The sequence below is a fragment of the Sporosarcina sp. Y352 genome, assembly GCF_056786535.1.
Window position 1 is genome coordinate 1 of sequence record NZ_JBXCJE010000013.1, and the last position, 115,343, is coordinate 115,343.

Consider the following 115,343-nt stretch of genomic DNA (forward strand, 5'->3'; position numbering starts at 1 on the left):
AGAGGTCACACCCGTTCCCATACCGAACACGGAAGTTAAGCTCTTCAGCGCCGATGGTAGTTGGGGGTTTCCCCCTGTGAGAGTAGGACGTCGCCAGTCTCACACATTTAGTTTCGACCTGAATGTATTTAGAATAATTACAACGTCGAAAGTATTACATCTTTAGGTCCCGTGGTGTAGCGGTTAACATGCCTGCCTGTCACGCAGGAGATCGCCGGTTCGATCCCGGTCGGGACCGCCATTTAAATTTAAATTCAGAACCGATTACGGGATTTCATTCCGGAGTCGGTTTTTTTGTTGTTTAAGATGTTAAAATGATAATGAATCTCCCACGACTGAAGTCACGGGTTTCAGTCGTGGGAGGTTCATGAAACGTTACGAAAATCGAGGAAAGAGTAATTAATAAAATCTTCGAAATGAAAAAATAGCATATCGACAATCGACAACGCCAAGTTCTAAGAGAACTTGGCGTTGTCGATGTTTTTTTTGAACAATCATCCGCCTTTGCGTCGTGTTCTAAAGGCGATATACGAGTAAGTGGATTTTCATGTTTTTACCGTAGTTTCAAGATCTTCTTTGCCTGATATGCCAGAATTAGCGAATGTAGCCATCTCATTTATCATATTGACAGCGGACTGTAAAATCGGAAAAGCAACGGCCGCACCGGTCCCCTCGCCGAGACGCATATTCAGCTGGATAAGCGGTTCTTTTCGTAAATGTTTGGAAGCTATTGTATATCCGATTTCTGCTGATTGATGTGATAAAATCATATAATCCACTACTGTCGGAGCAATCAGTTCAGCAAGGCAAGCGGACACTGTGCAGATAAAACCATCAAGAAGAATAGGAATCCGCTTTTCTGCAGCTGCAATCATCGCTCCTGCCATTGCAGCTATTTCAAGTCCACCCACTTTCGACAGTATATCAATGGCATCTGTTGGGTTGGGCTGATGCAAGCTGATTGCATCACGAACAACCGCTATTTTCCGTTCATGTTGTTCAGTGGAAATACCCGTTCCATACCCGACAAGTGTAGCGGGGTCCACGCCTGTAATCGATGCGAGAATAGCACTGCAGGTTGTCGTGTTGCCGATACCGACTTCACCGATAATCAGGCATTTGACCCCGTTTTCAATAAATCGAATCCCCTCTTCATAACCGATGAGAAGCGCTTTTTCTGCTTCTTCTCGTGTCATTGCTAATTCAGTGAGGAAGCTGCCGGTACCCTGACGAACTTTTTTATGAACAACTTGCTCTTCTGTTATATCTCCCGCTACTCCTACGTCGACGACTTTGAGCTTTGCGCCTATTTGTCTACCAAATACATTGATGGCTGCTCCGCCATTCATAATGTTTGTAACCATTTGGTTCGTCACTTCTTGAGGAAAAGCGGAAACACCTTCTTTTACAACACCATGATCGGCAGCAAATACGATAATGCCTGGTGGTGAAATTTCAAGAGTTAAATTCTCAGTCATTTCTGCAAGACTAATTGCGATTTCTTCTAGTCTACCCAAGCTTCCCAGGGGTTTTGTTAACGTTGCTATGTAAGCGGCAGCTTTTTCTCCCGCTTCTTTGTTCAAAAAAGGTATGTCTGAATTCATCATCGTTTGTCCCAACTTTCTTTTCGATTTACGTGGAAAGGGATTATGGAGCAGTAAAAAAATGATTCATAACCTATTATACTGAATTATGTATTCGAAATGTTAAATGATTGCTAGCCATCTTTGATTCCACGACTGGAAAGCTTTATCGGATTGGTTCGGGAAAGGTATTTTTCTTATTTTCATTAATATTAGATAACTGTGCGCGGAACTATTCAGTAAATACAATTCTATAATAATAGAAAGTAAATCATTGCCTATGCGATTTTTCTTTACTTTTTGTCTAATTACATGAATATTTTAATTGTTCGTTTTTTGTCTGGAGCAGGTATCTCTTTTATCATTAAAAGGTCATTGCCTTATAGGTAATGGCCTTTTTTGTGTTTATTTTAATGTCAAGCTCTACAAGTTTGATATATCTGCAAGCAGTTTTTAGTCGTTAATATGAAGAAATGGGCTGGTACGAAGTCCTCGTCCGCATATACGTTAGTATTTCTGGCGAGGATGTATTACAACGGCGCAACTTGTCGGACGTTAATCGGTGGTAGCTATCGCAATTACGCAAGCGGATGAAACGGACAGAACGGGAGATGGAGACGGCAAATGCGAACTCGAATTGCCGAAGAGGAAGGACGTAAAAAAACTAATTGAATTCTAAAGGATGCATCGTTATTAATCGGCGTCGGTTTCGCATATAAGCAAGGGAGAGAACTAGTCGGGGTGTTTAAGGGCCGAGATGGCTGCGAAGGGATTACTTCGGAGTTACTATATGCGCCGCAGTTCGGCGTTGTTTAGGAAATCGAGTTGGGAAATGGCTGCTGCTGACTTCCACGGATTTTAAATTATAGTAACGTGTGTAAAAATACAAACTATGAGGTGTTGAGGATGTTAAATTATACAGATGTAGGGGAAGGTGAAGAACTCTTATTAATTCATGGATTGGGAAGTAGAAGAGAAGCATGGAATCCGCAATTATCTTTAAGCGCTAATCACAGATTGATTATTATCGAATTAAGAGGTCATGGAGATTCAGTTGAAACGCAAAATTTAACAGTAGAGCGGTTTGCAGCAGATATTATTAGGGTGTTAAACCACTTAAAAATAGAAAAAGTGCATATATGCGGACTTTCATTAGGCGGACTCGTAGCCCAAGAAATCCACAAACGGTATAAAAGCAGAGTTAAATCACTAATATTAAGTAATACACTATTCTATATTCCAAGCTTAGTGGGCAATCTCGCACTGAGTAGAACAAAGAAGTTATTAAGCTTAGATGGTCAAACTGAACAAATTAATGAATTGCTAAAAACTTGCTTATACGATGATAAAGATGAAATGAAGATAAGCTTAGTCAAGGATTCTTTCCTAATTAGAAAAGATACTTATTTATCATCAGCCCAATCTTCTTTTGACAGGAATTACTATTTCGACTTATTCAACATAAAAGTTCCTACGACAATTATCGGCTCATGTGAGGACAAAATGACGCCAATCTATAACTCGTATTTAATGTATTATGCTATTCGGAATGCAAGATTAGTCGTATTCCAGCGCACAGGACACTTATCTAACGTAGATAAGCCAACAGAGTTTAACCAAGCGGTTAGTCAGCATATCGGTAGCTATGAAAGCGAAGGAGGGCGCAATCAACTTTTTAGTATCTGCGCGAAAAACTGTTCAGTAAATACAATTTAATTCTAAAAGGGCGCAATTGTTAAAGTTCATAAGCCTAATTCCTCGAGGGGTTAGGCTTTTTTTCTTTCAAAATCCTAAACGGTAGAAATTTGCACATTCTTGACGTTATTCCATTGGTAAACTCATTGGCGACCAAACTACTCAACATCTATGAAGTGCCTCCTGTCTACCTGACAGGAGGCACTTCATAGAGAGTCGGTGATTTCCTTTACATCAGTTCTGTTTATTTTATTCCTTTGACAAATAAGCTTCTAATTGATTGAAGGTGCCTGAGAATCCGCCTTGAACCATATCTTGTGATTCTACAAAGGTTTTAAGTTCCTCTTCGGTTGCTGATACAGGAGTCTCAATCATCGTAAGGGTTGTTTTGCCATCGTGTTCTAGGAACGTAAATGTGTTCTGTATTTTCAGAGGCCAGGTATTGTTAAAAGGTGCACGCACGACATTGCCTTCTTCATCGGAAAAGAATTGGGTATAAACAAACTTTTCCGGAATGCTAATTTGATCATAAATGAATTTGACCCACATGATATCGCCGTCAGGGGATTTCTGACTGTAGTGAAAGACACCATCCTGGATGAGCTCGAACGTAGAAATATTAAAATTCCATCCTTTTGGTCCCCACCAATTTTGCAGATGTTCGGCTTGAGTAAAGGCCTTAAAAACAATCTCCCTGGCAGCATTGAAAGTGTGGGTGATTTCAATTTTAGCAGACATCATTTTCCCTCCCATAATATAATTTTATCCAACGCGAATATACCGTTAGGGGAATATCCGTGTCAAGGAATTGAGATTTTTTTAAAAAAGTAATACTGTTCATTTTTAACAACCTAAACATCGCTTTTTACACAGAATGGCTCAAATGTGTAAAAAGATTAGTTAGTAAAGTTAAGGATTCTTCATCAATTTGGCTCGTTTGCGGAAGATTGATCTTATTGAAAAACAGTTAAATTTCTATAATAAGTATAACCATATTGTTTCCAAAAATATGGTTTCTCATTTTTTAGTATCTGCGCGAAAAACTATTCAGTAAATACAATTTAATTCTATAATAATACAAAATAAATCAACACCTATGCGACTTTTATTTTCTATTTGTATAAAATTTAAAAACGTGAATTGTTCGTCATAGTGTCCGACACATCTTTTTTTAAGTAATCAAAAAAGTGGCTAGTCGTAACGTCTGTTACGACTAGCCACTCAACGGTAAAAGTATTGAGAGGGGATGCTAAACTTGTTGACTATCTGTTTAGTATCATCTCTTTTTATTTAGTCATTGCAGCCTCGATATTGCCCCAAGGAATACCCATTGCTTCTGCTAGTCCTTGTCCGTAAGCTGGATCTGCTTTATAGCAATGCGTGATGTGACGAACTTTAATGAATTCTTCAACGCCATCCATATTACGTGCAGTGTTTTCAAACAATACTTGTTGTTTTTCAGGAGTCATCAGATTGAATAATTTTCCTGGTTGTTCATAATAGTTATCATCATCTTCGCGGAAATCCCAAACACCAGCATCTCCTTGAAGTGCTAAATGCGGATCTTTGTATTGAGGTTGTTCTTTCCATTGTCCATAACTATTTGGCTCATAAGGTAATGTTCCACCATGGTTACCATCTACACGCATAGCACCATCTCTATGGAAAGAGTGTACCGGGCATTTTGGTGTATTGACCGGAATTTGCTGATGGTTTACACCTAAACGGTAACGTTGTGCATCTGCATATGAGAATAAACGACCTTGTAACATTTTGTCTGGAGAGAAGCTAATTCCAGGTACAACATTAGACGGTGCAAAAGCGGCTTGTTCCACTTCAGCGAAATAGTTTTCAGGGTTACGGTTAAGTTCCCATTCTCCGACTTCAATAAGCGGGAAGTCTTTTTTATACCAAACTTTTGTTAAGTCAAATGGGTTGTAAGGCATATTATTTGCTTGTTCTTCCGTCATAACCTGGATATACATTTTCCATTTAGGGAAGTCGCCTTTTTCGATATTATCGTAAAGGTCACGTTGAGAACTCTCACGGTCTGCTCCTACCACTTCAGCCGCTTCTTGGTCAGTGAAGTTTTCAATGCCTTGTTGAGAGCGCATATGGAATTTAACCCAAACACGTTCGTTATTTGCATTGATCATACTGAATGTATGACTACCGAAACCGTGCATTTTACGATAAGAGTTTGGTAAACCACGATCACTCATTACAATAGTTACTTGGTGAAGTGCTTCCGGTAATGATGTCCAGAAATCCCAGTTGCTATTAGCGCTACGCATACCAGTACGTGGATCACGTTTAATGGCATGATTTAAATCAGGGAATTGAAGTGGATCACGGAAGAAGAATACTGGCGTATTGTTACCAACTAAATCCCAGTTTCCTTGTTCTGTGTAGAAGCGCATAGAGAATCCACGGATATCTCGTTCTGCATCTGCAGCCCCACGCTCACCAGCTACCGTTGAGAAACGAACGAACATTTCTGTTTCTTTTCCGATTTCAGAGAAAAGTGCTGCGGAAGTATATTGAGTAATATCATGTGTTACAGTAAATTTCCCATAAGCACCTGATCCTTTTGCATGCATACGACGCTCAGGAATTACTTCTCTATTAAAGTTTGCTAGTTTTTCTAGTAACCAGACATCTTGTAATAATAGTGGTCCACGTGGTCCAGCCGATTGCGAGTTTTGATTATCTCCTACAGGCGCGCCCGCTGCAGTTGTCAATTTGTTGTTAGTTTGATTTTCTGACATTCAATTACCCCCTAGATTGTAATGTTTCTTATACAATAATAATTGTAGCATAAGAATAATTATATTGATAGATTTTAGCTGAGAAGATTTAACGAAATTCAGTTAAATATAATGAAAAAATATAACGAAAATTGCTGAAGAAGTTGATGTTAAAGGGTTTGTATAGAAAAATTCGAGTCGAGTATTGACCTGAATTATTTCCTTAAAGGGAAATATATTCTCATTCATAAGAGATTGAGAATTAGAACAATCATTTTAAATTCTCAATTAGATTCCCACAAGTGAGGGACCACTTTCTCTGCTGTCCAACTATCACTATCTTCTCACAATACAAACAAGTTTACATATAATTCCCTCGCTTTCTTTTGTAATATACATAGGCTTCTTGTAATTTGTAATGGACTTAAATTATAGGTTCCTATGATTGGGGCTATTCAGTAAATATAACCCAATTCAATAATAATTCATAGTAAATCAATGCAATATGATTTTTCATTACTATTTGATAAATACTTGAATGTGTGAATATTACGTCTTTTTGTCTGAAGCAGTACCTATTTTGAATAGTTACTAACAATTATATGGTGATTGAAATAGACTAACGTACTTGGGTATTCATCAAAAATTAAAGAAGAGGTGTTTTTATATTTAGTTTTTTTAGTTCTAAGTGTGCGATTTGCAAACGTAAAGTTGATCCGTACCGACTCTATAAAGATATTTGAAACCGGGAGCTCGATTTGTTACTCGTGAGAGCGTAGGGGGCATTGAATGTTGCAAATGAATTGAGCCAGCGATTGCGAACCAGAGGGCCATAATAACTAAAATAATTATTTTAGTTATAAGTGCGTGGAACTATTCAGTAAATACAAAGTGAATTAATACCTATGCAATATTCCTTTATTTTTTGTATGATTAATTAAATGTATGAATTGTTCGTCTTTATTTCTGACAAAGTACCTCTTTTAAGTTTCTCGGGAGGGGACCGAAAGTGGAAGATGACCAGATGATCCTCCGGGAATAGGTCTGGGGCAAGCTGGTTTTTTAAACAAGGAGGAGAGTCAATATGGAAGTCGTATATTTTGCAGGTGGATGTTTATGGGGAGTACAAGCTTTTATAAAAACTTTACCTGGCGTTATGTTTACAGAAGCGGGAAGAGCTAATGGAACAAGTTATACACTTGAGGGTGATTATGATGGGTACGCTGAATGTGTAAAAACAGGATTTGATCCGACAGTTGTAACGATCAGGGAATTAATGGGGTATTTATTTGAAATCATTGATCCATACAGTTTGAATAAACAAGGACAGGATGTTGGCGAGAAATACAGAACAGGCGTATATAGTGAAGAGCCTGAACACTTAATAGTGGCGAAGTCGTTTCTTAGAGAGAGAAATGATTATGACAAAATCGTTGTTGAAGTATTACCGCTTACAAACTATGTGAGAAGTGCAGAAGAACATCAAGATAGGTTAGGTAGATGCCCAAATGATTATTGTCATATTCCAGAAGAAATATTAAGTAGGTATAAGTAAGGGAGCAGTTGACTAAGATTTGGCATCCCTATTATATAAGGGTCACTTAATTGAGAATAGTTATCAATTATTGTATACTAGATTAGTAAATAATAATTGAGTAAGGAGAATATATAATGCAAATATACTGGACTAAAATAAATAAAATTATTGAAGAAACGCCTGAGGTTAAAACGTACCTGCTCGACTGTCCGAAAGACTTTACATGGGAAGAAGGTTCCCATACCCACTTCGCACTGGAAGGTTTTAATGCCGGAGATAAACCAAACCGCGGCCTGATTCGTCACATGTCAATCTCCACTTTGCCGCACGAAAATTCAATCGGTATCACAACACGTATCAGAGAGCAGTGCTCTGAGTTTAAAATGGTTTTAAGAAATCTTGAGGTCGGCAATGAAGTTGCGATATTTAAAACGCATTCGAATGTACCGCTTAAAAGAGAAGACAAAAATGTTTACCTACTGTCCTCAGGTGTCGGCCTGGCAACTTTCAGACCGCTTGTACTTGATTATTTCGAACGTGCTGACAACGTCAATCAAATTCATTCCCTGAACATCGACTCATCTAATGATTTCTTATTCACTACTATTTTTGAATCCGCACCTGAAAAGAAATTCACATCACAGTTCGTCGATAACCGGAAAGACTACTATGAAGAAGTGAAGAATCTTACTGCAGACAAGAATGGACTCTTCTATGTTGTCGGCAGCGATGAATTCCTCGTGCATAACATTAAAGTACTGCGTGAGCAGGGCATCCAGCCGGAACAGATTATGCTCGACAAACGTGAACAGGCACTGCCTGAGTTTTTATCAGTTGATTTGTCAATATAAGCGAGACAATATATTTTCTTGATCAATTACGCCTCGGCGTAATTGCGTCCAGATTTTGAATCGAGCTTGAGGCCTACAGGGGGGAAGGATTGAACTGCATCCTTCCTTGTTGCCACAGGACGAGGATAACAAAAAAACATTCATCTCCACCTATGGAGGTGAGTGTCTTCTGTAGCTGACGCTTCGCTTTCAGTACAAAAATATTTGCTGAATAAAGGTAAATACTAAATAGAAGTTCCATTACCAGTGCGATTATTTAAGTTTAAGACCATAAGTCTAATTCCTCGTTGCCAATGAGTTTACTAGTAGGCTAACAAGATAAGTTATGGGAGATTAAAAAGCGTGGACAAAATGCGATTATCTTCAAATGGACGTGGTTTAGGTAACAATAAATTTGGAATTGAGCAGTGAACCGTTAAAAAAGATACCTTATTCTAAATCAACTCTGAATTGATTTAGAATAAGGTATCTTTTCAATAGGGCTCTGTAATGCCACTATCTATAAAAGTTGCAATTGAATCGTTCTTGTAATTTCATATAATTATAGAGCAGACGGGCATGTCTCCCTTGTTTTGTATATGGATCTATTTTGGAATGCAGGTGCTTAAGAAATTCTTGGTCACATTCACATGGATTTCTGCCTCTTCGATAACATTGGTCATGTGCTTTACACGCTGCATCTATATCATTAATTGGATCGCCGGGCCCATTACAACCAGGTCCACACCAGTTATAACCTGGGAAAACACAAAAACGAAATCTTTCATTTCCTCGATGTCGCATATCAAAAACCTCCTTTTGGTGGCATAACAGCTACTTAATATAGATTATTCAAGGGTTTAGAATAATACATAAGCAGTTACCTAGGAGTTTTATAATTAATTAGTAAAATGATGTACAGAAATAATTTTTGGTACTTCTTTTAGTAGAGGTTTTTTCAATAATAAACCTTCATATTGATTTACAACCACTGTATCGCGAATTTCTCTATAATTATCAAATCCACAGTAAAATATATAAAAAAACAGGTTATGAAATGAAATCATTTCATAACCTGTTTTTTTGTAGTTATTTCCATTCTAGAATAAAAACCCATTCTATCAATGAGCTTTCTAAATAATTATTAAGAGACGGTAATATCTGATAGGTTGTCTGAGTACAATAGCAATACAATCATGGTCAGACCATACGACCACGATTGCAATTCAGAGGTGGGGATTAGCTAGGTTTGATAGGTTCCACCTTTAACAAGTTATTTAAGAAAATATAAAACTAAAAAACTGGAGGATGATTTTCATTGAAATTACTATCTTTTATTTCTTCTGGTGAGGTTAAATTAGGTGTTAAAACAGAGAGTGGAATAGTCGATGTTGCGGCGACAGCAGCAAAAGAAGGGCTATCTTCACCTAAAGACCTTCAAGAGTTAATCAGTCAAGGAGAGGAAGGGTTTCATAAGGTGAATTCGATTTTATCCTACTCGCCAGTCTTGATACCTGATGGAGAATTGCAATATGCACCACCGTTAAATAAGCCTGAAAAACTAATTTTTGTTGGATTGAACTATGAAAAACATGCAAAAGAAGGGGGTATGCCAATTCCTGAACAACCAATTTACTTTGCAAAATTCGCAAATAGTCTTGCGGGTCACAAAGAAGACACCGTAATATCGGACTTTGTGAAAGAGGTTGATTATGAAGTAGAGTTGGTTGTAGTTATCTCAAAAAAGGCTAGTAATGTGTCTAAAGAAGAGGCATTGAATTATGTATTTGGATATTCGACTGGGAACGATTTTTCCGTGAGGGAACTTCAAACACGGAGTAGTCAATGGCTTTATGGAAAAGCGCACGACGGATTTGCGCCTTTTGGTCCATACGTTGTTACAGCAGATGAAGTGCAGAATCCACAAAACTTGAATTTAAAGCTGTGGGTAAATGGAGAGGAAAGACAAAATTCCAATACTTCGGATATGATTTTTTCCGTAGCAGATATCATTAGTGATCTCTCCAAAATCATGACGCTTGAACCAGGAGATCTAATTTTTACTGGTACTCCTGAAGGGGTTATTTTAGGGATGGAAGAAAAGGATTGGTTGAAGCCTGGAGACAAAGTGGTCTGTGAAGTGGAAGGTCTTGGTGCGTTGGAGAATATGTTAGTGGGTGAAAAGTAAAGGCTTATGTGTCTAAAATCAACATTTAAAATGAAAGCGTTTTCCTAGTAGGGTAGGGTTGAATTATATAGGAAATGATTTGCAATCAAGTACAAAAGGAGAGTTGCAATGGAAGGTACAATATTATCTCTTTTGCCACCAGTAATTACGATTGCATTAACAATCATTACGAAAAGGATTTTATTATCCTTAGGGGTAGGGGTAGTATTAGGGGCTTTAATGGCGAATCAATGGAATATTATAGGTACCGTTTCCTCCATATTTGACATTATACTGTCAGTATTAGGTGAAGGGAATATCTTTCTCTTCGTTTTAGTTGTCGGTGCATTGAATACATTAATTTATATATCTGGCGGTGTACACTCATTTGCTGAATGGGCTATAACGAAAGTGAAAACACCCTTTCAGGCAAAGATGGCCGCAATATTTTTAGGTTTTTTATGTTTCTTTGACGATGCTTTCAGCTGTTTATTCCGTGGGAGCTTAGTTCGTCCAATCACAGATAGGCATCGAATTTCCAGGTCTAAACTCGCATATATGCTTCACTCGACCTCAGCTCCAGTCATTATTATGCTACCGTTTTCTGCATGGGCAGGATTCATCGCTGCATTGATTGGAACAATCTTAGTTGATAATAGCATCACGCAATATGAAGGATTTCAAGTATATTTATTAACAATTCCAACGAACTACTATGCATTGACAACTATTTTACTCGTTATAGCAGTTGCCTATTTCAAATTAAACATTGGTCAAATGAAGCGGGATGAAAAACGTGCAACAGAGGAAGGAATTCTATTCGATACGTCTAGAGGAGCTGTTGCAGGAGAGGAAGAAAGCTCACTGCCAGTTAAAGAAGGCGGAAAGATGATCGATCTACTTCTACCCGTGCTGACGCTGGTCATATTGACCATCATTATCTCTGTGTATATCGGAATTTCTAACATTGAAGGTGAAATTACACCTCTACAGATTTTGATGAACACGGATGTAATTAAGGCTCTTGTATATAGTTCATTTGTAGCAATAGCGGTAAGCATTATTCGCTTGTTACAACGCAAAGTTGCTATTGGAGTCATAACAAAAGCGGTAGGTTCTGGTATGAAGGCAGTACTACCAAGTGTAACTATTCTTTTTATGGCTTTAATGACAGCTCAGGTTATTTCTCAGCTAGGCATAGGGCAGTACTTGGCATCTCTTATAAATGGCAACATGTCACTTGCATGGTTTCCGATGATATTCTTCGCCATTTCTGCTTTTATGTCTTTTTCGATGGGAAGTACTTTTGGAACATTTGGTTTGATGTTGCCAATTGGTGCGGAAATTGTTTCGATTATCGATATAACTTACCTGGTTCCAGTTTTCGGAGCTGTTCTTGCAGGCTGTATCTTCGGCGAACATAGCTCCCCGCTATCTGATACAACCATACTTGCTTCTATTGGAGGAGGTGTCCATCCAATAGATCATCTCATGACACAAATGCCATATGCAATGATCTCTAGTGTCGTATCGATTATTGGATATATAACACTTGGATTCACGAAAAGCATCTATATCGGACTGTTTGCGACACTTATTTCCCTTTCGGTGATGATATTCATCCTCTACAAAGTGAAGGACAAATCGTTTAGCAGGAGCAGTACGGTAAATGGGTAGAAACACAGTAAACTAAAAAAGGGGAAGTTCCATGATAGAACCAGTGAAGCGTCTCAATGTAGGTGATGATATTGTAAACCAAATTAAAGACTTGTTTTTATCAGGGAAATTAAAAACAGGTGATCGGCTGCCACCTGAAAGAGAGTTGATGGACTTGTTTCAGGTTGGCAGAACCTCATTGAGAGAGTCTTTGAAAGTTTTAGAGTCATTGGGACTAATCGTTAGGTCACAGAAAGGTACATTCATTTCCTCCAATTTCAATGAGTCCTTTACAGAATCTCTCGTTTACCAATTCTATTTTTCAGAAGCAGAATGGGAAGATATTTTCGAGGCGCGTTGGATTCTTGAAAAAGAGCTGGCTTTTTTAGCTGCTAATCGAGCAACAGAAGAGGATTTAATGGTTATTCAACAGACCATTGACGTAATGGAAGCTGCGTGTGTGGAAAATAATCAAGAAAATTACGTGGAATCTAATATGATGTTTCACGAAAGAATTGCAGCCGCATCAAATAATGTTGTCATGATTGATATGTATAATTCGATTAGCAATCTAGTATTAAAGATTCAAAGCACGTTAGGGACACATAAAGAAACTTCACTTGCTCAGAGTGTCAGGGAAGATTCATTGGAATACCATCGGAAAATAATGACGGCCCTTAATGAGCGGGATGCTAAAACTGCAAGCTCGCTGATGAAAAAACATATACAAATTGTACAAGGTTATTTCAAGAAAGCGTAAGAGGGTGATAGACTCTATATGACTCTCTGATCTTTAGAGAGTTTATTCTTGTAGGAAAATCTGCTGTCCGGTACGATTATATTAGGTACCAAGGCGCGGCACTATGTGTCTGACACAGGTACCTCTTTTATGTACTATTTTGCACATCTAACCTTAAAACCCAGCAAACTTCTCATGTGAAGTTTGCTGGGTACTGTATTTATTTACATCCAATTTTTAAAGAACTATTCAGATCTGCCTAGTAAAAAGACGGTTGCATAGTGTTCTGTAATCACGCCCGTTAGTTGACTTGTAATTTTAATATTGTTCCACTATTTATCTGCAGTTAGATTGATAAATATTTTACTTTTTAAATCGGTTTCCCGTATTAATATATAATCATAAATGCAACTTTGCCAAGAAATAAGACCAGACCAAAGTAGAATAACCAACTAATTTCAAGTGCTTCACTGAGTAACCAAAACAACATACTAAATGACAAAGAAAACATCGTTTTCCCCATAAACTTGCAGAGGGCAACTACATCATATTTTTCCTTTTCTTCTGGGGGCATTGTATTATACCCTGCGATTAAGAAGGAGCCTTTTCCGTTGTTAAATACAATTCCTAACGCTATAAACAGCGCAATGACTAACATCATTACAACCACTTTTACCCCCCACTAAGAAGTAAGTTTTTGGTACGCTGTGCGTGAAACTCCTCTGCTAATTCACTACAGTTACTTCTGCCTTCACAGTTCGGGACTTGCACCGTATAGACTACGCCCATGCTGGGCACACTACAAAAAGGAAAGAACGCTGAAATTAGCGTTCTTTCCTTTTTAAAGTTCTTAGTTGTTGTAATTTCTACCAATCACATTGACATGGTTATTTATTTTGATATAATCAAAATGTACGAATGACAGACTAGTGTACGCTATTCGTACGGTTTAATATACTTTTATATGTAAGCACTTTCATTTTTATTGATAATGAAAATTAGTTCTAAAGTAAATTTTGTAATAGGTAGGAGGCGTAGGTAATGGTACAAAATGAAAATTCGCAATGCTGTGCTGCAAGTCGTTTGAATTTCAAGGATGATGATTTGAAACTAGAAAAAGACTTTAAATTGGACCCGAAGTTAACCGGAAAGAAATATTCAAGGGAGAATATGGTTTATATACCTGGAGGAAGTTTTCTCATGGGAACAAACGATAAAGAGGGCTTTCCTTTAGACGGAGAGGGGCCAATTCGAAAAGTATCTGTTAGTTCCTTTTATATGGATGAATGTGCTGTAACAAATGCTGACTTCAAATCTTTTGTAGCTGCAACAGGGTATATTACGGAGGCCGAGAAATTTGGATGGTCATTTGTCTTTTATCAGTTGTTGAGTTCTGAAACTGCTGCAAAAGTGGCGCAGAAAGTACAACAAACACCATGGTGGATGGTTGTAGAGGGGGCCAATTGGAAAAATCCCGAGGGTCCTGATTCCACGGTAGATGACCGCCTAGATCACCCAGTAATACATATTTCATGGAATGATTCGCAAGCGTACTGTAAATGGTCTGGTAAACGTTTACCTACCGAAACAGAGTGGGAATTTGCCGCTCGCGGAGGATTAGAGCAAAAAAAGTATCCATGGGGTGATGAGTTAACTCCTGGTGGAATTCACCAATGTAATATTTGGCAGGGGAGTTTCCCTAAAATAAACAATAAGGAGGATGGGTATGCTGGTACAGCACCAGCTAAGTCATTTCCAACAAACGGATATGGGTTATATAATATTTCTGGAAATGTGTGGGAGTGGTGTTCAGACTGGTTTAGTACAAACATTCATAATCGTGGAGGTCGTAAAAACCCTAAAGGGCCGAAAACAGGCGACATGCGAATTATGCGTGGTGGTTCCTATTTATGTCATCAATCTTATTGTAATCGCTATCGTGTGGCTGCACGAACTTCGAATACGCCAGATAGTTCAACTGGGAATATTGGATTTCGCTGCGTTGTTGATGTCTAAGAAGACCATTAGTGGGATTACAGAGAAGTTTTACTGATTTGGGATACAATGTTCCGCTCTTGTTGCAATTTAGTGAAATTATCCCAAAAGCTGCTAGGTGATTACTAGAGGTTAGTCGTGAATGAAAAATGAATGAATCCGTAAAATTAATACAATTGTTGTGAGGATAAAAGGGGGAAGAAATATGGAGAATAAGAGGATTTTTTCTAACTATATTAATAAGTTAAGTGTGTTTGGGACAGCAGCTCTAATGGCTTCAGCATTTGTATTAGGTGCTTGTTCATCAGAGAAAAAGATTGAAACCCCAAAAAGGGAATCTGTAGTAACTGATTCAAACGTCATTTATATCGTGTTGGATGATACAGGTTTTTCAGATCTAGGAAGTTATGGATCTGAAATAAAAACCCCGGTTATGGATGGGCTCGCTGAAAATGGTTTAAGGTATAACAATGCCCATGTTACACCACTTTGTTCACCGACGAGAGCATCGCTACTGACAGGAAGAAATTCACACGAAGTTGGTGTTGGAACAGTTACCAATTTCGACATGGGACCGGAATTTCCGAATAAGCGGGGAGCGATTAAACCAGAAGCTGGAACAATTGCGGAAGTGTTAGGGGAGAATGATTATAATACTTTTGCAACCGGAAAATGGCATTTAGCTCCAACAGATCAAACAACTCCTGCGGGTCCTTATGATTATTGGCCACTTCAAAAAGGATTTGACCAATATTATGGCTTTATAGAGGATTCATCAGACCAATATAGACCAGATTTAACGATAGATAATACCCAGATACCTTCACCTAATGATGAGGAGTATCATTTTTCAGAAGCGATCGTTGAGAATTCGAATAGGTACATCACCAATCATACAAGTATTCATCCAGACAAAAACTTTTTCTTGTATCTGACGTTTGGTGCGCAACATTCTCCGCATCAAGTACCGGAAAAGTATATAGATATGTATGAAGGTGTATATGACAAGGGTTGGGATAAAATTAGGGAAGAACGTTTTAAAGAACAAAAAGAGTTGGGCATTATTCCGAAAGATACAAAATTATCGTCTAGCAATGAAGGGATAAAACCTTGGGATGAATTAACTGAATTAGAGAAAAAGAACTACATCAGGTTTCAACAAACGTACGCTGGTTTCTTAACACATACGGATGAACAAATCGGAAAATTAGTAGATAATCTGCGTAACCTTAATCAATTGGAAGATACAATGATTGTATTAATATCGGACAACGGAGCCAGTGGAGGCGGAGGAGATAACGGTTCGTCTAGTAGAACTCTAGCCTTTAACGGCCAGGGGGAAACAATTGAAGAAGTAGACAAGCATTACGAAAATTTTGGTAATGATCAAACAGGAATGGACTATCCTAAGGGATGGGCGCAAGTGAGTAACACACCTTTTAGAGCATATAAAAACACTGCTTTTGAGGGAGGAACCCATTCACCATTAATTATCCATTATCCGAAGTTAATAAAAGACTCAGGTTCTATCAGATCACAATACGTTAACGTAAATGATATTACACCAACTGTATTTGACATATTAGGAATCACGCCTCCGAAAGAAATAGATGGAGTAAAACAAATGGCATATTCTGGAGAAAGTTTTAAAGAGACATTTGCAAATCCCAAAGCTAAAGGGAGAGAGACGCAGTATTTTGAAGTGTCAGGTCAAAGGGCTATCTATCATGATGGATGGAAAGCAGTAGCAAGTCATACAAAAGGGAAAACGTTTGAAGAGGATCAATGGTCTTTGTATAATGTTGTCGAGGATTTTTCTGAAACAGTGGATATTGCAAAAGAAAATCCCGATAAATTGGAAGAATTACAAGAATTGTGGTTAGATGAAGCGGAAAAGTATGGAGCACTACCACTCACTGATATCTTTATAGAAGGGTTTTTATCTATTCCAGATGATACGTTGAGAGCAAAAAATCATTTTACGTATTATAGAGGAATGAGCAGGTTAACTGACTCAGCAGCCGCACCGATTATTAACCGTTCCTATGAAATAAATATTCCAATTGAACGTAATAACAGCGAAGAAGATGGTGTTCTTTTAGCACATGGCGGCATCGAAGCCGGTTATACAATTTATATTAAAAATAATAAATTGTTGTATGAATATATATTAGGCGGTAGAGAATATAAAATTACATCTAATATTGATGTACCAATCGGTGACTCCGTAGTGACTTACAAATTCGATAAGACAGGTCCACATAAGGGTAAAGGTACATTGTACATTGATGATAAAAAAGTCGGAGAAACCAATTTAGAAGAAACGCAGACCTATAAAATGACATTTGAAGGCCTAGACGTTGGAAAAGACTCAGCCTATCCAGTTAGTCAAGAATATGCGGATCAAGGTGAATTCGAATTTAAAGGGAAACTCCTAAATGTTGAATATAAACTTGGGAATGATGAAGAGTTTATCACACCTAAAAGTTAATCGGCGAGGTGGGACTCCCTAATCCTAGGAAGTATATGCCCGTACACTAAATAACAGGAAAAAGCATTTACAAAGCTTTTTCCTGTTTTTATGATTAAGCCAAGATTACTCGTGACTTCAGTCGTGGGAGGTTCATGATATCGAAAAGCATTTGTTATTTGTGTTGAATCAAAAAACATTGAATTAGGTTGATAAATGGTTATTGGATGGATAAGGATCATTATGATCATCGAGCACAATACAGCTAGACTGCACATCAATTACTTCTACTATGGCTCTGCGTATAATAATCTTTGGTATCCTTCCACGTCTTAATCCACGTTTGGCATATTCGTTTATATGCTACATTGATTTCTTCCTGGATAGATTGTAAATCCCAATCATTGAGTTCCAGGCATTCAATTGCGTAAGTGAAATGATTCTTAATATCTAAAGCATAACAATTGAAAAAAGATAGCGCTTACAATAAAGTAATAGATAGTTTCGAATAGAGAGATATAATGGGGGGGAATAAGTATGAAAGAAAAAGTAGTTTTGATAACTGGCGGTGCAGGTGGTATTGGGAAAGAAACGGCTCAGTTATTTTTGGACAATGGCGCTAAAGTCGTTTTAGTAGATATTAACGAAGAAGCCTTAACAAGTACAAAATCTTCATTGAAAGGCGATAGCAATGATATATTAGTAATACAAGCCAATGTAACAGATGAAGAAGATGTGAAAAACTATGTAAAACAAACGGTTGAGGCGTATGGGAAAATTGACGTATTCTTCAATAATGCAGGAATCAATGGACCCTTTACGCCAATCAAAGACTTAGAAAAAGACAAATTTGAGATGATTTTAAATATAAATGTAACGGGTGTATTTCTAGGGCTAAAGCATGTCATCCGTCAAATGGAAACGCAAGGTTATGGTAGCATCATCAACGCTGCATCTAACGCGGCTTACATAGGATCGGCTGGTATGGCCGGATATATAGCCTCGAAGCACGCAGTGGCCGGTTTAACGAAAACGGCGGCACTAGAAGCGGCTGCAAGCGGAATCCGTGTGAATGCCGTTGCGCCAGCAGCAATAGATACCCAAATGTTGGCCGACATTCAGAACAACATTACACCTGGTGATCCGGAAACTTCAGGTGAAGCCATCAGACAAGGAATTCCTGTCGGGCGATTTGGCGCTCCGAAAGAAGTCGCACAAGTTGTCTTGTTCCTAGCTTCCGATAACGCATCATTTGTGACAGGGTCACTGTATAATGTGGATGGTGGTATGCAGGCAAATTGATGATTCAAAGTACTTATGCCACATACAAACGGGACAATAGGCAACTATTGCATAAAGGAAAAGGAGAAAGTCGACTAGATAACAAATTGTCGGCTTCTTTTTAATTTTTTTGTCTAAAAGGCTTGGAACTTTATTTTTCAAGTCATCCATTTCTTCTTTCAAAATTTTAAGCAACAGTTCAGTAAATACAATACAATTCTATAATAATACGAAGTAAATCAATACCTATGCGATTTTTAGCACTTTTTTTATAAATTCTTGATTATGTGAAATTCCTCTTTCATGTTAAACTAAATTACCTTTAATTAAATAAGAAAACTAAACGGAGGATAACTTTGATTAAAAAAATTGATATTACTAATTATAAACTTGCTAAAGAAGTATTAAACATTCAAATACCTTCATACAAGGTAGAAGCTAAAATAATTGACTTTTATGAAATACCGCCATTAAAAGACACAGTGAACATGTTGCAGCAATGTGGAGAGACTTTCTATGGCAGTTATTTAAATGAAGAGTTATGCGGGGTTATTTCTATAAAAGTAAAAAAAGGTGTAATTGATATACATCGGTTAATGGTGCACCCAAACCATTTTAGAAAAGGAATTGCCAAGATGTTATTGGAATTCATTGAAAGCAATATGGAAGGTTTTGAAATGATTATAGTATCAACTGGATCCGAAAATGCACCAGCAGTAACCTTCTATTTGAAGAATGGATTTTCAAAGTCAGAAGAAACAAAAGTAACAGAACGCCTATCTCTAACCTCTTTTAAAAAGAAAACTTAATTTTTAGGTACCTGTGAAACTTATCTGGTAATTCACTAAAATTATATAAAAACAGAATGAAAATCAGACAAAATGGCGTATGTCTGATCTTTTTACGTATACATTCAGGTATGTGAATTATTTACCGTTGTGTCACACAGGTACCGCTATTTAGCGCTTATTTTTTAAACAACTAACACACGACAATAATTTTGTAGGGTGTGGTTTGGGCTGGTATACTTCTGGTGGACGCACCATAGACAACAATTAGATCTCGGTTTGCGACACTTCCGATAAAGGCTTGCCCATTTTCCAATAATATTAACGAATTTGGAGAAATATTTAATTTTAAACTGCCATCACTACTCACGAATTGGCTGTTAAAATAGTCTACTTTCACATTTTGATATGGATTATCCTTTGCTATAACAAGTGCTCGATATTGTGGAGGATAGATAAGGGGCACTGGTGCGTTTGCGTCATAATATCCAGTTATTCGGTCACCTACTCCAACCATGACATGATCTACAAAATATGTTGTGGGTGACACTACGAAATTCACTTCATTTCCGTATCCATTATCTACAGAAAATAATTTATAACAACCAGCACTTTCAGCATTTTGCCCAATCGGAAAATCACTAATCATTGTTACGATCCCATTAAAAGATTGAAAGTTGATCATTCTTTTACCCCCATTGCAATTTGAACTCGAATCTATATAGACTATGCATTCAAAGAAAAAAAGTGCAAGTGTAAAAAAACTATCAAAATGAACATTCAACTAATAATTGATTATTCGTATACGACGATTGGTGAAAGCTTCTGATACAATTTAGATTTACATAGAACCTGAATTTTTTTCCGATGGCTTTACATTTACTGCTGGATCATTTCAAATCGGTCTAGAAGCTCATTGAGTTTCTCTCTATGTTCCCAGAACATTAGGTGTCCATATGGTAGATCATCACTAAAATGAAAAAAATTAAACCAATGTTTTCGAGGAAGGGTGAGCTTATTGAGCAAAGGGAAAAAAGCGACAATTACTATTCTCGTATTTATGGTCTTGTTCTTTGTTAATATAAATACAGAATTATTTCGTAGCATTATCTCCGGAAATATACAGTCCATCACTTCTATATTAGGTGAAAATATAGCTTTTACTTTGTTCATCACCTTGATGATTATGTTGGTTCATAATGCGTTTCCTGTAATTCCACTTTTTCTCGTCATTTTGATAAATAATACTCTTTTTGGTTTTCAATTAGGTATTGTGTGGAGCCTATTAACTAGTATTTTCTGTGCGATCATTGTATTTCTAAGTATTCGATATGTCCTCCAAGATTTTGTGTTGAAAAAAGTTAATTCGGCCATTATTAGTAAGGTAGAACGGAGGGGACTATGGTATGTATTTGGGGCAAGGATATTTCCTTTTGCTCCTACAAGTATCATTAACGCCGTTTCAGGTGTTAGTAATATTCGACTTTCACGTTTTACGATCGCAACAGCATTAGGAAATATCATTATATTCTTTGTTTACACTCTTATTCAGGCGGGACTGTTGTCACAAGGTTTTAATGAATATGTTACTGGGATCATCATACTTTTAGGATTTATTATATATTACTTTTTTAAAAAAGTTTTCTTTACGAAAAAGAACTAAATTTTAGGCACCTGTGCGAGGCACTATTCAGTAAATACACCACAATTCTATAATAATAAAAAGTAAATCAATAGCTATGCGGTTTTTCTTTACTTTTTGTATAATTACTTGAATGTGTGAATTGTTCGTCTTTGTGTCTGACGCAGTGGTCGACTCCCTTATAATGGACATAAACGGGTATAGTATTATACCTGTTGTCACTTTAAGAGGTAATTTGCGCTTATTTCAAGTGTTATTTTGCACATATAACTTTTAAAAAACTGACTAACTTCACATGAGCATATTAGCTGGGTTTCTTCATTGCAGTTTCAATCAGGTTATTGGACGTAGAATAGTGAACAGGGTTTTGTAACGTTTGAAGAATCGCCTTTAGCTCTTATTCTAAATCGGGCCAAACTATTAAACGACAATTTAAAGCTTAGTGGATAAATATCATTTAAGTTTATTTTGTTGACAAAGATTTGATAGAACTATATCCTTATTTCCATAGACATCGAAATAAGATTGGAAAGGGTGGTCGAACGTGAGCGACGAAATGCTGGTAAAAATTTATAAAGCACTTGGTGAGCCTACTCGTTTACAAATTGTAAAAACATTGTCTTCTGAAAGACATATGGCTTGTATGGATATGTCTGATGAACTGGGAATTAATTCCAACTCTACCTTATCACATCATTTAAAAATATTGATTGATGCCGGGTTGGTCTCTGTTAGAAAAGAAGGCACTTATCGTTACTATAGTCTTCATCGTGATATACTAGAAAAATACGCACCAACCTTAATTTAAGGGGAATTTTTTTAGTCTATATTTTTTAGCAGTTTAAGTTTATCTGGTATTTCGACGTTTATAGAAATAGAAATGCTAAACCATATTCTTTATTTAAAGGCGAAGTTATCTTCTCTGTTTTCATATTTGTAGAACTATCGAAATAGATTTGCTACCTAGGTATTTTCCAATCTATATTTCGATGTTTATAAAAATAAGGATGAACTTACTTAGAACGCAAGATTTTTTGAACTATACGTAAATCAAGATTAAGAAACGAGGATTAAAATTATGGGTGACATTGTTATTATTTCAGGAAGTCCCTCTGAAAATTCAAAGACCAAGAACGTTCTTAACTATTTGGGGACATTGCTTGAGCAGGAAGGACTTCCAATAAGACACATTTCAGTTAAGAATGTATCAAGTGATGTTCTATTTGAAGGAAAATATGATAGTCCTGAGATTCAACATATCTCTGCACTACTTCAGGATGCGAAAGGTGTGATTATTGGATCACCGGTATATAAAGGTGCATATTCAGGTGTATTAAAAGCGTTGATTGACTTACTACCACAAGATGTATTAAAACATACACCAGTGCTTCCATTAATGACTGGTGGGAGTCCATCACATCAACTAGCACTAGATTATGCATTAAAGCCAGTCTTAGCATCATTAAAAGCTCACAATCTAAAAGGACTATATTTTCAAGATACACAAATTGATAAACAGAGCGAAATTCCAATTATCGATGAAGATATTTTACATCGTACAAAAAGGCAACTTCATTACTTTATTGAGCTAGTAAACAATTCGTCTTTTCAACAAACTTACTAGCTGAAATCATTTATTAGTAATACGTATCAATTCTAAGTTATTTATACAGCAAAAATTATGAAGGGGGCTGTTAAAATCGCGAGGGAAGTTATATCAAGATAATAAATCTCATAATGGATGTGAAAATAGATGAAAAATACTAAAGATATACGAGTTGTAGTAGGAATGAGTGGAGGTGTCGACTCGTCAGTTGCTGCATTGTTACTTAAAGAACAAGGTTACGATGTTGTTGGTGTCTTCATGAAAAACTGGGATGATACAGATGAGTTTGGTGTATGTACAGCGACGGAAGATTTTGAAGATGTTGTCCGTGTGTCGAACCAGCTTGATATTCCCTATTATTCGGTTAACTTTGAAAAACAGTATTGGGATAAAGTGTTTACGTACTTTTTAGATGAGTATAAAGCTGGCAGAACGCCAAATCCAGACGTTATGTGTAATAAAGAAATTAAATTTAAAGCATTTCTCGATTATGCACAATCCCTTGGCGCAGATTATTTAGCTACAGGGCATTATGCTCAAGTGAAAGAAGTCGATGGACGTGTTGAAATGCTCCGTGGTGCAGATGATGATAAAGATCAATCGTATTTTCTAAACCAGCTAACAGAGGATGTACTCTCGAAAGTTATGTTTCCTCTAGGCCATATGCAAAAGTCGGAAGTTAGAGAAATAGCAAAAGAACACGGTTTGGCAACTGCAACGAAAAAGGATTCAACAGGTATTTGCTTTATTGGTGAACGGAATTTCAAGGAATTCTTAAGTGAATATTTACCTGCACAGCCAGGGGAAATGAGAACACTAGACGGTGTAATAAAAGGGCGTCATGATGGTCTGATGTATCATACGATTGGTCAGCGTCAAGGGCTTGGTATTGGCGGATCGGGTGAACCATGGTTTGTTGTCGGTAAAAATATAGAAGAGAATGTGCTGTATGTCGAACAAGGGTTTCATAATGAAAATCTTTACTCAGATGGATTAATTGCCACAGACGTTAACTGGATTAATCAAGATCAAGTAAAAGAAACATTTGATTGTACAGCTAAATTCCGTTATCGCCAAGAAGATTGTAAAGTATCAGTGACCATTTTAAAAAACGGCAAGGTAGATGTCAGGTTTGATCAGCCAACTCGAGCTGTTACACCAGGACAGGCGGTTGTATTTTATGATGAAGATGTATGCCTGGGTGGGGGAACAATCGATCAAGTTATTAAAAATGGTACTCAATTACTATCTGTAGGATAAACCAGATTCTAAGATTATCTAATTTGTTAAAAGGGTTTGACCGAAAGAATAACAGTTTATAGTACATTGTTTTATAAAACAGTTAAATTAAGGAGATTTATTTTATGGCAAATGTATCAGTACAAGATAATTTAAAATTGTCTATTTTAGACTTCGCATATGTTTATCATGGTAGTACGCCTACTGAGGTCCTTGAAAATTCTACAGAAGTGGTTAAACTAGCTGATAAACTCGGCTATACAAGATATTGGTTTACAGAACATCATAATTCGGAACACATAGTTAGTACATCACCGGATTTATTAGCTTTACATGCTGCTGGAAATACTCGAAATATACGCGTTGGTTCAGGAGGAATTTTACTACCAAATTACAGTTCTCTTAAAGTTGCGGAAAACTTCACATTATTAGAGGCTTTACATCCAGGACGAGTGGATCTCGGACTAGGGAGATCGTCTGGTACAGATGGAATGACTACATTGGCATTACATCGCACTAGGGAAATTATGATGAAGGATAATTTTCCAGATCAATTAGATGAACTTCTTGCATTTTTTTCTCGAGATTTCCCTAAAGGACATCCTTACTCGTCGATTAAATTAGCAGGGGATTCGTCTTTAACGCCAGATATCTTTATGTTAGGCTCTAGTTTTGGAGCAGTAGAGTTTGCAATAAAAAAAGGACTTGGTTATGTTTTTGCGGCGCATTTATCGCCAGAATTAGCCATTCCAGTTCTTCGTTCATATCGTGAAAAATTCGAGCCGTCTAAATACTTGAAAGAACCAAAAAGCATTTTATCGATTCCCGTTATTACAGCAGAAACAGAAGAGGAAGCAAAATATTTAGCAGGCCCAATGGAGTTACTATGGGCAAGAATGGTTACAGGTTCTAGCAACCGTACTGTTGTATCGCCTGAAGAAGCAGCAAATCATAAATATACCAATACAGAAATAGCTGCATATAACAACAATAAAAAACGATTTATCATTGGTAGCATAAAGACAGTCGCACAAAAATTAAGAGAACTGGCAAAAGAGACATTAGTTGATGAAATTATGATTGTTGATTTTTATGGGGAACAAGAAGGTCGTTTAAAAGCCTATAATTTGCTTGCAGAGGAATTTTTAAATATAAAAACAAAATAGATAATCGTAATAATTTGAGAAAGTATAGAAAGAAGGTTAATCAATGAGAAAAAAATTAAAAATGGGTGCTATTATTGAAGGTGTTGGGTATAACTATATGGGGTGGCGACACCCAGACATGCCTGCTGATGCGAGTGAAAATATCGATTACTATGTAAAACAAGCAAAAATTGCAGAAAAGGCAAAATTCGATTATTTGTTTTTAATCGATGTCAGCCATGTTGGACCAGGGAATATACCGCATTACTTGAGCATGTTTGAAGGGGTCAGCATCATGTCAGCGCTCAGTATGGTTACTAAGAATATCGGCCTTTCAGCAACAATTGCTTCGTCGTATGGAGATCCATTTACTGCTGCAAGACAGATATTATCCCTCGACAAAATCAGCAAAGGTCGGGCATCCCTAAATGTGATTACGTCAAATCCGGGAGGAATGGTTAATTATAGTAGGGGGCATCTAACAAAAGCAGATCAGTACCCGATGCAAAAAGAATTTATGGAGATTGTCTTAGGTTTATGGGATTCATATGAAGATGATGCTTTTATACGTGATAAAGCAAATGGAATCTATTTTAATCCACAAAAAATGCATCCTTTAAACTATAGAGGGAAGTATTTCTCGGTAGATGGTCCATTGAATCTTAGTCGTTCGATCCAAGGCAGACCGGTACTCTTCACGGCAGGTTCGTCTTCTAATTTTATGGATAATGCTGCGAAGTATACGGATGGGGCCTTTATCCTTGGTCAATCACTTGATTATTCAAAAGGAATTGCGACAGAAGTTAAAAAACGAGTAGCATTAGAAGGACGATCTCCTGAGGACTTTATTGTTGCGGTTCCACAGCAAGTGCTTGTTGGTAGAACTGAAAAAGAAGCCGAAGAAAAATTCCGAGAAATGGAAAGTTTAATCCCTCAGTATAGAATTCAAAAACCTTTATTTTTCGGTTCGGCCGAGAAAGTAGCCGATCAAGTTCAGGAATGGTATGAAGCAGGTGCCATGGATATGTTGTTGGTTCAACAAGAGCATCCAACAGCTTTAGAAGATTTCGTTGATTTAGTAGTTCCAATTTTACAGGATAGAGGCATTTTCCGTACAGAATATGAATCAAATACGTTACGAGGAAATTTAGAATTGCCTCTCCCAGAACATCGATATGTAAAGATGAAGTAATGAAAATAGAAGTTCAAAAAGTCATTTTTGCAACTGTTTCACATTTAAAATATTCAGCCATCGGACGCTTTTTCATATTAACGATAAAAGCCCGATTTCTCAATTTAATGTTGAGAAATTGGGCTTTTTTATATTTACTTATAGTGCAAAATAGCACTTAAAATAAGTGCAAAATAACTCCTAAAGTGACACCTGTTAATTTTAATAATTCATGAATAGGGGATGATACCATGGGTTACAGACCACGTAGGAAACGGAATGTTTATACATCACCTGAATATAAAATAAAAGCAGTGGAGCGTGTCTTGAAAGAACGTATACCCACAAAACAAATGGCAGAAGAAATGGATGTCAGTCAAACAAGTATCCAACAGTGGGTTAAGCAATATAAAGATTTTGGACCCACTTTTTTTCTTGACAAAGATACAGAAAAAAAGATCCATGACTTTGGTGGATGCAGATGAATTGAAGCATTTATAAGCCATCGAAATTGCTTTCGAAGAACAACGGATTCAGGTGGAAATCCTAAAAAAGTTCCAAACCTTTCTCAAACAGAAGGAACATCTGTTTACTATGAAGCCATTACAAGTTTGAGAAAGGAATATACAGTACGACCGTTGGCAAGATAGAGAAATGATTCAATGTCTTTATGATGAAGTAGGTGGAACATATGGTGCGAAGCGAATCGCAGGCACGCTAAAGGAGAAAAATGGCTATGTGATTAACCATAAACGTGTCGTGCGCTTAATGCGTGAGATGAACCTATCAGCAAGAGTGAGGCGGAAAAAATCATCAATAGAGAAGTAACATATCGCCGCTGGCTATATTTATCCGAACTTGTTAAATCGTGATTTTAATGCATTTTTCCCGAATCACAAATGGGTAATGGATGTGATAGAAATCACATTTGAAGATAAAAAATTCTATGTGTCCGCTTTAATGGATCTTTTTAATTGGGAGCCAATTGGCTTTCAAGTTGGGTTCGATTCTAATACAGCAATGATGGAAGCTACGATTCGCCAGGCAATGGTGGCACGTCAACTAACAGACTTAAGTCAAGTGATCATCCATACGAATCAAGGCAATGTTTATCGTTCATACCGCTATCGTGAGCTATCCGGGCAATTGGGGTTCATTCCGAGTATGTCACGTAAAGCAAACTGTCATGATAACGCTATGATTGAATGCTTTTTCTCTTACTTAGAAGTCGAATATCCATTTCTCTTACATATGATTTATGTCGAGCAGCTGATGGCAGATTTACCAAAATACGCATCATTTTACGCGAAAAAACGTAGCCAGAAAAGACTTGGTTATTTATCACCGTCATCTTTTTTAGCTAAGTATCGTAAGAGTGCTTAGTGGCACGATTTAGCCATTTGTTTCATGTCCATTTTTACGGGGCTTGACCAAAGGTACCTCTTTTAATGAAAAAGACGATGTTATTGATGGTGTTGGACTTCCTATCCCCTCGATTATTATACCTAACGAAACTGCTTACGTTGTTGATTCTGTACCGACAGATGACATCGCAGATCCTGCCAAAGTAAAGGGCACAAAGGTGAAATTGAAGTGAGCGAAACAGACGAAGTATTATTGATGTTGGAAACCAATCATGTACAATTTGAATTGAAATATGAAAAAGATAATATCCCATATGAAGTAACAGGAATAATTACGAATCCTCACGCAAAAAAAAATCAAAAATGCTGAAGTCACTTCATTTTAGCTAGTCCTGCGCTTCAAAATCCATAATCATCTACGCAAAATCACGTTCATTAAAAGAAAAAAGTACATCACTTGGGATAGTGATGTACTTAGAGACATACTCGATAAACCAATTTATTTAGGAGGTTTTTATATACATGAATCATTTTAGTAGAATCTATTTTCTGAGTGGATAATAAATTGCTAATTTTCTTTCACAATAGATAGTCCACTCTGTGAGCGTTTACCCTAAACTGTGAATCTACGGAAGAGTGCCAAGATAAAGCTAATTTAAATTATTTTGAGCTCAGTGAAATTCAACTATAAACAAGCAGCTCAAGCTCATCGCCATCTACGGTAAGCAAAGAATGTTTTTAAACAATATAAGAAAGATATTTGTTACCTTTCAAATTTTTATAAACTTCTTTTGCTTCTTTTTCCGTATCAAATTCAAACATTTTAATTCTAACTTCTGTGTATAGAGTAATAATCCACATATATACTGCCTCCCAATTATTTAAGCAAGACGATAAGCAAGCTCAAAATTTTTCTTTTAATAATTTACAATAAGTTAAGTTCTTATCTCACGGACATACCCGACTCTTACAAAAGAGAGGATTTACAACATCAATAAAAAGGCTAAAATTGGAATTAATAGACCTTTTATTTTAATCAGATAGATTGGTTTTCCAGTTAGGAAAAGGGTAACTTTTTTCTACTCTTCATAAAGCAAGCAATTGAAAACAATTTTTTCTTGTACTTCATTCACCAATGCATTTTCATCCTGATGTGTCCATAAATGCCTCATAATCGCACAAGCTTCAAGGATTCCATCATGTTTGTAAACCTCTGTCATCGTTATAGTACTTAGTCAATCACCCCCTTCAAATACAAATGTTGCACTTATTGTGCAAACCTTGCTGGATTGTATAATGACAAAGACGAATTATTAGCTTTACTTAAAAAATTGATTGATACGAATTTGGAAACAAATGATTCCGAGGAATTCTACACATTTTATCCTGTGTTATCAAATGATATTTATGGAAAAGTGACAAAAGTTAAGGCCAAACCTTATGAGGATCCTCGTTAATAAGACAGAAAAATATACTGGGATTATCTGGAAAAGTAAGATTCCCCTGGGTACGTTGGAATCGTATTCTGGCATTCTTAGGAAAGAATGCCAACTAATCCCGCCGTTAAAGTTTTTTAATAGTAATCCGCCATATCGATTGGTCATTTAAAAAAATGAACCCCTAATTTGAAGAAATCTGGAATAAGAGGTTTGTGAAAATAGAAAAAATAGTGAAGGAATTATTGTTTTAAAAAAGGTTCATTATTCACACTATCAAGCAAGCATAGAGGTAAATTCATAACTTTTATTCGTATATACATAACCTTCTAAGATAACTCTTGCTGTTCGAACAACCTTGATGGCATTGATATGTCCTGCAATTAAATCCACTTTTGTTTCCATTATCCCGGCAGGGTGGGCCAATCGGAGTACTTCTTGCTGAACCGTTATAACATCTGATAGGATTGTATCCTTTAAAAATGCACCTGCAGTTGTACAAATGGCTCCTGTAATCGCAAGCGCTTGATGTGGTTTTTGCATGGACATCATCCGTATTGTACAGTCCATATCCACAGCTTTTCTTTCCACACCAGTTACATCTGTATAGTTCATTGGTGGAGCGATAATTGTCATTTTCGGCACGGCAGGAGATTGTAGAGTAGCCTCTTCTCTAGTGGCGAACTGACACATTTCAGCAGCAATAGATCTGATTTTTTCAAGTTCTGCTAATTTTTCCGGAGTAAATTCATGAGGTAATTCTGAACCAGTAAGACCGATGTCCTGTGCTTTTACAAAGACAAGTGGGTTCGCGACGTCGATAATAGAGACATCTAAAGGACCATTTGGTGTTTGAATCCTATCGGTCGGATTTCCAGTAGGAAATAGTTTTCCGGTTACTGCACCTTCGGATTTAGTAAAGGATAGGTAAATGGGAGAGCCAGTTCCCGGAACTCCTGGAATTGAACACATACCATCTGTTTTAACCCCCCCATTTTCAACCTCCACCTCGGCGATAATCACTTTTCGAGTATTGGTATTAAATATTCTTACTTTTGTTATAGGTTCTACCGCCGCCACTAATCCTTGCTCGATGGCGTAAGGCCCTACTGCAGATGAGATATTTCCACAATTTCCTTTAAAGTCTACTAACTGATTTTCAATGCTTATTTGTGCAAATGTGTATTCTACATCTATATCATCCAAATCTGATTTTTTTATAATCGCTGCTTTGCTCGTTAATGAATTTGCTCCACCGATACCATCAATTTGTCTTCGATCCGGACTGCCCATAATATCCAATAAAAAGTCATTCCATGACAAACGATCTGTCGGCATATCCTCAAAATTGAGAAACACGCCTTTACTTGTTCCGCCGCGCATAACTACAACAGGGACCTTCATTGTGATAACCACCTTTTCTAGATAATAGTGTATCGGTGCTTCTAAATTTATAGTAAGTTAATCATGTTGATAAGTAAAATAGATAATTCATGGCTTGAAACCAAAAAAAAACTTATAGTCAAGTTAAGGGGAGTAAATATAATGGATGAAAAAGATTGGAATGCTATGCGGATTGTTTATGAAGAAAAAAATATTAGTCGTGCTGCAGAGCGAAAAAATTATAAACTTTTTAAATGAAAACCCGAGCATTCGAATAGATATAACGAAAAGAACGAGGGAAATATGGTTTTATCTTGTTCTTTTTATTTTATCTACGATGCTTATAAGTATTTTTTATCTGCAAGCAAAAAAAATGTATATTTTACTTATTTCATAGTTTGTAATATTCTGAGGATAATAAATATTAAAACCGCTCAAGCAAATTTAAATGGATGAAAAACGGTTTGATTGTCTTTCTTTCACATCTATTTGAAAGCGGTTTCAAAACAGGAGGAATTATTATTCTTACATTTTTGGGAATATCAATGGTTGTAGTTTTCACTTATTTAATCATGTCTAAAAGGTTATCCCCAGTTGCAGCTCTAGTTATAGTACCGATTGTTTTTGCAGTAATCGGCGGATTTGGATTAGAACTTGGGGATATGATGATGGATGGATTAAAGGTTGTTGCACCATCAGCTGCTTTACTACTTTTCGCAATTCTGTTTTTCGGAATTCTAATCGATGCTGGACTTTTCGATCCACTGATCAACAAAATGATGCAAATCGTTAAAGGAGATCCGGTCAAAATTGCAATTGGGACTGCAGTGATTGCAATGACTGTAGCCTTAGATGGCGATGGAACGACAACACATATGATCACAATTTCCGCGATGTTGGCGCTTTATCTTAGAATAGGCATGAATCCACTGATACTTGCTACAATATCGTTGCTATCTGTCAGTATTATGAGTGGAATGACTCCTTGGGGAGGTCCTGCTACTAGAGCAATTGCCTCTCTAGGTCTTGATGCAAATGAATTCTTTCTTCCGCTTCTGCCAACAATGTTCGCAGGCATGGTAAGTATTCTTTTTATAGCCTTTGTTCTTGGACGAAAAGAGCGTGTAAGACTTGGTATTATTGATCTCAGGGAAATACCACAAGGTGAGTTAGCGTTAAGTGGTATAGCTGCTACGCTTGCATTGGAAAACGATTTAAAGCGTCCTAAATTAAGATGGGTAAACCTAATCTTAACAGTCACGGTAATGGTGGTTTTAGTTATGGGCATCATGCCTGTTCCAGTTTTATTTTTAATCGGTTTTGTGATTGCCTCGATGATAAACTATCCGAATTTGGAACTGCAAAAAGAGCGTATTGTATCACACGCTGGAAATGCCTTAATAGTTGTTACATTAGTGTTTGCTGCTGGAATCTTCGCAGGTATTTTTTCAGGAACACAAATGGTGGACGCAATTGCAGGTTCGTTGGTTTCCATCATTCCAGATTCCTTAGGCTCTTTCTACCCGCTAGTCGTTGCATTGACGAGCATGCCATTTACATTCGTTTTGTCTAATGATGCTTATTACTTTGGCGTATTGCCTATCCTGGCTGAAGCAGGAGCCGCATACGGAGTGGGTCCAATGGAAATCGCAAGGGCTTCAGTATTAGGACAGCCTGTGCATTTCTTGAGTCCGCTTGTTGCATCTACTCTATTACTTGTCGGTATGGTTAAAAAAGACATAGGTGAACTTCAGGGTTATGCAATAAAATGGGCTATATTTTGTTCGCTAGTCATTACTGCTGTTGCATTTATAACGAATGTGATTTAAATCGTGAATAGAGAAGGGGCTTATCAAATCTAATTAAGAATTTGATAAGCCCCAATCTTTTATTTCAGTTTATTAATCATCCACGGGTGAACACTCTACAACTTCTATTCTAGTGATAACCATTGCAATCAACTTGGCGAGTTTCATGACAGTTGATACCCGGGTATCATTTAAAAATTCGGATTTTGGAAATGGATCGATATAATTGACCATTCCCTTGAAATGGTAATCTCCTACTTCCGGCAACATCTTCTCAAGGGCTTTACCTGGAGTAAGAAGTCCCTCTTCAAAAACGATATAACCCACTTGATCTTTTGTACCAAGACAAGAATCAATAAAGAAAACAAGAGGTTTTCTAAATTATTTATGGATAGCCTTCAAAATCCCTTTCAAATTAAAGGCATGAAGCGGTTCATCTAATGTTCCGAAAATGCGGTAGGGAACTTGACTTTCCTCCAACATACTTCCTACTAAAGGGCCCAACGAATCTCCAACTTATCGATCAGACCCAATATATATAAAGATGATATCCTTATTCTCGCATTTTGAATTTAGAATAATTTCTTTTAGTCTAAGTGCTAATAGGTCAATTTCTTCTTCAGCGTTTATTTAATCAGAGTTCAAATAAAATGAACTGGGTTTACGAAATCTTTATTGTTTAACTTCATAGAAGTAGTTCATTCCGATTCCCCTCATTGTTAATTCCTGACAACATGCAGCACCAACCTAAAAAAAGGAGGTAGAATCATGCAAACGGCGATTATTCGTAATACTTGAACTGCTACGACAAATGTAGAGTCACCGCCAAGGACAATTGACGTTGTTGTCATTTCCGCGATACCGCCAAGAGCAAATGCTAGTGCGGTGGCGATCAAAGGTAATTCAGTTAGTGTTGAAACAAAGTACGTGCATAGGAACATAGAAAAGATGAGGAAAGCTGTGCTTATAAATGATATGAACAATGTTTTCTTAAGCCCTTGAAACATACTTTTATGAATTCGGGAGCCGATACTTGCACCGATGATGATATAACGATAAATTCGGAAGGCCACCAGAATACAAGATTGTATCCATAACGATAGAACTGAAAAATCGCATAATCGCAACACTTACCATACTTCCGATAACCAAGGAGCAGGAAATTTTAAAAATTTTCCTGAATAATAGTCTAACCATGCTGTAATCACTAACAGAGCTGTCCAAATAATTTGTTTCGCTTCAAATCATGCAGCAACTGTAGAAACGGTATGATCATTTACCGTATCAATAGGATTACTTATTCCAAAAGAAAGTATAACTGGAACCGTCAGGATGACTAAAAATATACGCACTGTCTGAACCATGCTGACAATACCAGTGTTGGCACCAACTTCTTCTGCAATACTAGGCATAGAGGACAATCCACCCGGTGCTGTTGCAAAAAAACTAGTTAGCATATCCAATTTGCTAAACATCCACAAAACGAGACCCGAAAATAAAGAAAAAAAGATTGACAGAAGAAGCATTGTGCTAATTGTTTACCAGTTGTCTTGAAAAATGGATAAAACGGAGCCGTTCATTTTCCGTGAAGGTGCTTATATCAGCACCTGATTTGTATTCTATATATTAACTAACTTTAAGGAATAAATAAAATATTGATTCTTCATGTTTATACATAAATTGAATTGATATCTGGAAGGGTAGGTTTATCGTTTGGACGAACGGGATTGGATGGTGTTACAAACCCTATATATAGAAAAAAACATTGCAAAATCAGCACAGCATCTATATATTTCTCAGCCAGCACTAACAAATCGTCTGCAACAGTTAGAAAAGGAGTTTGGCGTTAAAATTGTAAATAGAGGAAGGCGTGGAATTCAATTTACTCCACAAGGAGAGTACCTAGCAAAGTGTGCGCATGAAATGTTATTAGCTATTCAAAAAATCAAAGAAAATGTCTCGAATATGGAGCATGACGTATCGGGTGTACTACGATTAGGAGTTTCCAGCCATTTTACCGATTACAAGCTTCCTAATCTATTGAAGCAATTCAAAGAACAGTATCCCAATATTGAATTTAAGGTAACGACTGACTTTAGCGGTCATATTTCCCATTTGATTTATAATCAAGATGTTCATGTTGGCATTGTCACGGGAGATTACAGCTAGAAAGATCAAAAACGTTTATTATTCGAAGAGTCCTTATGTATTGCTTCAAAAGGAAAAATAGATATTCATAACCTCCCTTTCTTACCAAGAATTGATTATCATAAAGGTTCTTTACTGAAAACTTCAATTGATAATTGGTGGTATGGAAATTTTAATCAACCGCCATTGGTTAGTATCGAAGTGAATAGAGCAGAAATATGTAAAAAGATGGTTGTTAACGGATTAGGCTATGCTATTTTACCGAGCTTGATTTTGAATGATGTAGATGATATACAAAAAATGGTCATTCAAACTAAAGACGGTAAGCCGATTATACGAAAAACCTGGATGTTTTTTCACCAGGAATCATAGAAATTAAAAATCGTAAAAGCATTTGTTGGTTTTATTGAACAATTGAACTTGGAGAATGACATATAGAACTGCTCAGGTTCAATGCATGAAACAAATACCAGGATGCCGAAGAACTTTACTACAAAGGTGTTTAAATAGAAACACACGGCGACCTTAGGGCGTCGTGTGTCTTTGTTAGGTCAGTCATTCAATTGTTACAATTGTTCGCTCTTTCATTAACTCAATAAAAACGTTGACGAACGAAAGCTCTAAAGAATTATCATGATAAATAAGCCAAGTTTTTCTGGAATAATCCTTATTGTCCTTAGATGGTAGTTCGAATGTATGCAAATTAGCAAAACCTTTGATACATATTCCTGGCATCAGAGCGTAACCGAGACCGTGAAGAACCATTTCCCTGCAAGTCTCCATTCGATCGACTTCCATTGTTACATTAGGAGGAGCATCAAAATTTTCCTGCCACCAATTATCCAACACTATTTTAAGTGAAGGATCCGTTTCGTAATTGATTCGAGACAATTTAGGTAGCTCATTTAAATTGACTTTATCTTTTGATACTATATAAATCTTCTCATTATCTATCAAATATTTCTTATCTTTCCATTCATAATTTCCTCTTATAATCCCTACGTGTGCTTCTTCTTTTTGCATCATTTGGTTTATCTTGGAACTCCATCCGGTTCTAAGGACAATTTCAATATCCGGATACATTTCTCGGAAATCGCTTAATATTGCTGGAAGCTCATAACGTGCAAAAACACTGGATACACATAGTCTTAATGTACCGCTGATTTTCTTTTCCATATTTTCAATATGTTCTTTTGTTTTTCTTAAATCCTTCAGCATCCTGTTTGCATACTGAACAAGGTACTCTCCTTCGGCTGTGAACATGACGCCCTTTTTACCTCGCAATAGCAATTTTACTTTGAAATTCTTTTCCAATTCCCTTATTCGATAGGACAACGCAGGCTGGGAAGTATATAATCGCTCCGATGCTTTTGTAATATTGCGTTCTTCATAGATCGTTTGAAGGATAATCCAATCTTTTTCATCCATTTTTAAACCCACCTTTTTCATCAGATTCTTTTTTAATATAAGCAAATAATAAATGATGATGTAGTAAACCATAAATTTTTTCTATTGCAATTGATTAAAAAACAATATTTTATTTATTGATAATAAACGAATACACTAAGAATGTAAACATAATCAATCTAATCATGAAGGGATGGTCAATATGTCTGAAAATAAAGTGAGTTACGATGTAGTAGTGGTTGGATCGGGTAATGCTGCTTTAAGTGCTGCAATATCCTCTAGAGAGAATGGGGCCGAAGTGTTAGTGTTAGAAAAGGGACCAAAAAACAAAAGAGGTGGAAATTCCTTCTTTACAGATGGGGCAATTCGCTTTGCATTTGGGGATTTAGAGGGAATTCATAAAATTATTCCTGACTTAACTGATGAAGAAATAAAAAATATAGAAATGCCTGTTTATAAGAATGAGGATTTTTATAACGACCTTATGAAAGTGACTAAAAATAAAAGTAATCCAGTTCTAGCAAATCACCTTGTTTCTAAATCGTATGAAACAATTCAGTGGATGAAAGATCAAGGTGTTGAATTTGAATTGAACGAAAACCAATTCTTTAGTAAAGATGGTAGAAAAACGTTCTGGGGTGGACTTCCAGTTAAAACAAATCTAAAAGGTATTGGCTTGATGGAATCTCTCTTTAAAAAGGCGGAGGAAACTGGAATTGAAATAAGATATGAAACGCCCGCAGTTAAGATCGAGAAAGAGAATAATAGTATAAAAGGAATTTATGTTCGAAACAATGATAGCAGTGTTGAATTCATTGAAACAAAATCAATTATTTTAGCCTGTGGTGGTTTTGAGGCGAATAAGGAAAAAAGAATAAAACATTTAGGTCAAGAATGGGAAAATGCGATTGTACGTGGAACGGAATTTAATACGGGTGATGGGCTAACGATGGCAGTAGAAGTTGGGGCACAGCAAGTTGGTCAGTATGATGGTTGTCATGCCCATACAACGGATTATAATGCTCCGCGAGTAGGCGATTTTTCAAAACCGGGTGACATTTATAAAAAATCTTCTTACCCTCTTGGATTAATTGTAAATAAAGAAGGAAATCGATTTGTAGATGAAGGTGCAGATTTTAGAAATTATACGTATGCGAAATATGGTAAGGAAACGCTTAAACAAACTGATCAAAAGGCTTTCCAACTATTTGATAATCAAGTTCGATCTATGCTGCGTAAAGAATATGAATTAGAAGAAGCTACAGTCATTGTAGCAGATACAATTGAAGAATTAGCTGTAAAGATGGGTGTAGGTAAGGAAGCATTTCTACAAACGATTGCAGAATACAATCATGCAGTTCAGGATGGGGAATATAATCCTAGTATCAAGGATGGAAAATCGACTATAGGAATAGAGCCGCCGAAAACGAATTGGGCATTGAGATTTGATCAGGCACCATTCTATGCATATCCTATAACTTGTGGAATCACATTCACATTTGGAGGAATCCAAGTAACTGACAAATGTGAAGTATTGGACAGCGAAAAAGAACCGATTTTAGGGTTGTATGCAGCAGGTGAAATGGTAGGAGATCTATTCTATCATAACTATCCAGGTGGATCTGGCCTTATGTCAGGGTCTGTATTTGGGAAAACAGCAGGACATTCTGCTGCAAAATATTCATTGAAGAAACAACCATCCGCTATATCTTAAACTATGTAACAGAAGAGGAATGTACCTCTTCTGTTATTTTTATGGAAATAAAGTCATGTTTACATTCGACTGTCATTGAATAATATAATACACCATAAATAATGATGGGATAGACATTTAGGGGAATCGCTATTATACATTTTTATGCCGAGGCGAAGTTGATTCATCACTGAGAAATGATAGAAAAAAATCACGGGAATTATACTATAGGTAGGAACTGAAGAAAAATGGGAATCCCAGCGAAAAAAACAAATCACATTATTGACCTAACTTACCATATTGATTATGGTTGTTGTCTGAATCAGTACATTAATTGTAACAGTCCTTTTCTTGACGATATCGTTCTTTGAGAGATTCATGACCGTATCCACTCGCGTATTATTCAAAGAATTCGCGGGAAAGTGGGGACCTAAATAATTCACAACCCCTTTCAAATGGTAGGTACCCACTTCCAGCAATGGATTTTTCAGCGCATTTCCGGGAATAAGCGCGCCTACTTTTAATAGAATCGACCCGATTTGACGGTACTCCCTCAAACACGTCAATGCCGATTATAATCGGTTCAGTGAATTGGCTATGAATCTATTCTAGAACAATTTCCAGATTTAATACGTGGACTGGTTCTGCAATTGTTCCGAATACATGGTGGGGAAATTAATTTTAGATGCCTGTGAGCGGAACTATTTAGTAAATACAATACAATTCTATATATTATTTTTAATAATTCATGAATAGGGGATGATACCATGGCTTACAGACCACGTAGGAAACGGAATGCTTATACATCACCTGAATATAAAATAAAAGCAGTGGAGCGTGTCTTGAAAGAACGTATACCCACAAAACAAATGGAAATTGCGTATGTCTGATCTTTCTTTTACATATTCAGGTTTGTGAATTGTTTACCTTCGTGACACACAGAAGTCGGGTTGATGCTACAATATACTTAGTTTTATAGAAACATAATTACTTAGATTAGAGGTATTAGCATATGAAAAAGGTAATCTTGTGGATTATAGGTATTGTGATAGCGATACTTTTTCTTTTATTTGTTTTAATATTAGCAATTGGCTTTTGGGTTTCCAAGGAAGCCAAAGATTACTCTGGGTATTCGAATGATGATTTGATTAAATATGTGGAGAAAAAGTATGATGTACCAATCGAAGTTGTAAGCAATAAGGGGCGTATACCCTCAAGTTTTGGGGGGCTAGAGTTTTCCGAAGCCCATGTTCGTACAATAGAAAAAGAACCATTCGATTTTGTTATTCACATTAATGTAGCCGGTCATATTTCTAAAGATAATTATCAAAAACAAAAGAATAGATTTGACTTGAATGAAACTCGGGAAAATTCAACAACTTTGAATGAATTAAAAGCATATGGGTTTCGAAATAGTTCATTTGGGGATTCTGAAGAAGATCCTGCATTTTATATGGATTTACCTGAGAATTTATCATTTCGGGATCCAGATGCGTTTCAATTAATTTACAAGGCTTTACCCGTGTTAGAAGAGCTTCAAAAAGAGGTTATAAAAGTTTCTTATGATATGCGAACCATTTCAGTTGGGGGGGTACTCTTGAACTTAAATGAGACTTATAAAAATCCTGACAATGTTAGGAATAAACTAGTTAAAAACAATATTGATACTTTTGCTTCCTATATATTTGAAAAAGATTTTGCATTGATTGAACCACTTCTGACTCTAATTGAAGAACAAGGCTTTCAGACGGACAGGGATATGAATTATGCTCTAAAATGTTATGAAATGACAAGGTATGATAGATGCGATGCTTATTCCTATATTTTATATCCATTTGAACAATCTAATAATGGGAACGAAAATAAGTTTCGATATGATAGTTTAGAGGACAGAGAAAGATTACTGATAATTATCCAAGAAATTCAGAAGGTCCAATTACCAATAAAAAAAGTAATCGTAGATCGTCTATATGTTCCTGAATTATCTAAAAACCAGCATATGACTGAAGAAGAGCTAATGAAACAAGATCCAATGAGTCATTTTGTTAGCAGGAAAGTTGAAATTCAAACGACTAAAAAGTTTCAAACAGTAGATGACTTGAATTTTGTCTATTAAAAAATAAATCAAAGAGACTTAGATGAACAACTTAAAAGCGTCAGGTTTTTTAGATTACGAAAAGGTGATGTTATTTTGATTACAGTAATACTGCTTTTTTTGTTTGCGGGTCTCGCTGAAATTGGTGGAGGCTATCTCATTTGGCAGTGGTTAAGGGAGGGGAAGCCGGCATATTTGGGACTTGTCGGTGGACTTGTCTTGGCTATGTACGGTGTGATTGCTACTTTCCAACACTTCCCGACATTTGGCAGGGTGTATGCGGCTTATGGCGGTGTATTCATTGTGCTATCTATACTTTGGGGATGGGGTATCGATAAAAAGATGCCGGATACATATGATTGGATTGGGGCTGTGATTTGCATAATTGGTGTTTCTGTTATGTTATGGCCTCGCGGTTAGTGCCAACAGTTGTGTAGTTCATTTCCGACGGCAAAGATAAGGTTCGAGCTATTCGAAATCGATAATCATTGAATATGTCGAATATTCTTCTTTGGTGTATAGTGGAATAAGCTAGAATCTATTGCTAGGAGCATAGTTCAAGCATAATCCGAAATATAGAGTTGTTACTGTTCAACTATTGAAGGGAAGATACACAATTGGGTAAGCTCTTTACAAAATCGACAGGTGCACTTCTATTTTTAGTCTTCGTTTGGGGTGCTAGTTGGCCAATCTATAAATTAGCAATACCTTATACACCTCCATTATTGTTTGCGGGTATGCGTGCAGTGTTAGGAGGCTTTATATTAGCAGCCTTCATCTATAAAATGCGAAGCAAGATCAACTGGCGTGAAAATTGGTCGAAATATTGTATTTCGGCATTCTTCAATACGATTCTCTTTTATGGGTTTCAGACAGTCGGGCTCGTCTATATGCCGGGAGGCCTCTTATCAGTCCTTGTCTTTTTTCAGCCAGTTCTACTTGGATTATTTGCTTGGATTTGGCTGGGAGAACATATGTCACCGGTTAAAATAGTCGGTTTAGTCATTGGGTTTCTTGGGATTGTAGTCGTCAGTGTCAATGGATTAACCGTACAACTTTCAATTATAGGTGTTGCTTTAGGATTGCTTACGGCAATTAGCTGGGCACTGGGTGTGGTTTATGTGAAGAAAGTGAGCAACGAAGTAGACGCTTTCTGGATGGTGGCTTTGCAGTGTATTATTGGAGGGTTTATTCTAATAGGTACCGGATCAATCGTTGAAAGCTGGTCTGCTATTGAATGGAATGGTAAGTACCTTTTTGGCCTCGGATACGGTGCGACTTTCGGCATACCCCTGTCATATGTCATTTATTATAAGCTGATTAATGAGGGAGAGGCGAGCAAAGTTGGTACTTTCACATTTCTGGTACCCATTATTGCAGTCTTCATCGGAACGGTGTTTCTAGATGAGCCGGTAACGTACCCACTAATCGCAGGCCTGTTGCTAGTAGGGTTAAGTATTTACTTCGTGAACTATAGTGGGAAAAAAGCGGGTGCTCCATTATTCAATGAAGCGAAGGTAAAACTTAAAATGGAAGAGTAAAGGCATATTGTTAGCTACATCTTTTGAATTTGTCGGAAAAGAGAGATATTTTTGTTTTTTGGAAGGAAAAGAAGTAGTATAATAGTATATATAAACAAAGAATAGAGGGGAATTCTATGACATTGATATACAAGCAAATAATTGTCGCAGTAGATGGATCAAAAGAGTCGGAATTGGCTTTCAAAAAGGCGGTGGCAATTGCCGACCGAAACGATGCCACGTTGAATTTGGTCAACATCATCGATACACAATCGTATGCTTCTGTTGAGGCTTATGACCGTTCTATCGCTGAGAGTACACATAAATCTGCGGTGGAATTGCTAAACAAATACAAAGCGGAAGCTGTTCAAGCAGGCGTGCAAAACGTTAATGTGATAGTCGAAAATGGCTCACCCAAAAAAATGATTTCAAAAGATCTTCCGGAAAAACTGGGTGCAGATCTAATTATCTGTGGTGCGACGGGTCTAAATGCAGTTGAACGCTTCATGATTGGTAGTGTTTCTGAAAACATTGTACGTTCCGCAAAATGTGATGTACTCGTCATCCGTACCCCTGAACACTTGTAATGGGAAAGACATAAGGAGTCCGGCGTAAATGCATTTTTTAAAAAAGGGCTGTCACAGAAAGTTAGTATAAACTGACTTTCTGCGACAGTCCTTTTATTTTATTATTTGTGTAAAAATTAACTTAATTATATATTTATAAAGAGGAAGAGAGGGTTACTATGAAAATTAGACTTGCAGAAGCATCTGATGCAGCAATAATTCACGACTTGATGATTAAAGCGTTCATGGAATATAAAGACGAAATACCTCCATCAAGTGCTTTAGAGGAAACGGTCCAAACTATATCAACAGCGTTAGAAAATGGTGAACAGGCTTTCATTAGTTATATTGATGGTGAGCCGGCAGGGATGGTACGTTTTCGATTGGAAGATAAAGGTGTTTATTTTTATAGGTTGTCTGTTATTCCAGAAAAACAGGGGCAAGGTATTGCAAAAGGAATATTAAAGTCTTTAGATAATTATGCAAAACAAAGTGAAAAACTTACGATGCTATGTAAAGTTCGAATGACCGTGCCTAAAAATATTAAATTATATAGTTCGATTGGATACCGTATCTATGATGAGGAAGTTGTACATAAACCAAATGGTATAAATATAAAAGTTGTTTCTATGGAGAAGCAACTTATTTAAATTTTAATCTTCAGCTAACGAGTGCCTGACAAGTTCTGGTTTAAGCGCTTTTTAGCGTAAACAAAAGGAGATTTATAAAAATGATTTCAACTTTGCAACGAAGGATAGGAATACATTTTTACAATACTGTAGTTCATGTTCACTCCACTGAGGTTACTCTAGTTGCTTAAATTTTTTTCAATTGTGACCGCACAGGCTGGACAATCCATACCATAAACTCGTAATCACTAATGAGTTTTGTTATTATCAGCACAACTAATATGTGTGTCAATTTTATGTTTTTATATAAAGTAGCTGTGAACAATTCGTGTTTTTTTCTAAATAGAATGTCTTTTTGTGTCGCTATTCTGTACAATAAGTTTTGATTCAACGCTAGTATTGCCGTTATCGAGAGGAATCGAAGAAATGAAGAGGATAATTTGGGCAATTTTAATGTTCGCATTTTCAACCACAGTCTCTGCACATACTGGTTTAACGAGTTCTTCACCGGCTGAAGGGGAAGACATAACCGGAGATGTATATGAAATTGTATTGGATTTTAATTCGAAAATCGAATCGACTAGTACGTAGATAAATAATAGAGAAGAGGTATTTGATGAAACAGAATAAGAATTCAAATATGAAATTTGTAGTTGTATTAACGCTTGTGGTGGTAGTGATATTGGCCGCAGTCGCAGTACTAAGCAATAAACAAGAATCATTGCCAACAGAAATAAAGCAATTCGATGTCACTGGGCAGCCCACACTTGGGGAGAAAGATGCCCCTGTAACGGTTGTTGAATTCGGAGATTTTAAATGCCCTTCATGTAAAGCATGGGGTGAAATGATTTATCCGAAATTAGTAGATGATTATATCGAAACAGGTAAAGTTAAATTTTCATTCGTGAACGTTCTATTCCACGGTAAAGAATCGACTTTAGGGTCGATTGCCGCTGAATCTGTTTATGAGCGGAACCCCGATGCGTATTGGGCATTCCATCAAGCGCTGTTTGATGCACAACCTGTTGGAAATCATAATGCAGAATGGATAACACCTGAAAGAATTCTTGAAATTGCAAGTGGTTTCCCTGAGATTGATCAAACATTGTTGAAAACAGATATTGAACAGGAAGCGACTATGGAAAGCGTTAAAATCGATGAAGATTTAGTAAGTGAAGCCGGTGTCTCCATGACTCCGTCCATTGTGATAAATGGGAAAATGATAGAGGATCCCTTTGATTACGAAGCCATTAAGACGGCAATAGAAACAGAGATAAAGGATAAAGACTGATGGGGAATAAAAGTACGAAATCGACACCACAAGGATTTTTATTATATGGTGCTTGGGTTGTCTCACTTGTTGCAACGTTTGGAAGCTTGTACTTCAGTGAGATTAAAGGGTTTATTCCGTGTGAGCTATGTTGGTATCAGCGGATTTTCATGTACCCCCTTGCGCTAATACTAGGGATTGGAACTTTCCAGAATGACAGTTCCGTTAAAAAGTTCGTACTTCCATTAGCGCTTATTGGGGGAAGCATATCTCTCATGCATTATTTAGAGCAGAAGATACCAGGCTTTGGAGGCTTCAAGCCGTGTGTGAGTGGTGTGCCTTGTAGTGCCCAATATATTAATTGGTTTGGGTTTATTACAATACCATTTTTAGCATTAGTTGCTTTTGTGATTATTGCTTGCTGCATGTTTTTCATTAAATCAAAGAAACCAATTGAGTAAATAGCTGTATGAGTGAAGTCAAAGAAGCGACGTTGTCGTTCCTTTGACTTCTTTGCGTTAGAAAATACATGAAGAAGGGAGGAAGTTATGCGGTAGGAAACTATTTTTATAGGGTCGGGACAAGCTGGACTTTCGATGGCATATTATTCGAAACAGAACAAAAAACGTTTGTTAATACTGTATAAGGTAAAGGCTTTTTTGGCTGTATGGAAAAATAAAACTCAATCAATTATTTTTAAAAATACAAACAGGATTTCGTTCACACTTAGATTTTGAATTGGAGGCTATTTTAGGCTGTAATTTATATGTTAGATAAACAGAGATATTTCGATAGCCAAATCTTGTATAAATACCCAGTAATTAAACCCTATTTTATTTTAAACTAATCGAATAATAAATTTGTACAATAATAAAAGAGCTCTAATTCCGATGATACTAATTAGCTGTGAGTCACCTGTATATACTGCACTGAAATCAGAAAAACAGACATATACTATGTGGAAATATATAAATCTCCTATTTCTGCTAAGAAAACTTTAAATAGTCGATATAATTCAGATATAACATACAATTGTGTACTTATTTGTGCTATTCTAAAAAGTATTGAAAGTTGAGCTTGAAAAGTGGCGAATGGACTTTTATTGAATTTATCAATAATTTAAGGTTTTTTTGTTGTATTTCGAGTCAATTAGTAAGTGAAATGTACTATTATAATCTGGAGGTAGGAAGACATGAAGAAAAGAATCTTATTTACACTTATTACTGTCCTAATTTTAGCAATTGGACTAGCAGGATGTGGGGATGGCGAGTCGACAAAAACAACAGGTTCTGATGCTGAAAAAGGTAAGGATCAAGCACCTATTGAAATCGGAATGCTGAAATTGACAAGCTCAGCGCCTCTATTTATCGCACTTGAAAAAGGTTTCTTTGAGGATGAAGGAATCGATGTCAAAGCAAAATGGTTTGAGGCGGCACAACCGATTGCAGTTGCAACAGCCGGAGGAGATGTTGCTGTTGGGGCTACTGGAATTACAGCAAGCTTGTACAATATGGTTGCTAGCGGGGAAAAGTTAGTTATTGTTGCTGATAAAGGGCGAGAGCAGGAAGGTTATTCATCATCTGCAATATTAGTGCCAAGTGATTCGACTGTGAAAAGCGTCGAAGAGTTAAAAGGTAAAAAGATCGGGATTACACAAACCGGTTCTACATATCATTATATGGCTGGAAGACTATTGGAAGAATACGGGCTTACGACTAAAGATGTCGAACTAGTTCCGCTAAACAGTATTCCAGGTCTTATGGATACGCTAGAGAGTAAACAAGTGGATGCTGTTGTATTGAATGAACCAAATGTTTCTCTTGCCGTTGAAGAAGGCTATGGTAAGGTGATTGCCCAAGTAGGAGAAGAAATTGAGTATCAAACTTCTGGAATCTTCTTCTCACAATCTTTTGCTGATAATAAAGATGCCGCTACAAAGTTCCTTAAGGCATATGCAAAAGCGACACAATATTACTATGATGCTGTATTAACAAAAGAAAACGGTGAGATTGTACCGGGTGAAAATTTTGATGAAGTCATTTCTATCATCGCTGAATATACAGACCAAGAACCAGCTATCATTGAAAAAGGTCTCCCTTATATGGATCGGGATGGAAAACTACTTGAAACTGATATCCAAACACAAATTGATTGGTATGTGAAAGAGAAGTTAGTGGATACATCGATTGATGCATCCGACATTGTTAACATGGAATTGCTTGAAGAAGCTTTAGCTGAACAAGGGAAGTGAAATAGATGAAAATCGTCATTGAAGATGTCAGTAAGATGTTTGGTGATAAGAAAAAAGGTGAAGTATTGGCGTTAGACAATATAAACTTTTCTATTGAAGAGAAGGAGTTTGTTGTCTTAGTAGGCCCCAGTGGTTGTGGGAAGTCGACGCTTCTAAATATTGTCGGCGGCTTATTGTCACCTACGAGTGGTACGGTTTATTTTGAAGGTGTTATGGAAAAGAAGCCGAATTTAGCAATTGTTTTTCAGGAGATTGCTTTGCTGCCATGGCGTACCGTTTATGAAAATGTTATTTATGGGTTAGAAGAAAAAAAGGTAAGCAAACAAGAGCAAAAAGAAAAAGGCGATTTTTATATAGATATGGTCGGTTTAACAGGATTCAAAGATTCATATCCAAAACAATTGTCTGGTGGTATGAAACAGCGGGTCGGAATTGCTAGGGCACTTGCAGTTGAACCGGATTTACTGTTGATGGACGAGCCGTTTTCTGCTTTAGATGCCCAAACAAGAACGCTAATGCAAGAGGAGCTATTGACGATTTGGAATCGTACGAAATTGAGTACGCTTTATGTGACACACAACATTCAAGAGGCTGTTTATTTAGCGGATCGAGTTATTGTTTTATCTAGACATCCGGGACAGATTAAAGAAATTATTACGATTGATTTACCTAAAATGGGAAGAAATGAAGAACAACACAGAGCCAAATTTGAGCAATATGCAGATGATATTTGGCAGCTTATTCGTCAAGATGCTGAGGAAGCGCTAAAGGAGTGAAAATGAATGACTAAACATAGACAAATAATTACTAACCGCGTTGCTTTTCTTGATAAAAAAGTTCCACTTTATGCTTCTTTTTTAGGTTTAGTCGGTCTAATTGTGCTGTGGGAAATTATATGCAGCTTGAACATTGTCTCTCCTTTATTTCTACCCGCGCCTTCAGCGATTGTCGTTACAGGTTGGGAAATGCTTGTGAGTGGCGAAATTTATGAGAACCTGGTTCCAAGTCTATACCGAATTGTTGTTGGATATGTTATTGGATCCATTTTGGGTATTTTAATCGGCCTGATCCTTGGTTATTCCAAATGGGCAGATGCAATCGGAACACCGATTGTGTACTCAATTTATCCAATTCCGAAAATCGCTCTTTTGCCGCTATTCATCCTATGGTTGGGTATTGGCGAATTATCAAAAGTGACGATTATCGCATTGGGCGTCTTTTTTCCAGTTGTCATCAATACGTTCTCTGGTGTGAAGAATGTTGATCCTATCTTGATAAAAGCGGCAGTAACATTTGGATCGGGTCCATTTAACCTCATTCGTAAGGTTATTTTACCTGGCTCACTTCCGATGATTTTTGCAGGTCTGAAACTTGCTGCAGGGACGTCACTACTGTTGCTAGTCTCTGCAGAAATGATTGCAGCGCAAAATGGTATAGGGTCAATGGTATTACATTATGGTAATTTAATGATTACAACGAAGCTTATGGTAGGGGTACTGGTTTTATCCTTACTAGGATTGAGTTTTAATCGGTTTCTTCAGTGGTTGGAGTATAAGCTCATACCATGGAAGTGAAATAAGTTAGTGAAATTAGTAAATCAAAAGGATTAGTTCTTGTTGCTATCGACAAGAACTAATCCTTTTGTCATCCCAAAAATTAGGGTTCAAATCTTTGAAGTACGTAGCCTAATTATTTTTTCTTACGGAGCTGACCCCATTTGAAAAAATAGATTAAGATTATGACTCAATGTGGTTCGAACTGTTAAGAAGACTGGTGGGTCTAGAGGGTGTTTGATTTTGGTTATTTAGTGAATAGTACAAATTTAGTCAATTCCATGCGGTTTTTCTTTACTATTTCTATAATTAATCGAGTGCGTAAATTGTTCTTCGTTTTCGAAGAAATGAATTTCTAGGGAAGTAAAAAACACACTTGCACATATAAGCATATGGTTATACAATGATGATGAAGCGGAGGGATGATACATGACAACAGGAACAATTGATCTGCAGCGAGCATCGCAATTATTAAAGTTGCTCGGAGATCCAACTCGTTTGACGATGATGAAGTTACTTAAGTCACACGAATGCTGTGTGTGTGAATTCGTTGAGATTTTTAACATGAGTCAGCCGGCGATTAGCCAGCACTTACGTAAACTTAGAGATATTGAGTTAGTGAAAGAAGAACGTAGAGGTCAATGGATTTTCTTCTCGATTAATGAGAATCATAAAGATTACCCGTTTGTTCAAGGCATCCTTGAACATCTACCGGAACAGAATGAATCAATCGCTGAGCTGGAAGTTAAAGGGCTTCGGGTTTGTTGTCAATAAGGAGGAGAAAGAACGTTGGTTTCAGTTATAACGGCATCATTGATTTTCATAATCACACTTATTTTTGTTATTTGGCAGCCTAGAAATTTATCAATTGGATGGTCTGCTTGTATTGGTGCAGTAATCGCATTGTTAGTGGGCGTAGTTAATTTTCAGGACGTTATCGATGTAACTGGTATTGTATGGAATGCTACGCTTGCTTTTGTTGCAATCATAATTATCTCATTAATCTTAGACGAAATTGGTTTCTTCGAGTGGTCTGCCCTACATATGGCTAGATTGGCTAAAGGCAGTGGGATTCGGATGTTTGTGTATGTCAGCATTCTTGGAGCGATCGTTGCTGCTTTGTTCGCAAACGATGGGGCTGCCCTTATACTAACGCCAATTGTGCTTGCAATGGTACGAAATTTAAATTTCAGTGAAAAGATGATTTTTCCATTCATCATTGCCAGTGGTTTTATCGCAGATACGACTTCGTTACCATTGGTCGTAAGTAACTTAGTTAATATTGTTTCAGCAGACTTTTTCGGTATCGGATTTGTCGAATATGCCTCTAGAATGATTGTCCCAAATTTATTTGCATTAGTTGCGAGTATTTTAGTGTTGTTGTTATTCTTCCGTAAAAGTATTCCTAAAGACTATGATGTCTCAGATTTAAAAGAACCGAAGGATGCTATCAAAGATTTAAAGTTGTTTCGACTAGCTTGGGTGATCTTAAGCGTATTACTCGTAGGGTATTTCTCTAGTGGGTTTACAGGATTGCCTGTATCTATTATTGCTGGGATTACGGCGATATTCTTTATGGCCATGGCTCAAAGGAGTCCAGCTGTTCACACGAAGCAAGTCCTTAAAGGTGCACCTTGGTCCATCGTATTCTTCTCAGTTGGGATGTACGTTGTCGTTTACGGATTGCGTAATGTCGGTCTCACAGGCGTACTGGGTGACGTCATTCAATTGGCAGCCGATCAAGGACTCTTTGTAGCAACGATTTCGATGGGCTTTATTGCTGCGGTATTGTCATCAATTATGAATAATATGCCTACGGTCATGATTAACGCGTTGGCTATATCAGAAACGACTACTTCAGGTCCTATTCGCGAGGCTTTGATATATGCAAATATCATTGGGTCGGATCTAGGTCCCAAAATCACGCCAATCGGTTCTTTGGCCACTTTATTGTGGTTGCATGTATTGTCTCAAAAAGGCGTAAAAATCTCTTGGGGTACCTATTTTAAAATCGGTATTATCTTAACAGTTCCTACACTGCTGATTACACTAATCGGACTGTATTTATGGTTGTCATTCATACAATAGAACACAAAAGGGGATCTTCATTATGTCGAAAAAAACACTCTATTTCTTATGTACAGGTAACTCATGCCGTAGCCAAATGGCTGAAGGGTGGGGCAAAAAGGTTCTTGGTGAAGAATGGCAAGTTCTCAGTGCTGGGATTGAAGCTCATGGCGTTAATCCAAATGCTATAAAAGCTATGAATGAGGTTGGTATCGACATTTCTACTCAAACTTCAGATATTATTGATCCGCAAATCTTAAATAATGCAGATTTTGTCGTCACTCTTTGTGGGGATGCTGCTGACAAGTGTCCGATGACACCACCCCATGTAAAACGTGATCATTGGGGGTTTGATGACCCTGCAAAAGCAGAGGGAACAGATGAAGAAAAATGGGTATTCTTCCAGCGTGTACGTGATGAAATTGGTGCTAGGATTGAACGCTTCGCTAAAACTGGTGAATAAATAAAAAAAGCCGTGGATTCACATCCCGGCTTTCCTTATGATAAATATATAAGGATATGATTATACAATGATGAAGGAGCTGTTGATAATGACAAAGGTTGAAATTTTTGATCCTGCAATGTGTTGTTCAACGGGGGTCTGCGGACCAGGTGTAGATCCGGAATTAACGCGTGTCGCATCCGCTGTCTACTCACTTGAAAAACAGAAATTTGATATTACACGCTATAATCTCGGGAATGATCCGGGTGCATTTGTAGACAATACAGTAGTAAATAAGGTGCTTCTTGAAAAAGGACCAGATGCTCTTCCTCTGATACTTGTTAATCATGAAATTGTAAAAGTGGGTGCCTATCCGACAAACGAAGAGTTAGCAGAATGGCTTGATGTAAAGACAGCTGAACTTCAGGATAAACCACGTGTACGTGTTTCTGTCAAGTTTGACAAATAAGGGGGAATAACCATGTATCCATTATTCAATCCTAACAAAACCGTACTAACCCCATTTTTGTTTTTTACCGGAAAAGGCGGTGTCGGTAAAACATCTACAGCTTGTGCAACAGCAGTGACACTCGCCGACCAGGGGAAAAAAGTACTTTTAGTAAGTACCGATCCTGCTTCAAATTTACAGGATGTCCTCGATGTAGAATTGACGAATGAACCAATAGCTATTCCGAGTGTAACCAACTTATTTGCTTGCAATATAGACCCCGAAGCATCAGCGAAAACATACCGTGAAAAAGTTGTTGGTCCTTATCGGGGTAAGTTGCCAGATGCTGTTCTCGCAACAATGGAAGAACAGTTATCGGGTGCTTGCACAGTTGAAATTGCTGCATTTGATGAATTTTCTCATCTGTTGTCCGATGAGGATGTGTTAAATCAATATGATCACGTATTGTTTGATACTGCGCCGACCGGGCACACACTGCGTCTTTTACAATTACCAACTGCATGGACCGGGTTTCTAGAAGAAAGTACACACGGTGCTTCCTGCTTGGGTCCACTGTCAGGTCTTGGAGAGAAAAAAGAGTTGTATACGAAGGCTGTAGAATCACTTTCTAATCCAGAAAAAACGACTCTAATTTTGGTGTCGCGTCCGGATGTGTCTTCTTTAGTTGAAGCGAATCGGGCTTCCTCAGAGCTGAAAGAAATCGGCATTAAAAATCAGTTACTCATCATTAATGGGCTTCTTCAGACGCATCATCCCGAAGATGAGGCGTCAACCGCGTTTTATGCGCGACAGCGCCGTGCACTGAAGGAAACACCCGAAGCATTAAAACAGGTTGTGACGTTCTCCCTTCCATTCGTGTCGTATTCATTAACAGGAGTTGATAACCTCCGGCACTTATTTAGCTCTTATACTATTAACCTGTTTGAAGATGACAGTCTTAGCAAAGAAACGCTTCATCTTCCGGGCTTAAACAAAGTAATCGATGATTTTTCATCAAAAAACATACGTGTAATCTTCACAATGGGTAAAGGTGGGGTTGGCAAAACATCGATTGCATCAGCAATTGCGGTCGGTCTGTCTGAGAAAGGTCATCGCGTACACTTGACTACAACAGACCCAGCAGCCCATATTGCGTACACGTTTGAAGGTAGTATTTTGAAAGACAATCTGACGATTAGCAGCATTAATCCAGAAATTGAAGTAGAAAGATATAAGCAGGAAATGCTTTCGACAGCTGGAAAAGGACTGGATGAAGAAGGGCTTGCCTATTTGAAGGAAGACCTCGAATCGCCATGTACGGAAGAAATTGCTTTGTTTAGAGCATTTGCGGAAGTTGTGGAGAAGTCGGAAAATGAAATCGTTGTGATTGATACAGCACCGACCGGTCACACATTGTTGTTGCTCGATTCGACGGAAGCGTATCACAAAGAAATGAGCCGTTCGAATGGTGATGTACCTGAAAGTGTGAAGAAGCTTCTTCCGCGTTTGAGAAATCCAGAAGAAACTGGTGTAGTCATTGTGACTTTGGCCGAAGCTACACCGGTTTTAGAAGCCGCTCGATTACAGGAAGACCTTAAACGTGCCCAGATTGACCCGAAGTGGTGGATAATTAATCAAAGCTTGTACGCAACGGATACAACTGATTTTGTCTTAAGAGGGCGTGCACTTTCTGAAATAGAATGGATTAAAAAAGTGAAAGATGAATTAGCCTCGCAATGTGCAGTGATCCCGTGGTTGCATGAAGAGAAGATTGGCTACAACAAATTAAAAGAATTTATTCTGTAAAATTTTAGAGGTACAGCACAGTAGTAATCCTAAGTTCTCTGTGAGGAACATTGGAGTTCAACATTGAGCGAGGTGAAAGAAGGATGACGACAAAAAAATATCAGGAATTAATTGATGGTATTTTTATTGGCAGTGCAGATGATGCAGTGGTTATTATGAAGAATGAAAGAGTAGATGTAATCGTAGATTTACGTGCAGAATCCACGAATATTTCATCGGATAAAAATCAATTTCAAAGTCCGATTGTAGATGATGCCGATCAGCAGGATGGATCTGTTAAAGAAGCTATCAATTTGGTCGTCAACTCTTATAATTATGGAAAGAAAGTTTTCTTTCATTGCGGTGGAGGCAGTAACCGAACAGGTACTGTGGCTATCGGAACACTATTAGCCCTTGGCAAAGCGGACACAATTGCTGAAGCGGAGGAAAAAGCGAAAACAATTCGTCCTAAGATTAATGTGAAGTCAGCGATGAGAGACTCATTAAAAAGAATATTCCCCGATGCCTAGTCTGGATGTAAAAAGAAGGAGAGAAAATAATGAATATCACAAATGAAGCCAAAGAGTATATTCAATCACTTTTGAAAGAGCAGCAAGCTAAAGGACTTCGGGTCTACACTATTGAGGGTTGCTGTGGACCGCAAATCGGTTTATCCCTTGATATGCCAGAAGAGTCAGATGTGATTTCTGTTATTAATGATGTTCAAGTTTCAGTTGCCCGACAAGCTGAGGAATTTGTGAAAAGTTTGACGTTGGATTTTGAAACTGAAGGTGAGCAATCCGGACTGGTCATGGTTGGTGCGCCGAATAACTGTTGAATATAGAGCTCACTTGGTTTGCTCTGTATTCCTCTAGAGGAGACGTAAAAGATGAAAAAACAGGTAAATCTTAATGTAGGCAATGGCACTTGTTGTTCAATAAATACTGTTCCTATGCTTTTAGATCTTACAAAAAAAGAAACGAGTTCATTGCCTGTCGTCATTATTGGTGCAGGTCCAGTTGGATTAGCCGCAGCTGCACATTTGGCTAAGTCAGGTGAACAGTTTCTGGTTTTGGAATCTGGTACAAACGTTGGTAACCATATACTTCAGTGGGGACACGTTCGATTATTTTCGTCATGGCAATACAATGTTGACAAAGTCGCCCGTGAGCTACTTGAAAAACATGGATGGGACGCCCCTACCCCTGATGAGCTGCCAACAGGAAAGAAATTGGTGGAGGATTACTTAGAGAAATTGGCAAGTTTACCGGAAATCCAGCCGTACATTCATTTGAATACCAAAGTGTTAGCCGTTAGCAAAAAAGGGTTGGATAAGATGAAGTCAATTAAACGTGAAGATGTTCCGTTTGTTCTTTACTGTGATCAAAATGGTAGTACTGAACAAATTGAGGCAAAAGCTATTATCGATGCAACAGGAACATGGGGACAACCAAACCCTGTAAACGCGGATGGTGTATGGACGAAGGAAGAAATTTCATTACAAAACAATATTCATTATGGGATACCCGACATTAACGGTAAAGACCGAGAGAAATATACAGGTAAACGTGTAGCTGTAATTGGTGGTGGTCACTCCGCAATCAATACAATTCTAGAATTGACTAAACTCAATGAAAGCAATTCCAATGAAATCATTTGGATTCTCCGCAAAAGTAATGTTGAAGAGGCTTATGGGGGTGAAGAAAAAGATGCTCTCCAAGCAAGAGGGGAACTTGGATTGAAAATTCATCAATTGGTGAATTCCGGACGTGTCAAAGTTTATACGCCATATCAAGTTCAAAAAGTTTTGATGATAGATGATTCATTAAAAATTTTTGGTAAGTTTAAAGGTGAAAGTCTTTCTATTGATAGGATAGATGAGTTGATTGTAAACACTGGAAGTCGCCCTGATTTCACATTCTTAAATGAAATCAGATTACAAATTGACTCTGCTACTGAAAGCGCTGCAGTACTGGCTCCGTTAATTGATCCCAACATTCATAGTTGTGGAACCGTTCGTCCTCATGGGGAGAAAGAATTAAGACAACCAGAGAAGGACTTTTATATTGCTGGTATGAAGAGTTATGGAAGAGCACCGACGTTTTTAATGGCAACTGGATATGAACAAGTGCGATCAATCGTGGCTTATCTGACGGGCGACTATGAATCAGCAAAGAAAGTAGAGCTGGACTTACCTGAAACAGGTGTATGCAGTGTAAACCTTGCATCAACAAAACAAGAACAATCTTGCTGTAATGCAATACCTAGATCTTAGGGTATTTTAATGGAAAAATGGACAAAGATGCACTTAACAAAGAGTCTACTTCTGGTAACTCTTGTTAAGTGTTTATTTGTCATTGCGATACGAACATGTAATCTTACTTTAGTATCTCCTATTATTTACAGTTACCGAAACAGGGTTTAAATATCGCTGAATGCATTTTTTTAACATCTTCAAATTTTTTATAATTGGGACTTTTCACTCTTTTTAATCAGAATACCCACAATATTTAAAAAAATGGTGTATATTACTAGGAGAAGTATTGGTAGATTTAGGGGGCTAGGGGAATGAAGGGAAAATTTTTACTCTTAAACATTAAAGATTTACGTCAGAATCTAAATGTGAGTACGGTTAGTGCTGGCTTAGTTGCAGCAATATTTGGGTGTACGGGCCCTGCTTTGATCATCATTGGAGCTGCGACAAGTGGGGGCTTGACGTATGCTGAAACCATTAGTTGGATATTTGCTGTTTATTTTTTTAGCGGATTGCTCGGTATGTTTTTATCTATAAAGTATCGTCAGCCCATCGCAGGTGCACATTCGATTGCCGGAGCAGTATTAGTTGCAGGTGCTTTGACTCATTATTCATTCCAAGAAGCTATAGGGGCTTATCTATTTGCCCATATCCTCGTGATTATTCTCGGTGCATCAGGCTTAATCAACAAAGTGATGAAATGGATACCTGTCCCGATTGTCATGGGCATGATTGTTGGCGTAATGATCCGTTTTTCGACGGAAATGATTACGTCAGTTACCATTTCTCCCATACTAGCAGGTTCTGCAATTCTAGTTTTTTTACTTTCTACACGATTTTTCAAAAAAATCCCACCTGTTTTATCGGCATTACTTGTCGCAGTTTTGTTGGCCGTCTTTACTAATGAATTTCAGCTTCAGAACGTCCAGAATGCATTCATTCTTCCACAGTTAATCCTACCTGCATTTAGTTTTGATGCTTTACTGTCGATTGGAATTCCGCTTGCGTTACTTATAATCTGTACCGAAAGTGCTCAAGCGTCAGGTGTGTTAATGGCTCAAGGGTACAAGCCGCCAAATAATGCGATGGCGATTTACGGTTCAATTGTTGGTGTAATCGCTTCGTTTTTCGGCGCTCATGCTATTAATATCGCGGGACCGATGACAGCGATCTGTTCTGCTGAAGAAGTTGGGAAAAAAGAAAGCCGGTATGTTGCAGCCGTTGTTTGTGGAGGGTTATTCTCGACTTTTGGACTGTTTGCGGCTGTAGTCGTTCCGCTTGTGATTGCCATGCCGGGTGTAATTATTAGTGTAATTGCTGGTCTTGCGATGCTAGGGGTACTTATGAATGCACTCAAAATAGCCTTTTCAGACAGTAAGTTTCAAATGGGTGCTTTTTTTGCCTTAATAATAGGCATGTCAGGTGTGAGTTTCTTCAATATTGGCGCACCATTATGGGCAATTATCGGAAGTTTATTCGTCTCTATTGTTGTTGAAAAAGACCATTTTGTATGGAAAGCAAAGGTAGAAAAAGTGATAGGATCGAAAGTGGAAACGACCGTTTAAACATTTGCATTCAATTGAGTATCAGGTACCTCTTTTTCAACGGCCACCCGTTTGATAGGTGGCCGTTATTTGATGCTAATGTATCAGTCACCTTTGTTAAAAGGTATGGGATGCCGAAGTAGAATGCTGAATTCATTTAGACTCTATTAAATGATGACTTGCGAAAAAATAGAAAAGCTTATAATGTAGATAAGTAAACAATAACGGAAAAGTTTTTCGGGGTAATAAAAGGAGCAAATTAAATGGTGTTGGGAAAAAATACTGTTATTCGAAAAGAGTTATTTAAAGCAATTGATCCATTGACAGATGAGCAGTTCAATAAAATACCTTCAAATGGGGGATGGTCTCCAAAACAAATCTTCGAACACCTAGCGAGAATGGAAACAGTGATTGCGACTAATATTGCCAGAGAACTTAATAACCCCGATAGTCTAAAATGTATGAAAAAACCGATAGCATTGTCTACGAATCGCTTAATTAAAGTGGAAGCACCGGAGTTTACAGTTCCGACAAAAGAGTATAAATCAAAAGTAGAAATGAAAAATGAACTCTATCATTCCCGTATCTTCTTATTAGATGTGTATGAAACAAGCACAAAAGAAGTGCTCCGTGATAAATCACTCAAACATCCGATATTTGGACAAATTCCATTGAGTCAATGGTTTCTATTTGTCGGATTGCATGAAAAACGTCACTTGAAACAATTGAAAAAAACAATTGAAATGGACGTTGAGTGACTATCATCAGCCAGGGGACGAGCATTCATGGGTTGGTCAAGTGGAGCAGTGGTCCGGTAAGAAGAATCTTTGCATTGAAGAAGAGCATCGGGAGTACTTTGCCGATGCTCTTTTGCAGTTACTCTCTTTCGATAACGGAATTCCAAGTTCATCCGCAAATTCGTAGATTGATATTTCCTTAATTCGGAAATTATATTAGGTGAAAAAAGTTTTAGATACATAGTAAAAATGAAAAAGAGCCAAGCATGAGGAGAGGATATTTCACAGAATTGAATTTTTATTTGATATTGAAAGCACTTTCATTATATACTGAGTGAAGTAAATCGGTTTACTAAACCGTTTTATCTTAAAATAGATGAGAGTTAAGAGCTTTTCTATCGAAGAGAGGTATTTGTGTTGTTATCTACTATTGGCGTGTAATGCTAAGCAACGCTTAAATTATGCATGATAATCTGCAAATATCGAAAGTAATGATTAATTGGTTTGGAGTAAGCGGTTACAAGGTTACTGTGCTTGACTGACCATCAATAATTAGAAATGTCAGTCCACATGCGCAAAAGCGATTCGAAGCTATTAGAACAAACTGCAAGTAGACTTGGGGGGAGAATAAAGATGGATTGGATTATAACTTATTTACCGCTTATTTGGGTAGCTCTTGGGGTAGCGCTACTCCTTTACTTGAACATTGTGGTAAAACTAAATAGTGTACTTGCCCTTTTGATTGTAGCGATACTGGTAGGTATTTTAAACGGGTTAACATTAGATATGGTCGTCGTATCGATAAAGACAGGTTTTGGAGGAACGCTCGGAAGTTTGGCAATCATTATCGGAATGGGTGCTGTGCTTGGTAAATTAATGGTGGATTCCGGTGCTGCTCAACGGGTAGCTTCTACCTTATTAAACAAGTTTGGCGTAAAGAATGTTGAATGGGCAATTTTAATTGTTGGTGCCATTTTTGGTGTCTCAGTATTTTATGAAGTGGCGTTTATCATATTGGCACCACTTGTCATCAGTATTGCAATTGAAGCAAAAATTCCATATTTACGCTTAGGTATCACGATGGTTGCCTCGGCTACAATGGCGCATAGTATATTCCCACCACAACCTGGTCCAACTGCACTTGTTGAGGCTTATGGTGCAGACATGGGGATGGTTTACATATTGGGACTGATCGTAGTCATTCCATCAGTAATTGCAGCAGGTATTATTTTACCTAGAATGCTACGTAATTTGGATCGTCCTGTACCACCAATGTTGAAGAAGCCGAAAGAATTTGCTGAAGATGAAATGCCTGGATTTGCTGTAAGTATAATTGTACCGTTATTGCCAGCAATCATCATTACATCGGCAACGATTTTGGATTTCTTTATAGAAGAAGGAACGATGTTCTATCAAATTATTAATTTCCTTGGTAGTGCCGAAATTAGCATGATTCTCGCTGTATTGGTTGCCATTTATGTATTCGGCATACGCAGAGGTAGAACAATGCCGGAAGTTATGAATTCGTTCTCAGGTGCTATTGAAGGTATTGCGATGATTATCTTCATTGTTGGTGCTGGTGGAGCTTTCAAACAGATCATTTTGGATACAGGCATTGGTGACTTCATCGCAGGAATGATGGAAAATACAAGTGTATCGCCATTAATTATGGCCTGGGTCATTACTGCAATGTTACGTATTGCTACGGGGACGGGTGTTGTTTCTGCAATTACTGCTGCAGGTATTGTGGGTCCGCTAATTCATACATTTGATGTGAATCCTGTATTAATGGTTTTAGCAACAGCGGCAGGAAGTAATACAATTACTCACGTAAATGACGCATCCTTCTGGTTGTTTAAAGAGTACTTTAACTTATCCATTAAAGATACGTTTAAAACCTGGGGCCTGTTATTATTCACGACCTCAGTCGTTGGTCTTGGTGTTGTACTACTGCTTAGCTTGTTTATCTAATAAAAAACTGTCATTCAAGTCCACGGTAATGGATTTGGTTGACAGTTTTTTTATTTGAAGATCATGTGGCTAAGCTGATTTTACGAGTAGTCTTCATTAAAAATATTCAAGGATATGTAAGCAAGTTTCTTGAAAGTCAAAAAAGGTCAGTGTATAATAAGTCCATAGATCAAATATAGTCAAAGTCAGGAAAGATAGATAAATGAAAAATTGAGGGAGGAATAGAATATGAAATGTCAACATTGTGATAAAAACGAAGCGACGATGAGTTTGAGATTTCAAGTAAATCAGCAAGGTATGCACATTAATATGTGTCATCCATGCTTTCAAGAAATCCAAGGTCAATTACAAGCAGGTAAGATGCCGTCATTTAGCAACAATGCGAATCCCTTTTCCCAAGCTAACGGCGGCCAACAGGCAAGAACTCAAACAAAGCAAACACAAGAAGGTCACGGCAACGGTTTGTTAGACCAACTTGGTAAAAATATATCAAATGATGCAAGAAATGGACAGATTGATCCAGTCATCGGACGCGATCAAGAAGTGAAACGCGTCATTGAAACGTTAAATAGAAGAAATAAAAACAACCCAGTGCTAATTGGTGAGCCTGGAGTTGGTAAAACAGCAATCGCCGAAGGGCTCGCAGTAAAAATCCATGAAGGCGATGTACCGGTGAAACTAAAGAATAAAGAAGTGTACTTACTAGATGTTGCTTCACTTGTTACCAATACAGGCATTCGTGGTCAGTTTGAAGAGCGGATGAAACAACTCATTGAAGAACTTCAAGCCCGGACAGATGTTATTTTATTCATTGATGAAATTCACCTGCTCGTTGGTGCGGGTTCAACAGAAGGATCGCAAATGGATGCCGGTAATATTTTGAAGCCAGCCTTAGCACGGGGAGGCTTGCAACTCATCGGGGCAACGACATTGAAAGAATATCGTCAAATCGAAAAAGATGCCGCACTTGAACGTCGATTCCAACCGATTATCGTCAAGGAACCATCGGCAGAAGATACGATTAAAATCTTAAGTGGAATAAAAGGACGTTACGAAAACTTCCATGAAGTACACTATACAGATGAAGCGATTCAAGCATTTGTCACCTTATCACAACGTTATATTCAGGACCGCTTTTTACCGGACAAAGCGATTGATTTGATGGATGAAGTCGGGTCACGTTTAAACCTTGCACACGTCATCCCTAATTCGGATTCAGATTCACTTGGAGTGCGTCTAGGCGAAATCATTCAAGAAAAAGAACAAGCAGCAGAATTGGAAGACTATGAAAAAGCGGCAAATTTACGTTATGAAGAAATTCAATTACGTAAACAATTGGAAGAAGCGAAACAAAATGGGGAAGCTAAAAAAATAGAAGTTACTGTTGCAGATATTGAGTTAATTGTCGAAGAGAAAACAGGAATTCCTGTGACAAAACTACAAGCGGCAGAACAGGTGAAAATGAAAGGTCTTCAGGAAAACCTCAATAAAAAAGTCATCGGTCAAGAAGAAGCGGTTGATAAAATTGCAAAAGCAATCCGTCGTAGCCGTGCGGGACTTAAATCGAAAGACCGTCCCATTGGCTCCTTCTTATTTGTCGGTCCAACGGGTGTTGGTAAAACAGAAATCACAAAAGTCCTAGCAGAAGAATTATTTGGTTCACGTGACACGTTAATCCGTCTCGACATGAGTGAATATATGGAGAAACATGCGGTGTCTAAAATTATTGGCTCCCCTCCAGGTTATGTTGGGCATGAAGACGCTGGTCAATTAACAGAACAAATACGCCGGAATCCTTATTCAATATTACTCCTTGACGAAATTGAAAAAGCGCATCCAGACGTTCAAAATATGTTCCTTCAGATTATGGAGGATGGCCGCTTAACAGATTCACATGGTCGGACAGTCAGTTTCAAAGATACGGTTATTATTATGACAAGTAACGCTGGAACAGGCGACAAAAAAGTGAGTGTCGGTTTCAATAAAACAGTACATGAATCCGTTACGATGCTAGAAATGTTAGGCGATTATTTCAAACCTGAATTTCTCAATCGCTTCGATGCAATTGTTTCATTTAACGAATTAACAGAGGGAAATCTACTTGAAATCGTGGAATTAATGCTTGTTGATTTACAAGTAACAATCGAAGAAAATAATATTGATATCACGATTTCCCAAGAAGTAAAACAAGCATTGGTCAAACTAGGCTACGATAAACGGTTCGGAGCTCGACCACTTCGTAGAGTCATTCAAGATAAAATTGAAGATCCATTAACAGATATTATTTTGGAAGAGCATGTTGAAAAAGTCCGTGTCGATCTCGTAGAGGAAGAGATTGTTGTTAACATAGTGTAACTATATGTTTGACACAGGTATCTCCTAATATAAAGAAAACTGTCAACCAAATCCGTTTGGTTGACAGTTTTTTCATTTTAGGTAAAGTACTCAACAATTTGGTTAAAGAAGGAATAACTCAGTGTGCCATTAATTGCCGGCTATTTATTGGCACGATAACTACTCCCATCTATACAGAAGTCATAGTGGGGGTAGTTGAATTGAATTCGATTTTGAGATTGTGTAACAAGCATTATTTAATACATAGTAAGGCATTAAGCTTGTTGTGTCGTAAGATGCTCATCGAATGCATCAATAATTTGAAGGAAGTGATCCGCTTCACGGTATACATGGTCGGCAAGAAGGGCGGGTATATTGCTCTTTATTTTACAGGCTTCAATTAAATCACGTGCTGTTTTTTTGAAATCGCGTAACGATACGACAGAAACACGATTTTGGTCTAAAAATTGTTCTAAAAGTGGTTGTGTTTCTGACTGAGGGCGCATGTGATCTAAATCCTGTGCTTGGTAAAGAAGTTGGTCGAAATCATGGCTGAACCCTCGTGCTTGATCGACAAGTTTTCTTTCCGAAGGATCTAGCAGGTGTCCGATGAATTTTGAATGATCCGCCATTATTTTCAAGAAAAACACATTCTCTTTAATAATTGCCTCTGGTAAAGGTTTCAGCTTACCTTCGTTTAATTCCTTCAATCGTTTAGCGAAATAGGCAGCTTCTCGGCTCGTATGGTCAACTAGTAAAGGGAAATTGTTGGAGATAATTTGGCAACTTAATATCAATCCAAGTACTTTTCGTTTATAAGCCCAAATAGAAGCTGCCGCTTGGTAGACTTGAATGTTTAGTTGTCTAATGACATCAGGATCTGTTGTTTCATTGTAATCGCTGATCTGCTCTTCGATGCGTTCAAACAGTACAATGTATTGCTTTGCTTCTTGAATGAGTTGTGTATCACTTGCATTAAATCCAAGACTTAAAAAGAAAGCATGTTCTTTCATAATCCGTGACCAAAATCGAATCTCATCCAATGATTGCGTTACAAATGTCGGAATCGGCCATTCACTCCCCTTATAGTTATCACCATAGTCAATGTATTCGAGATCAGTTGAAATGATGCAGTTTGGCTACTTGAAAAATTTGACACGTGTTATAACTGACTAACAGTTGGCTTCAATACAGTAAGTGTAGGTAACTATTTTTATATATTTATACACTGAAAGCTACCCGAAATTACATCTCCGGGCATTTAATCACAACAGAATTAACGAAAAGAGTGTGGCTAGAAGTGACGGAGTCACATCTATCCACACTCTAACCTTAGTAAATTCGTCGTGATTAATCCGCCGAAAGCGGGCTGAAAGTAGTCCAGTGAAAAGAGAGATTTTCAAGCCTACCTCAATTCAGAACAGATATTTCTTTAGTCTCAACTTTCTCCGCTGCAAGCTTGGTTACCTTTTTTCCCTCGTTGTGCGGAATTGTTAACATTATAGAGATTAAGGATGGGATAGCAAAAGCCATATTTACCATGATCCCGGCAGCTGCTGCTAACTCTATGCTTCCGGTGAGCAAGATTGCACCATAAACTGCTGTTGAAATCGCTATACCAAATGAAAAGCCCAGTGAGCTGGACATTTTATAAATACCTGAAGCAACCCCAACTTTATCTTCTGGGATATTTACCACAGCGGTTTCAATAGAAGGCGTTGCGTACAATCCAAGCCCTATACCTGAAAGCATGAAACCGAGGAAGACGGTGATGATGTAAGCTAAGTCAGGCAAAAATGTTAACGCTGTTAAACTGATTCCAAGGGGAGTAATGATTGCTGCTGCAATCATTGGTTTTCTTGCGCCCACTTTTTGCATCATTTTCTCACCCACGCGAATCATTATGAGCACAGCAACTAAATTACCAATCGTTAGTAAACCTGTTTGAAAGGCTGTAAATCCTCGTGCTAATTGCACATACGTATTCGCAACCACAACTGTTCCGGCAATTCCATTTTGTAAAAAGTTAGAGGTGACAGCTCCTGTATATGCTTTAGACTTGAATAAAGAAAACTCAATGAACTTACTCTTTTTCTTTATTTCAACTAAAAAGAATAGGGCGGTTCCAATTAACGTTGCAACTATTAAAGTGATTGTAAGTGGACTCGTCCAACCAAACTCATGCCCACGTGTAATTGTTAAATTCAATGCAAGCATTACGAAAATGAAAATGAGTAAACCCGTATAATCAAATTTCGATTTGATAGACTGGACAGCCTTGCTTTCTGGTATATCTTTTAGTAAGTACATCGCTAGTAAAGAGATAACAATTGAAAGGACAAAAATCCATCTCCATCCCATATACGTCGCAATGGCTCCACCTACTAAAGCACAAGCACCGGCTCCACCCCATGAACCGAATGACCAATAACTAAGTGCACGCTGCCTGTCTGCTCCATCAAAGTAGGCTTTAACTAAAGCAATGGTTGCCGGCATAATACATGCTGCAGAAATACCTTGGATGATTCGCCCAGCGATTAAAAGTGGAGCATCTTGTGCTAGAACAAGGCACAAAGAGCCAATAACACTTAAACTTAATCCTAAAAAAGTCAGTTTTTTACGGCCTGCTCTATCTGAGATACCGCCAGCCGCAACAATAAACATACCTGAAAATAAGGAGGTTATACTAATAGCGATATTTAGAGTTCCGAGTGATATACCTAAATCTGCTTGAATTGCTGGAATAATGTTTACCATTGACTGAGCAAACAACCAAAACGTAAGAACGGCTAGCACGATACCAAAAATCAATTTGTTTGAACCTCTATTAGTTGCTTCCATAGTGAACCTCCTCTAATTTTGTATACGTCTTTTTCTGTGTTTGCTAGGGAAAGCGCTTCCAATTCTTATAATGAAGAAATGGTTAAATTCTATGTTTACCCACACGTTTCTTTTAGGCTTTGCTTTTAGGGCTAAGGTCTCTCCTAACTTTTCGGTTTATTGAATCGAGTTGTTAGTTGAGATAAGTATAGTTGGAAATATCCAGGTATTAGGGACGAAAACGAATGTGAAAAAGGTTGACATAGGCAAGGAGATTCTTCTTTTGTTTCAAAATCTATGAGTCGATATAACATTATAGAGGAAGGTGCGAACACTCTCCTCTACATGATCAAATTTACATTTACTTATTTGCGTGCATAGCCGAAACTAGCTCCGGACTATTTTCTTGTTCTTTTAAAATGAAACTGATGAAATCTAGAATGAGTCTTGCTCCTACTTGACTGGTAATTCCAGTTGGATCATATGGAGGAGAGACTTCGACTAAATCAAAACCGATGACATTTCCTCTTTTTGCAATACCTTCTAACAATTCATTCACTTCATCATAGTACAATCCTCCGGGAGAAGGAGTGCCTGTTCCGGGTGCCAACGATGGGTCTAATCCGTCGATATCAATTGTTACATAATAATTATCGCCTTCAGGAATTAGGTCTAGTACAGATTCAATGCTCATTTTTCTCATTTCGCGTGGAGATAAAATCACACTGCCATATTCCCGAGCGGCATCTACATCTTCTTTTTTACTACTACTAATTCCACGGATTCCGAATTGGAACATTTTGTCGACGTAGTCCATTTCCGCTAGACGACGGAGCGTGCTACCATGTCCGTATCTTTGTCCCGAGCGATGATCTGCCCAATCCAAATGTGCATCTATTTGAATGACGTGGAACGACCCAATGGAATCCAACGCTCTACCTACAGGAATGGTAATAGAATGGTCTCCACCCATTACGACTGGAATTGCTCCTTTGGATACAATCTTTCTAATAGATTCTTCAACATTGTCGAAGCTCTGTTCCAAATCACCATGTACGATATCTACATCTCCGCAATCGACTACTTTATAGTCGGGACCTAAGTACATAATATCTTTTTCAATATCATAGGCACCTTCTAATCCGAAACTATATAATGTAGAACCTTCTCGCATTCCACGTGGACCCATTCTAGTTCCTGATTTCCATTGTGTTCCCATATCGTAGGGAACACCGATAACCGCCACATCTGCGTCTAGTTCATCCAGACTTGTACAAATCGGGTATTTCCCAAACGAGCAAATACCTGTAAACGGTAGGTTAAGAAATTGTTTTTCATTTTGATTATTCATCATAGTTCCTCCTCGTGTTCTATAGTATTTTCAAGAAAGAGGGCTATGAAAGCGCTTGTTTCTTGATGCTATACAGTATTGCAAGTTCCATGCCAACACCAAGAGAGTGGGTTCTGCGAGTCGGCCTAGTCAACTCTGACTAAGCTGGCTCGCTATATATTGATTGATTTTTCGATTGGCGGTAGATTGACTAATTCCTAATTTTTTAGCCAACTTAGTGCTGCTTGGGTACTTTTCATACATCCGATTAATATAATCTCCTTCAATCATTCCGATATATTGATCTAACGTCATATCCTCTTGTTGTGCAGAAGCAATGCCAACTTGGTCGACATCAACAATCCTGTCATTTGAAGTAATTAAAATACGTTCTATGAAATTTCGTAGTTCCCTAATGTTACCCGGCCATTCCTGTTTACTTAGCCAAGAGATCATCGTTGTAGAAAGCTCTTTTTGTAGGTTGTGCTTTTCATTGAATTCATGTAACAGTTCTGATGTGAGTATATTTATTTCATCTCTTCGTTCACGCAAAGGTGGAATAGCAATCTTGATGACGTTAATGCGATAATATAAGTCTTCCCTAAATCGTTTTTCCTCAATAAGTTGTTGTAAATCTTGGTTCGTTGCACAGATGATTCGACAGTTTAGATGAATGATTAAATTTCCACCTACCCGTTGTACAGTACGATTTTGAAGTACAGACAAAAGCTTAACTTGGAGATTAAGAGGTAGCTCAGAAATCTCATCAAGTAATATTGTGCCTTTCCCAGCAGCTTCAAAATAACCTTTTTTTCCACCTTTTCTTGCGCCAGTAAAAGCGCCTTCTTCATAGCCAAATAACTCTGATTCAATTAAGGATTCGGGAATGGCACCACAGTTTACTTCAATAAAAGGCTCGGTTTTCCGATTGGAAGTTTGATGGATTTTCTGTGCTATGTAGTTTTTTCCAACTCCTGATTCTCCTTGAAGTAAAACGGAAACGTCTAGGTTAGACACCTTTTCGACAATGCTGAAAACATGCCTCATTTTACCGGAGTCACTGTGGGAAAGGGGGGACTGTGAATCTTTTATCTTTTCAATTTCTCTTTCATATAAAACCATTCTTTTAGCAACTTCGTCATTTGTCTTTTTTAGATAATCAAGTTCAGTAATGTCTCTTGAGAAACTAATGGCTCCTTGTAATTGCTGTAGATCATCAAAAATCGGATAAGCGGAGACTACTATTTTTCTTCCCATTGACGTTTCTTGTACCATCGTTTCAACTCTTTTTGTTTTCAGTACTTTTCCCGTAATTGAGGGAGATAAGATCCCTTGTTTTTCTAGCGCAAAGACATTTTGATTTATAATATCTTTAGCATCAATTCCGAAGAAGTTTTTAAAGCTCTCACTTGAAAAAGTAATGGTACCAGCTGCATCGGTTACAAAGATTTCATCGAAAGAATATTTAATAATACTTTCTAAAATCAGATGGTTTTGTTGTAGTGGAGCCATTCATATTCCCCCTAGTCAATTATGATTACATACTACTCTGAATTGACTAACTATTCAACAAGAATGTAATGGTAGATATGAAAACACTGTTTCATATCTAGGGAAGGTTAGTATGACAAAACACTGGAAATACATCACTGGATTCTCAGTGTTTTTGTTGTTCAATAAATTCACTGGAGAGGTGCTTAAATGTGAGAATAGCAGTCAAAGAGTTATGGACACAGCCTTATATAAAGCTATTTTTATAAATTTGCGATATGCTAAAATTGTGTGATAAAATAAAGTGTTCGGAGTAGAAGGCATTAAAATACACTCTTGAATATTCAGTACATTAATCGAAAGAAGACCATTAACACGAATAATCATTACTAATAAACGCACTCGTTTTGAAAATCAAATTGTATAAGGGGTCGTTTGAAGATGATTACGGAGAATAAGGAACAATCGATATTTGGTCACGATGGAAGTAAAATAATAACAGACAGAGAGATTGACATCATCACTAGAATAGAAGAGCCATTGATAGTGATTTTAGGCAATGTATTAAGTAACGAAGAATGCGATGAACTAATCAGATTGTCAAAGGACAAACTGCAACGTTCAAAAATCGGGTCAACACATGACGTAAATGAACTGAGAACCAGTAGTAGTATGTTTTTTCAAGAAAGTGAAAATGAAATTGTAGCTAAGGTTGAAAAAAGAGTCTCTACTATTATGAATATACCTATTGAACACGGAGAAGGTATGCAAATTCTTCAGTATACGCCTGGTCAAGAATATAAAGCGCATCATGATTTTTTTTCATCAACAAGTCAAGCGGCAAAAAACAATAGAATTAGTACGCTCATTATGTACTTAAATGATGTAGAACAAGGTGGAGAAACTACCTTCCCTAAACTGAATCTTTCAGTAACGCCAAAAAAGGGTATGGCGGTTTACTTTGAGTATTTCTATAGTGATGAAGATTTAAACGAGTTAACTTTGCATGCTGGAGCACCAGTTATATCTGGTGAAAAGTGGGTTGCAACGCAATGGATGAGGAAACAAAAAATAAGGTGAAAAAGTGAATGGTACGAGTTTCTAACACGATTTTGAATTGCGTTAGAATCTCGTGCCTTTTTTATTCCAATTTTGGGAACTTATCAATCTCCTAGTACGTATTAAACATAAGAGATGTTTTAATGAATAGGGAGGTGGATTGTTTGTTACGAGAAGAATTAAAAAAACGGGCAATGGGGATAGTTGACATACCTACTCATTTTCAACCTGTTATAGAGGAATATATAGATGGGAAAGAGGTCATGTTTGCATGGGCAAACGATGAAAAAGATGAAGGAATTAGTATCGAGCTAGACTGTGCGGGGAATTTGATAAGATTATCGATTGACTGCGACGCAGAATATTCTGGTGAGGATTCATTAAGTGAGCTAGAAAAAAAGAATAGAGCAGAGCGATTCATAATTAGTCATTATCCCGATGCATTGAAAGAGTTTACTTTTACTAAAGCAGAAGCGTTTTCCCAAACAGTTCGTTTTTGTTATGAACAATTAGTTATGGACTTGCCCTTGGAGTACACAGGTTGTTTTGTCGACATTGACCCGACAGGAAAGAGTAGTGGGTTTAACTATTACGGCAAGAAACCAGTTCCGAGTATACCATCAGCAATGATTTCAATTGAAAAATTGGTTAGACATGTAAGTGACAGACTGGATTTCCAACTGACAATCGCAAATGTACTTTCGGCCATCCACGATGTTGCGGAAGATGGGCTTCGTCTTGTGTATGAACCCGAACCATTTTTCCTGAACTATAAAGCGGACGTTTTGGAACCGACCTTATCGATAATACACGATGAAGATGATCCGGAAATCTATATCTCACTCACATCAGCCTCAAGTAAGGGGGTAAGGAAAGAGTTGACTAATGAAGAAATCATAGGAATTACGGAGCGAATGGAAGTAATTCGTGAAGTGGATATGCAGAATGAAACCGGTATTGTCTGGCGCGATCGGGACTGGGAGATGAAAGAACAGGATTTATCAATAAACGGATTTTTCATTAGACATACAGAAGATACGGCTAAAGCCTTCATTTCAAAGGAAACAGGCAATGTTAAAAGCTTCATGTGGTTTAAAGAACGACAAGGCGACCTCCGACTTAGCCGTGAAAAATGTTTTCAAAAATGCATTGAGTTTCTACAACAGGTAGTACCGGATTACTTTAAATATATGCAACTGATTGTCAGCGAAGTTGAAGACGAAGAAGAAAATCTGGCTTCACCCAGGGAAACATTTACAATTTCTATGCATAACGGTCATGGTATACATATCGAGAGTAGCAGGTTCCTGGTTTCCGTCAGTCGCTCTACAGGGCTCATCGATCATTACAATGGACCGAGTTTTGACTTGGAACAGCTAAAACAAATCCCATCTGAAGCGGCTATATCTAAAGCAAAAGCGCGTGAACTATTTTTAAGCCAATTGGATTTCGAGTTAGCCTGGAAACCCGAATACGATAATGAAACGGAGTCGTATATTCTAGTTTATCAAGCGTGCCATCGGAATTCCGAAAAAAAGATTTGGTATATTGATGGGTTAACTGGGGAACTTATACTGGCTAAGTAGGTGTATCCGTAGTGTTGACATCGGGGAAAAAGAGTATGGACCCAAGCGCCGAAGGATGTAAATTGGGATTTATTCTAATTATATAAGTTGAACTAATATTTATATATAATCTCCAGCGCAGGCGTCTACTGGGGTAGCCGAAGCAATAAGACTGACAGTGATTTTCTGTCCGGCTTATTGTGGGAGGCAACCCCTAGCGCCAAGCGTTGTTGGCAGGATCCTTTATATCTACATATATAATACGTAATAAAAGATTGTCTACAGTGATAGGAGCAATAAGTATGAAGTTAACTAAATTTATGGCAACTAATTTCCCGAACTTAGTCCTGACTCCACCTTTGTTTTACAATTGTAATGTTGGTATCCGGTTTGAGCTAGGGGTAGACTGGGAGAACAAGGAAGAAAATGTTTATCTTCAGGGTGTATATGAAAGAGCTGTAACTTTATTTAAAGCCTTACATAAAGAAGATGACGAAATTATTATCGCCGTATATGTAAATGACATTGGAGGTAAATGGGCATTCCGTGGAAAATTGAACATTTTCTCACGGTATATACGGGATAAGTCTGTTTTATATAAATTGCAGCATGAGGTAATCCCTTATATAATTCCTGAAGACAATGAAGACGGCAAATACAAAACACAGCGTTTTAGTCTAAAATGTAAAACCTCGGACATTAATTATATTTCACTGTTAAAGGCTATCAGTAATGTGGATATGGGAATTAAGCCTAGAGTCTACTTTTTAAATATAAAAAAAGAAACCATTTTCCATGTGTATGATGACAGAGGCTGTGATTTGGTGGCGACGTCTCCTGAATCAATTCGTGAAGTTTATACTGAATACAATGATTGGATATTAGATTATGACAGGGAGGAAATTGATAAAGTATTTAGTTGAGTCAATTTCATAATAAATGATTTTATATTAGAATCTGTACCTAGCGTTCCAATCAACTGCTCATCCATATTCCTATTTTCATAAAGTAGATGTATGTTTAAAAAATAGTGTTTTTGGGTATAGATTACGTGGATTCAACGTCAAGGAGGTAATATCAGCATGAGAATGATAGAGGAAACACAGATGGACCAGAAAAGAGAAGAAATCATCCAAAGACTAGTGGAAAAAGGTGTTTTCAAATTATATGATAAACAATTATATGAACTTCCGCTTTATGCACTTATGAAAGCATATATAATACGCACTGAATGAAAGCAAACCGGCTGGATCGATTCCAATAGCCGGTTTTTTTGTATAGCGTGATTGTCAATTTCATAATAATAGAATGGAGACTAGACAAATTGGCGAATGTCATGTTTTTGTTTATTCAGGTGTGTGAATTGTTTGTCATTGTGTCTGTTACGGTGGTACCTCATTGTAAAGCCCTCTAAAAAGGACATTTTCAAAAAACATAATCATATTTTACGTGCTAGTATTTGTAAAATATGCCACACTGGAGTTAGAAGCTATTGATTAGTAGGAGGAATGCAAAATGAAACCAAAAGTTTATTCAACATATTCTATACCTCAACATGTGAAAGATCTTATGGCTGAGTATTGTGATATTCGACAATGGCAGGGCGATGGGCGAACTCCGAGGGATATCCTGCTAAAGGAAATTGCTGATGTTGAAGGATTATATACTGGAGGTAGCAGTATGGTAGGAAGGATTGATGAAGAGCTGCTGAATCACGCCCCTCATTTAAAAGTCATTAGTAATGTATCTGTTGGTTACAATAATTTTGATGTAGAAGCTATGAATAAACGAAATATAATTGGAACCAATACGCCTCATGTTTTGGATGAGACGGTTGCAGATTTAGCATTTGGCCTTATTTTATCAACAGCTAGACGTATTACTGAATTGGATCGATTCGTCAAAGGCGGAAGCTGGAAGCCGACGACAAATTATCGCGAAATTTATGGTATAGATGTACATAGTACCACTTTAGGTATCATTGGTATGGGACGAATCGGAGAAGCAATTGCGAGAAGAGCAAAATTCGGATTTAATATGGATGTTCTTTATAATAATCGGAACAGAAAACCAGAAGCTGAAGAGAAGTATGGCGCGGAGTATTGTAATTTGACGTCACTTTTAACACGTGCCGATTATATCGTGTTGGTGACACCCCTTACGCCTGAAACTTTCCAAATCATTGGTGAAGAGGAATTTAAATTGATGAAGAAGTCAGCAGTTTTTATAAATGTATCTCGCGGTCAGACCGTCGATGAACAAGCGCTAATTCATGCTTTGCAAAACGGAGTTATTCATGGAGCCGGATTGGATGTTTTCGAAAAAGAGCCCGTGGATCCACATAACCCATTACTTCAAATGTCGAATGTCGTGACAATCCCTCACATAGGATCTGCTACTGTGAGAACAGAAGAGGCAATGGCGATGCGAGCTGCAGAAAATTTAATAGCTGTTTTAATGGGGAAGGAACCCATAGACCCTGTCGGAAGATAAATTTTACGTACGCTATTAAAGAAATTAATGGAACCATGTTCTAACACAATTCCGAATTGCTTTAGATACTTGTTCCACTTTTAAAAAATAATCCTTTTTAGCTGGAGGAGAACGCTAAGACAGCGATATAGCAATACAAAGATTATTAAAAAGGGAGAGGATTTATCTTGGAACAAACAATTTTTCAGCATATGGCAACAGTGCGAGGAATAACCGAGCAAACGATGAAGATAATGCCGGAAGAAATTTCGGATTTGATGCCAAAAGGTTTTAACAACACTATTCGTTGGAACTTTGGGCACATTGCATTTGTACAGGAAAAGCTTGTCTTTGGACTTTTAGGTGAAGACATGAACATTCCGAAAAATTTCGAGAATTTTTTTGGTACAGGAACGAAACCAGAAGAATGGAATGAAGCGCCGCCATCATTTACAGAGATTGCCGAAGTCTTAGTGAAACAAAAAACGAGAATTCAGGATTTTCTTCAAGGACGTTTACTTGAAAAGATTCCAACACCATTTACAAACCGGTTAGGCATTACGTTTTACACAGTTGGTGAGGTCTTTTTGTTTAGCTTTTACCACGAAGCATTACACATTGAGACGATTAAGCGAATACATCAATCTATCCCCTCCAAATAAATCGCCAATAGACAGCAGAAAATGGTAGACTGTTTAAGCAATCATGATTGTTTTTAGTACAGAGCAAAGAAGAATTAGCAATTGATGCGGTTAATCATTCAAAGCAGAATGGAATAAAACAAGGTTGATTTAGTTTTTAATTGGAGGAATTATTTATGTCAACAAATGCACAGCAACAAAATCAAGTTATCAAGTCGACCCCCATTTTGCTATCATTTTTAATTGCAGGGTTTATTGGGTTATTTAGTGAAACAGCTTTAAATATGGCACTCGGCGGTTTAATGAAGGAATTTGATGTACCTCCTTCCACCGTTCAATGGCTAACAACGGGTTTTCTATTGACCTTAGCGATATTACTTCCCATTTCAGCTCTTTTAATTCAATGGTTTAGTACACGACAATTGTTTATTGCGTCATTAATATTTTCTATTATTGGAACGATTGTTGCGGCATCGGCCCCCGTTTTTAGTGTCTTGATTGTAGGGCGTGTGATTCAAGCAATTGGGACAGGCTTATTGATACCGCTTATGTTTAATACGATTTTACTGATCTACCCAATCAATAAAAGGGGAACCATCATGGGGCTAATGGGATTGGTGATGATGGTTGCACCAGCGATTGGGCCAGCCCTTTCAGGTTTAATCATTGAAAATCTAAGTTGGAATTGGATTTTCTGGGTCACTCTACCGTTTCTTGGGATTGCACTAGTCGCTGGAATTATTTATATGCAAAATGTTTCTACGCTTACTAAACCTAAAATAGATATTCTGTCGATTATTTTATCGACCATTGGTTTTGGGGGCATTGTTTATGGTTTTAGTGCCGCTGGAGAAAAAGGATGGGGAAGTTCCATCGTTGTTGCAACCATTGTAATTGGTATTATAGCGCTTATTCTCTTCTCCATAAGACAACTTACAATGAAGACGCCGATGCTAGACCTGCGTGCATTTAAATATCCGATGTTTACTCTGGGTGTCTTGAGTGTCTTTGTTACTTTCATGGTCATTTTGTCTACAATGATACTCTTACCTTTATACTTGCAGACTGGCATGGGGTTAGCTGCGGTTACGGCGGGACTTGTCCTTTTACCAGGGGGTATCATAAATGGAATCATGTCTCCAATAACGGGTCGCCTTTTTGATAAATACGGACCAAGGGGACTCGTTACACCTGGATTTATTATTATGGTAATTATGTTGTGGAGCTTGTCAAACCTAACGACAACAACATCCATATTCGTTGTCGTTTTCTTACATTCATTTCTTTTTATAGGTGTTTCTTTGGTAATGATGCCAGCCCAAACAAATGGACTGAATCAACTTCCAAGAGACCTATATCCAGATGGAACTGCTTTGATGAACACATTGCAACAAGTATCGGGTGCAATCGGTACAGCTGTTGCAATTACAATTATGTCAGCTTCACAAACTACTTATTTGAATAAACTAACAGATCCAGCTAGTTCGTCGGCAATTAGTGAATCTTTAACAGCGGGCGTTCAAACTGCTTTTGTTTTCGGATTGATACTTGCTATTGTTGGGCTGGTTATGTCATTCTTTATTAAATCATCACGCGATCTAAAAGATCTATAGAATTGATTATTCAGGATGGGTTGTTTTTGGGGAAAGAAGGAAGACGTACTCTAGGTGCTGAAAATTAATCAATCGACCGAATTTCGGACTCTTTGAAAAAAGACCCGAGATTCGGTTTTTTTATATTTAATTACAGTGAGGGTTAACAGTTAGTTGGTTCAGTTAATGATCATTTTACTTCTATATTATCTAACTCAAAATGGCTCTGCCTCCATACACTAAAAACGTCAGGAAGGATCGTGTTCACATTATCGTCGTTACTGTCACAAGATATACACCTACTAGCATTCAATTGCAGTTAAAATTGGATTACAACATGAAAATAGTATTATCGTTACTCAAGTTTTATAATATATACAAAGCTGAGCTTGTAAAAGATATTGAGTAAAAGGAGGCGGATTGAAATTGTTATTTGATGATCCAGTATTTGGTAGTCGTGTACTAACACTACTTACCCTTTCATTTCACATTATTTACGCAACGATAGGGGTAGGGGTTCCACTCCTGATCATGATTGCACATTGGGTGGGTATTAAGAAAAAAGACGATCATTATATCTTGATGGCTAAACGATGGGCACGTGGGTTTGCTGTCACTGTTGCTGTAGGTGTTGTAACTGGAACAGCGATTGGATTACAACTTTCATTACTTTGGCCAAACTTCATGGAACTGGCAGGAAATATTATAGCACTGCCTCTATTTTTAGAAGTATTTGCCTTCTTCTTTGAAGCCATCTTTTTAGGGATATATGCATATACGGGAAATCGATTTAAAGATAAACGTAAACACTTTATGCTTCTCATTCCTGTTGTTCTTGGTGCGGCCGCTTCAGGGCTATTCATTACCATAGTAAATGCATTTATGAATTCTCCACAAGGCTTTGATATTGTGAACGGGCAACTGGTAAATCCAAATCCAATTGCAGCAATGTTTACCCCGTCGATGCCGACGAAAGTGTCCCATGTTCTTGCAACGTCGTATATGACAGCTGCGTTTATGCTGGCAGCCATTGCAGCTTACAAATTGATAAAAGGTTCGACACATGTTTATCATAAGAAAGCACTTTATTTAACCATGAAAATAGGACTTGTATTTTCCATTGCGGCAGCATTAATCGGAGATTTTTCAGGTAAATATTTAGCAGAGTACCAACCAGAAAAATTAGCAGCAGCCGAATGGCATTTTGACACGGAAGAAGGAGCACCACTCCTAATGTATGGAGTTTTGGATGAAGAAGGAAAAGTGAAATATGAGCTCAAGATACCCTATGGACTCAGTATCTTAGCACACGGAAATCCGAATTCAGAAGTAATCGGATTAGACCAATTTCCTAAGGAAGAAACGCCACCACTTATTATCCATTACTTTTTCGATTTAATGGTTACGATTGGAGGATTCATGGTAGTTCTTTCTCTTGTATATTGGATAGGGATCAAACGAGCATGGTCTTTCGTGAAATCTAAATGGTATCGTTGGCTCATTGTTCTAGGAGGTCCACTATCCTTTCTTGCGATTGAAGCTGGCTGGTGGATGGCTGAAGTTGGTCGACAACCATGGATTCTACGTGGAATAATGACGATCGAAGAAGCAGCAACGTCCAGTGATTATGTTGGATTAATGGTAATTCTTTTTGGGATCTTGTATTTGTTTTTAGGAATTGGAACCATTGTCGTACTTCGTCGGATGTTTAAAAATAATCCAGTTGAGCTAGAACTTGAACAACAAGAAGCTGCACAAGGCGGTGAAACAACATGAGTTTAGAAATAATAGGGATTTCAGTACTTTGGACATTTCTATTTGGTTATGTCATCTTGGGGTCAATTGATTTTGGAGCAGGATTTTTTAATGCTTTCAGTATAATAACTGGTAAACAACATGTGGTTTCAAAAATTATTCAGAGATACCTTTCTCCAGTTTGGGAGGTTACGAATGTGTTTTTCGTATTCTTCTTTGTTGGGATTGTTGGATTTTTCCCGAAAACAGCTTTCTATTATGGAACGGTCCTTCTTGTTCCAGCGAGTATTGCGTTAATCTTAATGATTATTCGTGGTTCGTATTATGCATTTGAACTGTACGGATCAAAAGGTCATAAAGGATATGCTTTCATGTATGGAATTGCAGGCGTATTGGTCCCGGCAGCATTATCCATAGTTCTTACCATTTCTGAAGGTGGATTTATGTCCATGATTGATGGTAATCCTGTTTTAGACTACGGAGCGTTGTTTACGAGTCCTTTAACATGGTCTATTGTCGTTTTATCGATCGTTGCAGTCCTGTATATCTCAGCTGTTTTCCTAACCTGGTATTCAAACAAAGCAGAAGATATAGGAGCAACAAACTTAATGCGTAAATATGCAATGTTCTGGGCTTTCCCTTTAATCATTGCGGCAGTGGGCATCATTTACGAATTAAGTTCTCACAATCCGGAACATTTTGACCGTATTTTAGATTTATGGTGGATGTTTGGATTATCGTTCCTATTATGGATTGGGACAGTATGGCTTACGTGGAAGCGGAAAAACTATGGATTGGCAGTTGGCCTATTAGTAGGGCAGTTTGCTCTAGCCTTTTATGCATATGGAATTTCCCTTTATCCATACTTGCTGTATCCATATCTAACGATTCACGAAGGTTTTACAAATGATGCAATGGCCATTTCACTAATTGTGGTGTTCATTTTAGGATTGATATTGCTAGTACCTTCAATTTATCTATTATTAAAACTCTTCTTATTTGATAAAGATTATGTCAAAGGAACGAAGAAAAAGGAGTGAGATGAATGCTAAATGACTTTCTAATCTTTGTCGCTCCATTTATCGTAATTTTCGCGGCGATCGTAGTTGTGTTCTGGGCTGCTCCAAAAGATGGATCTGTTACAAAAGAAAAATAAAGTTAAAGGTTTAGTAGTAGTGGATTCTGATTTCCAGTTTGTCTACTTAGAAACTTCTCTAAATCAGCTCATTTTTCAGGAGGTATAAGCAATGGTTGGACTTAAAGAATTAGCATTAGAACAGAAAAGAAAGCTGGTTCTCTTGGTCATTTTTGCTGTCACAACAAGTGTTGCAATTGTAGGACAGGGTTATTTATTAGTCTCTGTTGTGGATCGTATCTTTTTAAAAGATGCAACATTCTCTGATGTTATACCGCTATTGATAGGATTGTTCTTCGCGTTTTTCGCAAGAACAATCCTTCAGTATTTGAGTGGGAGAACTGGAGTGAAAATGGCTTCACATGTTAAAGGGAATCTTCGAAAAAACCTTTTAAATAAATTCTCTAATAGCACAGCGCAATCATCACTTCAAGGACAGTCTGGTAAAAAAGTAAGTGTAATGATGGATACTGTGGATGAAATTGATAGTTACTTTAGCGATTATATTCCTCAAGTAATACAAGCTACTATCATTCCGCTAATCATTCTAGTGGTCATCTTCACACAACATATTGCCACTGGACTGATTATTTTGATCACCGCACCCTTTATTCCGATTTTTATGATGATTATCGGTTTCAAAACAAAGGACAAATCCGAAGAACAATTGGATAAAATGGCTGCTTTTTCGGGAGCGTTTCTTGATAGGTTACAGGGATTGACAACACTTAAATTACTTGGTCGTTCCAAAGAACAAAAAGAAACAATACGAAAAAGTAGTCTTGATTTTCGTGATGCTACGATGGAAGTACTTAAAGTAGCATTTCAAAATTCCTTAGTATTGGAATTCATTTCGATGCTGAGTATGGGGATCATTGCCCTAGAACTTGCCCTTCGTTTAATCGTTTTTCAGGATTTAGCATTTTTAACTGCATTTTTTATGTTGGTATTGGCTCCTGAATTTTACACAAAACTGAAAGACTTAGGCAGTGCTTTTCATACGGGTAGGGGAAGTATGGGGGCGGCTAAAAAGCTAGCTGATGAACTAACTGAGACAGAGAAACCTGTTTTATGGGGAGCGGAAAGCTTGGAAAGAGTAGTACCACTGACAATTGAATTGCGTGGTGCAGGATTTACTTATGGAGAAGATGCATTTACATTAAAAAACATTCAGCTAGAAATTGTTCCAAATGAGCAAGTAGCCATTGTCGGTAAAACTGGCGCTGGGAAATCAACCCTATTAAATGTGATTGCTGGACTTGTTTCAGTTTCAGAGGGAGAAATGCTTATTAATGGAAAACCAAGGTCAAACTTTAAAGAAAAAGATTGGTTTGATCGTTTAAGTTATATTTCACAAAACCCATATTTATTTTCAGGAACAATTGCCGAAAATATTGCGATAGGCGGACGTTTGGATGCGACTCGAGTAGAAATCGTACAAGCTGCTGAAAAGGCTGGAATTTCCGAGTTGGTGGCTTCACTTGAACAGGGCTATGATACACCTATTGGTGAAGGAGGAAGAGACCTTTCAGGTGGAGAAAAACAACGAATTGCCATTGCTAGAGCATTCCTAAAAAGTCCATCTGTCATTCTGTTTGATGAGCCAACAACTGGCCTCGACCTTCGGACTGAGAAGATTTTGCAAGCTTCTATTAAGGAACTTTCTAAAGCTTCAGCTGTCATTACAGTGGCACACAGACTTCATACGATTAAAAATGCCGATAAGATTATTTTCTTGGAAAACGGAGAACTCTTGGCCACTGGCACACATGAGGAACTGCTTGAATCGGTGGAAACGTATCGTAATATGGTGTCTGTTCAACAAGGAGGGATGGCAAATTGAATAACTTAGGATTTGTTATCAAGATATTATTCGTAGAAAAAAAGGATATTTTCTATTCTATTATCTGCGGGTTTATATCTGGGATAACAGCTGTTAGTTTATTTGCATCCAGTGGGTATTTGATCTCCAAGGCGGCTTTAACACCGTCAATTTATACGTTAATGATCATCGTTGTGTCTGTTAAGATTTTAGGAATAGTATCGGCATTAAGTCGCTACGGAGAACGTTATTTTTCTCATCGAGGGACATTTACGATGTTAAGTAATATGCGTGTTTCCTTTTACGAGCGGTTAGAACCATTAGCACCAACGATATTCCGCAAATATCGAAGCGGAGATCTTCTTGCTAGAGTAGTGGGTGATGTGGAGGCATTACAAAATTTCTTTTTGCGCGTGTTTTACCCACCGGTTGTTTTACTATTAGTATTTTTATGTACAATCTTTTTTACAGCACTGTTTTCAATAGAAGTAGCACTGGTCGTATTCATCGGTCTTCTAGTAACTACCTTTGTCGTTCCATCAATTTTTGCATTAACGCAACGAAAAGTGGATCGACTGGTGAGACAAAGACGCGGAGAATTGTCTACCAAAGTGACAGAATTTCTTTATGGCTTTCGTGATTTAAAAATACACCAGCAACTAAAAGAAAAAGAAGGCGAACTGCATCAATCTGTACATGCCTACTTAGATGAACAAGAACGTGAAAGTATTCATAACTTGTTCAGCCAGGCTGCTAACAAATTTCTATCGCTTCTCATATCATTGGTTGTTCTAGGTGTTGGCGCATATTTAGTGGCAGATGGTCAACTAAATGGGATTTACCTTGCGATGTTTGTCATGGTTTCATTGACAGTATTTGAAAACACCACATCTATGGCAGCTTTCCCAAGTTATTTAGAAGAGAGTCGGCAAGCTGCGTCAAGACTTACCGCAGTTGTTGGTAAAGACTTAGTTCAAGAGAAACCACAAGAAGTTTTTGAAAATCGTTCTATTCAAGGGATCCCTTCGATTGAAGTGAAGGATGTAACTTTTGCTTTTCCAGATGAAACACGTAATACGTTAACAAATGTAACTACAACATTTCCAGCTGGTTCGAAAACAGCCATAGTCGGTCCAAGTGGTTCTGGAAAATCAACGTTATTGCAGTTGCTTTTAAAATTTTATAATGTAGACCAAGGTCAAATTCGTTTTAACAATGATTCGATTGATCATTTATCACAAGAGTCTATTTGGGAAAATACAAATGTAGTCTTACAAGAAAATCACTTTTTCTATGGAACCATACGAGATAACTTACTGCTTGCCAGTGATGGATTAAGTGACACAGAAATGGAAGACATGTTGGAACAGGTGAAGCTTGGACACTTTTCTTTAGATGATAAAGTCTTGGAAAAAGGGGAGAATCTTTCGGGTGGAGAAAAACAACGTCTCGCTATTTCCCGAGCCCTGCTCATAAAATCACCTTTGTGGCTATTAGATGAGCCAACCTCATCCATTGATGCATTAACCGAGGCACATATCATGGGCTATTTATTTGAAAAAGCAAAAGAGGATACTGTTATTGTCGTTAGCCATCGCTTAACAGGATTAGAGAAGATGGATCAAATCATTGTGATGGACCATGGAACCATAGTCGAGGCGGGAACATTCGAAGAATTGATGGATAAAAAAGGTTACTTCTATGAATTGAAACAAATTGAACAGAGCGTGTTTCTAGTTAACTAAACTTGGCATATTCCAGGTATCATTTTTTAGAAACATACTTATTATGATTTAATATCTAGCGGAGTTCCTTTAGAATTTACTAAAATGGACGTCAGGTATATAGTTAAATAAACAAGACAGTGGGGGTTTTCGTATGTTCAACAATTTTTCCGACAAAGTAAAAGGTGCTGTTAACAAAGCCAAAGATAAAGTCGATACAGCAATGGATAGTGACAAGGTTGACAAGTACAAAGGGCAAGCACAGGATAAAATTGGTGAAGTGAAAGACAAAATCGGCGCAGCAATGGATAGTGACAAAGTTGACAAGTATAAAGGGCAAGCACGAGATAAGATTGGCGAATTGAAAGATAAGCTAACTAATAAAAAATCATTATGAATACCAGTGAATTTTGAGATAGAATTTCCATTTCGCAACATGGCAAAGACATGTGGAGCTTTTTCAGCATAAAATAATCAAATCAAGTAGGATACGGATTCGACTCCCGCCACCTCCCTATATAGAAATCAACGGATTTCATATGGTATCAAAACCCTTGTATATCAAGGGTTTTTTATTTTGCCTTGTTTCATTTGATTTCAAATAGAATCAATCGAACGTAGTCAAAGCGTTTCTTGCCGAAAATAATATACCCTATATTGACCATGACTTATGAATTGCACTTCTTAAATCAAAGTGGTAATATAGGGGTACGGGGTATCAGTAAACTATAAGGAGTGAAGGACATGTCAGAAACACCAAAAACATCAAAAACAACTGTTCAACCAAATAAGCAACAGCTTCTTAATCGATTAAAACGTGTTGAGGGACAAGTGAGAGGTGTTCATCAAATGGTTGAGAATGACCGTTATTGTGTAGACATTTTACATCAAATTAGCGCAATCCAATCGGCGATAAACAAAGTTTCCTTGGCTTTGCTAGAGGATCATACACATCATTGTGTCGTAAAAGCGATAAAAGAAGAAAATGGTGATGATGCAATTCAAGAGTTAATGAGTGTCATGAAAACAATGACAAAATAAAAAGTATAAAAGTACCTTTGTTATTGACATACCTGTAGGGGGTATGGTAGGTTAATAATAACAACAAAACAGGAGGCGTTTAATATGAAAGAAATCTTAAAAGTAGAAGGTATGTCATGTAATCACTGTGTGAATTCAATCGAAACGAATGTCGGGGAACTAGTAGGTGTTTCCGCAGTTAAAGTAGACCTTAACAACAATGAAGTTGCAGTGGAATTCGACAATGCAGCGACATTAGGTAAAATTAAAGAAACAATTGAAGATCAAGGTTATGATCTTGCTTAACAAATAGACAACAGAATTTCTGCTACACCATGTGGGGCATATAAAGTGGTGGATATGATTGTACTTATAGGTATAATCTTTCTTTTTCAAAATTATATACCCCACCCCGGTATTTAGGGAGGTGCAAATGGCAACAACGGAAAAAACATTGCAAATTAACGGCATTACTTGTTTAGCTTGTGCGAATATGAAATTGATTCATATTGATAAATATTTACCTTAAAGGAGAGAAAAAACATGGGGAATATTACATTAAAGGTAGAGGGAATGTCATGTGGGCATTGTGTAAATAAAATCGAGGGAAGCGTTGGTGAATTAGCAGGTGTTAGCCAAGTAAACGTAAAATTAGACGATGCTCAAGTAGAAGTATTTTTTAATGAATCACAAGTATCACTTGATACAATTAAAGAAACGATTGAAGATCAAGGATATGAAGTAGAATAAGAGTGCTTCCAAAACACTCTCTTATTCTCAATTGGATATACCCCGTATAGGTATGAAGGAGGTGGAAAGCATCATGAGTATTGGAGTAAAAGAAGCGAGTATCCAAATTACAGGTATGACTTGTGCGGCGTGTGCGACACGTATTGAAAAAGGGTTAAACAAAATGGATGGTGTCGAGCAAGCAAACGTCAACTTGGCACTAGAAAAGTCATCGATTAAATATGACCCGTCAAAACTGAGTGAAGCCGATTTTGAAAAGAAAATCGAAGCACTCGGCTATGGTGTTGTGAAACAAAAAGCAGAATTTGATATTACCGGAATGACTTGTGCAGCGTGTGCGACAGGTATTGAAAAAGGATTAAATAAAATGGATGGTGTTGCTTCCGCGAACGTCAATTTAGCGCTTGAAAGGGCAACAATCGAATTTAATCCCTCAGAAGTGACGATTGCAGACATTATTACAAAAGTAGAGAAGCTTGGTTACCATGCACATCAAAAGCAGGGGGATAAAGAGCAGGTAGATCACCGTGAAAAAGCAATTAAAGACCAGCAACGTAAATTCATTATTTCAGTCATTTTATCGTTGCCTTTATTATGGACGATGGTAGGGCATTTTTCATTTACATCGTTCCTGTATCTACCGGATATTTTAATGAACCCGTGGTTCCAAATGGCGCTTGCTACACCGGTACAATTTATAATCGGAAAACAGTTTTACGTCGGTGCTTATAAATCACTGCGTAATGGCAGTGCAAATATGGATGTACTCGTTGCGATGGGTACATCCGCAGCTTACTTTTACAGTGTGTATCAGGCAATAGTCACGGCCGGTACCCAACATGCACCGCATCTTTATTTTGAAACAAGTGCGGTACTCATTACACTCATTATTTTAGGGAAATTATTTGAAGCAAAAGCAAAAGGACGCTCATCGGAAGCGATTAAAAAATTAATGGGTTTACAAGCGAAAACCGCGACCGTTGTGCGTGACGGTGTAGAAAAAGAAATACCATTAGAAGAAGTCAAGATCGGGGACACCATTTTAGTGAAGCCCGGTGAAAAAATCCCGGTTGACGGTGAAGTACTAGAAGGTCATACAGCTGTCGATGAATCGATGTTAACGGGGGAAAGTCTTCCAATCGATAAAAAGCAAGGTGACCTATTATTCGGGTCAACAATCAATAAAAATGGTTTTATTCAAATGAAAGCAACAAAAGTTGGACGCGATACAGCATTAGCACAAATTATTAAAGTCGTTGAAGATGCGCAAGGTTCAAAAGCGGAAATCCAGCGGTTAGCGGACAAGATTTCAGGCGTTTTTGTGCCAATCGTTGTAGGGATTGCGATCGTCTCATTCCTGGTTTGGTTTTTATGGGTTCGACCAGGCGAAGTAACGCCGGCATTAGAAGTTTTTATTACGATACTGGTCATTGCGTGTCCATGTGCGCTTGGTCTTGCAACACCAACGTCCATTATGGCAGGCTCTGGCCGTGCAGCTGAATTTGGAATTTTATTCAAAAGCGGCGAGCACTTAGAGCAGACACAAAGAATTGACACGGTTGTAGTTGATAAAACGGGTACTGTCACACATGGTAAACCTGTACTAACGGATGTTTTAGTAGGAAATGGGCAAGATGAAGAGCAATTTTTATCACTGATCGGTGCAGCAGAAAAACAATCCGAGCACCCATTAGCGGAAGCAATTGTGCAAGGTATTCAAGATAAAGGCATTGAACTTGGGAAAGTCCAATTTTTCGAAGCGATCCCGGGTTATGGTGTGCAAGCAACCGTTTCAGGTCAAGCTGTTGTCATTGGTACACGTAAACTTATGCAACAATATGGCATAGACATCCAATCGATTCTTCCAGCGATGGAAAAATTAGAAAGCGATAGTAAAACGGCGATGTTAGCTACCATTAATGGTCAATACGCTGGGCTAGTTGCTGTAGCGGATACGATTAAAGATACATCCCGTGAAGCTGTACGCCGCTTACAAGAAATGGGCATCAAAGTCATCATGATGACAGGTGATAATGAGCGAACGGCACAAGCAATCGGGAAAGAGGTAGGCGTTGACGCAATTATTGCTGAAGTACTTCCTGAAGGTAAAGCAGAAGAAGTGAAAAAACTGCAAGTGGCCGGTAAAAAAGTAGCGATGGTCGGTGACGGTATCAATGATGCTCCAGCCCTTGCAACAGCCAATATTGGGATGGCCATTGGTACAGGGACTGACATAGCGATGGAAGCTGCTGATGTGACACTCATTCGCGGGGATTTAAACAGTATTGCCGATGCAATCATTATGAGTCGCAAAACCATGCGCAATATTAAACAAAACTTATTTTGGGCATTTGGCTACAATACGCTTGGGATTCCCATTGCAGCAATCGGGTTACTCGCTCCTTGGGTTGCTGGTGCAGCGATGGCATTTAGTTCCGTGTCGGTCGTATTAAACGCTTTACGTTTACAAAGAGTCAAATTAGGAAAGTGAAACAACTATCAACAGTAGAGTAAACTGCGTTCTACGTAGTTTACTCTACTGTTTACATAATACTAATTCATTTCAATGGAGGAATGGTAACGATGGCTGATATGAAAACAAATGTGATTGCTGGTTGGGATGGCGGAATAACAGGGTATGGGACGCTTAAAGCAGAGTATTTGGATACAAAAATCGCTATTCCAGCATCTAAGGGAGGCAGTGGGAACGGCGCAAATCCAAGTGAGCTATTAGTTTCTTCAGCAACAACTTGCTATATAGCAACGCTTACTTTTATGCTGAAACTAGAAAACTACCAGTCGTAGAACTTACAGTAAATTCTGAGGCAACGATATCCGATGAAGGGTTTACTTTTACCCACCATCCACAAATCGTTTTATCCGCCGATGCAACAGAAAATCAGGTTCAATCTGCACATAGGGCAATCGAAGGGGCAGATAGAGGCTGTGAAGTCGGGAATTTATTGAAAAAAGCGGGTGTTGTTATTGTAGCCAAAGGGAAAGTTTCTTTGAGATAAGTACCTTTGATCACCAATATATAATGAATCAATGATATGCTGAAAATAATTATATATGAAGTTAGGAGAGGTTTTATATGATGATTGATAGTGTTTTAGAATACAATGAACAATTTGTTAAAGACAAAAAATATGAGGAGTTCCGTACAACAAAATTCCCGAACAAAAAAATGGTGATTGTCACCTGTATGGATACAAGGTTAATTGAACTCTTACCTCAATCTATGAATCTACATAATGGGGATGTTAAACTTATCAAAAATGCGGGTGGCGTTATTTCCCACCCATTTGGCAGTGCCATGAGAAGTATTCTTGTGGCATTGTATGAACTAAAAGCAAGCGAGGTTTGTGTAATAGGGCATCATGGGTGTGGTATGGACAATATAAATTCATTTGAAACGATTAAGAAAATGCAAGAAGGAGGAATTTCTAAACAAACACTTGACACATTGGAGTTTGCCGGAATTAATATCGAGAAATGGCTAGCAGGTTTTGAAAATGTAGAAGATAGCGTTCGTAATAGCGTGAATATGATTAAGAAACATCCCCTTCTCCCAATTGGTACACCTGTCCATGGCTTGGTAATTGACCCGGAAACAGGTAAATTAGATGTGGTAGTAAAGGACGCTGTTACTGTATAAATCACACTGAAAAGAGAATTAGAGTTCTCCGACTACTATCTGATGATTGTTTCCGGAAAACGAAATAAGTAAAAGGCATTTGAGAATAAAATCGTTCTCAAATGCCTTTTACATTTATTTGTTCTTTAAGATTGTGTTAGTTTTATTGCAGGAAATCCTCAGTCGAAGTTACAGCGCAATACATACCATTAAGCGCGCCGACAAATGCATAATGGACTTGTTCTGCTGGAACGACCTTATCTTGATAAGATAATTCTCGTGTCGCACATGCATCTTCAATAAGTGTAGTTTCATAGCCTAGATCCACTGCAGCTCTGACTGTTGCATCGATACACATATGCGTCATCATTCCTACAACCACTACCTTGGTAATACCTTTTTCTTTTAATTTGCTTTCTAATTCCGTCTGTAAAAAGCTGTTAGGGAAATGTTTGATGATGATGCTTTCGTTTTCCAAAGGTTGAACCGTTTCATGTATTTCAGCACCCTCCGTATCCGGAAGGAAGAATCCTAATGCTGGATCAGCTGCGATATGTTGAACATGGAAAATGTTTTCTTTGTTGTTCTGTCTAAACGATTCAAGAACTTTCGCAGCATTCGCAGCCGCTTTATCTGGATTAACTAACTCCATCTTTCCATTTGAGAAATAGTCATTTTGTATATCTACAATAATTAGAGCTGTGCTCATTATTCTCCACCTCATTTACAGTATTTTGTTACACTATAATCATAAACCGTATATTGATTTTTATCGATAAGTTGACGAAACACTTTTAGCTCAAAAAAATTCATGGTGAAAGGAATGTATTATGGAACTTGATAACATTGATTTTCAGATCCTTCGGTTACTATCCGGAAATTCACGTATTCAATGGAAAGACTTAGGGGAACAAATTCATATGACGGGACAAGCAGTAGGGAATCGTATTAAAAAACTTGAGGAAAGTGGTGTAATTAAAGCTTACACTCTACTAGTTGATGAAATGAAATTAGGATTTTCTTATACAGCCTTTGTCATTATTTATATGAAAACGGCAGACCATGATTCGTTTATACGATTAATGAATGATCGAAATGAGGTAGTTGAAGCTCACCGCGTATCGGGAGAAGCCTGTTACCATTTAAAAATAAAAGTTAATTCTCAAGAAAAATTGAATCTTTTTCTTAATGAAATTCTCGAGTATGGGAACTATACTTTACATTTATCGATACAAGAGATTAAACTACAAAATCCATTGACTGCTACATGATAAAATGAGTACGGCCAGTGATTTGAATATAAAATAAAAATTCGCTATCTAATGAGATAGCGAATTTTTAAGTAGGTTTAATTGAGTTGAGGCTTCTTTAATTTTGTACTTGAAATAACAAACGCAATGACAAGCACAACTGCGGCAAATACATAAGGCATATCGATGTTGATATCAAATAAAATACCGCCAATAATCGGTCCTATTATGATACCTAAGCTAGTGTAAGCAGAGTTCATACCCGCAATATACCCCTGGTTTTCCCCAGCAATTTTTGATAAAAAGGATGTCACAGCAGGGCGTAAAATATCACCAGAGAAAAATACAATGCTCGTAATGACAATCATCGTCCAGTAACCGTCTATTAAAATCGTAATAAAGATAAAAATAGCAGAAGATAGTAAGGTTAAATTAATCAGCATTCGTTCACCAATTACATTGACCAGCTTATCAAAGAATAAAATTTGAGAAACAACCCCAGCGATTGAGCCGACCGTAATAATGATCGAAATATCACGGACCGTAAATCCAAACTTTTCATCGACGAATAAGCTAAACATCATTTCATAAACGGCCAGTCCAAACGCTAGTACGAACACGATCAGTAGCGGTGTGAAGTACTGCGGCTGAAAAGATTTTTTAAACTCCTGAATAAACGCTGGTCGTACAGCGGATGCACGATTTTTTTGTAGTTGCTCTGTTGAAATCGAATCGTCTAATACAAGGGAAATAACAATGGCAGTAATCAATGAAATGGCAGCAGCAAAGAAGAACGGTGCGCGTATCCCAAACTCTGCAATAAATCCGCCAATTCCTGGTCCAATTATAAATCCTAAACTAATCGCAGCCGATTGGTAGCCTAACGCTTTTGCACGATTTGCTAGCGTCGTTTTATCGGCAATATACGTAACAACAGCTGGCATAATGAAGGCGGCACCTACACCGCCAAGTAGACGGCTTACAAATAATAGCCACGTTTCATTTGAAAAACCAAACAGTGCCTCTGAAAATGAAAATAACAAAAGACCGATGACCATCATTTTTTTACGGCCGATTGAATCGACCCATACACCTGTAAAAGGGGAAGCCAGAAACTGTGCAAAGGCCATCGCAGCGAACAAGTAACCGACAACGGCACCACTTAATCTTAAGTCCTTCGCAATCGATGGCATAACTGGTGCGGCAAGTCCCATCCCCACAAAAGCAATAAATAAACTAGATAATGCAAGTGCAATAGACACTTTCTCTTTTCGATTCATAATTGATTTCCCCTACTTAATTGTCAAACAATTCACGGTCCTATTTGTTGGAGGATGAAATGGATGCATTCACTTTCTTCATTGTTTGTAATACATTTTGCAATTGTTCTAAATCGATGTCAGCGAAGTGCTTCCTCATAAATTCTTTATCTGCATCTTCGCTTAATGCCTGATAAGCGAGACCTTCCTTTGCTAATACGATGAAAAACTCGCGATGATTAGTTGGATTGGCCTCACGTTTTATGAAATTTTGTGCTTCGAGCTTCGATAATACTTGGCTCACAGCACTTTTAGAAATCGCGAATTTCTTGGCGATTTCATTTGCTGTGATACGTGGATTGTCCTTCACAAAAAATAAAATCGTATCTTGCTGTGTTGTTAAATTGTAAGCATTGAACTTTTGCGCGTTTTTATTGTATAATTGATAATTTAAATAATAGTCACTAAAAACGACAGTCAGTTCTTTGAACATTATTTGATAATTTGCAAGCATAGTATCCTCCTTTTACTTCGGTTAAGTAAACTGAACTTAACTGACAAAATGTATATTATATGCTAACACATTTTTTGTCAATAACTTTTACATTTCACAAAGAACGTCTAGATGGTTCAATTGGTTATATGAAAAATATAAGAAGGTCTTGTTATGCACCAAAAGCGAGAGATAAATGCCAAGCACTACTTGAAAGTGCCAATCAAAATGTCATCGGTTAAAAATTAGCAAGTGGAAATAACCCAAATAAAAATGGTTCCAATCATCAGATACCGATGATTGGAACCATTTTTTCTTTCTGGCTAGTGATATTCCAACCATCTATGCTAAATATCCGGTTATCTCACTTTAGTGTTCTTTATTATGCTCTCCCCATTGGCACATTTCCTGGATAAGAGGCCAGAGAGTTTGTCCCTTTTCAGTAAGGCTATATTCGACCTTTGGGGGGATTTGAGGATACTCCTCACGATGAACTAAGCCATCACTCTGCATTTCCTTTAATGCGGAACTAAGTGTTTTATAGGTTATCTTCCCTAACATGCGCTGAAGTTCATTGTAGCGCACTGTACCATTTTTTGATAAATGGTAAATAATTAGCAGTTTCCATTTGCCACTGATGATGGAGAGGGTGTAGCCAAAAAATGGCTCTTGGTTGTCAGCGACATTCACTTTGGATGTTTTCATAATAACACTATCCTCCTAGATAGTATGCGTCTAAAAAGTGCATACTTGTTTGTGTATCTATACCGACTATATAATATATTTAGATTCAAGTAAAGCACGTTTCAAAACATGAAAATAGTTTCCGCCTCTCGATTTTACAATCGGTATTTGTGAGGGGGATATATTGCTTGAATATTTTCTAGACATAGTGATAGGAGGGAAAATTAAGTATGTTTGATCAACTATATCAAGACCATATAGAAACATTACTTCAGAAAATCGAAGAAGCTGATGCGATTGTTGTTGGTGGTGCTGCTGGCATGTCTGCTGCTGCTGGATACAACTGGTATCGAACTGATGAAATCTTTCTGAAGTACTTTGGGGAATTTGCGGAAAGATACAATATCGATAGTATTTTTTATGGCTTCTATTATCGTTTTTCAACGAGAGAAGAACGCTGGGCTTATATTGCTACTTTAATCAAGTTTGTATACGAGACCAAAGCCGGCCAGACCTATCTTGATTTACTTCAACTACTTCAAGAAAAAGATTATTTCATTGTTACTACAAATCAGGATACACAGTTTTCCAAGGTTTTCCCTGACGAGAAAGTTTCTCCGATTCAAGGAGATTGGCGCTATTTTCAATGCGGCGGCCCTTGTCATGATCAGGTTTATCCAAATCAAGAGCAAATAGAGAAAATGTACGCAAACATAGAGGGAACTAGAATTCCTACGGATTTGATACCAAAATGTCCGAAGTGTGGGCAGGATATGGAGCCATGGGTTCGATCCCGTGTGTTCCTAGAAGGAAGCTTTTTTAGAGGCGAATTAAGTAAATACCAAGCATATATCATGAAAAACAAATATAAAAAGGTTCTATTCCTGGAATTAGGCGTAGGAACGATGACACCAATGTTTATTAAAGAGCCATTTTGGGAGATGACTTACAGTTTGCCGCATGCACACTACATTGCCATTAATCCTAAAGATGCGATTGTTCCTAGAGAGATTGAGGAAAAAGGACTCGCAATTAACGAAGACATTGCACGTGCGTTGCAAGATGCCTTGGATATGAAAGCAAAAGAAGTCAAGGAGAAGGCTGTTATACCCAAAGTGGGAATTTCTGATGAGTAACAAATGGAAATCATTCAAGCTTTGAATATAAAAAACGAATCGAAGTAACAAAGAGTAACTGAATTGCCTGTAACTCATTTGATTTGGTGAAGTTACGAATTTGTTCGAGTGGGGTCGGAAAAAATCTAGCGTACACGCTAGGCACATTTAATGAGGTTGCTATATAAATGAGAGAATATCACTAGGAGGAGAAATAAAATATGTTATCACCACAATATCAAGACAACATAAACACATTACTACAAAAAATTGAAGAAGCAGAGGCGATTGTGATAGGTGGCGCTGCTGGGATGTCTGAGGCTGGTGGATACAGCGCTTATCAGACCGATGAAAACTTTCTAAAATATTTCGGGGAATTTGCAGATAAATATGGTATTAAAAATATCTTTGATGGTTTTTATTACCCTTTTCCGTCAAGAGAAGAACGCTGGGCTTTTCTAGCTACTGATATCAAGTTTGTATATGATACCGAATCCGGTGGCCCTTATCTTAATTTATTGCAACTACTTCAAGGCAAAAACTATTTCATTGTTACAACGAATCAAGACGCACAGTTCTCCAAGACTTTCGCTGATGATAAAGTTTCCCCAATTCAAGGGGATATGCGTTATTTTCAATGTGGATCCCGTTGCCATGATCAGGTTTATTTTAATAAAGAGCAAGTTGAGAACATGTATGCAAACATAGAGGGAACCAGAATTCCGACAGAGTTAATTCCAGTATGTCCAAAATGCGGGGAGGAAATGGAACCATGGGTGCGCTCTTATGTATTTCTGGAAGGAAGCTCTTACCAAAGTGAATTAAGAAAATACAATGAGTATCTTATCGAAAACAAAGATAAAAAAGTTCTCTTTCTTGAATTAGGCGTTGGAACAATGACACCAATGTTTATTAAAGAGCCGTTTTGGAATATGACTTATAGTTTTCCGGATGCCTACTACATTACAATAAACCCTAAAGATGCGGTCGTTCCTAGAGAGTTAAGTGAAAAAGGACTTGCCATTAAAGAAGATATTGCCCTGGTATTACAAGATGCTTTGTACGGGAAGAAAAATGGAGATTCGGATATTGGATAAGTACCCGGTAAACTGGCTTCTCATTACGTGACTTCATTAAGCAAAACAGATTCGTCTAAATTTTAGAAGTAATTAAGGTTCATATGGAAGAGAAGTATCAAGACGTTTTAAGCAAAATCAAATCCAAAGGAAATAACAATTGCAGTCGCAGTGAGCAAGTAACCGACAACGGCACCACTTAATCATAGTTCCTTCGGAATCGATGGCATAACTGGTGCGGCAAGAAAGCGAAAGATAAATGCCAAGCAGTACTCGAAAGTGCCATTCAAAATGTCTTCGATTTAAAAATAATAAGTGGAAATAATCCAAGTAATAACGGTTCCGATCATCAAATACCGATGATTGGAACCATTTTTTTCTTTTTGGCTAGTGATGTTCCAGCTATCTATGTTAAATATCCGTTGATCTCAGTGTTTTTTCTTATACTCTCCCCATTGACAGATTTCCTGAATAATAGGCCAGAGAGTTTGTCCCTTTTCAGTAAGGCTATAGTTGACCTTTGGGGGGATTTGAGGATACTCCTCACGATGAACTAAGCCGTCATTCTGCATTTCCTTTAATGCGGAACTAAGTGTTTTATAGGATATCTTACAATTCATGCGCTAAATGTCATTGTAGCGCACCGTACCATTTTTTGTTAAATGAAAAATGATTAGCAGTTTCCATATACCGCCGATGATGGTGAGGTTTTATCCGGAAAAATGGCTTTTGGTTGTCAGCGACATTAACTTTGTGTGTTTTCAAAAATAGGTACTATCCTAATAGATAGTATGCGTCTAAAAAGTGCATACTTGTTTATGTGGTTATACCGACTATATAATGTATTTAGGTTCAAGTAAAGCACGTTTCAAAACATGAAAATTTATTCCGCCTCCCGATTTTACAATCGGTATTTGTGAGGGATATCTTGCTCGGATTTTCTAGACTTATTGACGGAAGGAAAAATTAAGTGTGTTTTATCAACTAGTAAGACCAAATAGAAGTAGTACTTCAGAAAATCGAAGAAGCTGATGCGATTGTGATAAGTGGTGCTGCTGACTATAACTGGTATCGGACTGATGAAACCTTTCTGAAGTGCTTTGGAGAATTTGCTGAAAGATATAATATTGAGCGTATTTTTATGGCTTCTATTACCGTTTTTCAACAAGAGAAGAACGTTGGGCTTATAGTGCTACTTTAATCAAGGTTGTATATGAGACCATAGCTGACCGGACCTATCTTGATTTACTTCAACTACTTCAAGAAGAGAGCGAACCACGCTACTTACTTCCTGAAAGTTGTTATGCATACATGAGAAACAACCATTTGTACCAATGAAAGGGGGGGATTTCCAATGAGCAAACAAATGGAAATCATCCAAGCTTTGGATGTAAAACCAGAGATCAACGCCAAAAAGGAGATTCGCAACCGGATCGACTTTCTCAAAGCATACTGTTTAAAAGTAGGAGCAAAAGGTTTTGTCTTAGGTATTAGCGGAGGTCAAGACTCGACACTTGCCGGAAAGCTGTCCCAATTGACGGCTGAAGAACTGAGGGCAGAAGGTTATGAAGCCAAATTTTATGCAGTTCGCCTCCCTTATGAAACGCAAAAAGATGAAGAAGATGCAGAAGCGGCTCTGGCGTTTATCAAGCCCGACCAAACCTTTGTCTTTAACATTAAGGATCCCATCGAAGCTTTTGTCAATGTCTATACGAATGCGACCGGTAAAGTTATGTCTGATTATCACAAGGGGAATGCTAAAGCCAGAATGCGTATGGTTGCACAATATGCGATTGCCGGGGAGCGGCAATGTCTGGTCATCGGCGCAGATCATGCTGCCGAGGCGGTAACTGGGTTCTTCACGAAATTCGGCGACGGGGGAGCCGACATCCTTCCTTTGACCGGCCTCACAAAAGGTCAAGGGCGGGAACTCTTGAAGGAGTTTCATGCTCCCGAACAACTTTGCCTTAAGACTCCAACTGCAGACTTGCTCGATCACAAACCTCAGCAAGCGGATGAGACGGAACTAGGTATTGAATACAATGTTCTTGATCAGTATTTATTGGGCGACAAAGTGGAAGCTAGTGTTAAGGCGAATATTGAAAACCGATTTGAAGTAACAAAGCATAAACGGATGTTGCCCGTAACTCCGTTGGATACTTGGTGGAAGTAAGCAGGTGTTTGAAGGGAGGCCGCTCCGTATGGGAGAGGGTCATTTCTTGCACAAGCGGTCGGCTGTTAGTAACATCCTCACTATCATAATCGATAGTATAGGTCGAAAAAGTGCATACTTGTTTTCGGGTGTATACCAGCTGTATAATACATTGGAACCCAAGTAAAAGAGGGTTTAGATGTAAAAATATACACCTCTAGATGCAAAATTTGTTTATGTAGGGGTGCTATATAAGTGATGATTATTCAACTATAAGTAAATACAACTAGGAGGAGAAATAAAATATGTTAGCACAACAATACCAAGACAGCATAGACACATTACTAAACAAAATCCAAGAAGCTGAGGCAATTGTGGTAGGTGGCGCTGCTGGAATGTCTGAGGCTATTGGACACACTAGTTTTTATCGTGCTGATGAAAATTTCCTGAAGCATTTTGGAGGATTTGCAGATAAATATGGGATTGAAAGCCTTTTTATGGGCTATCATTTCCGTTATCCTACAAGTGAAGAACGGTGGGCTTTTCTTGCGACTGAAATCAAATTATTACATGATGCCGAAGCTGGTCGCCCTTATCTTGATTTATTGCAACTACTTCAAGACAAAGACTATTTCATTGTTACAACGAATCAAGACGCACAGTTTCCTAAGGCTTTCCCTGAAGAGAAAATTTCCCCAATTCAAGGCGATTTGCGTTATTTTCAATGTGGCTCCCGTTGCCATGATCAAATTTATTTTAATAAAGAGCAAGTTGAGAACATGTATGCAAACATAGAGGGAACCAGAATTCCGACAGAGTTAATTCCAGTATGTCCAAAATGCGGGCAGGAAATGGAACCATGGGTGCGCTCTTATGTATTTTTGGAAGGAAGCACTTACCAAAGTGAATTAAGAAAATACAATGAGTTTCTTATAAAAAACAAAGATAAAAAAGTTCTCTTTCTTGAATTAGGCGTTGGAACAATGACACCAATGTTTATTAAAGAGCCGTTTTGGAATATGACTTATAGTTTTCCGGATGCCTACTACATTACAATAAACCCTAAAGATGCGGTCGTTCCTAGAGAGTTAAGTGAAAAAGGACTTGCCATTAAAGAAGATATTGCCCTGGTATTACAAGATGCTTTGAACGGGAAGGAAAAAAGAGATTCGGCTATTTGATAAGTACGGAGCAATTCGACTACGCATTACACGAATTTATTAAGTAAAATAGATTCATCAAAATTTTATATAAATGGAGGATCATATGGAAGAGAACTATCAAGACGTTTTAAGCAAAATCAAGAATGCTGACAGTGTTCTAATTGGCGCAAGTAACGGCCTCGCCATTTCGGGAGGTTATAATATTTTTGCAGAGGATTCGTTCTTTCTGAAACATTTTGGAGACTTTCGTGAAAAATACGGTTTTCGCAGTATCCTACAGGGATGTTTCTATCGCTTTCCTTCCGAGGAAGAAAAGTGGGCATTTTCCAGCCGTATGTACGCCTACTTTTTAAACAACAAAGAAGCTAGTCCTGTTATGAAGCACCTTTATGAACTGGTGAAGGATAAAAATTATTTTGTGGTTACCTCTAATACAGATTCTCATTTTACAGATGCAGGATTTCAGAAGGAACGCCTTTTCGAAATAGAGGGCAATAGTCGGTATTTGCAATGTTCTCATGGTTGCCATCATCGAATTTACCAAGGCGATGAAATATTGAGTGAAATGGCCCGAAACCAAGAAAACGGAAAAGTTCCTTCAAGCCTTATTCCTAAATGTCTAGAATGTGGTGGCCCAATGCAAGTCCATGTAGAAGTCGATCGCAATTTTCTAAGAGGTGAAGCATGGCAAGCCAGCTTTCAGGCTTATCAGGATTTTATCGATAATGCTCATGGCAAAAAAATAGTCTTACTGGAATTAGGCGTAGGTGCAAGAAATCAATTGATTAAAGCCCCATTTATGAATTTAACTAGCTCAGAGATAAACACTACCTATATTACCTTTAATAAGGGGAGTGAGCTTTATATTCCAGATGTCATTGCTGATAAATCCATTGGTATCGACGGTGATATTGCGGATGTGTTAGAGCAATTAGTTCAGATGAAATAAGTTGATTTACCTTAGTAGAAAAGAGAGGGGGAATGAAAGATGTTTCTGTCAACTATTTTTGATAATCCTGTCTGCCAACCAATCAAAAAGCCATATGAACGATGGTATACATTCATGGAGAAAAATGTAGAGTTTTGGCTGCCGGATAGTGAATGGCATACGAAAGCACATAGCGCTCGGGTGCTGCTTTTGGCGCTCCTAATCGGCCATCAAAAAGGTTTGAGTGAGGAGGAAAAGGACGCGCTGGGTATGGCGGCTGTTTTCCATGACTCTCGACGCCTCGATGATGGGATTGATAAAGGACATGGTAGTCGTGCGGCAGCGTATTACAAAGAGTATTGCCGTGAGCACGGTTTGTCCTACGATGCGCAAACCTACTACATTACCTATTACCATGACCAGGATGATTCGCTTGGTTTGTCAGAGATTGCAAAGTCATCCGAATTAAGTGAACGGGCTGTGCTTCTGTATCAGATTTTCAAGGATGCTGACGCACTGGATCGCTTCCGTCTGGGTCCTGATGGTTTGGATGTGAATTTTCTTCGGACCGAAGAAGCACGTCAACTTGTTGACTTTGCAAAAGATCTCTTACAGAAAAGTAATGAAACTAATGCATAGAAAAGTCTATTTATCGTAAGCAAGTCCGAGCGCATTTTGTTAGCTTAGGAGGTAAGTGATATGAACAAGTATATAGATGATAGCTTCGCCTTACACACGGACTTGTACCAAATCAATATGGCAGAAGCTTATTGGGAGGACAATATTCATACGAAAAAAGCTGTATTCGAATTGTATTTTCGGAAATTGCCGTTTGGAAATGGGTATGCGATTTTTGCTGGATTGGAACGAATCATTGGATACCTCCAAACGTTTCATTTTTCTGAAAGCGATTTGGAGTATTTAACAGAACTTGGTTATCGAGAAGACTATGTTGACTTTTTGCGAACGGTACGATTTACAGGAGCTGTTCGTGCCATGAAAGAAGGGGAAGTTGTATTTGGCAACGAACCCATTCTTCGTATCGAAGCACCATTAGTTGAAGCGCAACTCATCGAGACGGCATTGTTAAATATTGTGAACTATCAAACACTCATCGCAACCAAAGCTTCTCGGATTAAACAAGTCGCAGGTGACCAACCCGTCTCAGAGTTTGGTACAAGACGCGCACATGAATTCGATGCCGCATTATGGGGGACAAGAGCTGCTTACATTGGTGGGTTCTCTAGCACAAGCAATGTTCGAGCAGGAAAACGATTTGGTCTTCCTGTTTCAGGAACACATGCCCATTCCTTTGTCCAAGCGTATCAAGATGAATACACGGCTTTCCATAAATATGCGAAAAGTCACAAAGATTGTGTCTTCTTAGTGGATACCTATGACACGCTAAAATCAGGAGTTCCTACAGCAATCCAAGTCGCCAAAGAACTAGGCGACAATATAAATTTTGTAGGCATTCGCTTAGATAGTGGAGATTTGGCTTACCTTTCCAAAGAAGCAAGAAAGTTATTAGATCAAGCAGGATTTGTTAACACCAAAATTTATGCTTCGAATGATCTTGATGAATATACCATTATGAGCTTACACGCACAAGGAGCGAAAATCGATGCGTGGGGAGTTGGTACCAAAGCTATTACAGCCTTCGATCAACCGGCTTTAGGCGCTGTGTACAAACTGGTCTCCATTGAAGATGACAACGGACAGATGAGTGACACGATTAAAATTTCTGCAAGCCCTGAAAAAGTCACAACACCAGGATTAAAAAAGGTATACCGTATTATCAATAATCTTACGAAAAAATCAGAGGGAGATTATATCGCCTTAGCCAACGAATAACCAGAAAAAGAAGCAAAACTTCACATGTTCCATCCTGTGCATACGTACATTGGAAATTTCGTCACCAATTTTACGGCAAAAGACTTGCACGAAGATATTTTCGACAATGGCACGCTTGTGTATGAATGTCCGTCAATTCACCAGATTCAATTGTATGCTGGGCAACAACTAAATCTTTTATGGGACGAATACAAACGTTCATTAAATCCAGCGGAATATCCTGTAGATTTAAGTCGGGCTTGTTGGGACAACAAAATGAAAAACATAGAGCAAGCAAAAAAACATAACCGAAAAGCTGTACCTGTTTAAGAGGGAAAACATCTAGAAGGATTGTAATTTCAAAAAATCACTTTTGGGAGTTGAATTAAAATGGCAAAAGAAGCTTTACTAATTGTTGATATGAGTAATGATTTTGTAGCTGATAATGGAACATTAACTGTTGGTAAGCCAGCACAAGAAATAGTGCCCTATATTAAGAATTTGGCAACAAGTTTTTTAGAAGAGGGAAATGTAGTTGTCGTATCAATGGATGCACACCAACCAAATGACCCGCATTTTGAATTATGGCCACCACATAATATTGTAGGTACAGAAGGGCAACAATTGTACGGAGATTTATATGATTGGTTTCAAAACAATAAAGATAATGAAAGTTTACTTTATACGCCTAAAACGAACTATAATGCATTCTTTCAAACAAATTTGGCTGAAACGTTAAGAAGTTTAGGAGTAGAAAAGGTCCATACTGTTGGGGTAACGACGGATATTTGTGACTTTTTAACAGTTGCAGGAGCAGACGCAGAAGGATTCAAAACAGTCATTCATAAACGAGGGGTAGCAACATTTACTGATCTGGGAGAAACAATGGTAAACCATATGAAACGTTGCTTCCATACTCAAATTATTGAATAAATACAAAATCAATTAGGACGGTGAAAATCATGTTGGACTTGTTACCACGAATTAATGAATTAGCGAAAAAGCAGCGTGAAGAAGGGTTAACAAATGCAGAAAAAGCCGAGCAGCAAGTGCTTCGTGAAGATTATTTAGGTGCTATACGCGGGCAAGTTCTCCATACTTTCTCAGGAATGAAGATAGTGGATTCGCTTTTAAATGATGTAACACCTGAAAAAATTCGTAAATTAAAAACAAAAGATTAAAAGTATATAGAAAAGAATGGGACATCAAGGCGAAAGACTATTTAGTAAAAGCCATTGCTACTAATAAACAAGTGTGCGCCTATGCTGCTATTACAACAAAAACAATAGAAGAAGCAAGACGCCGCCACTACATGCTACCAGTCGCTTCTGTGGTTCCGGGACGTCCTATAACAGCAGAAGTCATACTTGGCTCCACGCTAAAGGAAGAAGAAAAACTGTCCATAAAATGAATGGCGGCGGATTAATTGGGACCATCCTGGTTGATGCAATTGCCGAGGGGGGAAGTGAGAGGTTATGTTTCATCTCCCATGTACATGCAGGGCTGTTTTGCTAGGTTCCCATTGTATCGGGTGAAAACAGTGAGGATTTCACCTCTTACCTACTGCATTCAGAACAAGTCCCCCTCTGTTGCTGTATGTGTACTAGTAAATCCGGACTTTACGATTCAAGCTGCCGGTGGTTTTATTATTCAGCCGTTGCCGAACACAGAAGAAGAGACAATTCGTTTCATTATGTTGTGTATTTAAATGAAAAATAATTATTAAATTTAAGAAATGGGGTTTTATTAATATGAAGAAATTTAAAAAGACATTTATGCTTTCAATGACAGCGCTTCTGATGAGCGCATTATTAGCTGCTTGCGGTAGCCCTCAGGAGAGCCAACCAGTAGATGAGCAAAATACTTCTCAAAAACAAGAACAGGAAATGAATATCCAACAAATCCGAAATGCTACATTAACTGTAGAATACGGTGGGCAAAAGTTCTTGATTGATCCGATGTTTTCCAAAAAAGGCGAATTTGATCCTTTCCTTCCTGCCGAAAGAGATGATCGAAATCCAATCGTTGAATTACCAATGTCCGTTGATGAGATTCTTGATGGTGTAGATGCTGTCATCATTACTCATACACATGAGGATCACTTTGACCAAGCAGCAAAAGAACAGCTGCCTAAAGACATTAAGATGTTTATACAAGATGAAGAGGATGCTGAATTAGCCAAAGAATTAGGATTCACGAATATTGAAGTCATGGAAGAAGAAGTAGGTATAGACTTTAATGGAGTTGAACTTACTGAAGTTGATGGTCGTCACGGACATGGAGAAACGTCAAAGCTCATGGGAAATGTTATGGGGATTGTCTTCCAACACACGGATGAAAAAACATTGTATTTAGCTGGTGATACCGTCTGGTATGAAAAAGTACAAGAGATTATCGATACCTACAAACCAGAAGTTATTATGCTAAACGGTGGCGAAAACCAATTTGTTGAAGATGGCCCTGTTGGCCCTCTTATTATGGGGAAAGAAGATATATATGAAGTATACAAAGCTGCTCCTGAAGCCGACATCATTGTTAGCCACATGGAAGCAGTTAACCATTGGGGATTGTCCAGAGAAGAATTAAAGAACTTTATCAACGAAAAAGGAATCAAGTCTAATGTATTAGTTCCAGACGATGGAGAATCTTACTCATTTTAAGGTGGAAATTGAAAAAACGTGTGGTGAATTTTAGTTTGTATAGCAAGAGACCCTTGAAGGGTCTCTTGTATTATTCTTAATAAAACTATTTTGTAGTAAAATTGTATTGTGCAAATCCCTTTTTCATACAGATAGGTAAGAGTTTGAAGTTATCGCTCCCTGTTCACACCGACGTGCGGCTTTCACTGCATACGGCGCTCCAACTAATTCAATTCTATGTACTATTAGAATTGACTATTGTTTTCTTCCGAAATCAAAAGGAATGATAATTGATAGTTTAATTCTTTTCCTCCACTAGCAGCAGAAATTACGATTGATGATAGAAAGTTTTTATAAAAAGATAGGAGGAAAACAAATGGAGAAAGCACCAAAAGACACACGTGTCGTAGTAGGAATGTCAGGCGGAGTCGATTCTTCTGTTGCTGCGCTGCTTCTAAAAGAGCAAGGCTATGACGTAATCGGGATGTTCATGAAGAACTGGGACGATACAGACGAATTTGGTGTTTGTACGGCTACAGAAGACTACGAGGATGTTATCCGCGTCTGCAATCAACTGGATATCCCCTATTATGCCGTGAATTTTGAAAAGCAGTATTGGGACAAGGTTTTCACCTATTTCTTAGAAGAATATAAGACGGGAAGAACGCCAAATCCCGATGTGATCTGCAATAAAGAAATCAAGTTCAAGGCATTTTTAGATCATGCCATGAGCCTTGGAGCCGATTATGTCGCTACAGGACATTATGCACGTGTGGTCAGAGAAAATGGAAAAGTTCACATGTTGAGAGGGAAGGATGAAAATAAGGATCAGACTTATTTCCTTAATCAATTAACAGAAAAGCAGTTAAGTAAGGTGTTATTCCCGATAGGTGATATGGAAAAACCAAAAGTAAGGGAATTAGCTGCTAAAGCTCATTTGGTAACCGCATCCAAAAAAGATAGCACAGGCATTTGCTTTATTGGTGAACGAAATTTCAAAGAGTTCTTAAGTGGGTATTTGCCTGCCCAAAAGGGGAATATGGAAACATTCGAAGGCAAAGTTGTCGGACATCATGATGGATTAATGTACTATACAATCGGACAGAGGCATGGATTGGGTATCGGAGGAAACGGCGATCCTTGGTTTGTAATTGGAAAGGATATGGAAAGAAATGTACTGTATGTAGGACAAGGCTTCCACCATGAAATGCTATATTCTGATAGCATCATTACTGACAATGTCAGCTGGATTTCAAAGGGAGCTATACCTGATACATTTGAATGTACTGCAAAATTCCGCTATCGCCAATCGGACAATAAAGTAACGGTAGAACGGCTGGATGAATCCAAAGTTAAAGTCATTTTCCACGAACCGATTCGTGCCATAACGCCTGGACAAGCAGTTGTCTTCTATCAAGGAGAAGAATGCCTCGGTGGAGGAACCATTAACCAAGTGTATCGTGACGACAAACAATTAACGTATGTAGGATAAAATGGAGGGATCGTTGATGGCGGACATTTCCATTTTACTTGCATTCAGTGCAGGTGCATTAACTTTTATATCGCCTTGTGTATTTCCACTTTATCCTGCATTTTTATCGTATATTACGGGAATGAGTGTTGCAGAAATACAAATGGGTAAATTAAAAGGACAGCGCAAAGCAATTTTGCATACAATTTTCTTCCTAGTTGGATTTTCAATCATTTATTTAGTCTTTGGTTTTGGAACAGCAGGAAGTGCAACTCTCTTAGAGACGTGGTATTTTCAATATGGAGATGTAATTCGACAAATTGGTGCTATTTTAATGGTGCTCTTTGGATTGATTACGATTGGGTTACTCCAACCGAAATTTTTGATGAAGGAACATAAACTGCATATTCAAAATAAACCAGCTGGTTATTTAGGTTCAGTAGTAATTGGATTAGCTTTTGCAGTAGGTTGGACTCCTTGTATGGGTCCAATTTTAGCGGCTACATTAGCACTTGTAGGTGCAAATCCATCACAGGGGCTATGGTATATGGCAGCTTATGTGTTAGGTTTTAGTATTCCTTTTCTTTTAATGGCATTTTTCATTACTAAATTTACTTGGATAAAAAAATACAGTGGCCCTGTAATGAAAATCGGCGGAGGAATTATGATAGGTATGGGGATTATTCTGTTTTTTGATAAACTTACACTTATCAATTCATTATTTCAACCAATATTCGGAGATTTCCAGGGTTTTTGATTTTTGGGATATGGAAGTGTGTTAATTAAAGAGTGTTTAGTGAATGAAGTATTAATTAATTTTAAGGTTGAGTCCATATTCTATATATGTTGAAATAAAGAATTCCATTAAACCGCTGCGGCGCTAGGGGATGCGTATATTATGATCAATCCTTATTCGATTCTATAATGGCGGGTGACATCCCCAAGCCCCAGTGCTTACGTGTTTGAGCCACCGAACGCGATTTCGGCTCCCTTCATCTCCATGCTACATATTAATAAGGATATTCTTGCCGTAATGGCGAGGATGTCCTATTTTTAGTGGCTTCCGTTCGGTGGTATCAACTTTTTGTGTTCTATATAAAAAGGCCGAATTCAGGCTAACTTCCAAAGATTGTTGACAATTAACAAAAAATTATCTAATATGTAATTGATATTGATAATCGTTATCAATTAAAAGAGTGAGTACAGTTTAGAAAGGAAAGTAAAAATAGACAAGGGAAGTACTGGGGTTGAGTCGATTGTTTTGAGGGAAGGGAGTTTAGAGAATGTCAGCATTTATTGTAGACCAGGTTGCGATAGGTTACTCGAACGCTCTTATAATTGATGATTTAAGTGTGTCTATTCCTGAAAAAAAGATTACGACAATCATTGGTCCGAATGGATGTGGTAAATCTACTTTACTGAAAACCATTTCACGGATAATGAAAACGAAAAGCGGGGCTGTCTACCTTGACGGACGTGCAATCCATCAGTTAGAAACGAGAGAAGTTGCTAAGAAGATGGCGATTTTGCCTCAATCGGCGAATGCACCAGGTGGGCTTACTGTATTTGAATTGGTTTCCTACGGCCGTTTCCCTCACCAAAATGGATTCGGTTCATTAAAAAAAGAAGATTATGAGTATATTTATTGGGCAATTGAAGTAACCGGGTTAAATGAGTTTAAGGATCGACCTGTTGAAGCATTATCAGGTGGACAAAGACAACGCGTGTGGATTGCGATGGCGCTTGCGCAGGACACTGAAATTTTAATTCTCGACGAGCCAACTACATATTTAGATTTAGCACATCAACTGGATATTCTACTTCTCTTACAGCGACTTAATAAGGAGGAAGGTCGGACGATTGTCATGGTGCTTCACGATTTGAACCATGCATCCCGTTTTTCTGATTATCTGATTGCCATGAAAGATGGCACATTGATGAAAGAGGGGACACCAGAAGAAGTGATGACTTGCTCTAATTTACAGCTAGTATTTAACATAGACGCTAGGATTACAACTTGTCCATTTAGTGAAAATCCAATTTGTCTATCGTATCAATTGTGTCAGAAGGAGCGGTAGCCTTTTTTCTCAATAAGGTAAACCGTTTGGAAGTTTGTTGTGGGGAGGAAATGTATGTCTACTTCAGCGGAGGCTACTGCCGAGATAGAAAAATTAATAGAAATCAAGAAACACTCACATCCCGTTGTGGCGGTAGTTGTTTTGTGCGGAGGTATTGTTGCATTACTAATTGCGATTGGCCTTTCTATTTCATTTGGAGCTGCAGACATTAAGTTAGCGACTGTTTGGACGGCTGTGTTTCAATTTAACCCTGATCTAACACAGCATCAAATTATACGAGAAATACGTCTGCCGCGCGTTCTTGGTGCAGCAATCGTTGGATCATGTTTTGCTGTAGCTGGTGCACTAATGCAGGGGATGACTCGAAATCCACTAGCGGATTCCGGTCTTTTGGGCCTGAATGCCGGTGCTGCATTTATACTCGCACTCTGTTTTGCTTTTGCACCCGGCCTTTCATATCTGTACTTAATCATGTTTTCCTTTTTAGGTGCTGGTGTAGGAGTTGGAATCGTGTATGGAGTCGGTTCGATGTCACGAGGCGGGTTGACTCCGATGCGACTTGTCCTTGCTGGAGCGGCAGTAAGTGCATTGTTTGGAGCACTTAGCGAAGGCGTTGCACTTTATTTTCGTATTGGGCAAGATTTAGCCTTTTGGTATGCTGGCGGTGTATCGGGTACGAAATGGGTTCATCTTCAAATCATGTCCCCATGGATTATCGTTGCGATGATCGGTGCACTGATTCTTTCACGTTCAATCACACTCTTAAGTCTTGGAGAAGAAGTGGCGATTGGGCTAGGTCAACGAACAAAGACCATTAAACTTGCTGGGATGATTATCGTACTTATCCTAGCTGGAATTGCTGTTTCTGTAGTAGGAGCCGTTGGTTTTGTTGGTTTAATCGTTCCTCATCTTACTCGTTTTCTAGTTGGTCATGATTATCGTTGGATTATTCCTTGTTCCATTGTGCTTGGTGGTCTTTTAGTTGTTTTAGCGGATCTCGGAGCACGAATGATTAATCCTCCATATGAAACCCCAATTGGCGCATTGATTGCTTTAATTGGAGTACCATTCTTCCTGTATCTTGCAAGAAAAGGAGGAAAAGAACTATGAAAGAAAAGATTAATAAGGCGAGTAATCAACAAAGGGCCAATACTAAAAATCTGACAATCATCGGTGTTCTTGGATTGCTCATTGTTGTTGCGTTCATGATTAGCATGAATACGGGATTTATAAGATTGACACCGCTTGAAGTGATTCGCACGCTGTTTGGATTCGGAACGGATAAACAACACCTAATTCTATTTGAGTTTCGATTACCCCGTATAGTTATTGCGGTATTGGTAGGGATGGGGCTGGCGGTATCGGGCTGTGTGTTACAAGGGATATCGCGCAATGCTTTGGCCGATCCAGGCATCTTAGGAATCAACGCAGGTGCAGGCCTAGCTGTCATGTTATTTATATCTTTTTATCCAACAACTACTGTAACACCTGTCTTTATACTACCTGTTTTAGCATTTTTAGGTGCAGGCATAACAGCAGTGATTATTTATTCGTTAGCCTATAAACGACATGAGGGAATTTCACCTATGGGGTTACTGCTCACGGGTGTGGCAGTTGCAGCCGGTATTAGTTCGGTAATGATTGTTTTAACATTACGTTTAGATCCAGAGAATTATCAATTTGTTGCAACTTGGTTGGCGGGCAGTATTTGGGGGTCGAATTGGAAGTTTGTATTAGCTTTGTTGCCATGGATCCTCGTTTTAATTCCATTTGTATTTATGAAAGCACGTGTATTGAACGTGCTGAATTTAGGGGACTTAACAGCTACTGGCTTAGGTGCATCGATTGAGAAGGAGCGGCGTATATTACTTGCTGCAGCAGTCGGCTTAGCGGGAGCTAGCGTGTCAGTTAGTGGTGGTATCGGTTTTGTAGGGCTGATTGGTCCTCACTTGGCCCGTCAACTAGTTGGATCTAGACATCAATATTTAATCCCAGCTGCAGCATTGACTGGGGGCCTGTTAGTCCTTGTTGCGGATACGCTTGGTCGCTTTATACTGCAGCCATCAGAAATTCCAGCTGGGATAGTCGTCGCTGTGATTGGGGCGCCGTACTTCCTTTACCTCCTATCGCGCTTGAAAGATTGATATAACTGAGCCATCATCTGTAAAAAAAATTATGAAGTTCTTGTTCCCTCTTTGACAAAAAACGAATAATAGGAGAATGAATCGATGTTAACTAATAAAAAAAGAACTGTAATCATGTCTAGTTTTTTAGTACTATCACTGTCTTTGGCAGGGTGTGGCAATACTAGTGAAAATGGTGTAAAAACCAAAGATAACGAAACAGAACAGATAACTGAAGAACTTTCAACGGAACGTATACTAACAGATGCAATGGGGCATGAAGTGACGATTCCTGCGAAACCTGAGCGTATTATTGCATCCTATTTAGAAGATAATTTAGTAGCACTCGGAATAACGCCTCTTGCGCAGTGGACAGTGAATGACGGCGCATCGATTCAAAATTATTTGCAAGATTATTTAAAAGACGTACCGACGATCCCGCATGACCTTCCATTTGAAGTCGTGACCAGCTTTTCACCGGATTTACTCGTTATGAGTTCTGCGGAAGCTGTGGAAGGGGGGAAATACGAGCAGTATTCAAAAATTGCGCCTACATATGTGCTTGAAGTAGAGAATAACAGTGATTGGCGCGATAAACTATTAAAAGTAGGCGAGATTTTCGAGAAGACGGATGAGGCAAAACAGGTATTAGAAGAATATGAAAAAAAAGCAACAGATTCAAAAGAAATCATACAGGACTCAATTGGTGAGGAATCAGCTGCTGCCATTTGGCTCGTTAATAATACATTCTTTATAGTTAGCGATAATGTATCCAGTGGAGCTGTTTTATACGGTGATCTTGGACTTTCAACTCCAAATGTAGTCAAAGAAATTTCAAGCAGCGCTACAGGAAATTGGTCGGAGATTTCCTTGGAACGATTAGCTGAATTAGATGCAGATCATATCTTCTTGATCAATAGTGATAAAGGAAATGGCGCAGAAATGTTACAGGATCCTGTATGGAAAAACATTCCCGCGGTGAAAAATGACCATATTTATGAATATGACGCTGAGACTAGCTGGTTATACTCAGGACCAATCGCTAACACTCAAATTATTGATGGCGTTGTGGAATCGCTTACTAAATAAAATTCGTTTAGAGGAGAATATGATCATCTAGTTGAATAATTTTTTTAATTTATCATTGAGAATGAAAATCGTTATCAATAAAGGGGGATGTGAGAAATGCTTCAGCAATTAAATGAGATCATGAGAATCACATTATCACTGTGCCTCATTTTGATACTGGGTGCATGCTCCTCTGGAAGTGCCGAACAAGATAAATCGACAGAGAAGAAAATAAAAGAAACAGATGCAGAGCAACAAATCGTGGACAACCGGACGTTTGACACAGTTAAAGGACCGATTGAAATCCCTGAAAAACCATTGCGAATTGTGACTGACTTTTATGGCGGAGAATTGCTTTCTGTCGGAGGGAATGTAGTAGGTGTAGAGCCAACCGCATTCGACAATCCATTCATCAAGGATTTACTAAAGGATGCTGTCGAGATTGGTCAGCCGGTAAATGTTGAAAAAGTGTTGGAGCTGGAACCGGATTTAATTGTTGTTATGTATGATGAAAATTACGAACAACTTTCTGAAATTGCACCAACAATTCATATTCCATATGGAACGGCAACTAATATTCAAGAAACGATCAAATTATTTGGAGATATTACGGGTAATCATGAGGAAGCAGAGAACTTCATCACAAAATTTGATCAGAAAGCAAAAGAGGGAAGAGAAAAACTTTCCACAATCATTGACGCGGATGCAACATTCGGTATTTATGAATTAACGGATAAAGGTGAATTATGGATCTTTGGAGACAATGCAGGACGCGGGGGACAAGCCTTATATAATGCGTTAGAACTTAACATGCCACATAAAAATAAAAATGAAGAACAAACACTTCAGCTGTCAATGGAAGTATTACCCGAGTACGCTGCAGACTATATGTTTTTGACGACTTATGATCCTGAGAAAAAAGGAGAGGCTTTAAATAACTTGAAGGACTCTTCGATTTGGCAAGGATTGGACGCAATGAAGAATAATCAGGTGTTTTACAATGATTTTGATACGTATTACAGGTATGATCCGATTGCAATTTATGAGCAAATTGACTTGTTTGTAGACATGCTTGTTGAACAAAGTAATAATGACTAACTATAAAAGGGGCTTTTATGATGAATTCAGAACAGCTGTATGATGTAACAATTATTGGCGGTGGCCCAGCAGGACTTTTTTCTGCTTTTTACAGTGGTTTAAGGGAAATGAAAACAAAAATCATCGAATTCCAACCATACTTAGGTGGAAAAGTGCAGGTCTATCCGGAGAAAATGATTTGGGATATAGGGGGGCTTACACCTGTTTCAGGTGAACGTCTAATTGAACAAGTCGTTCAGCAAGGACTGACTTTTGAGCCGGAGCTAGTATTAGGTGAAAAAGTGACGTCGATTAACAAAGATGACAAAGGCAACTTTGTTATTCAGACATCTACGAACCAAAAGCATTTATCTAAAACAGTCATTTTAGCTGTTGGTGGGGGAATCTTGAAACCAACAAAATTGGAAATTGAAGGTGCTGAACGTTTTGAGGTTTCAAATTTGCACTATACGGTAAAATCTCTTGCACGTTTTAAAGGGAAAACCGTATTGATATCGGGAGGCGGCAATGCGGCTGTTGACTGGGCAAATGAATTGGAACCGATTGCGAAAAAAGTCTATTTAACTTACCGTAAAGACATGTTGAAAGGGCATGAGGCAGAAGTATCGCGGCTATTTAATAGTTCTGTCGAGTGCTTATTGAATACTTCGATCCAAAAACTCATAGCAGCAAGTGATCACGAAACCATTGAGAAGGTGGAGTTAGTTAGTGGGGAAGATGGCAATAAGATTCAGTTGTCTGTTGATGAAGTGATTATTAATCATGGCTATGATCGTGATAAAGAGTTGACCTCATCGAGTGGATTGACTATTGAAATGGCAGATGAATACAGTATTGCAGGTAATCCTATGAGCGAAACATCAGTCTCAGGACTGTATGCAGCGGGAGATATATTGAATCACGAAGGAAAGCTTCATCTAATTGCAGGGGCGTTTCAAGACGCGGCAAATGCAGTGAATAAAGCGAAGCAATATATTATGCCAGATGCTTACAGACAAGGAATGGTCTCTTCGCATAATGACATCTTTAAAGCTAAAAACCGTGAATTGGTGAAACATTTGTATACGGTGAAAAACTGACTAATCGTGCATCCACTAATTGACGTTATTTTATCGTTCCCTATATAGCAATACTAAAGATCAGCCATCTATGTGAGTGGCTGTTTTTTTGGTATTAACTATTTTCATAGATTACTCCTAAAGTTTAGCTAGTTCAATGCAAGGAAGATTAACAATATAGATACACTAGTTTAATACTACGTTAACAAACTGGAGATAGAGTTAAGCTGTAAGTTACTTCGAAGGAGGAGTTTAATTGAAGAAAACGTTGAAGAAAAAGATGATGATCATTGCGATTGCTGGGAGTTTTACTGTAGGAAGTTTTGCGGGGATCACATCACTGCAACCCGCTGAAGCAAAAAATCCCGAATCGAATGAAAAAGTAGAGAACATCATTTTTATGATTCCAGATGGATACTCCAGTTCGTATGCGACAAATTATCGATTGTATAAAGGGGAAGAATCGGTAATGGATCCACATCTCGTTGGTATGCACAGGACATATTCTGCAAACTCGGCAGTGACGGATTCTGCCGCAGCTGGAACCGCAATGGCAACCGGAGCGAAAACGAACAATGGGGTAATTAGCATGGATCCGGCTGGCAATAAACTCGAAACGATTTTACAAGCTGCTGAAAAGAGCGGGAAATCTTCGGGATTGGTCGCAACTTCAACGATTACCCATGCCACACCTGCAGTGTTCGGTTCGCATGTTGAAACGCGCGCCAATGAAAAAGACATTGCACCACAACTCCTTCAAAGTGATGTTGATGTTCTTCTTGGCGGGGGTAAAAAGTATTTTAGTGATGATTTATTAAATAAAGCAAAACAGGATGGTTATGAAATTGTATCCGAGAAGCAATCCTTAATGAATGTAAAGAAAACAGATAAATTAATCGGTCTTTTTGCGGAGGATAGTTTATCCCCCGAATTGGACCGTGAGAACACTGATGAGCCTAGCTTACAAGAAATGACATCAGCAGCTATCGACGTTTTAAGTAATGATAAAGATGGGTTCTTTTTAATGGTTGAAGGTAGTCAAATCGATTGGGCTGGTCATGATAATGATGCAGCATGGGCGATGAAAGACGCTGAAGCTTTTGAAAATGCAGTAGAAGCTGCACTGGATTTTGCGAAAAAAGATAAGAAAACGTTAGTCGTCATCGCAGGAGACCATGACACTGGTGGTATGTCTGTCGGCGGTAACGGTGGATCAGATGTGAATTTGGAAATCCTTAAAGATGTGACAGCAACAGGCGATTTCATGGCATCACAATTAAACGAAGAAAAAAGTAATATTCAAGAAATCGTATTGGAATATACGGGCATGACATTATCAGAAACTGAAATTAACCAAATCAAACAAGCAAGCAATCCAGCATTCCAGATTAACTCAATCATTTCCAAGCACGCATCTGTTGGTTGGACGCACACTGGACATACTGGAACAGATATTCCTGTTTACGCTTACGGCACACAAGCCCATAAATTTGCAGGACTAATCGAAAATACAGATTTCCCAAAACTGATGGCTGAAGCAATGAAAATACCATTTAAATAAGCTCTGATATAACCGCTTATATAATGAGACACAGGACCGTTCCTCTATACAAAGAGGTGCGGTCATTTTTTATTTCGGGGTCAGCAAGTATATATTAGTACAAACATGAATACTAATCCGAAAACTAATTTCAGTCGCATAGGTGAAATCTGATTCGGGCTCATAAAATAGTAACAAGACTATCGATTGAAAATCTGTTTTTAAAAAGTTGACTAAAGAGTCTAATAACTGTCATCTTTCTAAGCTGTGAGTTGATATAATAGGAGGTATAATCCTACATAAGGACTTCGAGGAAAGGGTGGGTATCAGATGAAGAACAGATGGATCCTGCATAGCGGACTTTTTGATCGAGAATAAACAAAAAACGCCGGAAACCCATTCGACTAGATGTCGATAGGTTTTCGGTGTTTTTTTAGTTGAAGTAGTGGGGCGGTGGGCGAGGAAGTTGACTTGATGCCAGTCACCGCATAGCCAAAATGTGCCACTCCTCGTAATGGGAGAAGTGATTTTTTAATTACCGTCTACCATAATTTCTAGACAGTTATCAAAAATTGGAGTAGACAAATTAACCGTATTACAGCTTTTTTACAGCAGTATCGACTGTCGAAAGTGACCGATGTATTAACTTATTCTAGGAAAGTATCCTGTTGATGATTCACTCAGTTCGAGTAGCTAGACTATACATAGCGGTGAAAAGTCGTGTACAGAAGTAGTTGTAATATATACCGTGACCTTAACGTTCAACTGAAGTGATTCAAGAATCCTTGGTTTAATTTGTCTATCATGCATCGTTCACGATTACTATAACTTATGAAAGCATGCGACCTTGACATAGAGAGTCATAGTATTATTAATAGAGTGAAAAATTATCTCTAGTAGTAGAAAGTATGATAATCTATAAATATTGAATTGAATTTTCAGTGGATAGGGGAGTTAATGATGGATAAAAATTTAGGACCAAGTGTTAAAGACTTAAGATTAATGAAAAGAATGACATTAAATGAGGTTTCTAAAAAAAGTGGGCTATCAATTAGCTTTTTATCTCAGGTGGAAAGGTCTAAAAGTTCCGTTACTTTAACATCATTAAAGAAGATTTCAGAAGCACTTGAAGTAAATGTTAGCCACTTTTTTAATTTACATGACGCAGATAGTGCCAATATCACTAGAAGAGTAGAGCGTGAAGAACAAAACTATAAAGATGTGAACTTTAGTTATTCCAATTTATCGGGTAGCTTCCCAAATCCCATATTTGAGCCAATTATAGCTACACTGTTACCAGGCGAACAGCAAAAAAAACCCTATTCTCATAAGGGACAAGAATTTTTGTATGTATTAGAAGGAGTATTAACTGTTATTTTAGATAATGAAGAACATCTTTTAAATCTGGGGGATAGTCTGCATATTGAGTCTACAACGCCTCACACTTGGTTTAATGACTCCGAAAATCCAGTAAAACTGTTAATTGTGATAGCTCCTACGAACAGGATAAGGTGAACGGTTTATATCGAAAAAAAGTATTCAAAAAATACAAAATAATTGTAAAAACTAATTGACAATGGCTTAATTGTGATTATAATTAACACAAGAATGAATTTATTGAGATTCATCCAAATGTGGTATTTTTTTTGGATACTAATTGAAGTGGAGGTGTAAAAATTTAAGTGATACTAAATTAAGTGTTTTAAAATTCCGCGCTAAATTAATTGAGTATACTGTCAACGATTAGGCCGAAAACTGATTTTAATGTAATTTAGTCTATAGAAAGAGAAATACTATAAATAAGAGAAGTAGAGTATTTTGTTCGTTAAATATGTAATTCCACCCTGAAAAGTAGAGGGCATTTAGGAGGGGACACTTTGATCTTTGTGAAAGTTGTAGATAAAATAAATTCGATTGCGGAGAAAGTATTGGCTTTCATTTTAATGGTCATGGCTGTTGTAGTAATGATGCAGGTATTAGTAAGGTTTATTTTTGAGCAATTCTCAATTCCTTGGTCAGAAGAAATAGCTAAGTATTTAATGATTTGGTTGACGTTTATAGGTAGTGCAATTGCGACTAGAAGAGCCAAACTTATAGCAATTGATTCAATAGTATTTGCTTTAAAAGAGAAATGGGGAAAAGTATTAAAGTTTTTCGCCCATATCGTAAGTTTAGTATTTTATATTATTTTGTTTGTTGTTGGAATTGAGTGGTTCCAATTCGGTTTTACTGAGACTGCACCTGTGATGAAAATCAGTAAAGTTTATGTATACGCTTCCATGATGGTAGGGGCTGCTTTGATGATAATAAACACTTTGGCGTACTTAATAGAAATAATTCACAATAAACAAGATATTAGGGGTGTGACAATTGATGAAGAAGTTGACCTTATTTAGAGGTAAGGGGATGAGCCAATGATCCAAATACTATTTATTACAATGCTATTTTTGTTCTTGTGTTCAGTGCCGATCGCAGTATCATTAGGATTTTCTTCTGTTATTACTTTAAAACTCAATGACCTTTCATTGAGTGTATTAGCGCAAAATATATTTGAGAGCCTAGATTCATTTACTCTAATGGCAATTCCGTTTTTTATATTAGCGGGTAATTTAATGCAAACAGGAGGTATCGCAACGAGACTGATAGGTTTAGCCAATGCATTAGTTGGATGGTTTCGTGGTGGACTTGGTTCGGTTGCTGTACTGACATCCATGTTTTTTGCAACGCTTTCAGGCTCATCTTCCGCTACTACGGCTGCAATTGGTACAACTTTAATACCTGAAATGACTAAAAAGAAATATCCGAAACCCTTTGCTACAGCAGTAGCAGCGTCATCTGGAGAGTTGGGGGCAATAATACCTCCATCGATACCAATGATTGTTTATGGATTAGTTGCAAATGTATCTGTAGGAAGTCTATTTATAGCTGGAATTCTTCCAGGTATCTTTATTGGAATCTCGTTAATGGTTACTGTTGTCATTATCGCAAGAGTAAAAGGTTACGATGAAGTAGAAGTGATAACAGTAGGGGAATGGGCGAGAAATCTATGGGTTGCATTCCGTAAGTCTCTGTTTGCAATGCTCATGCCCATCATAATACTCGGTGGTATCTATTTTGGTTTGTTCACGCCGACTGAAGCGGCTGTGGTCGCAGTGTTCTATAGCTTATTTATTGGTATGTTCATCTATAAAGAACTGAAATGGAAGGATCTCATGCCAATCTTTACAAAGTCCGCTATTTCTACATCAATCATTTTAGTTATTGTGGCTTTTGCTTCGGTTTTTTCGTATATCCTAACGATTGAACAAGTTCCACATAAGTTAAGTGACTTAGTTATAAGTTTATCGGATAGTCCCTTAGTCTTCTTGTTGCTAACAAATATCTTCTTGTTGATTACAGGAATGTTTATTGAAACATTAGCAGCAATCATAGTTTTAGGACCTATTTTAGCGCCTGTTGCCGTGATATATGGCATTGATCCAATACATTTTGGAATGATTATGATAGTAAACTTAGCTATAGGGATGGTTACACCACCTTTAGGTGTTAACTTGTTTGTCGCTTGTGAAATTGCAAATATCCGTATAGACCAATTAATTAGGCCATTACTAATATTCTTAGCAGTTCTAGTTTTCGATTTGATAATAATCAGTTACTGGGCACCTTTGTCAACATGGTTACCTTCAATAATAAACTAATAAAAATAATAGGAGTGAGAAGAATGAGGAAAGCATTATATTTCATAGTTTCGATGTCAATTTTGATGATGATTGTTGCGGGTTGTTCCGATGATTCTACTAACGCTAGTGCGAACGGTGAAGAGGAAAACGTAGAATTAAAAATAGGGCATATCTTAACACCTGATAGTCATTATCAAGTGATGATTGACGAGATGACAAAAATTGCGGATGAGAAATCTGGAGGGTCTATCAAGATTACATCATTTCCGCAATCTCAATTAGGGGATGAAATAAAAATGATTCAAGCTGCTCGCTCCGGAACAATCTCTATGTTTGTTACGGGACAAGCTGCATTAGAAAACACAGTTAAAGAATATGAGATTTTTGACATTCCATACTTGTTCGATAATCTCGAACAAGCTAATGAAGTATTAGCAGGTGATGTTGGAAAGAAATACTTGGATATGCTTGAAGAACACCAACTAATTGGTTTAGGCTGGTTGACAGCTATGGAAAGAAATGTGTTTTCTGACAAAGAAATTAAAGATGTTTCAGACATGAAAGGTTTGAAGTTACGTGTTATGCAGGCGCCAGGGTACGTTGAAACATATAAAGCCTTTGGTGCACAACCCACACCTATGGCCTATTCAGAAGTTTACATGTCATTACAGCAAGGTGTTGTAAATGGTGGTGATATTTCACCTGACCAATTCATGAATGATCGATTCAGCGAAGTAGCTAAGTATTACAATTTAACAAAATCACACTACCTCCCTGCGCTATTAGTTATGTCCCAAAAGCAGTGGAATGATCTTTCGGATAACCA

Annotated in this window: 110 protein-coding genes, 1 tRNA gene, 1 rRNA gene and 4 pseudogenes (1 of these 116 running past the window's edge); 94 read left to right on the forward strand and 22 right to left on the reverse strand. The window is 37.9% G+C overall.

Going from position 1 to position 115,343, the window contains the following annotated elements:
• A 5S ribosomal RNA gene (gene rrf, locus AC1TO6_RS17230) occupies nucleotides 1–99 on the forward strand; the annotation flags it as partial.
• Nucleotides 100–165: 66 nt separating this feature from the next.
• A tRNA-Asp gene (locus AC1TO6_RS17235) sits at nucleotides 166–241 on the forward strand.
• A gap of 304 nt (nucleotides 242–545) precedes the next feature.
• On the opposite strand, the gene cobT is transcribed toward AC1TO6_RS17235, so the two are convergent.
• Nucleotides 546–1,607, reverse strand: a complete 1,062-nt coding sequence (cobT, locus tag AC1TO6_RS17240) for a nicotinate-nucleotide--dimethylbenzimidazole phosphoribosyltransferase (RefSeq protein WP_482102860.1) — start codon at nucleotides 1,605–1,607, stop codon at nucleotides 546–548.
• 882 nt (nucleotides 1,608–2,489) lie between these two features.
• Here cobT and AC1TO6_RS17245 point away from each other — a divergent pair.
• On the forward strand, nucleotides 2,490–3,299 hold the full coding sequence (locus AC1TO6_RS17245) for an alpha/beta fold hydrolase (RefSeq protein WP_482102861.1): 810 nt from the start codon (nucleotides 2,490–2,492) through the stop codon (nucleotides 3,297–3,299).
• Between the two features lie 228 nt (nucleotides 3,300–3,527).
• Here AC1TO6_RS17245 and AC1TO6_RS17250 read toward each other — a convergent pair whose 3' ends face one another.
• Both AC1TO6_RS17250 and AC1TO6_RS17255 read right to left on the reverse strand, forming a co-directional pair.
• Nucleotides 3,528–4,016: an SRPBCC family protein gene (locus AC1TO6_RS17250; protein WP_482102862.1), complete on the reverse strand. Its 489-nt coding sequence runs from the start codon at nucleotides 4,014–4,016 to the stop codon at nucleotides 3,528–3,530.
• 548 nt (nucleotides 4,017–4,564) lie between these two features.
• Complete coding sequence (locus AC1TO6_RS17255; RefSeq protein ID WP_482102863.1) at nucleotides 4,565–6,046, reverse strand: catalase; 1,482 nt, start codon at nucleotides 6,044–6,046, stop codon at nucleotides 4,565–4,567.
• Nucleotides 6,047–7,109: 1,063 nt separating this feature from the next.
• On the opposite strand from AC1TO6_RS17255, the gene AC1TO6_RS17260 reads away from it, so the two are divergent.
• The gene (locus AC1TO6_RS17260; RefSeq protein WP_482102864.1) at nucleotides 7,110–7,580 is read left to right on the forward strand and encodes a peptide-methionine (S)-S-oxide reductase; all 471 of its coding nucleotides are present in this window, start codon (nucleotides 7,110–7,112) and stop codon (nucleotides 7,578–7,580) included.
• A gap of 116 nt (nucleotides 7,581–7,696) precedes the next feature.
• Entirely contained in the window at nucleotides 7,697–8,413 is a 717-nt protein-coding gene (locus tag AC1TO6_RS17265; protein WP_482102865.1) for a dihydropteridine reductase, read from the forward strand.
• Nucleotides 8,414–8,908: 495 nt separating this feature from the next.
• On the opposite strand, the gene AC1TO6_RS17270 is transcribed toward AC1TO6_RS17265, so the two are convergent.
• A complete protein-coding gene (locus tag AC1TO6_RS17270; protein WP_482102866.1) occupies nucleotides 8,909–9,196 on the reverse strand; it encodes a phospholipase in 288 nt (95 codons plus the stop codon).
• 514 nt (nucleotides 9,197–9,710) lie between these two features.
• Here AC1TO6_RS17270 and AC1TO6_RS17275 point away from each other — a divergent pair.
• The 3 genes from AC1TO6_RS17275 (at nucleotide 9,711) to AC1TO6_RS17285 (ending at nucleotide 12,975) form a co-directional block, all read left to right on the forward strand.
• On the forward strand, nucleotides 9,711–10,580 hold the full coding sequence (locus AC1TO6_RS17275) for a fumarylacetoacetate hydrolase family protein (RefSeq protein WP_482102867.1): 870 nt from the start codon (nucleotides 9,711–9,713) through the stop codon (nucleotides 10,578–10,580).
• Between the two features lie 108 nt (nucleotides 10,581–10,688).
• Complete coding sequence (locus tag AC1TO6_RS17280) at nucleotides 10,689–12,236, forward strand: Na+/H+ antiporter NhaC family protein (protein ID WP_482102868.1); 1,548 nt, start codon at nucleotides 10,689–10,691, stop codon at nucleotides 12,234–12,236.
• 31 nt (nucleotides 12,237–12,267) lie between these two features.
• On the forward strand, nucleotides 12,268–12,975 hold the full coding sequence (locus AC1TO6_RS17285) for a FadR/GntR family transcriptional regulator (protein ID WP_482102869.1): 708 nt from the start codon (nucleotides 12,268–12,270) through the stop codon (nucleotides 12,973–12,975).
• 367 nt (nucleotides 12,976–13,342) lie between these two features.
• Here the strand turns inward: AC1TO6_RS17285 and AC1TO6_RS17290 are convergent, their stop codons facing one another.
• On the reverse strand, nucleotides 13,343–13,615 hold the full coding sequence (locus tag AC1TO6_RS17290) for a DUF3784 domain-containing protein (protein WP_482102964.1): 273 nt from the start codon (nucleotides 13,613–13,615) through the stop codon (nucleotides 13,343–13,345).
• A gap of 380 nt (nucleotides 13,616–13,995) precedes the next feature.
• Here AC1TO6_RS17290 and AC1TO6_RS17295 point away from each other — a divergent pair, with 380 nt between their 5' ends.
• From AC1TO6_RS17295 to AC1TO6_RS17310, 4 genes are all read left to right on the forward strand, one after another.
• A complete protein-coding gene (locus tag AC1TO6_RS17295) occupies nucleotides 13,996–14,970 on the forward strand; it encodes a formylglycine-generating enzyme family protein (protein WP_482102870.1) in 975 nt (324 codons plus the stop codon).
• Nucleotides 14,971–15,154: 184 nt separating this feature from the next.
• Entirely contained in the window at nucleotides 15,155–17,440 is a 2,286-nt protein-coding gene (locus AC1TO6_RS17300; RefSeq protein WP_482102871.1) for an arylsulfatase, read from the forward strand.
• A gap of 516 nt (nucleotides 17,441–17,956) precedes the next feature.
• Nucleotides 17,957–18,721: an SDR family NAD(P)-dependent oxidoreductase gene (locus AC1TO6_RS17305; RefSeq protein ID WP_482102872.1), complete on the forward strand. Its 765-nt coding sequence runs from the start codon at nucleotides 17,957–17,959 to the stop codon at nucleotides 18,719–18,721.
• Between the two features lie 335 nt (nucleotides 18,722–19,056).
• A complete protein-coding gene (locus tag AC1TO6_RS17310) occupies nucleotides 19,057–19,509 on the forward strand; it encodes a GNAT family N-acetyltransferase (RefSeq protein ID WP_482102873.1) in 453 nt (150 codons plus the stop codon).
• A gap of 172 nt (nucleotides 19,510–19,681) precedes the next feature.
• Here the strand turns inward: AC1TO6_RS17310 and AC1TO6_RS17315 are convergent, their stop codons facing one another.
• Nucleotides 19,682–20,173, reverse strand: coding sequence for a hypothetical protein (locus AC1TO6_RS17315; RefSeq protein ID WP_482102874.1), 492 nt, complete (start codon nucleotides 20,171–20,173; stop codon nucleotides 19,682–19,684).
• A gap of 333 nt (nucleotides 20,174–20,506) precedes the next feature.
• Here AC1TO6_RS17315 and AC1TO6_RS17320 point away from each other — a divergent pair, with 333 nt between their 5' ends.
• From AC1TO6_RS17320 to AC1TO6_RS17370, 11 genes are all read left to right on the forward strand, one after another.
• Nucleotides 20,507–21,151, forward strand: a complete 645-nt coding sequence (locus tag AC1TO6_RS17320; RefSeq protein ID WP_482102875.1) for a TVP38/TMEM64 family protein — start codon at nucleotides 20,507–20,509, stop codon at nucleotides 21,149–21,151.
• Nucleotides 21,152–21,674: 523 nt separating this feature from the next.
• Nucleotides 21,675–21,938, forward strand: a complete 264-nt coding sequence (locus AC1TO6_RS17325; protein WP_482102876.1) for an ArsR/SmtB family transcription factor — start codon at nucleotides 21,675–21,677, stop codon at nucleotides 21,936–21,938.
• A gap of 270 nt (nucleotides 21,939–22,208) precedes the next feature.
• Nucleotides 22,209–22,754: an NADPH-dependent FMN reductase gene (gene ssuE / locus AC1TO6_RS17330; protein ID WP_482102877.1), complete on the forward strand. Its 546-nt coding sequence runs from the start codon at nucleotides 22,209–22,211 to the stop codon at nucleotides 22,752–22,754.
• 129 nt (nucleotides 22,755–22,883) lie between these two features.
• A complete protein-coding gene (mnmA, locus tag AC1TO6_RS17335) occupies nucleotides 22,884–23,996 on the forward strand; it encodes a tRNA 2-thiouridine(34) synthase MnmA (protein WP_482102878.1) in 1,113 nt (370 codons plus the stop codon).
• A 104-nt stretch (nucleotides 23,997–24,100) separates the two neighbouring features.
• A complete protein-coding gene (locus AC1TO6_RS17340; protein ID WP_482102879.1) occupies nucleotides 24,101–25,141 on the forward strand; it encodes an LLM class flavin-dependent oxidoreductase in 1,041 nt (346 codons plus the stop codon).
• Between the two features lie 43 nt (nucleotides 25,142–25,184).
• On the forward strand, nucleotides 25,185–26,312 hold the full coding sequence (locus AC1TO6_RS17345) for an NtaA/DmoA family FMN-dependent monooxygenase (RefSeq protein ID WP_482102880.1): 1,128 nt from the start codon (nucleotides 25,185–25,187) through the stop codon (nucleotides 26,310–26,312).
• A 230-nt stretch (nucleotides 26,313–26,542) separates the two neighbouring features.
• Nucleotides 26,543–26,776 (forward strand): transposase, encoded by a 234-nt coding sequence (locus tag AC1TO6_RS17350; protein WP_482102881.1) that lies wholly within the window; start codon nucleotides 26,543–26,545, stop codon nucleotides 26,774–26,776.
• A gap of 169 nt (nucleotides 26,777–26,945) precedes the next feature.
• Nucleotides 26,946–27,119, forward strand: coding sequence for an IS3 family transposase (locus AC1TO6_RS17355; RefSeq protein ID WP_482102882.1), 174 nt, complete (start codon nucleotides 26,946–26,948; stop codon nucleotides 27,117–27,119).
• A gap of 30 nt (nucleotides 27,120–27,149) precedes the next feature.
• Nucleotides 27,150–27,674, forward strand: a complete 525-nt coding sequence (locus AC1TO6_RS17360; protein WP_482102883.1) for a transposase — start codon at nucleotides 27,150–27,152, stop codon at nucleotides 27,672–27,674.
• Nucleotides 27,675–27,717: 43 nt separating this feature from the next.
• Nucleotides 27,718–27,888: a hypothetical protein gene (locus AC1TO6_RS17365; protein WP_482102884.1), complete on the forward strand. Its 171-nt coding sequence runs from the start codon at nucleotides 27,718–27,720 to the stop codon at nucleotides 27,886–27,888.
• Complete coding sequence (locus AC1TO6_RS17370; protein WP_482102885.1) at nucleotides 27,885–28,025, forward strand: hypothetical protein; 141 nt, start codon at nucleotides 27,885–27,887, stop codon at nucleotides 28,023–28,025. Before AC1TO6_RS17365 ends, AC1TO6_RS17370 begins: the two co-directional genes overlap by 4 nt.
• 368 nt (nucleotides 28,026–28,393) lie before the next feature.
• Here AC1TO6_RS17370 and AC1TO6_RS17375 read toward each other — a convergent pair whose 3' ends face one another.
• Nucleotides 28,394–28,516 carry a hypothetical protein gene (locus AC1TO6_RS17375; protein ID WP_482102886.1) on the reverse strand — a complete coding sequence of 41 codons (123 nt, stop codon included), beginning with the start codon at nucleotides 28,514–28,516 and terminating at the stop codon, nucleotides 28,394–28,396.
• 851 nt (nucleotides 28,517–29,367) lie between these two features.
• Entirely contained in the window at nucleotides 29,368–30,495 is a 1,128-nt protein-coding gene (locus AC1TO6_RS17380) for a PrpF domain-containing protein (protein ID WP_482102887.1), read from the reverse strand.
• 500 nt (nucleotides 30,496–30,995) lie between these two features.
• Here AC1TO6_RS17380 and AC1TO6_RS17385 point away from each other — a divergent pair, with 500 nt between their 5' ends.
• Nucleotides 30,996–32,303: a CitMHS family transporter gene (locus AC1TO6_RS17385; protein ID WP_482102965.1), complete on the forward strand. Its 1,308-nt coding sequence runs from the start codon at nucleotides 30,996–30,998 to the stop codon at nucleotides 32,301–32,303.
• A 72-nt stretch (nucleotides 32,304–32,375) separates the two neighbouring features.
• On the opposite strand, the pseudogene yyaC reads toward AC1TO6_RS17385, so the two are convergent.
• The 3 genes and pseudogenes from yyaC to AC1TO6_RS17400 all read right to left on the reverse strand — a co-directional run bounded on the left by yyaC (nucleotide 32,376) and on the right by AC1TO6_RS17400 (nucleotide 33,808).
• Nucleotides 32,376–32,786: pseudogene (gene yyaC / locus AC1TO6_RS17390) on the reverse strand (spore protease YyaC).
• A gap of 215 nt (nucleotides 32,787–33,001) precedes the next feature.
• The gene (locus AC1TO6_RS17395; protein WP_482102888.1) at nucleotides 33,002–33,412 is read right to left on the reverse strand and encodes an AbrB family transcriptional regulator; all 411 of its coding nucleotides are present in this window, start codon (nucleotides 33,410–33,412) and stop codon (nucleotides 33,002–33,004) included.
• A 114-nt stretch (nucleotides 33,413–33,526) separates the two neighbouring features.
• Nucleotides 33,527–33,808: an AbrB family transcriptional regulator gene (locus tag AC1TO6_RS17400; protein ID WP_482102889.1), complete on the reverse strand. Its 282-nt coding sequence runs from the start codon at nucleotides 33,806–33,808 to the stop codon at nucleotides 33,527–33,529.
• Nucleotides 33,809–33,995: 187 nt separating this feature from the next.
• Between AC1TO6_RS17400 and AC1TO6_RS17405 the strand changes: the two are divergent.
• A pseudogene (locus AC1TO6_RS17405) lies at nucleotides 33,996–34,802 on the forward strand (LysR family transcriptional regulator).
• Between the two features lie 183 nt (nucleotides 34,803–34,985).
• On the opposite strand, the gene AC1TO6_RS17410 reads toward AC1TO6_RS17405, so the two are convergent.
• Nucleotides 34,986–35,858: a LysR family transcriptional regulator gene (locus AC1TO6_RS17410; RefSeq protein WP_482102890.1), complete on the reverse strand. Its 873-nt coding sequence runs from the start codon at nucleotides 35,856–35,858 to the stop codon at nucleotides 34,986–34,988.
• 181 nt (nucleotides 35,859–36,039) lie between these two features.
• Between AC1TO6_RS17410 and tcuA the strand changes: the two genes are divergently transcribed.
• Entirely contained in the window at nucleotides 36,040–37,551 is a 1,512-nt protein-coding gene (tcuA, locus tag AC1TO6_RS17415) for an FAD-dependent tricarballylate dehydrogenase TcuA (RefSeq protein WP_482102891.1), read from the forward strand.
• 266 nt (nucleotides 37,552–37,817) lie between these two features.
• Here the strand turns inward: tcuA and AC1TO6_RS17420 are convergent, their stop codons facing one another.
• Nucleotides 37,818–38,096, reverse strand: coding sequence for a DUF1256 domain-containing protein (locus AC1TO6_RS17420; RefSeq protein ID WP_482102892.1), 279 nt, complete (start codon nucleotides 38,094–38,096; stop codon nucleotides 37,818–37,820).
• 201 nt (nucleotides 38,097–38,297) lie between these two features.
• On the opposite strand from AC1TO6_RS17420, the gene AC1TO6_RS17425 reads away from it, so the two are divergent.
• The 24 genes from AC1TO6_RS17425 to AC1TO6_RS17540 all read left to right on the forward strand — a co-directional run bounded on the left by AC1TO6_RS17425 (nucleotide 38,298) and on the right by AC1TO6_RS17540 (nucleotide 61,017).
• A complete protein-coding gene (locus AC1TO6_RS17425; protein ID WP_482102893.1) occupies nucleotides 38,298–38,420 on the forward strand; it encodes a hypothetical protein in 123 nt (40 codons plus the stop codon).
• 122 nt (nucleotides 38,421–38,542) lie between these two features.
• Nucleotides 38,543–39,646 (forward strand): hypothetical protein, encoded by a 1,104-nt coding sequence (locus AC1TO6_RS17430; RefSeq protein WP_482102894.1) that lies wholly within the window; start codon nucleotides 38,543–38,545, stop codon nucleotides 39,644–39,646.
• A 75-nt stretch (nucleotides 39,647–39,721) separates the two neighbouring features.
• A complete protein-coding gene (locus AC1TO6_RS17435; protein ID WP_482102895.1) occupies nucleotides 39,722–40,045 on the forward strand; it encodes a YnfA family protein in 324 nt (107 codons plus the stop codon).
• 197 nt (nucleotides 40,046–40,242) lie between these two features.
• Nucleotides 40,243–41,166 carry a DMT family transporter gene (locus AC1TO6_RS17440; RefSeq protein WP_482102896.1) on the forward strand — a complete coding sequence of 308 codons (924 nt, stop codon included), beginning with the start codon at nucleotides 40,243–40,245 and terminating at the stop codon, nucleotides 41,164–41,166.
• Between the two features lie 116 nt (nucleotides 41,167–41,282).
• Nucleotides 41,283–41,732 carry a universal stress protein gene (locus AC1TO6_RS17445; RefSeq protein WP_482102897.1) on the forward strand — a complete coding sequence of 150 codons (450 nt, stop codon included), beginning with the start codon at nucleotides 41,283–41,285 and terminating at the stop codon, nucleotides 41,730–41,732.
• Nucleotides 41,733–41,890: 158 nt separating this feature from the next.
• Nucleotides 41,891–42,361, forward strand: coding sequence for a GNAT family N-acetyltransferase (locus tag AC1TO6_RS17450; RefSeq protein ID WP_482102898.1), 471 nt, complete (start codon nucleotides 41,891–41,893; stop codon nucleotides 42,359–42,361).
• A 405-nt stretch (nucleotides 42,362–42,766) separates the two neighbouring features.
• On the forward strand, nucleotides 42,767–42,931 hold the full coding sequence (locus AC1TO6_RS17455) for a hypothetical protein (protein WP_482102899.1): 165 nt from the start codon (nucleotides 42,767–42,769) through the stop codon (nucleotides 42,929–42,931).
• 25 nt (nucleotides 42,932–42,956) lie between these two features.
• Nucleotides 42,957–43,631: a DsbA family protein gene (locus tag AC1TO6_RS17460; protein ID WP_482102900.1), complete on the forward strand. Its 675-nt coding sequence runs from the start codon at nucleotides 42,957–42,959 to the stop codon at nucleotides 43,629–43,631.
• Nucleotides 43,631–44,071 carry a disulfide oxidoreductase gene (locus AC1TO6_RS17465; protein ID WP_482102901.1) on the forward strand — a complete coding sequence of 147 codons (441 nt, stop codon included), beginning with the start codon at nucleotides 43,631–43,633 and terminating at the stop codon, nucleotides 44,069–44,071. Before AC1TO6_RS17460 ends, AC1TO6_RS17465 begins: the two co-directional genes overlap by 1 nt.
• A 731-nt stretch (nucleotides 44,072–44,802) precedes the next feature.
• On the forward strand, nucleotides 44,803–45,861 hold the full coding sequence (locus AC1TO6_RS17470) for an ABC transporter substrate-binding protein (protein ID WP_482102902.1): 1,059 nt from the start codon (nucleotides 44,803–44,805) through the stop codon (nucleotides 45,859–45,861).
• A gap of 5 nt (nucleotides 45,862–45,866) precedes the next feature.
• Nucleotides 45,867–46,637 (forward strand): ABC transporter ATP-binding protein, encoded by a 771-nt coding sequence (locus AC1TO6_RS17475; protein WP_482102903.1) that lies wholly within the window; start codon nucleotides 45,867–45,869, stop codon nucleotides 46,635–46,637.
• A gap of 6 nt (nucleotides 46,638–46,643) precedes the next feature.
• Nucleotides 46,644–47,435, forward strand: a complete 792-nt coding sequence (locus tag AC1TO6_RS17480; RefSeq protein ID WP_482102904.1) for an ABC transporter permease — start codon at nucleotides 46,644–46,646, stop codon at nucleotides 47,433–47,435.
• Nucleotides 47,436–47,843: 408 nt separating this feature from the next.
• Nucleotides 47,844–48,188 (forward strand): ArsR/SmtB family transcription factor, encoded by a 345-nt coding sequence (locus AC1TO6_RS17485; protein WP_482102905.1) that lies wholly within the window; start codon nucleotides 47,844–47,846, stop codon nucleotides 48,186–48,188.
• A 15-nt stretch (nucleotides 48,189–48,203) separates the two neighbouring features.
• On the forward strand, nucleotides 48,204–49,502 hold the full coding sequence (locus AC1TO6_RS17490; protein ID WP_482102906.1) for an arsenic transporter: 1,299 nt from the start codon (nucleotides 48,204–48,206) through the stop codon (nucleotides 49,500–49,502).
• 22 nt (nucleotides 49,503–49,524) lie between these two features.
• The gene (arsC, locus tag AC1TO6_RS17495; protein ID WP_482102907.1) at nucleotides 49,525–49,944 is read left to right on the forward strand and encodes an arsenate reductase (thioredoxin); all 420 of its coding nucleotides are present in this window, start codon (nucleotides 49,525–49,527) and stop codon (nucleotides 49,942–49,944) included.
• Between the two features lie 88 nt (nucleotides 49,945–50,032).
• Nucleotides 50,033–50,392 (forward strand): arsenite efflux transporter metallochaperone ArsD, encoded by a 360-nt coding sequence (gene arsD, locus AC1TO6_RS17500; RefSeq protein WP_482102908.1) that lies wholly within the window; start codon nucleotides 50,033–50,035, stop codon nucleotides 50,390–50,392.
• A gap of 12 nt (nucleotides 50,393–50,404) precedes the next feature.
• A complete protein-coding gene (gene arsA, locus AC1TO6_RS17505; RefSeq protein ID WP_482102909.1) occupies nucleotides 50,405–52,177 on the forward strand; it encodes an arsenical pump-driving ATPase in 1,773 nt (590 codons plus the stop codon).
• Nucleotides 52,178–52,260: 83 nt separating this feature from the next.
• On the forward strand, nucleotides 52,261–52,686 hold the full coding sequence (locus AC1TO6_RS17510; protein ID WP_482102910.1) for a protein-tyrosine phosphatase family protein: 426 nt from the start codon (nucleotides 52,261–52,263) through the stop codon (nucleotides 52,684–52,686).
• A 29-nt stretch (nucleotides 52,687–52,715) separates the two neighbouring features.
• Nucleotides 52,716–52,994, forward strand: a complete 279-nt coding sequence (locus AC1TO6_RS17515) for an iron-sulfur cluster biosynthesis family protein (RefSeq protein WP_482102911.1) — start codon at nucleotides 52,716–52,718, stop codon at nucleotides 52,992–52,994.
• A gap of 51 nt (nucleotides 52,995–53,045) precedes the next feature.
• Nucleotides 53,046–54,431 (forward strand): NAD(P)-binding domain-containing protein, encoded by a 1,386-nt coding sequence (locus tag AC1TO6_RS17520; RefSeq protein WP_482102912.1) that lies wholly within the window; start codon nucleotides 53,046–53,048, stop codon nucleotides 54,429–54,431.
• 293 nt (nucleotides 54,432–54,724) lie between these two features.
• Nucleotides 54,725–55,975 (forward strand): benzoate/H(+) symporter BenE family transporter, encoded by a 1,251-nt coding sequence (locus AC1TO6_RS17525; RefSeq protein WP_482102913.1) that lies wholly within the window; start codon nucleotides 54,725–54,727, stop codon nucleotides 55,973–55,975.
• A 242-nt stretch (nucleotides 55,976–56,217) separates the two neighbouring features.
• The gene (locus AC1TO6_RS17530) at nucleotides 56,218–56,712 is read left to right on the forward strand and encodes a DinB family protein (RefSeq protein ID WP_482102914.1); all 495 of its coding nucleotides are present in this window, start codon (nucleotides 56,218–56,220) and stop codon (nucleotides 56,710–56,712) included.
• 612 nt (nucleotides 56,713–57,324) lie between these two features.
• Nucleotides 57,325–58,662 carry a gluconate:H+ symporter gene (locus AC1TO6_RS17535; protein ID WP_482102915.1) on the forward strand — a complete coding sequence of 446 codons (1,338 nt, stop codon included), beginning with the start codon at nucleotides 57,325–57,327 and terminating at the stop codon, nucleotides 58,660–58,662.
• A gap of 228 nt (nucleotides 58,663–58,890) precedes the next feature.
• Nucleotides 58,891–61,017 (forward strand): ATP-dependent Clp protease ATP-binding subunit, encoded by a 2,127-nt coding sequence (locus AC1TO6_RS17540; protein WP_482102916.1) that lies wholly within the window; start codon nucleotides 58,891–58,893, stop codon nucleotides 61,015–61,017.
• 254 nt (nucleotides 61,018–61,271) lie between these two features.
• On the opposite strand, the gene AC1TO6_RS17545 is transcribed toward AC1TO6_RS17540, so the two are convergent.
• The 4 genes from AC1TO6_RS17545 to AC1TO6_RS17560 form a co-directional block, all read right to left on the reverse strand.
• Nucleotides 61,272–62,102 carry a DUF2935 domain-containing protein gene (locus AC1TO6_RS17545; protein ID WP_482102966.1) on the reverse strand — a complete coding sequence of 277 codons (831 nt, stop codon included), beginning with the start codon at nucleotides 62,100–62,102 and terminating at the stop codon, nucleotides 61,272–61,274.
• 304 nt (nucleotides 62,103–62,406) lie between these two features.
• Entirely contained in the window at nucleotides 62,407–63,837 is a 1,431-nt protein-coding gene (locus tag AC1TO6_RS17550; protein WP_482102917.1) for an MFS transporter, read from the reverse strand.
• Nucleotides 63,838–64,177: 340 nt separating this feature from the next.
• Nucleotides 64,178–65,167: an agmatinase gene (gene speB, locus AC1TO6_RS17555; protein ID WP_482102918.1), complete on the reverse strand. Its 990-nt coding sequence runs from the start codon at nucleotides 65,165–65,167 to the stop codon at nucleotides 64,178–64,180.
• Nucleotides 65,168–65,296: 129 nt separating this feature from the next.
• On the reverse strand, nucleotides 65,297–66,658 hold the full coding sequence (locus AC1TO6_RS17560; protein WP_482102919.1) for a sigma-54 interaction domain-containing protein: 1,362 nt from the start codon (nucleotides 66,656–66,658) through the stop codon (nucleotides 65,297–65,299).
• 420 nt (nucleotides 66,659–67,078) lie between these two features.
• On the opposite strand from AC1TO6_RS17560, the gene AC1TO6_RS17565 reads away from it, so the two are divergent.
• From AC1TO6_RS17565 to AC1TO6_RS17655, 19 genes are all read left to right on the forward strand, one after another.
• Nucleotides 67,079–67,717: a 2OG-Fe(II) oxygenase gene (locus AC1TO6_RS17565; RefSeq protein WP_482102920.1), complete on the forward strand. Its 639-nt coding sequence runs from the start codon at nucleotides 67,079–67,081 to the stop codon at nucleotides 67,715–67,717.
• 143 nt (nucleotides 67,718–67,860) lie between these two features.
• Nucleotides 67,861–69,282, forward strand: coding sequence for a YcdB/YcdC domain-containing protein (locus tag AC1TO6_RS17570; protein ID WP_482102921.1), 1,422 nt, complete (start codon nucleotides 67,861–67,863; stop codon nucleotides 69,280–69,282).
• Nucleotides 69,283–69,563: 281 nt separating this feature from the next.
• Nucleotides 69,564–70,184: a DUF3885 domain-containing protein gene (locus tag AC1TO6_RS17575; RefSeq protein WP_482102922.1), complete on the forward strand. Its 621-nt coding sequence runs from the start codon at nucleotides 69,564–69,566 to the stop codon at nucleotides 70,182–70,184.
• A 159-nt stretch (nucleotides 70,185–70,343) separates the two neighbouring features.
• Nucleotides 70,344–70,496 carry a Fur-regulated basic protein FbpA gene (gene fbpA / locus AC1TO6_RS17580; RefSeq protein ID WP_482102923.1) on the forward strand — a complete coding sequence of 51 codons (153 nt, stop codon included), beginning with the start codon at nucleotides 70,344–70,346 and terminating at the stop codon, nucleotides 70,494–70,496.
• A 280-nt stretch (nucleotides 70,497–70,776) separates the two neighbouring features.
• On the forward strand, nucleotides 70,777–71,754 hold the full coding sequence (locus AC1TO6_RS17585) for a 2-hydroxyacid dehydrogenase (RefSeq protein ID WP_482102924.1): 978 nt from the start codon (nucleotides 70,777–70,779) through the stop codon (nucleotides 71,752–71,754).
• Between the two features lie 167 nt (nucleotides 71,755–71,921).
• Nucleotides 71,922–72,395 carry a DinB family protein gene (locus tag AC1TO6_RS17590; protein ID WP_482102925.1) on the forward strand — a complete coding sequence of 158 codons (474 nt, stop codon included), beginning with the start codon at nucleotides 71,922–71,924 and terminating at the stop codon, nucleotides 72,393–72,395.
• Between the two features lie 155 nt (nucleotides 72,396–72,550).
• A complete protein-coding gene (locus tag AC1TO6_RS17595) occupies nucleotides 72,551–73,987 on the forward strand; it encodes a DHA2 family efflux MFS transporter permease subunit (protein WP_482102926.1) in 1,437 nt (478 codons plus the stop codon).
• Nucleotides 73,988–74,392: 405 nt separating this feature from the next.
• A complete protein-coding gene (locus AC1TO6_RS17600) occupies nucleotides 74,393–75,742 on the forward strand; it encodes a cytochrome ubiquinol oxidase subunit I (RefSeq protein ID WP_482102927.1) in 1,350 nt (449 codons plus the stop codon).
• On the forward strand, nucleotides 75,739–76,761 hold the full coding sequence (locus tag AC1TO6_RS17605) for a cytochrome d ubiquinol oxidase subunit II (protein ID WP_482102928.1): 1,023 nt from the start codon (nucleotides 75,739–75,741) through the stop codon (nucleotides 76,759–76,761). The genes AC1TO6_RS17600 and AC1TO6_RS17605 overlap by 4 nt, the downstream gene beginning before the upstream one ends.
• A 5-nt stretch (nucleotides 76,762–76,766) precedes the next feature.
• Entirely contained in the window at nucleotides 76,767–76,877 is a 111-nt protein-coding gene (cydS, locus tag AC1TO6_RS17610; RefSeq protein WP_482102929.1) for a cytochrome bd oxidase small subunit CydS family protein, read from the forward strand.
• Between the two features lie 91 nt (nucleotides 76,878–76,968).
• Entirely contained in the window at nucleotides 76,969–78,699 is a 1,731-nt protein-coding gene (gene cydD / locus AC1TO6_RS17615; RefSeq protein ID WP_482102930.1) for a thiol reductant ABC exporter subunit CydD, read from the forward strand.
• Nucleotides 78,696–80,423, forward strand: coding sequence for a thiol reductant ABC exporter subunit CydC (gene cydC, locus AC1TO6_RS17620; protein ID WP_482102931.1), 1,728 nt, complete (start codon nucleotides 78,696–78,698; stop codon nucleotides 80,421–80,423). The genes cydD and cydC overlap by 4 nt, the downstream gene beginning before the upstream one ends.
• A 133-nt stretch (nucleotides 80,424–80,556) precedes the next feature.
• A complete protein-coding gene (locus AC1TO6_RS17625; protein WP_482102932.1) occupies nucleotides 80,557–80,799 on the forward strand; it encodes a hypothetical protein in 243 nt (80 codons plus the stop codon).
• A 347-nt stretch (nucleotides 80,800–81,146) separates the two neighbouring features.
• Entirely contained in the window at nucleotides 81,147–81,443 is a 297-nt protein-coding gene (locus tag AC1TO6_RS17630) for a metal-sensitive transcriptional regulator (RefSeq protein WP_482102933.1), read from the forward strand.
• An 84-nt stretch (nucleotides 81,444–81,527) separates the two neighbouring features.
• Nucleotides 81,528–81,728, forward strand: coding sequence for a copper chaperone CopZ (copZ, locus tag AC1TO6_RS17635; protein ID WP_482102934.1), 201 nt, complete (start codon nucleotides 81,528–81,530; stop codon nucleotides 81,726–81,728).
• Between the two features lie 237 nt (nucleotides 81,729–81,965).
• Entirely contained in the window at nucleotides 81,966–82,172 is a 207-nt protein-coding gene (gene copZ, locus AC1TO6_RS17640) for a copper chaperone CopZ (RefSeq protein ID WP_482102935.1), read from the forward strand.
• Nucleotides 82,173–82,245: 73 nt separating this feature from the next.
• The gene (locus tag AC1TO6_RS17645) at nucleotides 82,246–84,663 is read left to right on the forward strand and encodes a heavy metal translocating P-type ATPase (protein ID WP_482102936.1); all 2,418 of its coding nucleotides are present in this window, start codon (nucleotides 82,246–82,248) and stop codon (nucleotides 84,661–84,663) included.
• Nucleotides 84,664–84,755: 92 nt separating this feature from the next.
• A complete protein-coding gene (locus AC1TO6_RS17650; protein WP_482102937.1) occupies nucleotides 84,756–84,977 on the forward strand; it encodes a hypothetical protein in 222 nt (73 codons plus the stop codon).
• A gap of 289 nt (nucleotides 84,978–85,266) precedes the next feature.
• Nucleotides 85,267–85,830, forward strand: a complete 564-nt coding sequence (locus AC1TO6_RS17655; RefSeq protein ID WP_482102938.1) for a beta-class carbonic anhydrase — start codon at nucleotides 85,267–85,269, stop codon at nucleotides 85,828–85,830.
• A 142-nt stretch (nucleotides 85,831–85,972) separates the two neighbouring features.
• Here the strand turns inward: AC1TO6_RS17655 and AC1TO6_RS17660 are convergent, their stop codons facing one another.
• Nucleotides 85,973–86,518, reverse strand: coding sequence for a cysteine hydrolase family protein (locus AC1TO6_RS17660; protein ID WP_482102939.1), 546 nt, complete (start codon nucleotides 86,516–86,518; stop codon nucleotides 85,973–85,975).
• A gap of 121 nt (nucleotides 86,519–86,639) precedes the next feature.
• On the opposite strand from AC1TO6_RS17660, the gene AC1TO6_RS17665 reads away from it, so the two are divergent.
• Nucleotides 86,640–87,080 carry an Lrp/AsnC family transcriptional regulator gene (locus AC1TO6_RS17665; RefSeq protein ID WP_482102940.1) on the forward strand — a complete coding sequence of 147 codons (441 nt, stop codon included), beginning with the start codon at nucleotides 86,640–86,642 and terminating at the stop codon, nucleotides 87,078–87,080.
• A 77-nt stretch (nucleotides 87,081–87,157) separates the two neighbouring features.
• Here AC1TO6_RS17665 and AC1TO6_RS17670 read toward each other — a convergent pair whose 3' ends face one another.
• The 3 genes from AC1TO6_RS17670 to AC1TO6_RS17680 form a co-directional block, all read right to left on the reverse strand.
• Nucleotides 87,158–88,339 carry an MFS transporter gene (locus tag AC1TO6_RS17670; RefSeq protein ID WP_482102941.1) on the reverse strand — a complete coding sequence of 394 codons (1,182 nt, stop codon included), beginning with the start codon at nucleotides 88,337–88,339 and terminating at the stop codon, nucleotides 87,158–87,160.
• Nucleotides 88,340–88,379: 40 nt separating this feature from the next.
• On the reverse strand, nucleotides 88,380–88,832 hold the full coding sequence (locus AC1TO6_RS17675; RefSeq protein ID WP_482102942.1) for a MarR family winged helix-turn-helix transcriptional regulator: 453 nt from the start codon (nucleotides 88,830–88,832) through the stop codon (nucleotides 88,380–88,382).
• 348 nt (nucleotides 88,833–89,180) lie between these two features.
• Nucleotides 89,181–89,516, reverse strand: a complete 336-nt coding sequence (locus AC1TO6_RS17680) for a winged helix-turn-helix transcriptional regulator (protein WP_482102943.1) — start codon at nucleotides 89,514–89,516, stop codon at nucleotides 89,181–89,183.
• A 209-nt stretch (nucleotides 89,517–89,725) separates the two neighbouring features.
• Here AC1TO6_RS17680 and AC1TO6_RS17685 point away from each other — a divergent pair, with 209 nt between their 5' ends.
• Nucleotides 89,726–90,631, forward strand: a complete 906-nt coding sequence (locus AC1TO6_RS17685) for an SIR2 family NAD-dependent protein deacylase (protein ID WP_482102944.1) — start codon at nucleotides 89,726–89,728, stop codon at nucleotides 90,629–90,631.
• Between the two features lie 200 nt (nucleotides 90,632–90,831).
• Nucleotides 90,832–91,707: an SIR2 family NAD-dependent protein deacylase gene (locus AC1TO6_RS17690; RefSeq protein WP_482102945.1), complete on the forward strand. Its 876-nt coding sequence runs from the start codon at nucleotides 90,832–90,834 to the stop codon at nucleotides 91,705–91,707.
• A gap of 407 nt (nucleotides 91,708–92,114) precedes the next feature.
• On the opposite strand, the gene AC1TO6_RS17695 is transcribed toward AC1TO6_RS17690, so the two are convergent.
• Entirely contained in the window at nucleotides 92,115–92,306 is a 192-nt protein-coding gene (locus AC1TO6_RS17695) for a winged helix-turn-helix transcriptional regulator (RefSeq protein WP_482102946.1), read from the reverse strand.
• Between the two features lie 734 nt (nucleotides 92,307–93,040).
• Here AC1TO6_RS17695 and nadE point away from each other — a divergent pair.
• The 22 genes and pseudogenes from nadE to AC1TO6_RS17805 all read left to right on the forward strand — a co-directional run.
• On the forward strand, nucleotides 93,041–93,859 hold the full coding sequence (nadE, locus tag AC1TO6_RS17700; RefSeq protein WP_482102947.1) for an ammonia-dependent NAD(+) synthetase: 819 nt from the start codon (nucleotides 93,041–93,043) through the stop codon (nucleotides 93,857–93,859).
• A 284-nt stretch (nucleotides 93,860–94,143) separates the two neighbouring features.
• Nucleotides 94,144–95,019: an SIR2 family NAD-dependent protein deacylase gene (locus AC1TO6_RS17705; protein WP_482102948.1), complete on the forward strand. Its 876-nt coding sequence runs from the start codon at nucleotides 94,144–94,146 to the stop codon at nucleotides 95,017–95,019.
• 85 nt (nucleotides 95,020–95,104) lie between these two features.
• The gene (locus tag AC1TO6_RS17710; protein WP_482102949.1) at nucleotides 95,105–95,950 is read left to right on the forward strand and encodes an SIR2 family NAD-dependent protein deacylase; all 846 of its coding nucleotides are present in this window, start codon (nucleotides 95,105–95,107) and stop codon (nucleotides 95,948–95,950) included.
• Between the two features lie 39 nt (nucleotides 95,951–95,989).
• A complete protein-coding gene (locus AC1TO6_RS17715; protein WP_482102950.1) occupies nucleotides 95,990–96,568 on the forward strand; it encodes an HD domain-containing protein in 579 nt (192 codons plus the stop codon).
• Between the two features lie 60 nt (nucleotides 96,569–96,628).
• Nucleotides 96,629–98,092 (forward strand): annotated as a pseudogene (locus AC1TO6_RS17720) (nicotinate phosphoribosyltransferase).
• A gap of 60 nt (nucleotides 98,093–98,152) precedes the next feature.
• Entirely contained in the window at nucleotides 98,153–98,695 is a 543-nt protein-coding gene (locus AC1TO6_RS17725) for a cysteine hydrolase family protein (protein ID WP_482102951.1), read from the forward strand.
• A 29-nt stretch (nucleotides 98,696–98,724) separates the two neighbouring features.
• Entirely contained in the window at nucleotides 98,725–98,943 is a 219-nt protein-coding gene (locus AC1TO6_RS17730) for a DUF896 domain-containing protein (protein ID WP_342537627.1), read from the forward strand.
• A gap of 23 nt (nucleotides 98,944–98,966) precedes the next feature.
• A pseudogene (locus AC1TO6_RS17735) lies at nucleotides 98,967–99,446 on the forward strand (Hsp33 family molecular chaperone HslO); the annotation flags it as partial.
• Nucleotides 99,447–99,648: 202 nt separating this feature from the next.
• Nucleotides 99,649–100,422 (forward strand): MBL fold metallo-hydrolase, encoded by a 774-nt coding sequence (locus AC1TO6_RS17740; RefSeq protein WP_482102967.1) that lies wholly within the window; start codon nucleotides 99,649–99,651, stop codon nucleotides 100,420–100,422.
• Between the two features lie 355 nt (nucleotides 100,423–100,777).
• Entirely contained in the window at nucleotides 100,778–101,893 is a 1,116-nt protein-coding gene (mnmA, locus tag AC1TO6_RS17745; RefSeq protein ID WP_482102952.1) for a tRNA 2-thiouridine(34) synthase MnmA, read from the forward strand.
• Nucleotides 101,894–101,906: 13 nt separating this feature from the next.
• Entirely contained in the window at nucleotides 101,907–102,629 is a 723-nt protein-coding gene (locus AC1TO6_RS17750; RefSeq protein ID WP_482102953.1) for a cytochrome c biogenesis CcdA family protein, read from the forward strand.
• Between the two features lie 526 nt (nucleotides 102,630–103,155).
• Complete coding sequence (locus tag AC1TO6_RS17755) at nucleotides 103,156–103,950, forward strand: ABC transporter ATP-binding protein (RefSeq protein ID WP_482102954.1); 795 nt, start codon at nucleotides 103,156–103,158, stop codon at nucleotides 103,948–103,950.
• Between the two features lie 54 nt (nucleotides 103,951–104,004).
• A complete protein-coding gene (locus tag AC1TO6_RS17760; protein ID WP_482102955.1) occupies nucleotides 104,005–105,060 on the forward strand; it encodes a FecCD family ABC transporter permease in 1,056 nt (351 codons plus the stop codon).
• Entirely contained in the window at nucleotides 105,057–106,094 is a 1,038-nt protein-coding gene (locus AC1TO6_RS17765; RefSeq protein ID WP_482102956.1) for a FecCD family ABC transporter permease, read from the forward strand. The genes AC1TO6_RS17760 and AC1TO6_RS17765 overlap by 4 nt, the downstream gene beginning before the upstream one ends.
• Nucleotides 106,095–106,178: 84 nt before the next feature.
• A complete protein-coding gene (locus AC1TO6_RS17770; RefSeq protein ID WP_482102957.1) occupies nucleotides 106,179–107,162 on the forward strand; it encodes an iron-hydroxamate ABC transporter substrate-binding protein in 984 nt (327 codons plus the stop codon).
• Nucleotides 107,163–107,258: 96 nt separating this feature from the next.
• Nucleotides 107,259–108,239 carry an ABC transporter substrate-binding protein gene (locus AC1TO6_RS17775; RefSeq protein WP_482102958.1) on the forward strand — a complete coding sequence of 327 codons (981 nt, stop codon included), beginning with the start codon at nucleotides 107,259–107,261 and terminating at the stop codon, nucleotides 108,237–108,239.
• A 20-nt stretch (nucleotides 108,240–108,259) separates the two neighbouring features.
• The gene (locus AC1TO6_RS17780) at nucleotides 108,260–109,318 is read left to right on the forward strand and encodes an NAD(P)/FAD-dependent oxidoreductase (protein ID WP_482102959.1); all 1,059 of its coding nucleotides are present in this window, start codon (nucleotides 108,260–108,262) and stop codon (nucleotides 109,316–109,318) included.
• 235 nt (nucleotides 109,319–109,553) lie between these two features.
• The gene (locus AC1TO6_RS17785) at nucleotides 109,554–110,858 is read left to right on the forward strand and encodes an alkaline phosphatase (RefSeq protein ID WP_482102960.1); all 1,305 of its coding nucleotides are present in this window, start codon (nucleotides 109,554–109,556) and stop codon (nucleotides 110,856–110,858) included.
• A 939-nt stretch (nucleotides 110,859–111,797) separates the two neighbouring features.
• A complete protein-coding gene (locus AC1TO6_RS17790) occupies nucleotides 111,798–112,352 on the forward strand; it encodes a helix-turn-helix domain-containing protein (protein WP_482102961.1) in 555 nt (184 codons plus the stop codon).
• 371 nt (nucleotides 112,353–112,723) lie between these two features.
• Nucleotides 112,724–113,233, forward strand: coding sequence for a TRAP transporter small permease (locus AC1TO6_RS17795; protein WP_482102968.1), 510 nt, complete (start codon nucleotides 112,724–112,726; stop codon nucleotides 113,231–113,233).
• An 18-nt stretch (nucleotides 113,234–113,251) separates the two neighbouring features.
• Nucleotides 113,252–114,535: a TRAP transporter large permease gene (locus AC1TO6_RS17800; RefSeq protein ID WP_482102962.1), complete on the forward strand. Its 1,284-nt coding sequence runs from the start codon at nucleotides 113,252–113,254 to the stop codon at nucleotides 114,533–114,535.
• Nucleotides 114,536–114,558: 23 nt separating this feature from the next.
• A protein-coding gene (locus AC1TO6_RS17805) for a TRAP transporter substrate-binding protein (protein ID WP_482102963.1) crosses the window boundary here: on the forward strand, nucleotides 114,559–115,343 show its 5' portion. It continues 232 nt past the right edge of the window; 785 of the gene's 1,017 nt are visible here — the first part of the coding sequence; it begins with the start codon at nucleotides 114,559–114,561; its stop codon lies beyond the right edge, outside the window.

Excerpts from the sequence above, each read along its gene's own strand:
- fbpA (WP_482102923.1), top strand. The coding sequence starts at position 70,344 with ATGAGAATGATAGAGGAAACACAGATGGACCAGAAAAGAGAAGAAATC.
- AC1TO6_RS17800 (WP_482102962.1), top strand. The coding sequence starts at position 113,252 with ATGATCCAAATACTATTTATTACAATGCTATTTTTGTTCTTGTGTTCA.
- AC1TO6_RS17485 (WP_482102905.1), top strand. The coding sequence starts at position 47,844 with ATGACAACAGGAACAATTGATCTGCAGCGAGCATCGCAATTATTAAAG.
- AC1TO6_RS17725 (WP_482102951.1), top strand. The coding sequence starts at position 98,153 with ATGGCAAAAGAAGCTTTACTAATTGTTGATATGAGTAATGATTTTGTA.
- cydS (WP_482102929.1), top strand. The coding sequence starts at position 76,767 with ATGCTAAATGACTTTCTAATCTTTGTCGCTCCATTTATCGTAATTTTC.
- AC1TO6_RS17775 (WP_482102958.1), top strand. The coding sequence starts at position 107,259 with ATGCTTCAGCAATTAAATGAGATCATGAGAATCACATTATCACTGTGC.
- AC1TO6_RS17605 (WP_482102928.1), top strand. The coding sequence starts at position 75,739 with ATGAGTTTAGAAATAATAGGGATTTCAGTACTTTGGACATTTCTATTT.
- AC1TO6_RS17305 (WP_482102872.1), top strand. The coding sequence starts at position 17,957 with ATGAAAGAAAAAGTAGTTTTGATAACTGGCGGTGCAGGTGGTATTGGG.
- AC1TO6_RS17375 (WP_482102886.1), bottom strand. The coding sequence starts at position 28,516 with ATGTGGATTATTACTCTATACACAGAAGTTAGAATTAAAATGTTTGAA.
- nadE (WP_482102947.1), top strand. The coding sequence starts at position 93,041 with ATGAGCAAACAAATGGAAATCATCCAAGCTTTGGATGTAAAACCAGAG.
- arsA (WP_482102909.1), top strand. The coding sequence starts at position 50,405 with ATGTATCCATTATTCAATCCTAACAAAACCGTACTAACCCCATTTTTG.
- AC1TO6_RS17300 (WP_482102871.1), top strand. The coding sequence starts at position 15,155 with ATGGAGAATAAGAGGATTTTTTCTAACTATATTAATAAGTTAAGTGTG.
- AC1TO6_RS17430 (WP_482102894.1), top strand. The coding sequence starts at position 38,543 with ATGAAAAAGGTAATCTTGTGGATTATAGGTATTGTGATAGCGATACTT.
- AC1TO6_RS17755 (WP_482102954.1), top strand. The coding sequence starts at position 103,156 with ATGTCAGCATTTATTGTAGACCAGGTTGCGATAGGTTACTCGAACGCT.
- AC1TO6_RS17630 (WP_482102933.1), top strand. The coding sequence starts at position 81,147 with ATGTCAGAAACACCAAAAACATCAAAAACAACTGTTCAACCAAATAAG.
- AC1TO6_RS17410 (WP_482102890.1), bottom strand. The coding sequence starts at position 35,858 with ATGGATGAAAAAGATTGGATTATCCTTCAAACGATCTATGAAGAACGC.
- AC1TO6_RS17685 (WP_482102944.1), top strand. The coding sequence starts at position 89,726 with ATGTTTGATCAACTATATCAAGACCATATAGAAACATTACTTCAGAAA.
- mnmA (WP_482102878.1), top strand. The coding sequence starts at position 22,884 with ATGAAAAATACTAAAGATATACGAGTTGTAGTAGGAATGAGTGGAGGT.
- AC1TO6_RS17455 (WP_482102899.1), top strand. The coding sequence starts at position 42,767 with ATGAAGAGGATAATTTGGGCAATTTTAATGTTCGCATTTTCAACCACA.
- ssuE (WP_482102877.1), top strand. The coding sequence starts at position 22,209 with ATGGGTGACATTGTTATTATTTCAGGAAGTCCCTCTGAAAATTCAAAG.
- tcuA (WP_482102891.1), top strand. The coding sequence starts at position 36,040 with ATGTCTGAAAATAAAGTGAGTTACGATGTAGTAGTGGTTGGATCGGGT.
- AC1TO6_RS17445 (WP_482102897.1), top strand. The coding sequence starts at position 41,283 with ATGACATTGATATACAAGCAAATAATTGTCGCAGTAGATGGATCAAAA.
- AC1TO6_RS17695 (WP_482102946.1), bottom strand. The coding sequence starts at position 92,306 with ATGAATTGTAAGATATCCTATAAAACACTTAGTTCCGCATTAAAGGAA.
- arsD (WP_482102908.1), top strand. The coding sequence starts at position 50,033 with ATGACAAAGGTTGAAATTTTTGATCCTGCAATGTGTTGTTCAACGGGG.
- AC1TO6_RS17475 (WP_482102903.1), top strand. The coding sequence starts at position 45,867 with ATGAAAATCGTCATTGAAGATGTCAGTAAGATGTTTGGTGATAAGAAA.
- AC1TO6_RS17460 (WP_482102900.1), top strand. The coding sequence starts at position 42,957 with ATGAAACAGAATAAGAATTCAAATATGAAATTTGTAGTTGTATTAACG.
- AC1TO6_RS17270 (WP_482102866.1), bottom strand. The coding sequence starts at position 9,196 with ATGCGACATCGAGGAAATGAAAGATTTCGTTTTTGTGTTTTCCCAGGT.
- cobT (WP_482102860.1), bottom strand. The coding sequence starts at position 1,607 with ATGATGAATTCAGACATACCTTTTTTGAACAAAGAAGCGGGAGAAAAA.
- AC1TO6_RS17650 (WP_482102937.1), top strand. The coding sequence starts at position 84,756 with ATGGCTGATATGAAAACAAATGTGATTGCTGGTTGGGATGGCGGAATA.
- AC1TO6_RS17260 (WP_482102864.1), top strand. The coding sequence starts at position 7,110 with ATGGAAGTCGTATATTTTGCAGGTGGATGTTTATGGGGAGTACAAGCT.
- AC1TO6_RS17760 (WP_482102955.1), top strand. The coding sequence starts at position 104,005 with ATGTCTACTTCAGCGGAGGCTACTGCCGAGATAGAAAAATTAATAGAA.
- AC1TO6_RS17340 (WP_482102879.1), top strand. The coding sequence starts at position 24,101 with ATGGCAAATGTATCAGTACAAGATAATTTAAAATTGTCTATTTTAGAC.
- AC1TO6_RS17345 (WP_482102880.1), top strand. The coding sequence starts at position 25,185 with ATGAGAAAAAAATTAAAAATGGGTGCTATTATTGAAGGTGTTGGGTAT.
- AC1TO6_RS17350 (WP_482102881.1), top strand. The coding sequence starts at position 26,543 with ATGGGTTACAGACCACGTAGGAAACGGAATGTTTATACATCACCTGAA.
- copZ (WP_482102935.1), top strand. The coding sequence starts at position 81,966 with ATGGGGAATATTACATTAAAGGTAGAGGGAATGTCATGTGGGCATTGT.
- AC1TO6_RS17290 (WP_482102964.1), bottom strand. The coding sequence starts at position 13,615 with ATGATGTTAGTCATTGCGCTGTTTATAGCGTTAGGAATTGTATTTAAC.
- AC1TO6_RS17595 (WP_482102926.1), top strand. The coding sequence starts at position 72,551 with ATGTCAACAAATGCACAGCAACAAAATCAAGTTATCAAGTCGACCCCC.
- AC1TO6_RS17255 (WP_482102863.1), bottom strand. The coding sequence starts at position 6,046 with ATGTCAGAAAATCAAACTAACAACAAATTGACAACTGCAGCGGGCGCG.
- AC1TO6_RS17575 (WP_482102922.1), top strand. The coding sequence starts at position 69,564 with ATGAAGTTAACTAAATTTATGGCAACTAATTTCCCGAACTTAGTCCTG.
- AC1TO6_RS17355 (WP_482102882.1), top strand. The coding sequence starts at position 26,946 with ATGATTCAATGTCTTTATGATGAAGTAGGTGGAACATATGGTGCGAAG.
- AC1TO6_RS17560 (WP_482102919.1), bottom strand. The coding sequence starts at position 66,658 with ATGGCTCCACTACAACAAAACCATCTGATTTTAGAAAGTATTATTAAA.
- AC1TO6_RS17710 (WP_482102949.1), top strand. The coding sequence starts at position 95,105 with ATGGAAGAGAACTATCAAGACGTTTTAAGCAAAATCAAGAATGCTGAC.
- AC1TO6_RS17655 (WP_482102938.1), top strand. The coding sequence starts at position 85,267 with ATGATGATTGATAGTGTTTTAGAATACAATGAACAATTTGTTAAAGAC.
- AC1TO6_RS17245 (WP_482102861.1), top strand. The coding sequence starts at position 2,490 with ATGTTAAATTATACAGATGTAGGGGAAGGTGAAGAACTCTTATTAATT.
- AC1TO6_RS17770 (WP_482102957.1), top strand. The coding sequence starts at position 106,179 with ATGTTAACTAATAAAAAAAGAACTGTAATCATGTCTAGTTTTTTAGTA.
- AC1TO6_RS17665 (WP_482102940.1), top strand. The coding sequence starts at position 86,640 with ATGGAACTTGATAACATTGATTTTCAGATCCTTCGGTTACTATCCGGA.
- arsC (WP_482102907.1), top strand. The coding sequence starts at position 49,525 with ATGTCGAAAAAAACACTCTATTTCTTATGTACAGGTAACTCATGCCGT.
- AC1TO6_RS17520 (WP_482102912.1), top strand. The coding sequence starts at position 53,046 with ATGAAAAAACAGGTAAATCTTAATGTAGGCAATGGCACTTGTTGTTCA.
- AC1TO6_RS17585 (WP_482102924.1), top strand. The coding sequence starts at position 70,777 with ATGAAACCAAAAGTTTATTCAACATATTCTATACCTCAACATGTGAAA.
- AC1TO6_RS17425 (WP_482102893.1), top strand. The coding sequence starts at position 38,298 with ATGGCTTACAGACCACGTAGGAAACGGAATGCTTATACATCACCTGAA.
- AC1TO6_RS17535 (WP_482102915.1), top strand. The coding sequence starts at position 57,325 with ATGGATTGGATTATAACTTATTTACCGCTTATTTGGGTAGCTCTTGGG.
- AC1TO6_RS17525 (WP_482102913.1), top strand. The coding sequence starts at position 54,725 with ATGAAGGGAAAATTTTTACTCTTAAACATTAAAGATTTACGTCAGAAT.
- AC1TO6_RS17730 (WP_342537627.1), top strand. The coding sequence starts at position 98,725 with ATGTTGGACTTGTTACCACGAATTAATGAATTAGCGAAAAAGCAGCGT.
- mnmA (WP_482102952.1), top strand. The coding sequence starts at position 100,778 with ATGGAGAAAGCACCAAAAGACACACGTGTCGTAGTAGGAATGTCAGGC.
- AC1TO6_RS17705 (WP_482102948.1), top strand. The coding sequence starts at position 94,144 with ATGTTAGCACAACAATACCAAGACAGCATAGACACATTACTAAACAAA.
- AC1TO6_RS17380 (WP_482102887.1), bottom strand. The coding sequence starts at position 30,495 with ATGAAGGTCCCTGTTGTAGTTATGCGCGGCGGAACAAGTAAAGGCGTG.
- AC1TO6_RS17250 (WP_482102862.1), bottom strand. The coding sequence starts at position 4,016 with ATGTCTGCTAAAATTGAAATCACCCACACTTTCAATGCTGCCAGGGAG.
- AC1TO6_RS17675 (WP_482102942.1), bottom strand. The coding sequence starts at position 88,832 with ATGCTTGCAAATTATCAAATAATGTTCAAAGAACTGACTGTCGTTTTT.
- AC1TO6_RS17285 (WP_482102869.1), top strand. The coding sequence starts at position 12,268 with ATGATAGAACCAGTGAAGCGTCTCAATGTAGGTGATGATATTGTAAAC.
- AC1TO6_RS17510 (WP_482102910.1), top strand. The coding sequence starts at position 52,261 with ATGACGACAAAAAAATATCAGGAATTAATTGATGGTATTTTTATTGGC.
- AC1TO6_RS17715 (WP_482102950.1), top strand. The coding sequence starts at position 95,990 with ATGTTTCTGTCAACTATTTTTGATAATCCTGTCTGCCAACCAATCAAA.
- AC1TO6_RS17625 (WP_482102932.1), top strand. The coding sequence starts at position 80,557 with ATGTTCAACAATTTTTCCGACAAAGTAAAAGGTGCTGTTAACAAAGCC.
- AC1TO6_RS17530 (WP_482102914.1), top strand. The coding sequence starts at position 56,218 with ATGGTGTTGGGAAAAAATACTGTTATTCGAAAAGAGTTATTTAAAGCA.
- AC1TO6_RS17465 (WP_482102901.1), top strand. The coding sequence starts at position 43,631 with ATGGGGAATAAAAGTACGAAATCGACACCACAAGGATTTTTATTATAT.
- AC1TO6_RS17315 (WP_482102874.1), bottom strand. The coding sequence starts at position 20,173 with ATGATCAACTTTCAATCTTTTAATGGGATCGTAACAATGATTAGTGAT.
- AC1TO6_RS17670 (WP_482102941.1), bottom strand. The coding sequence starts at position 88,339 with ATGAATCGAAAAGAGAAAGTGTCTATTGCACTTGCATTATCTAGTTTA.
- AC1TO6_RS17450 (WP_482102898.1), top strand. The coding sequence starts at position 41,891 with ATGAAAATTAGACTTGCAGAAGCATCTGATGCAGCAATAATTCACGAC.
- copZ (WP_482102934.1), top strand. The coding sequence starts at position 81,528 with ATGAAAGAAATCTTAAAAGTAGAAGGTATGTCATGTAATCACTGTGTG.
- AC1TO6_RS17790 (WP_482102961.1), top strand. The coding sequence starts at position 111,798 with ATGGATAAAAATTTAGGACCAAGTGTTAAAGACTTAAGATTAATGAAA.
- AC1TO6_RS17540 (WP_482102916.1), top strand. The coding sequence starts at position 58,891 with ATGAAATGTCAACATTGTGATAAAAACGAAGCGACGATGAGTTTGAGA.
- AC1TO6_RS17480 (WP_482102904.1), top strand. The coding sequence starts at position 46,644 with ATGACTAAACATAGACAAATAATTACTAACCGCGTTGCTTTTCTTGAT.
- AC1TO6_RS17565 (WP_482102920.1), top strand. The coding sequence starts at position 67,079 with ATGATTACGGAGAATAAGGAACAATCGATATTTGGTCACGATGGAAGT.
- AC1TO6_RS17660 (WP_482102939.1), bottom strand. The coding sequence starts at position 86,518 with ATGAGCACAGCTCTAATTATTGTAGATATACAAAATGACTATTTCTCA.
- AC1TO6_RS17690 (WP_482102945.1), top strand. The coding sequence starts at position 90,832 with ATGTTATCACCACAATATCAAGACAACATAAACACATTACTACAAAAA.
- AC1TO6_RS17295 (WP_482102870.1), top strand. The coding sequence starts at position 13,996 with ATGGTACAAAATGAAAATTCGCAATGCTGTGCTGCAAGTCGTTTGAAT.
- AC1TO6_RS17680 (WP_482102943.1), bottom strand. The coding sequence starts at position 89,516 with ATGAAAACATCCAAAGTGAATGTCGCTGACAACCAAGAGCCATTTTTT.
- AC1TO6_RS17265 (WP_482102865.1), top strand. The coding sequence starts at position 7,697 with ATGCAAATATACTGGACTAAAATAAATAAAATTATTGAAGAAACGCCT.
- AC1TO6_RS17740 (WP_482102967.1), top strand. The coding sequence starts at position 99,649 with ATGAATATCCAACAAATCCGAAATGCTACATTAACTGTAGAATACGGT.
- cydD (WP_482102930.1), top strand. The coding sequence starts at position 76,969 with ATGGTTGGACTTAAAGAATTAGCATTAGAACAGAAAAGAAAGCTGGTT.
- speB (WP_482102918.1), bottom strand. The coding sequence starts at position 65,167 with ATGAATAATCAAAATGAAAAACAATTTCTTAACCTACCGTTTACAGGT.
- AC1TO6_RS17550 (WP_482102917.1), bottom strand. The coding sequence starts at position 63,837 with ATGGAAGCAACTAATAGAGGTTCAAACAAATTGATTTTTGGTATCGTG.
- AC1TO6_RS17645 (WP_482102936.1), top strand. The coding sequence starts at position 82,246 with ATGAGTATTGGAGTAAAAGAAGCGAGTATCCAAATTACAGGTATGACT.
- AC1TO6_RS17765 (WP_482102956.1), top strand. The coding sequence starts at position 105,057 with ATGAAAGAAAAGATTAATAAGGCGAGTAATCAACAAAGGGCCAATACT.
- AC1TO6_RS17470 (WP_482102902.1), top strand. The coding sequence starts at position 44,803 with ATGAAGAAAAGAATCTTATTTACACTTATTACTGTCCTAATTTTAGCA.
- AC1TO6_RS17280 (WP_482102868.1), top strand. The coding sequence starts at position 10,689 with ATGGAAGGTACAATATTATCTCTTTTGCCACCAGTAATTACGATTGCA.
- AC1TO6_RS17780 (WP_482102959.1), top strand. The coding sequence starts at position 108,260 with ATGAATTCAGAACAGCTGTATGATGTAACAATTATTGGCGGTGGCCCA.
- AC1TO6_RS17515 (WP_482102911.1), top strand. The coding sequence starts at position 52,716 with ATGAATATCACAAATGAAGCCAAAGAGTATATTCAATCACTTTTGAAA.
- AC1TO6_RS17400 (WP_482102889.1), bottom strand. The coding sequence starts at position 33,808 with ATGCTTCTTCTGTCAATCTTTTTTTCTTTATTTTCGGGTCTCGTTTTG.